Here is a 110,912-nt window from a genome sequence, read left to right as displayed (position 1 = left end):
CAGCGACGTCGCCGGCGCCAGCCAGGCCATGCGCGGGGGCGCATCGGCACCCAGCGCTACCTGGAACAGCAGTGGCGTCAGGATCGAGAAGATGCCGACGGCATACATGCCGTGCAGCGGGCTGCCCGTGGTGAAGGCGCCGTCGCTGAACATGGCGACGCCGAACAACACGGAGGTCAATGCGGTCAACGCGAATCGGCGCCGCCAGGCCAGACTTTGCATAGCGCGGTTGCCGTGCGGAAAAACAAAAAAGCCCTGACCGGAGTCAGGGCTTTTCAATTGGAGGCCTCAAGCGGAATCGAACCGCTGTAAACGGATTTGCAATCCGGTGCATAGCCACTCTGCCATGAGGCCAACGTACTGCGCGCCAGGAACAGGGCCCTGACAAGACAAAACCCCATGATGGGGCCTGTCGGAACATGGAGCGGGAAACGAGACTCGAACTCGCGACCTCAACCTTGGCAAGGTTGCGCTCTACCAACTGAGCTATTCCCGCGTAAGCCGACATGGTACCGGAAATCCGGAACACACACCAGCGATTTCACCTTTCTGACTGCGCGTAGAGCCTTGTGGCCCAACGTGCCCCGCCTTGCCATGGTGGGAGAAAAACAAGGCCCCTACCGGGGCCCTGTAGAATCTGGAGCGGGAAACGAGACTCGAACTCGCGACCTCAACCTTGGCAAGGTTGCGCTCTACCAACTGAGCTATTCCCGCAGATTCCGTTCGACCTGCGTCGAAGGAGCGCTATTGTGTCCAAATTCCTTCACGCCGTCAACAGCCTTCACACGATGCGGTCACGGGCGTCCGCACTGGGGTACGCTGCCCCGCCCGGTCCCATTCGCCCATGTTCCTTCGCGGCACGCCCCTGTTGATCGCCCTGCTGCTGCATCTGCTGGTGGCGCTGCTGTACTGGGCACTGATTCCGCTGGGAATGAACGCGTATCGCGACCATTTCGGCTTCACCTCCCATCGCGACATCGGCCTGGGCATCGCCCAGTTCCATCTGTTCTGGATGTTCATTGGCGCCCAGCCGCTGATTGCAGTACTGCGGCCATTGTTCGCCAAGGTGCTGGTGCTGGCGATCCCGTTGGCGTTCGCGACCTGGATGCTGATGCACAACCATCCGCTGCGCTTGGTGTACTTCACAGTTGGGCCCGGCCTGCTGGCACTGGCCGCAATCGTCGCAAGCCTGCGCTATTCGTCGCGCGGAACCTCCCGCCCCACCACGGACACCGCCGATGCCTAGACGTTACATCGGCCTGTTCTGGCTGCTGGTCGCGCTGACCTGGCTGGCGCTGATCGCTGCGCTGGTCAATGCCGGCTTCACTCCGGACTACTGGCTGCTGCACCACCTGGAAGGCGCCGAGCTGCCCTACCCGACCAGCACCGTCATCGTGTTCGCGCTGCTGGGAGCCGTCGAGCTGGTGGTGGCCGCACTGATCGTGCAGCCCTGGAAACTGAGACGCCTGTGGCTGCGCCTGCTGATCGCGTTCGCGTTGCTGGTGGTGTGGTCGGTGCCGTGGATGCTGTCCGCGATGCACCAACCGCCGGTGCACGGCATGCACCTGCTGTGGTTGCTGCTGCTGGACGTGGGGCTGCTCCTGGCGCTGTGCGTGGTGTCTGCAGTGAGTGCGTGGCGAACCATCAGGCGTCGAGGGGCCCCATAGGTGGCCCCGTCGCAACACCAGGCTTACTTCCGGAACTCCACCCGCACGTGCTGGCCGAAGCGCGCCTTGGCCTCGCCATCGAACTCCAGCACGCACTCCACCACCTTGGCCACGCCGCGCCCGGCATCTTCGGGAAGGCGTGCCTGCGCGAACACGGGGCTGATGCGCACCACGCGTGCGGACGGCAGCGTGCTGGTGTTCTCGGCACCATCGCTGTCCGGCACCACGGTGGCCTTCATGCCCACCTGCACGGCATCGGCATAGGCGGCGCTGAGTTCGGCGCGCACCTGCAGCGGACGCGCCGGCAGCAGCGAGATCGCCGGCTTGCCAGCCTGCACGAAGGCGCCGAGGCCCGGCACCTGGCCGACCACGGTGCCGGCTTCCGGCGCGCTCAGCGACATCTGCTGCAGTTTCAGTTTTGCGTGTTCCAGCTTGTGCTGGGCCATGTCGACCTGCGCACCGGCCACGTCGACATCGGCGCGCACAGCAGCCAGCTGCTGCTTGGCCGCATCGGCCTGCTGGTTGGACGACACGCCTTCGCTGGCGCCCGTGGACAGGCGGGTGGCGTTGCGCTCCAGTTCGCGCAGCTGCGCCTGGCCGCCCTTCAGGCGGTCATTGGCCAGGGCGAGATCGGCGGTGGCCATCGCCACCTCCTGCTGCAGCAGGGCACCATCCAGCGACAGCAGCAACTGTCCCTTCTTCACCGTGGCGCCCTCCTTCACCGGCGCGGCGGTGATCGAGCCATCCACCGGCGGCGCCAGCGCGATCAGGCCACCCTCGACGTCGATGATGCCGCGCGCCACCGCGACCTTGCCGGCGGTGGCAGCGCTGGCTTTGCCTGCAGGTGCTTGGGCAGGCGCGTCCTTGGAACAGGCGCCGAGCAGCAGTGCCGCGGACAGGGCCAGGCTGAGGGGGAGCAGGTGCGACGTCTTGGTCATGGGGCGGACTCTACAGTTTCGTTCTGGCGGCGGTCATCACGGACCATGCCGTCTTCCATGGCGATCACCCGATCGGCATGCCGGATCAGGCGCGGATCGTGGCTCACGCACAGCACGGTGGCGCCATGCGCACGTGCGTAGCGGTGCAGGATGTCGATCACGCGCTGGCCGTTCTCGGCGTCCAGCGCGCTGGTGGGTTCGTCGGCGAAGATCAGCGTCGGTGACTTGGCGAAGGCACGGGCAACGGCCACACGCTGCTTCTCACCGCCGGACAGCTGCGCCGGGCGCATGTGGCTGCGGTGGCTGAGGCCAACCTCCTCCAGCGCCCTGCGGGCCAGCGGTTCGCTTTCGCGATTGCTCATGCCGCGGTAGCCCAGCGGCAACTGCACCTGCTCCAGCGCGGTCAGCGCCGGGAACAGGTTGAAGCCCTGGAACACGAAACCGACATGGTGCAGGCGGAAGCGCTCCACTTCACTGCGACTCATGTGGCCCACGTCCTGGCCGAGCGCGTGCACGCGACCACCATCGGGCGATGACAGGCCGGACAGCAGCGACAGCAGCGTGCTCTTGCCGCAGCCGGACGGGCCCGACACCAGCGTCAGCTCGCCGGGATAGATGTCCAGCGACAGGCCGCGCAGCACCGGCACCTGTACATCGCCGGACATGAAGCCCTTTTCCAGTGCGTCGGCCTGCAGGGTCGGGGCGACGGCGCGTGTAGAAGTCATCGGCCGGTCCTCAACGCAGCAGCAACGATGGATCGGAGCGGACGACACTGCGTACCGCCATGATGCTCGACAGCATGGCCATCACCGCGACCAGCGCTACGCAGCCGATGATGACCATCGGCGTCAGCTGCACCGGCACGCGCTGGGTCTGTGCGATCAACAGCACGACGGTGCTGAACGCCGCCGCCAGCAACATGCCCACGCCGCCGATCAGCAATGCCTGCTCGAACACCACCCGCGCCAGCGCATAGCGCCCGGCACCGAGTGCGTTGAGCGTGGCGTACTCACGCACCGAGCCGGCCACCACCGAAGCAAACGACTGGTTGGTGATCACTGCGCCGACGAAGCAGACGATGACGGCCATGAACAGCACCGCGATGCCGGCGCCGGTATCGAACAGCCAGTATTGCTGCGAACGGCTGGCGAACTCCGGTGCAGTCCAGAACTCGACCGGCGTGGCCTGCCCCATCGACGCGGCCAGGCGGTCGCGCACGCGGTCGGCCAGGTCCGGCGAACGCAGGCCCGCCACGAAATAGGTACTGCCCTCGTGCGGATCGGTACCGGCGATGGCGCGCGCGGTATCCAGCGAGGCCAGCACGTTGACGCCACCGAGGCCACGCAGGCCGGGTTGCGCAGCGACCACGCGCACCGCCTTGCCGTTGATCCACGCACGGTTGTTCTGCAGGTCCACGCCCAGCGTATCCAGATCGGCGCTGTCGACGATCACCGCACCCGGCTCACGCAGCTGCGCGCGCAGGTCGGCAGGCAGGATGCGCGCGAACATCATCGCGTCGTCCTGGGTGGAGATGCCGGACAGGTACACCGACACGTTGCCGGTGCCCTGCGCGCCGGACCGCCATTCGCCATCGACCCACTCGTAGGGCTCGACGCGGGTGACATCCGGGTCCATGCGCAGATGGCTTTCGACATCCGCGCTGATTGCATGGCCGTAGTTGACGCTCTGGGTGCCGGGGAAACCGGCCCAGATATCGGCGGATGAAGCCTTCACGTAGATCGCGGCGGTACCGAAGATGCCCAGCACCAGTGCCGCCTGCACGATCAACAGCACGCCGGCGAAACACATCGCCAGCACCACCGGCAGGAACCGGCGCCACTCGTAGGCCAGGGTCTTGCGGGCCAGTGCGATCATTGCGAATCGCCCTCAGCCTCGACCGGCAGCGGTGCGCCGCCCAGGGCGCGGTACAGCGAGGCGAACGCGAGCACGCGCGCGCCCTGCGCACCGATCAGATCGGCCTGCGAGGCCAGTGCGGCACGCTGCGTGTCAAGCCCATCGAATTCGCTGGACAGGCCAAGCTGCACCTGCCGCGCCTGGCGCTTGACCTGCTGGCCGGCGGCATCATCGGCCGCGCGCAGCGACTGGATGCTGCTGTCCTGGCGCGCCAGGCTGCCCAGTGCGCCTTCCACTTCGCTCACACCTTCCAACACCGCCTTGCGGTAGCCGAGCAGCGCGGCATCCAGCTGCTTTTCATCGGCATGGAAACGCGCGCGACGCTGGCCCCAGTCCCACAGCGGAATATCGATGTATGGGCCGATCGACGGACTGGAGTCGGAGTTGGAACGGGCGTTCTGGGTGAGGTTGTAGGCGTACAGGATCGAGCCACCAAGACTGACCCGCGGATACATCGCGGCGCGCGCGGAGCCCTTGCTGGCCGCGGCCTGCATCACCTCCGATTCGGCCAGCAGGATCTGCGGCCGATGGCGCAGCAGATCAGCCGGCACCTGCTGCAGCGAGAACGCGCCCAGCTTTGGCGGCGTGCGATAGGCGCGCCAGGACGGGTCCGGACCATCGCGTCCCAGCAGCAATGCCAACGCACGGGCAGCGTTGTCCGCATTTTCGCGAGCCTGCGCCGTGGCCGCCCGGGTCGCCGCCTGGCGTGCACGCAGGCGATCAAGTTCGCCGGGCTCATCCAGGCGCAGGCGCTGGCGTACCAGAGCCAACTTTTCGCCGCGATCGTCCACCGCCTGCTGGCGGGCCAGCAGGTCCTGCTGGGCCTGCGCCACGGTCAGATCCAGATAGCTGCGCACCACGTCGGCGATCACCGCCACCTGCGCGGCGCTACGCAGCGCCTCGGCATTGCCGGCCGAGGCCTGCGCGCTCAACTGGGCGCTCTCGGCGGCGCCGAACAGGCCCAGGTCCCAGATCGCTTCGATACCGGCGTGGAAATAGGTGTCGACCGCGGCGGCGTCCTGGACCTGCTTGGCGCTGGCCGAGATTTCCGGCAGGAAGCGCGAGTCCGAAGTGCCGGCGACAATCCGCACGGCCTGCAGGCGCAGCGTGGCCTGCTGCAGGTCGAGGTTGCCGGTGATGGCCTGATCGACCAGTCCATCCAGCGCCGGGTCGGACAACACTTTCCACCACTGTTTGGCGTCCACTGCCACGCCCTGGCCCTGCGGCACCTGGGTCCAGGTGCTGGGCGTGCGATCAGGCAGGTCCGGAACCGGCACCGACATGCAGCCCGCCAAGGCCAGGCTTGCGAGCAGCGCGCCGGGGCGCAGCACTGCCTGCAGGGAGAATCCGCGCCCGGTCCTGGGCACTGCCACTGGAGTGATACGCCTGACCACCAGCCCGCCAACGTGTAGAAGGAGCATGAAGGCTACCGTGCGATTGTGGAGCGAACATGGAGAATTGGTCGAAAAACAGTCACAACGCGCAATCGGTTCAGGCAATGCTGCCATGGCCCTTTCGTCATCCTTTCACTGCCGGCAAGGGATGGAACACCGGATGCGCCTCCCTGCGATTGCACATTTTTCCGACGAACCACGTCCGGACGTCCCCACGTCCATCGGTGCATATCATTCTGATTACGACATTGAATGTCGATGACCGTCGATGGAGTGCGCCCCCCCCCGGCCCGCTTTCCGGGCGCCCGCGATCACCTGCCGCACAGTCCTATCACGCCGGCAATGAAGATGCCGTGGCGCGACTGTAGCGGCCCTTGCAGCCAACGTCATGACAAACGAAAAACGCCCCCTTGCGGGAGCGTTTTTCTTGAATCTGGAGCGGGAAACGAGACTCGAACTCGCGACCTCAACCTTGGCAAGGTTGCGCTCTACCAACTGAGCTATTCCCGCAGATTTCGTTCGACCTGCGTCGAAGGAGCGCTATTGTGTCGATATTGCTGCACGGCGTCAACAGGAATTTTCACGTGACGTCAGCGGCGGCGTTCAGGCGCCGCTGCCTGCTCCCTTCACGTGCGCAGGCCGCGGCGATGGAAGTAGATCTGCTCGGCGATGCGCCGCGTGGCAGCCGTGTGCAGCAGCGCATTGAGCGGCCAATCGGCCTGCAGGTGATCCATCGCCCAGCGCAGCAGGCGCTTGCCGCGGAAGGCCGGGGCGACCTGCTGTGCTACCCGTTCGGCGTCCGGCCCTTGGCCACGCAGATGGCGGGCAATCGCCTCGCCGACCGCCCAGCCGTGCCGCCACGAGGAATGGATGCCCCCGGCCGAGAGCGGCGAGACGATGCCCGCCGCGTCACCGGTCAGGATCAGGCGAGGGCCGCTGATCGGGCCGTCCGGCCGGCCGCACGGCACCAGACCGGCGCGGGTGGCCGAAGGGCGCGCCGAGGGCGGAATGCCGACCACATCGCGCACATGCTCAAGGAAGCCATCGATATCTGGCGGTCGCACCCGGTCCGGGTCATGGCGCACCGCCACCCCGAGCTGCAGTCCGGTTGGATTCTGCGCGACCCAGCCGATGTAACCCGGCGCATAACGCTTGCTGACGAAGCAATGCAACGCATCACCCTGCGTCAATTGCAGGCCGGCGAACTCACGTTCGACACCGTAGAGATTGTCACGCACCTGGCCCAGGCCGGTGCGCTGGGCCACGCGCGAACGCGCGCCATCGGCGCCGACCAGATAGGCGCACCGCCCCGCCCCTTCCACCTGCCAGCCGTCACCATTGCGATGGGCGTCGGTGAAGGACTGCTGCAGGCGAAGGTCTACGCCATTCGCGCGCAGCTCACTTGCCAGCCAGCGCATCAGGTTCGGCGTATCGGTGGTGAGGAAGTAATAGCCCGGTGCTGCCAGCAACACGCTGCGCAGGTTCGGCGCATACAGGCGCACGTTCGCGATGCGCTGCACCAGGTGCTCGGGCATGCGCCCCAACCAGGTCTGCTCCATCACCTCCTTCACCACGATGCCGGTGGTGTGCAGGCGCTCGCCGGGATCGGATTTGCGCTCGAGTACGCAGACGCGCAGGCCGTATTGGGCAGCGGCCAATGCGCAGGCGGCACCGGCGAAACTGGCGCCGACGATGACCACATCGTGGTCGTAGGCGGAGGATTGATGAGGCATCGCGACATCGCCGGACTGGAACGGAGATGCAGCTTCGCGAGCGCGCGTGGTGAGGCGATGGGGTGGCGGTGAAGCAGGGATGAAGTACCCTGGACGCAAACGAAAAACGCCCCCTTGCGGGAGCGTTTTTCCTGAATCTGGAGCGGGAAACGAGACTCGAACTCGCGACCTCAACCTTGGCAAGGTTGCGCTCTACCAACTGAGCTATTCCCGCTTGGGAGGCGAAATTCTACCTGTTCCAAGGATGGCGTCAAGCGCTTTTTCTCAGGGTCTGCAGGGTGCCCGGCGGCGCGTATCCACGCATGGCGTGGATCTACTACAGCATCCGCGCAAACCGATGGATCCGCATCATCCGTGGATGCAGCGTTTCCAGTAGATCCACGCCATGCGTGGATGGGGCATCACCGTAGATCCATCCAGCGCGTCGAGTAGATCCACGCCATGCGCGGATGGTTGCACCGATGGGCTCAGAGCCCTTTCCTGCGGAAAGGGATCCGACCCTGGGGCTCAGTTGCCCAGCTTCTTCTGCCGCGCACGCTCGCGCGCCGCGCGCTCGTCATCGCGCAGGCTCGGCCAGGCGGCGTGCAGGTACTGCAGGCCCGACCACAGGGTCAGCACAGCGGCAATCGCCAGGGTCCAGTCACCGATGTGGAACACCGGCCAGCCCATCCAGATGTCCTGCACCGGCACGTTCGGAGCCACCGAGTACAGCAGGCACAGCAGTGCGACCATCTGTGCGGTGGTCTTGATCTTGCCAATCATCGCCACGCGCACCTTGGCGCGCTGGCCCAGTTCGGCCATCCACTCGCGCAGCGCCGACACCGCGATCTCACGACCAACGATGACCGCTGCCCAGAACGCCATCCACGGCGTCGGGTGACCCTGCACGATCAGGAACAGCGCCACCGCCACCATCAGCTTGTCCGCGACCGGGTCGAGGAAGGCGCCGAAGGCCGACTCCAGCTGGTAGCGGCGGGCGATCCAGCCGTCGAGCCAGTCGGTGATCGCAGCCAGGCCGAAGATCGCCGCCGAAGCGAAGTTGGTCCAGGTGTAGGGCAGGTAGAACACCAGCACCAGCACCGGGATCATCACGATCCGCAACAACGTCAGCCAGGTGGGCAGGGTCAACTTCATGCTTGCGTGCTTCTCTCTCTACTCGGCCGCATCAGGCGTGGCCAACCCGTGCAGGTTAGCGTAGATACGCGCCGCGAGGGCGTCATTGATGCCTTCCACCCTGGCGATTTCCGCTTCGCCAGCGGCTTTCAGGCCCACAAGACCGCCGAAATGCTTGAGCAGGCTGGCACGGCGGCGCGGCCCGATGCCGGGAATGTCTTCCAGCTTGCTGGTCATCCGCGCCTTCTGGCGGCGGCCGCGGTGGCCGGTGATGGCGAAGCGGTGCGCCTCGTCGCGTACCTGCTGGATGAACTGCAGCGCCGGGTTGGCTGCGCCCGGGCGCAGCTCGCGGCCATCGGGCATCACCAGCGCTTCGTGGCCGGCGCGGCGCTCCACGCCCTTGGCCACGCCCACCAGCAGCACGCCTTCCACGCCCAGGTCAGCCAGCGCGGCCTGTGCCTGCGCCAGCTGGCCGGCGCCACCGTCGATCAGCAGCACGTCCGGCAGCACGCCCTGCTCTTCCACTGCGCGACGGAAACGGCGGTCGATGGCCTGGCGCATGGCGGCGTAGTCGTCGCCCGGCTCGATGCCGCTGATGTTGAAGCGGCGGTACTGCGCGCGCACCGGGCCGGCGGCGTCGAACACCACGCACGAGGCCACGGTCGCTTCGCCCAGGGTGTGGCTGATGTCGAAGCACTCCACCCGCTTGACTGGCTCGGCCAGGCCCAGCATGTCACGCAGCGCATCGCTGCGCGCGTGCTGCGCATTGCGGCTGTTGAGTTCAGTGGCCAGGGTCAGCTGCGCGTTGCGGCTGGCCAGTTCCACATAGCCGGCGCGCTCGCCGCGCACGTTCCACTTCAGCTGCACCTTGCGCTCGGCCGAGGCCGACAGCGCGGCGACCAGCAGGTCGGCATCGGGAATCTCGCGATCCAGCAGGATCTCGCGCGGCGGCTCGAATTCGATGTAGTACTGCGAAACGAAGGCCGCAAGTACCTCTTCCGGGCTCTCCTCGCCATTGGTGCGCGGGAAGAACGGGCGGGTGCCGAGGTTGCGGCCATCACGGAAGGCCAGCAGCAGCACGCAGGCCTGCGAACCCTGCATGGCCACCGCCAGTACGTCCAGGTCGGCGGCACGGCCATCCACGTACTGGCGGGTCTGCATGCTGCGCAGCGAGGAAATCAGGTCGCGGAGGCGCGCGGCCTGCTCGAACTCCAGCGCCTCGCTGGCGGCCTGCATCTGCTCGCCCAGCTCACGGGTCAGCTCGTCGCTCTTGCCTTCCAGGAACAGTGCGGCGCGGCGTACCGATTCGGCGTAGTCCGGCGCCGGCACCAGCTCCACGCAGGGCGCGCTGCAGCGACCGATCTGGTACTGCAGGCACGGCCGCGAGCGGTTGCGGAACACGCTGTCCTCGCAGCTGCGCAGCTTGAACAGCTTGTGCATCAGGTTCAGCGTTTCGCGCACCGCGGTCACGCCGGGATACGGCCCGAAGTAGCGGCCGGGAATGGCACGCGGGCCGCGATGCAGTGCAATGCGCGGCCAGTCCTCGCGGGTCAGCAGCACATGCGGGTAAGTCTTGTCATCGCGCAGCGAGACGTTGTAACGCGGCGACAGCGACTTGATCAGCTGGTTTTCCAGCAGCAACGCCTCGGCTTCCGAGCGCGTCACGGTCACGTCCATGCGCGTGATCTGCGAGATCATCGACATGATCCGCGCGTTCTTCGGGCTGCCGTTGAAATAGCTGCCGACGCGGTTGCGCAGCGCACGCGCCTTGCCCACGTACAGCAGGGTGTCGTCGGCCGCGTACATGCGGTACACGCCGGGGGCGGTGCTGAGCTGGGCCGCGAAGGCCTTGCCGTCGAAGACCGGAGCGGGAACGTCGGTCATTCGCTGATCGGCACTTCGCTGAGCACGCCACTATCGGGATCGAATCGCAGCACGGCGTGGGCGTCGGTCTCGGCGATCCACACCGCACCTGCGCCCACCGCCAGTCCAGCCGGGCCATGCAGGCGGCGCGGCAGCGGCTGGGTGGTCAGTTCGCCGCCGCCCAGGCGCAGCGTGCGCAGGCGACCGTTGCCGGTATCGGCAATCCACAGCAGCGGGGCGTCCGCGCTCAAGGCGATCGCCTGCGGGAACTGCAGGCTGGCCTGCGCGCGCGGGCCGTCTTCACTGCCGAAGCGCCACGGCCCCTGCCCGACCAGCGTCTGCACCAGGTCGCCGCGCAGCTGCAGTGCACGGATCGAGGATCCCAACGCATCGGCGACGTACAGCACCTGCTGCACCACGGCCAGCGCGGTCGGTTGGGCAAAGGCAGCCAGATGGCCGCTGCCATCCCGCTCGTCGATGGAACCACTGCCGGCGCGCCATTGCAGGCTGCGCTGGCCCAGGTGGTAGCTCCAGATACGGTTGTCGCCGGCCATCGCGATGTGCAGCTGGTTGTCGGCGATGGCCAGGCCGACCGGATGGTCCAGCGAGACCTGCCGCGCCTGCGCGACCGGACCTTCCACCGGCGCACCGGGACGCCCGTTGCCACACAGCGTGTCGACGATGCCGGTCAGCAGGTTGATGCGGCGCACCGCGTGGTTGCCGGTGTCAGCGACGTACAGCGAATCGCGCTCCAGCACCAGCGCCTGCGGGCGGTGGAACGCCGCTTCGGCGAGGTTGCCGTCCATGAAATCGGCGGTACCGAGGCCGAACTGGCGCAGGATGCGGCCGCCATGGCTGCATTCGAGAATGCGGTGATGGCCACTGTCGGCGATGTACAGGCGTTCGGTGCTGACCGCCAGCCCCAGCGGGAAACGCAGCGCCTGGCGCGGTTCCGGATGCAGTTCGCTGCCGCCGCGCGGCGGCGCCGAAGGCGCGCCCTGGCACAGCGCGTTCAGGGCGCGCTCCAGTTCACCGGGTGCTCCCTGCCCGACCAGCCGCTGCTGCTCGCGGCCCTGCGCGTCCAGCAGCACCATGGTCGGCCAGGCGGTGACTCCGAAGCGGCGCCAGCCATCCCAGTCGGCATCGAGCAGCACGGGCATGGCCAGGCCCTGGCGGCGCAGCAGCTTCAGTGCGGCATTGGCATCGCGTTCGAAATCGAAGCGCGGCACCTGCAGCACCAGCGGCTGCAGCTTGCCGGGGTGGCGCGACAGCCATTGGCCGAATTCGGCCAGGCGTTGCGCACTCCAGGCGGAGGCCGCATTGACGAACAGCAGTGCGACCGGCCGGCCGCGCAGTTCGGTCAGGGTGCAGGGGGTGGCATTGAGCCAGGTGGCGAACTCGGGCAGGTCCGGGACGGGCTGGACGTTCATGACCCGATTATGCCGGAGTCGGCGTCCTGCAACAGTCGTGCCACCGCACGTTTTGCAGCATCGTCGACCAGCGACCAGACCTGTTCGAAATGATCGCTGCCGCCGGTGTAGGGATCAGGGATCGCTACCCGACCCTGCCCGCCCGACCAGGGCAGGTACAACGCCAGCCGTTCACGCTGCGCCGCCGACGCCAGGCGCCCGGCATCACGCAGGTTGGCCTCGTCGGCACACAGGATCCAGTCGAAACGGTCGAAATCCACGGCCTGCAGCTGGCGTGCGCGCAGGCCACCGATGTCCACGCCGTGCCCGGCCGCGCAGGCGATCGCGCGGCGGTCCGGCGGCTCGCCCACATGCCAGTCGCCGGTGCCGGCCGAATCAACCTGCACCTGCCCGGCCAGCGGCGAGGCATCCAGGCGTGCGCGCAGCGCCCCTTCGGCCATCGGCGAACGGCAGATGTTGCCGAGGCATACGACCAGCAGCCTCATCGCGCCGCCATCGCCTGCAGCAGCCCCTCGGCGCGCTCCAGGTCCTCGGGCGTGTCGATGCCCGGCGGGAACGGCTCGGGCGAGATCGCCACGCTGATCGGGTAGCCCGCTTCCAGCACGCGCAGCTGCTCCAGCGATTCGACCTGCTCGAGCTGGCCTGGCGGCATCGCCGCGAACTGCTGCAGGAAGCCGGCGCGATAGCCGTAGATGCCGATGTGGCGCAGCCAGGCATGGCCGTCCGGCAGCGTGTCGCGGCTGCGCGCGAAGCCGTCGCGGTGCCAGGCGATCGGCGCGCGGCTGAAGTACATCGCTTCGTTGCGCACGTTGCGCACCAGCTTCACCACGTTCGGGTCGAACAGGGTGTGCGCGTCCTCGACGGTCGTGGCGAGGGTCGACATCGGCGCATTGCCAGCGACCAGCGCATCGGCCACCGCGCGGATGCCGGCCGCCGGTGCGAACGGCTCGTCACCCTGCAGGTTGACCACCACCGTGCCATCGGCCCAGCCGGCAATGCGCGCGCACTCGGCCAGGCGATCGGTGCCGGAGGCGTGCGTGGTCGCGGTCATCGCCACCTTCACTTCGGCCAGCCCGGACAGCGCATCGGCAATGCGCTGATCGTCGGTCGCCACCCAGACTTCACGGGCACCGGCCTGCAGCGCGCGGCGCGCCACATGCAGCACCAGCGGCTCGCCGCCCAGCGGGCGCAACGGCTTGCCCGGCAGCCGCGAGGCGGCATAGCGGGCCGGGATGGCGACGACGAATTCGGTCATGCGGGCGGTACTCGGCAGGCTCGTTACAACGGGAATGCGGCCAGCGGCGCGTGAATGCAAGCGCCGCTGCGCCACTCAGTTCGGTCGCAGCTTGTCCAGGCGATCGGTCAGCGCCACCCAGAACGCCGCGGGCAGCTCGGCGCGCAGCGGAACCGCGTAGTGCCAGTCGTTGCCGAACGCACGGCATTTCACCGCGTCCTTCTCGGTCATCAATACCGGCAGCTGGCTGCCGAAGGACAGGTCCTGCGGCTGGTAGACCTGGTGGTCGGCGAACGCATGCGGCACCACGCCGATCCCGCGCGCGCGCAGCATGTCGAAGAAGCGCTGGGGATGGGCAATGCCGGCCACCGCGTGCACGCGCTGGCCCTTGAAGTACGCCAGCGGGCGGGCGCGGCCACCGGCCAGCGGCTGCGCACTGTCGATGTGCAGCGCCATCGGCCACTGGCCGAAGCCACAGGCCTGGGCTGCGGTTTCCTCATCGGCCTGACCGAGGTTGACCACCCGGAAATCGCATTCGCTGGCGCGGCTGACCGGCTCGCGCAACGGCCCGGCCGGAATCATCCGGCCATTGCCGTAGCGACGCTGCGCATCGACCACTTCGATCTCGATGTCGCGCGCCAGGCGGTAGTGCTGCAGGCCGTCGTCGCAGACGATCACATCGCAGCCGGCCTCGATCAGCGCCTTGCCGGCGGCGACACGGTCGCGGTCCACGCGCACTGGCACGCCGGTCTTCCAGGCAATCAGCACCGGTTCGTCACCGCCCTTGGCGGTTGGCGTATCGGCCTGCACCCACAGCGGCTTGTCGGCGTCTTCGCGACCATAGCCGCGGCTGGCCACGCCCGGCTTCCAGCCGGCCGCGCGCAGGCGCTCGACCAGGGCAATGGTCAGCGGCGTCTTGCCGGTACCACCGGCGGTGATGTTGCCGACCACGATGACCGGCACCGGCAGCGAGTGGCGCTTGCGCCAGCCACGCCGATAGGCGCGCCGGCGCAGTGCGGTGACACCTGCGTACAGGGGCGCCAGCAGGCGCATCGTCCACGGAACCGGGGTGCCGTCGTACCAGTACGGCGGGGTCTGGGTACCCTTGCCGGCCATCAGTCCTGCCTTTCGCGGAACTGCATGCTGTGCAGATGCTGGTACAGGCCGCCCAGTTCGAGCAGCTCCTTGTGGGTGCCGCGTTCAACGATGCGGCCATGGTCCATCACCAGCACCTGGTCGGCATGCTCGATGGTCGACAGGCGGTGCGCGATGACCAGCGTGGTGCGTTCCGGCATCAGGCGCTGCAGCGCATCCTGCACCAGACGCTCGGATTCGTTGTCCAGCGCCGCAGTGGCTTCGTCGAGGATCAGGATCGGAGCATCGCGCAGGATCGCGCGGGCAATCGCCAGGCGCTGGCGCTGGCCACCGGACAGCAGCGCGCCGTTCTCACCCACCGGGGTCTGCAGCTGCTGCGGCATGCGTGCGATGAATTCCCAGGCGTTGGCAGCTTCGGCGGCCGCACGGATCTGCTCGTCGGTCGCTTCCATGCCATAGGCGATGTTGGCGGCGATGGTGTCGTCGAACAGCATCACCTTCTGACCGACCATCGCCACCTGGCGGCGCAGGTCGGCCAGCGGGTAGTCGTCCAGGGCCACGCCATCGAGGGTGATGACACCGCCGCTGGGCTCGTAGAAGCGCGGCACCAGCCGGATCAGGCTGGTCTTGCCGCTGCCCGAACGACCGACGATGGCCGTCACCGTACCCGGCCTGGCAACGAAGCTGATGTCATCCAGGGCAATGCCACTGTCTTCGCGATAGCGCAGCATGACGTGGTCGAACGCCAGTTCGCCGCGTACGCGCTGCACGCGGTGCTGGCCCTCGTCACGCTCCACCGGCATGTCGATGATGCCGAACAGGCGCTCGGCGGCGGAAACACCGCGCGAAATCGAGGTCTGTACGCTGGTCAGGCGACGCAGTGAGGGAATGATGGCCATCATCGAGGTCATCAGGCCCATGAACTGGCCGGCATTGAGGCGGCCCGCGAGGGCTTCGCGGGTCGACACCCAGACGATCACCGCCAGCGCCAGTGCGGCCAGGAACTGCACCACGCTGGACGCGGCGGCGCGGGTAACCTCGACCTTCATGTTCAGCGCCAGCATGCGGTTGGCCAGGCGCGAATAGCGCGAGATCTCGTGCTGCTGGGTGCCATGCACCTTCACTTCCTGCTGCGCGGCCAGCGACTGCTCGGCGGTCTGGGCCATCGTGCCCATGCCGTCCTGGATGCCGCGGCTGATGCGCCGGTAGCGCTTGCCGACGTAGGACACGATCACGCCGATCAGCGGCACCACCACCAGCATCGCCAGGGTGACCTTGACGCTCATCTGCAGCATCACCGCCAGCATCGCGATGATGGTGAGGGTATCGGCCACCACGGTCTTCAGCGCGTCGGCGCTGGCCTGGGTGACCTGTTCCGTATCGAAGTTGAGGCGGCTGACCATCACCGGCGTCGCTTCGGTATCGAAGTGCGACGACGGCAGGTGCAGGTACTTCTGCAGCACCTGCTCACGCAGGTCGCGGACCACGCTGCGGCCGGTCTTGGCCAGCGTGTAGTCGCTGACCCAGGTGGCCACGCTGCGCATCAGGAACAGGCCGAGGATGGTCAGCGGCAGCACCACGGCCGCGCGCGGCTGCGGATCGACGAAACCTTCGTTGACCAGCGGCTCCATCAGCTTGGTGAAGTGGTAGCCGGCCAGGGCTTCGACCACCATGGCGATGACCGCGCCCACCATGAATACCCAGTAGGTGCGGGTGTAGCCCAGCAGACGTTTGTAGATCGGCCACACCGGCGCGTGATGGGAACTCATGGACGCACCTCTGGCGCAGTTGCAATGGCGATACGACGGAAACCGAGCTGACCGAGCGCGTCCTGCGCAGTCACCACGGCTTGGTAGGGAGTACGCGCGTCGGCGCGCAGCAGCACGGGCTGGCTGCGATCACTGCCGGCGACGGCGGCGATGGTCTGCTTGACCGACTCGACATCGCTGCGCAGCACTTCCTGGTCATTGATGAAATAGCGTCCTTCGGCGTTGATCAGCACGCTGAGCGAACGCGGCGGCTCGTTGTTGGGCTGCTGGCTGGCGGTAGGCAGCTGCACCTGCAGCGTCGAGCGCGCATCGAAGGTGGTGGTGACCACGAAGAAGATGATCAGCACCAGGATGACGTCGATCAGCGGGACCAGATCGATATGCGGCTCATCCTGGGATCGGTCATTGCCGATACGCATCGATCAGGCCTTCGCCGTGGCGGCGTTGGCGGGGCGTGCCGACGGTGACGGGTTCATCACCCCCGGGCGACCGTCGAGCGTGTCCAGCAGGGCGCTGGCTTCCTGCTCCATCTCCACCACGTAGCCGTGGATGCGGCCCTTGAAGTAGCGATGGAACATCAGTGCCGGGATGGCCACGATCATGCCGGTGGCGGTGCACACCAGGGCCTTGCCGATACCGCCGGCCAGCTGGTTCACATCACCCACGCCATGGTCGAGGATGCCAAGGAACATCTGGATCATGCCGATCACGGTGCCCAGCAGGCCCAGCAGCGGGCCGGCCGAAGCGATGGTGCCCAGCGCGTTGAGGAAACGCTCCATGCGATGCACCAGATGGCGACCGGTATCCTCGATGCGCTCGCGGATCTGGTCGCGCGGGCGGTTGCGGGCTTCCAGCGCGGCCGCCAGCAGCGCGCCCAACGGCGAGTTGGCGCGCAGGGTCTGCAGGTGCGCCGGGTCAAGCTTGCCGCGCGCGGCCCAGTTGCGCACTTCCTGGCCGAGGCCGGGCGGCAGCACCTCCGTTCGCCGCAGGGACCAGAAACGCTCCAGGATGATCGCCAAAGCCAGTACGCCCAACAGCAGCAGCGGCACCATCGGCCAGCCACCGGCCTTGACCAGTTCCCACACGTTTCAACCCTCCGGCCCAACGGCCGCTTGTTCGATCGGCGATAGGATAGCAGCCGACCGCGCCCGCCCAGCGGCATCCCACCACCGGGATGCATGGATACGCTGTTCACGCAGCTGCAGCCCTTGTGCGCCAAGCCATACGCGGATCGCACCAGACTCCACGGTGGACACCACCTCGGCCCCCTGCGCCTGCCAGCGCCGGACCACGTCCCGGCGCGGGTGGCCGAAACGGTTCTGGTGCCCGGCCGAGACCAGTGCCAGCCGGGGGGACACCGCCGCCACCCAGGGCGCGCTGGAGCTGCCGCCGCTGCCATGGTGCGGCACCAGCACCACATCCGCCTTCAGCGCCGCCGGAGACGCCCGCAACAGCGCCTGTTCGGCCGGACGGCCGATGTCCCCCGGCAGCAGGACCACGCCATGGGCGCCGGCCACGCGCAGCACGCAGCTGTCCTCGTTTTCGGCCCGCTGGCTGCCGGCATCCGGGTGCAGCACCTGGAAATCGACGCCGTCCCAGTGCCAGCGCAGGCCGCGCTGGCAACGCCCGGCCCCGGCGATCGTACTGCCTGGCGGCGCCAGCAATGACAGACCCGGCAGCTGAAGACGCAGGCGCGGCAGGTTGCCCGCATGATCGAGATCGTCGTGGCTGAGCAGCACCCGCTCGGGCGGAGCCTGGCCCAACGCCCGCAGTGACGGAACCAGAATTCGCTCACTGCCCTCGCCCCCGTTCGGCGGCCCCACGTCATACCAGAGCGCATGCCGCGCGGTACGCAGCAACACCGCCGTACCCTGGCCAACGTCGTGCACCAGCAGCTCCAGCTCCCCCTCGGCCGGGCGCTCACGCGCCGGCCACAGCAGCGGCAGGCACAGCAGCAGGCCAGCCAGCCCGCCCCCGGCACCGCGTGGCAGCAGCCCCCAGAACACACCCAGCAGCGCCGCCGGCACGGCCCAGGCCGGCGCCTCGGCCAGCCACCACATCGCCTGCGGGTGCGCCGCCAGCGGCTGCAGGGCCTGCCAGCTGATCTCGAACAGCCACGCCGCCGCACGCCACGCCCAGCACCCGGCCCCCTCATGCAGCACCTGCAGGGCGGTGCCCAGCAGCGACAGCGGCACCACCAGCAGGGTCCACCAGGGAATGACCGGCAGGTTCACCAGCGGCCCCAGCCAGGCGGTGCCACCGAACAGCGCGATGCCCAGCGGCAACAGGCCGACGCTGGCTACTCCCTGTGCAGCCAGGAACCCGCGCAGGTTGGCAGCCATCCCGCGCGGACGTCCCTGTGGCAGGCACCACACCAGCCACAGCACGCCACCGAAGCTGAGCCAGAAACCCGCTGACAGCACCGACAGGGGCGCCGGCAACAGCAGCGCCAGCGCCGCCAACGCAAGCCCCTGCACGGCACCGAGCGGGCGCCGCCCGCTGCGTGCCAGTGCGATCAACCCGATCATCAGCGCCGTGCGCACGGTCGGCAACTCGCCGCCGGCCAGCAGCGCATAGCCTGCTGCGGCCAGGGCCGCGGCGCAGGCCGCCGCCTGCGGACGTGGCCAACGGCACGCCAGCAGCGGGCACAGCCACCACAGCCCCCGGCACAGCAGCGCCCCCAGCCCCGCCACCACCCCGACATGGAACCCGGAAATGGCCACCAGATGGGTCAGTCCCAGCGCCCGCAACCGATCCCAATCACTGTCGGACAGGCCACGCGTATCGCCCAATGCCAACGCCCGCACGAAGCGCGCGGCCGGATGGGCCACCTGCGCGGCAATGGCGGCACTGGTGCGCTCACGCCATGCCGGCAGGCCATGCGCGGCCTGCAGCTCACGCGCGCTGGCCGGCGCCCGCACTGTCCCACTGCCGGACACGCCTCGCAGCAACGCATGGCGCTCACCGTCGAAACCACCGGGATTGATCCGCGAACGCGGCGCCCGCACGCGCAGGGCCAGATGCCACTGCGCGCCGGCCAGGACCTGATGGCGCCCTCGCCCGGCGTCGCTGGGATCGGTGGTACGCCAGGCATCGTTCCAGGTGACCTGCAGGCGTTTGCCACGCAGTGATGGCAGGTCGGTGCTCTCATTGACCTGCAGCAGGAAGCGGGTGTGCGCGGCGCCGTGATCCGGCAGATCGATGACCCGGCCACTGACCACCACATTCCGTGGCGGCTGGCCCGGTGGAAGCTGCTCCTGCAGCGCCCAGTGCCCGTGCACCGCCGTCCAGCCGACACCGAACAGCACGACCGCAGGCAGACGCCCGCGCCAGCGCAGCCCCCACCCTGCGCTGCCGAGCACGATCATCAGCGTGCAGGCCCACAGCGGCGGCAGCAGCGGCAGCTGCACGCAGGCCAGCGCGCCCAGCGTCAGCGCCGCAGCGGCGCCACTGCCCAGCAAGGGAGACTCGGAACGCTCATCGGCCATGCAGCCAGCCTGCCGCCGCCGGCAGCAGGTTGCCTATCGGGACTTGCCCCGAAGCTGCGTCAGCGTCGAACGCTGCCGCGATGGAAGTTGACCCGGAAGCTCGCGCCGCCCCCCGAGGCTTCGCCGACACTGACCGAGCCACCGTGGTGCTGCACGATTTCCTTCACCAGGTGCAGGCCGAGACCACTACCGCTGCCCGCCGCGCGCAGGCGATGGAACGGTTCGAAGATCGCCTCACGGTCGCCCACCGGAATGCCCGCGCCCTGGTCGCTGACTTCCAGCAACCCGCGCGTATCCAGCCGCACGCAGATGGTGCCACGGCCACCGCCATGCACGATCGCGTTGTGTACCAGGTTGGCGATCACCCGCCCCAGCGCCAGGCTGTCGCCGTGGATCCACACCGGCGCTTCCGGCGCATCCACTTCGAAGCCATAACCGGCGCCAACCACCAACGGCGCCAGGTCCGCCGCTGCTTCACGCACCAGCAGGGCCAGGTCCAGCCGCTGCAATGCACCCACGTTGCGGTCCAGGCGCTGCAGGTCGAGCAGGTGCTCGGCAACATTGCCCAGCCGTGCCACGTCGGTCAGCAGCTGCGATTTCAGCTCGCCCTGCGGCAGCTGCGACAGGCGCGCCTGCACCACGGCGATCGGCACGCGCAGCTCGTGCGCGGCGTCGGCAAGGAACTTGTCGCGCGCGGCATAGCCCTGCTGCACTTTGTCGATGGCGTCGTTGAACGCTTCCACCAGCGGTGCCACTTCCGTGGAGACCAGCTGCGCATCCAGGCGTGCACCGGGCTGGCCGATGTCCAGTTCCTTGGCCTGCTGCGCGGAACGGCGCACGCCTCGCATCGCACGGTGGATCACGGTCGGCATCACCAGCAGCGTGACGACGATCAGTGGCAGGAAGAACCACAGGCCGATCAGGCGCAACACCATCAGCGCGCCATCCAGCAGCCCGCCCTTGGGTGCGCCACCGACCATCACCGTGATGCGGCGCCCATCCTCGTTGCGGATCATGACCCGCGCCACGTCCAGATAGGGCGGTACCAGCGAACCCAGTTCAGTGGCACCCACGGTCGGCAGGCGGGCGAGCAGCGACGCGTGGATTGCCGGAATGGTGCCGCGCTCCAGCCACATGCCCTTGTCGTCCACAGCGGCGAACCAGAGATTGCCGCCGGCGTTGGCATCGAGCTTGTCCCAGCGCGCCTGGTCCAGCACCAGGCGGCCGCCTTCGCTGTGCACCGCCTTGGCCACGGCCTCGGCAACGAACATGTCCATGCCCCAGGAGTCCTTGTCCCCCCAGGTCAGGATCAGCGCGACCACCGCGAACAGCACGGTAAAGGCCTGCGCCAGGAACAGGCGCCAGGCCAGGCCAAGGGTGATCGAACGGATCGGACGTGCCATCTCAGGCCTCCGCCAGCAGGTAGCCGACGCCCCGTATCACGTGGATCTCCACGCCGGCACCGGCCTGCTGCAGCGCCTTGCGCAGCTTGGAGATGTGCGCGTCGAGCGCATTGGACTGGATCTCATCGTCGAAACCGTACACCGCAGCCTCCAACGCACTGCGGGTGACCGTGCGCCCCTGCCGCATCGCCAACGCCTGCAGCACCAGCACCTGCCGCCGTGGCAATGCCAGTGGCTGGCCCTCCACCTGTGCCTGCAGCGATTCGAAATCGAACTCGAGCCGCCCCAGCCGCAGGCTTGGCGTCACCATCGCCGAGGGCCTGCGCGAAACGGCGCGGATGCGTGCCATCAGTTCCTCGATCGCCACCGGCTTGACCAGATAGTCGTCGGCACCGACGTCCAGGCCTTCGACCTTGTCCGACAGCGTGCCCTTGGCGGTCAGCATGATCACCGCCAGGTTCGGCCGCAGCGCGCGCGCCGTCGCGACGAAGCCGGCGCCATCGCCATCGGGCAGCTGACGGTCGAGCAGCAGCAGCTGGTGCACCGGTTCGCGCAATGCGAGCGCGGCCTCGGCAAGACTGCCGACCACGTCGGCGACCACGCCCTGCCGCTCCAGGCCCGACTGCAGGGCACGGGACAGATCAGGATCGTCTTCGACCAGGAGGATGCGCATCAGGGACTCGTCAACCGGAAACGCTGCCGATCATAGTGCCTGGCGCCGTGATTTTGCGCCCATGCATGCCGAACGCGCGGGCGCAATGTTCTGACAATGTTGCCCCGTCACCATGCGCAGCCATCCCCTGCAACGTGGCTGATCGATGCCGTCGCTGTCCCCGACCCTGCTGCGCCCGCTGCTGTTCACCGCTGCCCTCGGCGTGCCGCTGCTCGCCCATGCTGCCGGGCAGGACCCGGGCGTGCAGGCCGGCATCAGCGCTGGCGCCACCTCCGGCGCATACGCGCACTATGACGTCAAACCGCTGGTGGTACCGGCCGTTGCCTGGCAGGGCGAGCGCTTCTTCGCCAGCCCCGGCTCGCTGGGCATGTACCTCTACAAGGGCCAGGGACTGCGCCTGTCGGCGGCGGTCACGCCCTACACGCTGCGCTTCAAGACCGACGATGTGAACGATGCGCAGCTGCGCCGCCTGCACAGCCGGCAGATGTCGGCCATGGCGGGGATCAACGGTGAGTACAGCGCCGACTGGGGCATGGTCGAGGCCAGCGTGATGCGGGAAGTCACCGGCCATAGCGGCGGTATCGAGTCGCGCCTGCATTACAGCTACCCGATCCAGGCAGGTCGCTTCACCTGGGTGCCGCGGGCGGGCGTGGTGCATTCCAGTGCACGGCTGCTCGACTACTACTACGGCATCAGCGACGAAGAAGCGCTGCGCTCGGGCCTTGCCGCCTACCGCCCGGGCAGTACCACGTCGCCGAGCCTGCAGATCGCGGTCAGCACGCCGCTGGGCACGAAATGGCGCGCCACCGGCGTGGTGGCCAACCAGTGGTTCGGTGATGCAGTGAAGGACAGCCCGATGGCACGACGTGGCACGCAGACGTCAGCCTTCGTTTCCCTGATGCGCGCCTTCTGAGCGCGTGCCCCCTACGGACAAGGACCCCCCATGGCCTCCGTCTCCCCCGCCACCGAAGCCCACGCGATCCTGCGCGCGCCCGACCTGGACAGCGCCGAGCGCGTCTATCTGGGGCTGATGCCCGACCTTGAACACGTGAACGCACTGGCACGCCGTGCAGTGGGCCTGTCACGCGTTGCCGACGCCGCACGCGGCTATGCGCTGTCGATGACCCTGGTCGGACTGCGCCTGCAGGAGCTAGAGATGGGCGAACCGACGGCCCGGGAACATCGCCAGGCGACCCTGCGCAGCCTGCGCCAGGCCTTCAGCGCCTGACGACACACGCACGGACACTGTCGCCGCACCCTTGCGGCGGCACCCGCATTCACTGCATCAGCAGAGAAGCCCGCGCGGCAGCGTCGCTCAGCGCAGCGTGGTCCACGCCAGCAGCGCGCACAGGATCGCAACCCAGATCACTGCCTTGAACGTGCCTTCCAGCATGTTGCCGCCGAACAGGCGTTCCAGGAACGGATTGGGCCTGGACACCGGGACGTGATCGCTCATGCGGCAGCTCCTTGCAGTGATGGCGCGGTTGCGCGGTAGCGCCGAGTCTACGCCTGCGCGGCCCGGATTCATCGGCGCCTGCCTGCCTTTGGCGACGCAATCCCCGCCTTCGTCGCAGGCCGGCTGCGGTGCCCGGCCGGCCATGCCAGCCTGCATGCACTTTCCCGCTGGAGCACCGTGCCATGCCGATGCTTGCCCTGATCCTGCTGTTCTCCAGCCTGTTCGGCAACGGCAGCGGGCCCACCGAGGATGCCCTGCGCAGCCAGATCCTGCGCACCGAGGGCCCGCAGGACACGCATGAAGCGCTGCCCCTGCAGCTCTATCACCTGCGCCAGGACCGCGTGCTGCGCCTGGGCAGCCAGCAACCGGCAGGCGACCACGGCGGCAGCCCTCATGCTGCGCTGGCCCGGGTACGTGTGGCGCAGCTGTGGGAGCGCGTCGATGGCCACTGGCGGATTCAGCGTTCGATCACCATCACCCGCTGATTTCACGCCACTGAACCGGTAGGGAGGCGGCTTCGCGGAAACGCCGGGGCACTGTCCCCGGAACGAAAAAAGCCGGCCCCGGGGCCGGCTTTCATCCTTTCCACCGCTACACCGGCAACGCCGGGAGCAGGTGGTGGGCGGTACAGGGTTCGAACCTGTGACCCCTACCATGTCAAGGTAGTGCTCTACCGCTGAGCTAACCGCCCATCTTGTTCTTGCCGCCCGAAGACTGGCCTTGTTACGTAAAAACCCGGCGCCAGGGCCGGGCTTTGCAGTTCACGACAGCCCTCCTGCGAGGACTTCGTGGTGGGCGGTACAGGGTTCGAACCTGTGACCCCTACCATGTCAAGGTAGTGCTCTACCGCTGAGCTAACCGCCCGTTTTGCTTCTGCATTTCCGCGATTGCGTCTGTGCAGGCCGCGTATATTACGGATGCCGGCAGGGAAGCGCAACACTTTTGTGAAGATGATGCTGCACTGCCGCGTTCAGCCCAGGCTGGCTTCCTTCAGCTGCCGGATCTGGTCACGCACGCGCGCGGCATCCTCGAATTCCAGGTCCTTGGCGTGCTGGTACATCTGCTGTTCCAGCGCCTTGAGACGGACCCCAAGCTGCGCCGGCGACAGCGAACGATAGTCGGCCGCCTCTTCGGCCACGCCCGCCCGGCCCTTGCCCTTGCCCTTCTTGGCTTCCTTTTCCGCGGCATCCGAACGCGCGCCTTCGAGGACATCGACGATCGGGCGCGCCACCGAGCGCGGCACGATGCCATGTTCCTCGTTGTACTCGACCTGCTTGGCGCGGCGACGGTCGGTTTCATCGATTGCCGCCTGCATCGAACGGGTGATCCTGTCGGCATACAGGATCGCCTTGCCACGCACGTTGCGGGCAGCGCGGCCGATGGTCTGGATCAGCGAGCCGGTGGAACGCAGGAAGCCCTCCTTGTCGGCGTCGAGGATCGCCACCAGCGATACCTCGGGCATGTCCAGGCCCTCGCGCAGGAGGTTGATGCCGACCAGCACATCGAACTTGCCCAGGCGCAGGTCGCGGATGATCTCCACGCGCTCGACCGTGTCCACGTCCGAGTGCAGGTAGCGCACGCGGATGCCATGCTCGGTCAGGTATTCGGTGAGGTTCTCGGCCATGCGCTTGGTCAGCGTGGTGACCAGCACGCGGTCACCCGCCTTGATGCGCTCGTTGGCCTCGCTCATCAGGTCGTCGACCTGGGTACCCACCGGGCGGATCTCCACCACCGGATCGATCAGGCCGGTCGGGCGCACCACCAGCTCGGTGATCTCGTCACCGGCCTCGCGGTATTCGTAAGGCCCCGGCGTGGCAGACACGTAGATCGCGCGCGGGCAGCGCTCCTCCCATTCCTCGAAACGCAGCGGACGATTGTCCAGCGCCGACGGCAGGCGGAAGCCGAACTCCACCAGGGTCTCCTTGCGCGAGCGGTCACCCTTGAACATGGCGCCGATCTGCGGAATGGTCACATGCGATTCGTCGATCACCAGCAGCGCATCGGCCGGCAGGTAGTCGAACAGGGTCGGCGGCGGCTCGCCGGCGTTCTTGCCGGTCAGGTGCCGTGAGTAGTTCTCGATGCCGTTGCAGTAGCCGACCTCGGCCATCATTTCCAGGTCGAACTGCGTGCGCTGGGCCAGGCGCTGCGCCTCCACCAGCTTGTTCTGCGCGTAGAGCTGCTCCAGCCGTTCCTTCAGCTCCACCTTGATCGTCTCGATCGCCGCCAGCACGCGCTCACGCGTGGTCGCATAGTGGGTCTTCGGGTAGACCGTGAAGCGCTGCATGTTGCGCAGCGTCTCGCCGGTCAGCGGGTCGAACAGGGTGATCTTCTCGACCTCGCCATCGAACAGCTCAAGGCGCAGCGCCTCGCTGTCCGACTCGGCCGGGAACACGTCGATCACTTCGCCGCGCACGCGGAAGGTACCGCGCTGCAGCTCGTACTCGTTGCGCGTGTACTGCAGCTGGGTCAGGTGGTTGATCAGGTCGCGCTGGTCGATGCGCTCGCCCCTGGACAGGATCAGGCGCAGCGACAAGTAGTCTTCCGGTGCACCCAGGCCATAGATCGCCGACACCGTCGCCACCACGATCGCATCCGGGCGCGACAGCAGGGTCTTGGTCGCGGCCAGGCGCATCTGCTCGATGTGCTCGTTGATCGAACTGTCCTTCTCGATGAAGGTGTCCGACGACGGCACGTAGGCTTCCGGCTGGTAGTAGTCGTAGTAGCTGACGAAATACTCCACCGCGTTGTGCGGGAAGAACGCCTTGAACTCGCCATACAGCTGCGCCGCCAGCGTCTTGTTCGGCGCCATGATCAGCGTCGGCTTCTGCACGTTCTGGATGACGTTGGCGATGGTGTAGGTCTTGCCCGAGCCGGTCACGCCGAGCAGGGTCTGCTTGGCGATGCCGGCCTCGAAGTTGCTGGTCAGCTTCGCGATGGCATCGGGCTGGTCGCCCGCCGGCGAATACGGCGAGACAAGTTCAAAACTGTCGCTCATGGTGTTGCCAGTTCCCGGGAAGGATGAGTATACGGGGCAAGGGGTGACGGCTGGCTGAGGGGTCGCCGGGCAGCCCGCCACGGGGATTCCCGATGGCGGCCGCACAGCCCGGCGCGGAGGCTGGATACATGTACTCGACCCATGCCCCCTGCCCCCTCGGCCCCCGCTCAGCGCGGGGCGTGCACCTGACTGAACTGCTGGTGGTCATCGCCGTGCTGGCGGTGCTGCTGGCCGCGTCCTGGCCGGCGCTGCAGCCCCTGCTGCTGCGGCAACGCGCCGATGCACTGCAGCTGACCCTGCACGCGAGCCTGTCCAGCGCGCGCAGCGAGGCAGTGCGCAGGCGTGAGCTGATCGGCCTCTGCGCCAGTGTCGACGGCCTGCGCTGCAGCGACGACTGGAGCGCAGGCTGGATCATCTACCGCAGTGGCGACCGGCGCGGGGAGCCGGCGTCGTCGGAGGTGATCCTGAGCCATCACACTGGGCGCTCGGACGTCTCGATCCATGCCCAGGCCAGCAGTGGGCGCCCGCAGCTGTTCTTCCAGGCAGATGGACGCAGCCCGGGGGCCAACCTGACCCTGCGCATCTGCGCAGGCAACCGGCTGCACGGTGCGCTGATCGTCAACAATGGCGGCCGCGCCCGCAGTGAGCGCGTGGACCGCGATACACCCTGCTGAATGCTCTCGCAGAAAAGCAAAAGCCGCGATTTCTCGCGGCTTTTGCAGTATCTGGCGCCCGAAGTTGGACTCGAACCAACGACCCCCTGATTAACAGTCAAGTGCTCTAACCGGCTGAGCTATTCGGGCGGGGAGGCGCATTGTACTGGTCGATTACAGGAAGATCAACACCTGTTTCACCAGCAGCTGGCAACGCCGCCGTCAGCCGTCTTGCGGTTGGCCTGGTCCACGCTCATCGTGCCGCAGCTGTCCTTGGCCTGCGTGCCCTGCGGGGTGGCGGTGATGGTGAAGCTGGTGCCATCCCCCTTGTAGTCCAGGTTGTAGCGCACGGTACCGCCATCACGCGGCGACACCTTGGTCGGCAGCGCGTAGCCGGTGTAGGAGTTGTTGCTGGTGTGGTAGCGCTCGGCACGCTGCGCGTACTCGGCCAGGTCCGCCTTCACCACCGCACGATGCGATCGGCGCACGTACTCCTGATAGGACGGAATGGCGATCGCCGCCAGAATGCCGATGACGATCACCACGATCATCAACTCGATCAGCGTGAAGCCAGCCGCGCGGCGAGGCATGGGAGTGTGCAACATGAGCGTGGATCCTCGCACTGGGGTTACTGGAGCTGGCGCCAGGACTGGCGACCGCACGGGTAAGGCAGATACAGCGACTGGCTGCCCGCCGCACCGACGGCCATCCAGCAGGTGCTGCCTCCGGGCGGCCCCTTGTTTTCCGTCGGACGTGGCAGCACGGACAACGAGACGTCACGCACCGGCGCGGTTCCCCCGGTCTTCAACGCGATCGCCGCGGTCCCTGATCCGGGCTGGCTACCGGCCGGCGAGCCGTAGCGGACGTTCTCCAGCATCGGCAGGCCGCTGATCGACGACAGTCCGAACAACCAGTTCGAGCCACTGGTCGAACAGCCGACCGTTTCCATGTTGGGCACATAGGTCGGCATGAAGACGATGCCACTGACCAGGGTCGGATTGCCAACCGCGCGCTCGCCATTGCCGGCAGGCAGCTGGATCATCCAGCCGCGCGCATTGGCTGGAGCCGCACCCGCCGTGATCTTGCGCTCATCAGCCCCTGCAGCGGCGGCTGCTGCCGTGTACGGAACCAGGTTGGCAGCGGTCACCGTCGAGGTCACCGTCTTGCCCGACAGATCGTTCACGGCATACAGCGCCTGCTGCGCCTTGTCATCCTTGTCGCTGGTGAACGAGAAGCTGCCGGTGCCGAAATACAGCATCACGCCACCGGAGGGCCCGGTCGCGGCGGTCATGCCACCGGTGATCGGCTGGCGGTAGGTCTTGTTGGAGGAGTCCTGGGCCGCCTGGCTGGTGAACATCGGCACGGTCAGCGTGGTATTCGCACTGCTGGTCAGGTCGAACTTCCACACCGCGCCACGCTGATCGGCTGCATAGACGGTGTCGGCCAGTCCATCACGGCCGCGCGCATCCTGGCTCGCGCCGGTCCAGCGATCGACCACGACCACATTGCCCAATCCATTGTCCCCGGAGATGCCGGCGCCTGAGGTGCCCTCGACCGCTTCGATCATCCGGATGTCGCCGGTGGCCATATCGACCACGAACAGCACCGCCTTGCCGTTGGCGCTGCCGTAGCCATTGCCGAAGATCGCCTTCCAGGCCACGCCGGTACCACTCTTCACCGGCACGATGACCGGCTTGCCCAGCACGAAGCCGATGTTGTTGCGTACCTCGTCCCTCAGCGACGAGTTGATGTCGCTGATTTCCCACAACACGTTGCCGGTGCCGAAGCTGTCCGGCGTGGTGACGTCCAGTGCGAACACCGAACGGCCACCGGCACCGGTGGTACCCACCAGGCTGGTCTGCCAGCTGCTGCCATTGAAGGTATCGGACACGGCAACCGGGCCATCGACGTAATAGCGATGACGGAACGTCTGATCGGCGGTGTCGGACTTATAGGGGAACAGCAGGTTGGCCATATGGCCCAGCGCGGTAGCCGGGATGTAGGCGAAGCTCTCCTTGCCACCCGTGCCATCCTGCTTGGCATCAGCCTTCATGCCGCCATCGAAGGCATGCAGCATGCCGTCGTTGGCACCGACATACACCATGTACCGCTGCGACTTGGCCTTGGTGGCCAGGTAGTCCGTATAGCTCTTGGCGTAGGTGCCACCGAGCTGGCGGTAACCGTAGTCGTCCAGCGGCGAGCTCACCACCGGCGCCGAATTGACGATGTCACCCAGCGGCGTGGTCCGGTCGCGGTACTTGCCGCCGTTGCGGACTTCGGTCGAGCTGTCGGCACTGAGATAGTTGATGGCGCTGGCCAGGTCGGCCTTGATCGTCGTCAGCTTGTCGCTGGAACAGACCAGCATCGTCGCGTACTTGCCGCTGGGCTTGCTGCACAGATCCTGCAGGCTGATGCGGGCGCTGTTGAAGTCCACCGGCGAACCCAGCTTGTTGGCCACGATCCGGCGACCGGACGATGTCAGGCGGCTGGAGGCTTCCCACACCTCGGTGAGTTCCGCCACCTGGTCGGCGTTGACCTTGACGCTGGATGCGGTCAGCTTGCTCGACCAGTCGGTGCCACTGTTGGTGATGTCATAGCGCGGGGTCACCGCCAGCGAGCCGGTGCCGATGCGCGCACCACTGATGCCGATCGTTCCCGACGGCGATGCACCACCGGTGATCGAAGACAGCACCCGGCGCATGGCCTCAGTGACATCTGCCGGGGTCTGTGCGTTGATGAATTCGCCACGGCTGTTCACGGCCGCGTGCCACAGTTCATCGATGACGGTACCGTCATCGACATTGATCGGGTTGCCGTTGCCGGCCCAGTTCGGCGGGTTCTTGTAGGGATCGTCGGTCGCTGCCTGGTTGACGCCATAGATCTTGCCCTGCGCGCCCAGGGTCACGCCGTAGAAATTCATGTGCAGGTCGGTCTGGCAGTCCAGGCGCTTCCAGTCCGGGCTGCTCTTGTCCAGCGAATTGCACTTGTCACTGACCGGCACCTGCCCGGCCGGGAAGCTGGTCCCGGTACGCAGGGGCGTGCGGGAACCGGCATAGGCCGCCGCCGCGATGTCGGCGATGGTATTGCTGTAGCCATCGGCGAACGGAATGGACGGCAGATGGGTCGAGTTCACCGAATCGGCATCACCGAAACCGCTGTTCGCCGTGTTGCCGGAGTTGGTGTAGCCGTCGGTGAACAGCATGCCGCCGTTGCGCTGGCAGGCCAGCTGGACCGGCGCGCCGCTATCGGTACGGCGGAACTGGTCCACCAGGTACTCCACGGCGCGACGATTGGGCGTGCCGCCACTGGCGGTCAACCCGTAGATCTGCGAGTACAGATCAGCACGGTTGGTGACCATGTCGTACATGGTCGCGTTGCTGAGCTTGTTGATGGTGAAGTAGCCCACGCGCATCGTGTCCACGCTGACCAGCGCGGCCGTCGACGAACCGACGATCGCCAGCACACGGTTGCGGTGGTACTGGAACCAGTTGGCAAAGTTCTGGATCGCGGCGTTGTAGGCCGCGGAACTTGAATAGTTGCCCGACTTGATCTGGTAGCGGCGCATGTCGCAGCCGGGGCCACAGGCCCCTGCGATCAGCGGCCGGCTGGCATTGTCGGTCTTGTAGCCCGCCGGTGCCGGCGCCGCCGCTGGCAGGTAGAACGTGGCCGGGAAATAGGTCACCGCATAGGTGGTGTTGCCGGTGTTGCTGATCGCCGCCGTACTCCAGCCACGGCCGGTGTAATAGGAGTTACCGGTGCCGGACAGGTCGGGAATCCGCATGCCGCTGACGAACTGGAACTGCTCCGCCGTCGTGGAACGGTCGGTCGTCATGTTGTACACGGCGTTGTAACCGCGCTGGCCCGAACGCGGATCGGCGCGGGTCTGGGTGAGCACCGCGTCAGCCCAGAGCGTGCCATCGGCATTGGTCCACGGGCGGTAGGTCACGTCCGGGTTGAAGTAGCTGGCGTTGTAGACATGCGAACGGGCGAAGCCGTAGATGTCCAGCGGCGGAATGGCGCGACCCGGCGAATACTCCTTGTTGAAATCCGCGTGCGGGTACAGGTAGAGATAGCAGTCCACCGAGTTGTTGGCGCACGCCGTACCCACGCTGAAGAAGCTTCCATCGTTGTTGAAGAAGCTGCCGTTGCTGGAATTCCAGCGCATGCGGCCGTCACCACCGGGGAACATGCGCTCGAAGTTCATCGAACCCGAATCGTCCACCGCCATGATGAACGCCGGTGTCGCGCGCGTCTGCACGTTCATCGGCTCCTGTGCCAGCACGCCCTGCGCCTGTGCAGCAAACAGGGTATGCGCCAGATAGCCGCCAGCGGCCAAGACGGCAAGGCCAACGCCTGCCAGGATCCTGCGGTTGCGAGTGTTCATGGGCTCCCCACCCTCACAGCTTGAATACGGTATCGATCGCCGCACGCGACGTCGCATCACTGGTGGTATCACCGGCATACGTCGTGATCTGGTAGACCGGCGTTGGCTTCTCCACCGACTTGCCCATGTCCAGCGCACCCTCCCCCTGGATGCAGCCCTGGATTTCACGGACATAGATCGCCGGCTTGCTGCCCAGCTTGGTTTTCGCGACCCACCCCGAAGGATCGAAGCCGTCATCGCACTGCTGGCTGATGTCGGCGGACGTTACGGCCGGATTGGTACCGGCATCCTTCCGGTTGGCGATGTTCTCCACCGCGTTCTCGGCGCTGCGCGCCGCACCTTCGGCGTTCTGGAACGCCATGTTGGTCGCCCGGTAGCCGGCCGCCATGCGCTCCTGCATGCCGGCCACCTGCATGCCGATCACGCCTAGCAGGGCCAGCAGCACCAGCATGATCAGCGCGACGTAGAGCACGGCGCCGTCCTGTCTTGCGGGACCGGCAAAGGGACGTCGCCGGGAGGAAGGATGAGTGCGCATGGTCGTCAGTTCCCGAACAAGCGGTTGCGCAGCGCAACGGACGCTTCATAGGCGCCACGATGGCGCTGGTCGTAAGGATCGGCCGGGGCAAAACCCACCCCCAGGATGGCCGGATAGGTGGCCGCGCTGCCCGGCGCTTCGGCCGACGCACGCTGCGGACTGCGCGCCAGCAGGCCCACCTGCACCATGCCGACGCGGCGCCACTGCCCCGCGGCGGCGGCATCGGTGCCGGTACTCACCGCACTGGCCACGCGCTGGTCCACGATGCGACCGGTCGGCGGCGTGGGCAGGGCAATGTTCGTGGTGGCATCCAGGCCATACAGGAACTGCATGTTCTCGATGCCTTCCACCAGCTCCTCGCCATCGGCGTAGCCGCCGGCGCCATTGGCGCGTGCCCGGTAAAGCGCCGGCTCGCCATTGGGATTGGTCGCGATGTAGTACGCCATGCCATCGGCGCGATACAGCATGGTCATCGCGTTGTTGACCGAATAGTTGCTCAGGTCGACCTTGTCGACCTTCACCGTCGAACCGGTGATGGTGGCGGGGAATACGTCCGCACGGGTGCAGTCGGCCACGCCGAAGACCGTCGGCGTGCCTGCGGCATTGGCCTTCAGTCGGGCCATGCCATCACTGGAGACGGTCAGTGTGGTCGCGCCCGCGGCCACGGATATGCCGGTGACGACGGCCCCTTCCGGACTCATCAGGCGCAGTACCAGGATGTCGCTGCCCGGCAACGGTGCCGGCTTGAGGTTGGCGATGCTCTTCGGAACCGACTGCGCCGCGCTCCACGCACGGCCCAGCGTCAGCGTGGCGCCCGGCGCCGTACCTGCAGCCTCGTATCCCTGCACGGGAACCGAGAAATCCTGCGGGTCGCCACTGCCCGAGCTGATGCCCAGGTGGTAGCCGACATCGCCGGTGTTCTTGACCACGTGGGCCTGGTCGTTGACGCAACCGAAATGGCCGGCCATGCGCAGGTCACGCTGCAGGAAATCCAGCGCGAAGCGCGCGTTCTCCTGGGTGCGGGCCGCGCCTTCGGACAGGCGTGACGCCGCACGCGAGGCGATGAAGATCTGGGTGACGCCCAGCATCAGGACCAGACCGATGACCATGGCGATCATCAGTTCGATCAGCGACAGGCCTCGGGCTCGCGAAATTGGACTCATGGGCGCGTTCACAGGAAGGTCGTCAGGCCGAAGGTGGTAAGGCTGTCGGGATCCTTCGGATCCCAGCGCTGGTCACCCCAGCTGATGGCCACGGTGACCTGGCCGGTGCTCTGCACGAAGGTCACCTGCGCGCTGGCCTTCTCGCCCAGCGTGCGTGCGACCTCGCACTGCCAGCGCGCCACGTTCGTCTTTGGCGTCACGGCGGCGCCGGTCGGCCAGGAACAGGCGCCGCTGGGCTTCACCGAGCCGGCCGAGAACGAGGCCGAGGAATAGGCGCCACCGGCCAGCGTGTCGGTACGCTGGGCGCGCATCAGCTCGATCAGATCGTTGGCCAGGTTGGTGGCCTGGGTACGGTAATTCGCGCTCTGCACGAAGCGGACGTTGGTGGTCTGCAGCAGGGCAAAGCCCAGCAGCCCGAATGCCAGGATCAGCACCGCCACCATCACTTCGATCAGGCTGAAGCCGCCCTGTGAAGACCGTGGGCGGGCCAGGTTGCGGCGGCTCATGAGCAGGTTCCCTTGGTCACCCGGACCTGGCCGGATTGGTTGATCGTCAGCGTGCTTTTCGATTCACCGGCCTTGCACGCATCCGGCGACAGCACCAGCGTCTGGTCAGCAACCGCCCGGCGTCGGCCGCGCCCGTCGAAGGCGATGACCGCACCCGGCGGACCCACCACGCTGAGCTGCGGGTTGCCCTGCGAAAAGCGCAGCGCGACATCATTACTGCCCATCTGGCCGTCGCCATCGAGGTCCGACCAGGCCAGTACGCCCTTGGACCAGTCGCCATCACAGGCCTTGCCATCGGCGCTGCCACAGACACCGCCACCGTTGCTGTTGCGGATGCCTTCACTGCGGGCCAGGTTGGCCAGCGCGATCAGTTCATTGTTGGCGGTCGCCAGCCGGTTCGAGCGGATCATCCCGCGGAAGCTCGGATAGGCGATCGACGCCAGGATCACGAAGACGGCCAGCGTGACCATCAGTTCAACCAGCGTGAAACCGTTTTGCCGGCGCAAAGACATTGGACGCTCCCCAGCGTGTTGGTGGCCACGATGGGCCATCGCCCCGCCACCGGCAAGCGGCGGCAGGATGAACGGTCAATCCGGGGCGACGGGCGTCAAAGGCTTGACGACCCGCCCTCCCCTGCCAGTGCCGGCGCGATCCCCATCGCGCCGGCCCGGATTCAGGCCAGCACCTGGTAGCAGGGCTGGTATTCGCCGGAGATCTTCATCCGGCGCTGCTCGACGAAGGCGCGCAGCAGCGCATCCAGCGCCTGCATCATGTCCGGGTCACCGTGGATCTGGAACGGCCCGAACTGCTCGATGCGGCGCATACCGTCTTCCTTCACGTTACCGGCCACGATGCCCGAGAACGCCCGGCGCAGGTCGGCCGCCAGCGCGTGCGGGGCACGCCCGTGATGCAGGTCCAGCGCCGCCATCGCCTCGTGGGTCGGCACGAACGGTTGCTGGTACTCCCACGGGATCTCGATCGACCAGTTGAAGAAGAACGAATCCTTCTGCGCCAGGCGGTGCTCGCGCACGCGCTTGATGCCGTTGGCCATCTTCTTGGCCACCGCCACCGGGTCACCGATGATGATCTCGTAGCGCTCGGCAGCCTCATCGCCCAGGGTCAGGCGGATGAAGCGATCGATCTGCTCGAAGTACGGCGCGGCCACGGTCGGGCCGGTCAGGATCAGCGGGAACGGCAGGTCCTTGTTCTCCTCGCGCAGCAGGATGCCGAGCAGGTACAGGATCTCTTCGGCGGTACCGACGCCACCGGCGAACACGATGATGCCGTGGCCGATGCGGACGAAGGCCTCAAGGCGCTTCTCGATGTCCGGCATGATCACCAGGTGGTTGACGATCGGGTTCGGCGACTCGGCGGCGATGATGCCCGGCTCGGTCAGGCCGATGTAGCGTGTCACGGTACGGCGCTGCTTGGCATGGGCGATGGTGGCGCCCTTCATCGGGCCCTTCATTGCGCCCGGGCCGCAGCCGGTGCAGATGTCCAGGCCGCGCAGGCCCAGCTCGTAGCCGACCTGCTTGGTATACAGGTACTCATCGCGCGAGATCGAGTGGCCGCCCCAGCACACCACCAGGTTCGGATCACCCGGGTTGAGGATGCGGGCGTTGCGCAGCAGGCCGAACACCGCATTGGTGATGCCCTCGGACGACTCCAGCTCGGCGGCGTAGGCCGGGCCCATCTCGATGGCCATGTAGGCCAGATCGCGCACGACGGCGAACAGCAGCTCGGCGACGCCGCGGATGATCTCGCCGTCGACAAAGGCCATCGCCGGTGCGTTGACCAGGTCGATGCGCACGCCGCGATGCTGCTGCGCCACCTGGATGTCGAAATCAGGGTAGAGATCGCGCGCGGCGCGCGGATCGTCCGAGGCGCTGCCGCTGGTCAGCACGGCCAGCGCGCAGCGACGCAGCAGCTCATGCATGCCGCCCGCGGAGGCATCGCGCAGGCGTGCCACCTCGGCCCGCGAGAGCACATCCAGCCCACCGCGCGGGTAGATCCGCGCATCCTGCACCGGCAGTGCACGGGCCGATTTTTCGTTCGTGGTCATGTCCAATTTTTCGCTTCCTTCAAGGTTTCCGACTGTACTGCCGCCCCCTTAAAAAGCAAAACGGCCGGGAAGCCCGACCGTTGGATATGTGCTTCCCGCGTTCGCCTTTCCGGGACCGCATCGGCGGCGTTGGCGCCGCGCACATTTCTGGATGCTACGCCCTTGCCTTGCACCCTGCAAGGACTTTCGCCTGAACGGGAAACGGCCGGGTTTCCCCGGCCGTTTCCGTTTACAGCACAGCTACGTCAGTGCATCAGAACTGGTAGCGGAAGCCCAGCTGCATCGACCACTGCGACACACCGACGTCGAAGCCGTCAGCATCCGAGTTGGCGACGCTCGGCAGGTCCGCGCCACGGTAGTTGTAGACGTACTTGCCGTTGTACAGGCCCTGCAGGCTGGCAACACGAGCGTTGGCGTAGAAGCCGTAGTCGTAGATGTTGCCCCACTTCTTGTTGAGCATGTTGCCGACGTTCTGGATGTCCAGCCAGATCTCCGACTTGTGGCCCTTCATGAAGCCCGGCAGCTGCTGGCTGATGCGGATGTCGAAGGTGTTGATCCAGCCGGTACGGAACTGGTTGGCCGGAGCCACCTGGCCTTCGTACTTGGCCAGCTGCGGGTTGGCCGCCAGCCAGTCGAAGAACGACTTCTCCATCGCCGCATCGGCGGTGAACTTGCCGGCGTTGGACAGGGTGCCGAACAGGACCTCGCCGCGACGCGGCACGTAGAACAGGTCGTTGCCCGAACGGCCGTCGCCGTTGGCGTCGTTCACATAGATGTAGCTGTACGGACGGCCGCTGCGGCCTTCGTACACCAGACCCACCTTGGTCTCGTAGTCGCCGAAGAACTTGTGCTTCCAGTTCAGCGAGCCCGACAGGCGGTCGCGGATCTGGTAGCGCGAGGTGTTCAGCATTTCCTCGTTGGCATTGAAGGCGTACTGGTAGCCCCAGCCCGAGCTGGCGGTGGAGCTGGTCAGGCTGCCCACTTCCTTGGCATCGGTGTAGGTGTAGCCCAGGTTCCAGGACCAGTCGCTGCTGGCGCTCCACGGCTTGCTCAGCGAGACGGTGAACTGCGAGGTACGACCCTGGTCGGTGTTGTCGATCAGGTAGACGTTGTTGAAGCCCTGTGCGGCATAACCATTGCGCGCATCGTTGGTGCCCCACGCCCTGCCGTCAGCCGAAGGCACGTAGTAGTTCACGCGACCATCGGCACCGACCTGACGGCCCTTGCCCAGGTTCAGGTGCTGGTAGTACAGGCCATCCTTGACCTTGGTCACCAGCAGCTCGGCCGAGGCGACCATGCCGTACCACGGCAGCTCGTGATCGAAGGCCAGGTTGGCCTTGTACAGCGACGGCAGCTTGAAGTCGCGACCGACGAAGTTGACGTTCTGCAGCGCACTGCCCGGGGTGGTCGGGACCGGCTGGTTGTCCTTGTCCGGATTGAACTTCTGACCGTTGTAGCGGCTGATGTTGTACGAGTCGTAGTTGAAGCCGGTGGTGGAGTAGCTGTTGCTGATCCACACCTGCGGCGCATCACCCTGGAACAGGCCGATGCCGCCGCGCAGCTGGGTCGGGCGCTCGGTGTCGAAGGTGTAGTTGAAGCCGAAGCGCGGCTGGATCAGGAACTTGCTCGGGAACACCGCACTGTTGTCATAACCGAAGACAGTCTGCGCCTTCTGGTTGTACGCCGGCGCCGGGCTCACCTTCGGACGGTCGCCGCGCAGGCCCATGGTCAGGGTCAGGTTGCTGTTGACGTACCAGGTGTCCTGCACGAACAGGGCAAGATTGCTGTACTTGTAGTCAGCCGCGATCGAGTTCGCGCTCTTTTCCTTGTTCAGCTGGTAGGTCTGCCACTGACCCTTGGCGAAATTGTCCAGGCCGTAGAAGGTGTAAGCACCCCACGAGCCAGCGCCGTAGTAGTTGTAGACATCGTTGGTGTCGTACGAACCACCGAACTTCAGGTCGTGGTTACCCAGGGTCAGCGTACCGGCGGCGTAGTAGTTCCACGCCTTGGTTTCCAGCACGTTGTTCTGCGAGTTGGTCTCGGTACCCAGGAACAGCGAGTCGCCTTCCGGCGTGGTCACATCGCCGCCGCGCGGGAAGTAGATGCGGATGCTCGGGGCATTGGTCGGCACCTGGCGGACGGCCGAGTACTCGCGGTACGAAGCCTTCAGCTCGGTCGAGAAGGTGTCGGACCAGTCGCTGAAGACCTGGGCGACGTAGCTCTCGTTGGTCTTGACGTGCTGGTACCAGTACGAGCTCAGCGACGCCTGCGAGGTCGAACCCATGCCGTTGATGCGCAGCTTGCTCTGCTCGAGCTTGCTGTAACGGATGTTGGCGCGGTGGTTCTCGTTGATGTTCCAGTCGAGCTTCAGTGCGTACTCTTCCAGATCGGTGTTGCCGTTGCTTTCGATACCGCCGGCATCGAAGCCATAGCCCTTGGCGATTTCCTGGGCACGGGTCACGTCAGCCATGCTGTAGTCAGCATTGGCCTTGCCCAGCGCAGTGCTGGACAGGTCGGCGCCCGGCGCGGACTGCTTGAACTTCTCGTAGTTGGCGAAGAAGAACAGCTTGTCCTTGACGATCGGGCCGCCCAGGGTCATGCCGTAGGTCTTTTCGTCGTTGAAACCGTTGAACTTCTTGCCTTCCGGGTTCTTGCCGAACCAGTCACCGTCACGGTAGGTGCCGTAGACCGAACCGTGGAATTCATTGGTACCGGACTTGGTCACCGCATTGACGGTGGCACCCGCAGCGCCAGCGATGCTGACGTCGTAGTTGGACAGGTTGATGTCCAGCGCTTCGATGGCTTCCATGGCGACCGGCTGGCGGCGGGTCGGCATGTTGTTGCCTTCCAGGCCGAAGGTGTCGCTGGCCGAGACGCCGTCGATGTTGATCGAGTTGTAGCGCGGGTTCTGGCCACCGGCCGAGATCGAGCCCGATGCGCGGTCGATGAAGGTCACGCGCGGGTCCAGGCGCATCAGATCCTGGATGTTGCCGCCGATGGACGGCGCAATCTCGATCTGCTCCTGGCTGATGTTGGTGCCCGAGCCCATCTTGGTGGCGCTGAACACTTCCGAGCCGCCGCCGACGGCGGTGACCTGCACGGTGTCCAGGTTGGTGGCCTTGGCCATGTCGCCGGTCAGGATGGCATTGATGGTGCCGGTCTGGTTCACGCCCAGGTAGACGCCATCTTCGGTCTTGGTGCCTTCACCCGGCTTGGTGATGGTGATGGTGTACGGACCACCCACGCGCAGGCCGCGCGCGTTGTAGCGACCCGCCGCGTCGGTCGTGGCGCGCGACACGGTGCCCGACTCGGTGTGGGTGATGGTGACTTCAGCACCGGCGACGGGCTGGCCGCCGCTGGTCACGACCTGGCCGCCGACACCGGCAGTGGTGGTCTGGGCGAAGGCGGGAGCGGCAGCAAGTGCAGCCACGAGACCAAGGGTAAGCTTGGACATCCGGAGTGGGTGGGTCATTTTTCGGTAGCCTCGATGCGAGTTGGCGATGGCGGAAAAAAAGCGCATCCAATCAGCCCTGCGGGTGGCTGGTCGGAGAGTTATCTGGGGTTCCCTACCGCTTGGCTGAAGGCAGCCATAACGGTTAACACTAGATTAACACGCTACGCCATCAATGTGACGGTTGTGCGACAAACGGCACCGGATCGCAACGCAATCGTGACGGGATCTTCATTCCGCCTTACGGTCGTCTTCACGCGTCGCCAGAGGCTCCGCTGGCATCGAGGATGCGGCCCCGCCAGGCGCTGCCGGCCGGGGAAAGCAGGGTCACCGCCGCGGCCGCCGCGGCTTCCGGAGCACGGGCAGCCGGGTCCTGATCGACGGAATAGGCGCGGGCCCGCAGCGCCGTGCGCAGCGGCCCCGGGTACAGACCGCTGACCCGCACCGGGCTGCGGCCCAACTCATCGTGCAGGCTGCCGATCAGGCCGCGCAGGCCATGCTGGGCCACGCCATAACCACCCCAATAGGCCTGCCCTACCCGCTCGGGCGCATCCACGGCGAATACCAGGGCGGCATCCTCGCGCTGCCGCAGCAGCGGCAGGCAAGCCTGGGCCAGCCAGGCCGGGGCGGTCAGGGTGACATGGACCGCGCGGGCGAAACTGGCCGGGTCGGCCAGCTCGAACGGGGTCAGGCCGGGGAAATGCGCGGCGCAGGCCAGCAGGCCATCCAGCCGCCCCAGCTCGCGCTGCAGGGCCTGGGCCAGTTCGGCATAGTCATCGGGGCCGGCGCCTTCCAGGTCCAGCGGGTACAGCAAGGGTTCCGGGCCGACCGCCTGGACCTGGGCATAGACCCGATCCAGCCGGCGCGGCTTGCGCCCCAGCAGGACCACGGTAGCCCCGGCCGCTGCAGCGGCAACCGCCGCGGCACTGCCCAGCCCGCCGCCGGCACCGGCAACCAGCACCACGCGGTCCTGCAACGGGCGGCCATCGAGCGCCCCGTCAGTCGGTGACGTCGACGGCCAGGCACTCATCCCTGGGTCGCCTCTTCGACGATGCGCTTGAGCTCGCCGGATTCAAACAGTTCCATGACGATGTCGCAGCCGCCGATCAACTCGCCGTTGATGAACAGCTGCGGGAAGGTCGGCAGGTTGGAGAAGCGCGGCAGGTTGGCGCGGATCTCCGGCTCTTCGAGCACGTTGACGGTGCGCAGGGTGACGGCGCCGGCAGCCATCAACGCCTGCACGGCGCGGCTGGAAAAGCCGCACATCGGGTACTGCGGGGTGCCCTTCATGAACAGCACGAGCGGGTAACGATCGACCTCGGCCTGGATTTGCTGCATTACCGCCACAACCACACTCCTTGCTTCGCCGGACAAACCGACCGTGATGGTCGGCTAGACTGCCCACGGTAGCCGCCATTGTAAGCGGATGGAACAGGCTGCCGCCGTCCCCTGGCCACGAACCTGTCCATGCCCGTCGAATTGCCCGCCCTGCCCTACCTCTCCGGCTCCCTGCAGCCCCACCTGTCCGCGCAGACCGTGGAACTGCATCACGGCCGCCACCACCGCGCCTATGTCGACGCGGTCAACGCCGGCACCCTCGGCACCGAGTGGGAAGAAGCGTCACTGGAAGAGATCGTGCGCCATGCCCAGGGCTCGCTGTTCGATGCAGCCGCCCAGGCCTGGAACCACGGTTTCTACTGGCAGTGCCTGCGCCCGCGCGGCGGCGGCGAACCGCAGGGCCGGCTGGGCGAGCTGGTGAAGCGCCAGTTCGGTGACGCGCAGCGCCTGCGCGAGGAGTTCAACCGCACCGCGCTGGGCCTGTTCGGCTCGGGCTGGGTGTGGCTGGTGCAGCACCCGGGTGGCCAGCTGGGCATCCAGGCCACCCGCAACGCGGGCACGCCCCTGACCGGTGACAGCACCCCGCTGCTGTGCTGCGACGTATGGGAGCACGCTTACTACACCGACTACCAGAATGATCGCGCACGCTACCTGGACGCGTTCTGGCAGATGGTCAACTGGGAATTCGCCGAGAGCCAGCTGCGCTGAAGCGGCGACTCGACCATGGGTAGTGCCGGCCGTTGGCCGGCAATCCACTGGGCGCGCAAATATGCCGGGGTTGCCGGCCAGCGGCCGGCACTACCGGGAAACAGAACAGAGCTTCACGCGTTCTCGTGTGCGGCCACGGCGTCCATCACCCGTGCCGAATACACCAGCGCGGCGCCGGCGTTGAGCGACACCGCCACGCCCAGCGCCTCTGCGATTTCCTCGCGGCTGGCGCCATGCTTCAGCGCCGCGTCCACGTGCACGGTGATGCAGCCGTCACAGCGGGTGGTCACCGCCACCGCCAGCGCGATCAGCTCACGGGTCTTGGCATCAAGGTGGTTGGTCTGGGCACCAGCATTGGACAGGGTGGCGTAGCCCTTGACCGTGTCGGGCGAGAGCTTGCCGATCTCGCCGATGCGGCCCTTCAGTTCCTTGCGGTAGGCATTCCAGTCGAGCATGGTCGTGACTCCTGTGAAAGGAGCTCCACGCTACCACCGGCAATGTTGCGCCGATGGCTGCACCGATGCGTCACACCGTTGCAGCCATACAGGGGTGTGCCGGCCGCACGCCGGCACGCCCGCGTTCAGCGGTTGCGCAGCGCGTGCACCGCCGGTGCCACCTGGGCCTGGCGGTCCAGTTCCAGGCCCACCTGGTCCAACGCGTCGGCCAGTGCTGCGGCATCGTCATCGCGCAATGTGGCATGGCCGACCTTGCGGCCTTCGCGCGACTCCTTGCCATAGTCATGCCAGTGGCCACTGGCCTGGGCCAGCACCGGCAACGGATCGGGCATCCGGCCCAGCCAGTTCAGCATGCAGGCATGGCCGAGCATGCGGGTGCTGCCCAGCGGCAGGCCCAGCACAGCACGCAGGTGGTTCTCGAACTGCGAGGTCTCGCTGCCTTCGATGGTCCAGTGGCCGGAGTTGTGCACGCGCGGCGCCATCTCGTTGGCCAGCAGCTCACCATCACGGCAGAACAGCTCCAGCGCGAACACGCCGACGTACTGCAGGTGTTCGGCGACGCGACGGGCATAGCCGATCGCTGCCTGCCGCTCGGCGTCGGACAGCACGGCCGGGGCCACACTGGCCGACAGCACACCGTCGACATGCCAGTTGCCGGTGACCGGCCACGCCTCGAAGCTGCCATCGCGGCCGCGCACGGCGACCACGCTGACCTCGCGCTGGAAGGCCACGAAGCCTTCCAGGATCAGGCCGGTGCGCTCGACCTGCGCACCCAGCGCGTCCCACGCAGCATCGATGTCGGTTTCGCTGCGCAGGCGGAACTGCCCCTTGCCGTCGTAGCCCAGGCGGCGGGTCTTGAGGATGCACGGCAGGCCGAATTCGGCGGCCTTCGCCGCCAGCTCGTCACGGCTGCGGATGTCAGCGAAGGCCGGCAGCGGAATGCCCAGCTGCTGGAACAGGGTTTTCTCACTCAAGCGGTCCTGGGCCACGGCCAGTGCGGCCGGCGGCGGATAGACCGGCACGCGGTCGGCCAGGAACTGTGCACTGTCGGCAGGCACGTTCTCGAAATCGAAGGTGACCACATCGACCTTGGCGGCGAAGTCCGCCAGCGCCTGGCGGTCATCGAAGGCACCGACGGTGAGCGGCGCCAGCGGGCCGCTGCAGGCGTCGGCGGCCGGGTCGTACAGCTCGAAGCGCAGTCCCAGCGGCGCACCGGCCAGGACCATCATGCGGGCGAGCTGGCCGCCGCCCAGGATGCCGACGGTCAGGCTCATTGGCGCGGATCGTCGTGGGCCATCACGTCTTCGGTCTGGCGTGCGCGGAACGCGTCGAGCGCCTGGCCGATCGCCGGCTGGTCACTGGCCAGCATCGCGGCGGCGAACAGCGCAGCGTTGGAGGCGCCGGCATTGCCGATGGCGAAGGTGGCGACCGGAATGCCGGCCGGCATCTGCACGATCGACAGCAGCGAATCCATGCCGTTGAGGGCCTTGGACTGCACCGGCACACCCAATACCGGCACGGCGGTCTTGGCGGCGATCATGCCCGGCAGGTGGGCGGCCCCGCCGGCACCGGCGATGATCGCGCGCAGGCCTCGCGGGCCCGCCTGCTCGGCGTAACTGAACAACACATCCGGCGTCCGATGCGCGGACACCACCTTCACTTCGAACGGAACACCCAGGGCTTCAAGCTTCTGGGCGGCGTGCTGCATGGTTTCCCAGTCGGAACGGGAACCCATGACGATGCCGACAAGCGGCGCGATCGGGTTGGGGGTCATTGGCCGTCACCTGCCTTAAAGACGTATTCTAGCCGTCTTCCACGCAAGACGAAGAACCATGGATCGCAAGCTGCTCGACCTGCTGGTGTCGCCGGACACCCGCCAGCCCCTGTCCCTGCTGGATGGCAAGGGCCTGGAAGCCCTCAACAAGGCCATTTCCGCCGGCGCGGTGAACAAGGCCGATGGCAACCCGCTGGCGCAGCCGCTGCGCGAAGCGCTGGTCACCCGCGACCGCAAGCAGGTATTCCGCGTCGACGACGGCATCCCGGTGCTGCTGGCCGAAGAAGCCATCCCGACCGCCCAGATCGCCGACTTCCCGGCCGCATGAGCATGCTGCCGACGCCGGATGCGGCCGTTGTCGCCGCCGATGTCGCGCGTGCACTGGCCGAGGACCTGGGCAGCGGTGATGTCACCGCCGCCCTGCTGCCCGACCAGGCCGACAGCGCTTACCTGCTGTGCAAGCAGGACGGAGTGATTGCCGGCCGCCCCTGGTTCGACGCCACCCACCGCGCGCTCGACCCGGACGTGCGCATCGACTGGCAGGTTGCCGAAGGCGACGCGGTCACCGCAGGCACCGTGCTGGCCCTGCTGCACGGGCGCAGCCGCAGCCTGGTCAGCGCCGAGCGCACTTCGCTGAACTTCCTGCAGACGCTGTCCGGCACCGCCACGACCACCGCACGCTACGTGGCGGCCGTGGCCGGCACTGGCACGCGCATCCTCGACACCCGCAAGACCCTGCCCGGCCTGCGCCTGGCGCAGAAGTACGCGGTGCGCTGCGGCGGTGGCGAGAACCATCGTTTCGGCCTGTACGACACGGTGATGCTGAAGGAAAACCACATCCGCGCAGCCGGTTCGCTGGCCGCCGCCGTGGCGGGCGCACGCCGGCAGTGGCCCGCGCTGCCGCTGGTGGTCGAAGTGGAGGACCTGGCGCAGCTGCGCCAGGCGCTCGAAGCCGGTTGCGAACGCATCCTGCTGGACGACTTCAGCCCCGACCTGCGCCGCGAGGCAGTGCGCATCACGGCCGGCCGCATTCCGCTGGAAGTGTCCGGCAGCGTCGGCCTGGGCGGTCTGCGCTCGATCGCCGAGGATGGCGTCGACTGCATTTCCATCGGTGGCCTGACCAAGCACGTGCAGGCCATCGATCTGTCGTTGAAGCTCGGCCCGCCGCCGGGCTGAGGCCTGGCCCGGGGTCAGATCCCTTCTCAATGGGAAAAGGGATCTGACCCCGTTCTCACACCCGGCGTTCACGACAGCGCTGCGACGCTGCAGGCATCCCCCACAGGAGCCGCGCATGCGCCGGATGCTCTTGCCTGCCTGTCTGCTGCTGGCTGCGGCACCGCTGTCCGCAGCGGCCGCCGAAGCCTGCGATGTGCCGCCCCGCTTCGGCCTGAGCCCGTTGGCGGTGGCCATCCGCAATACCGCCTGCAATGAACACCGGCTCTGGTTCCGGCCCTTCATCGATCGCGATGGCCGCGCCGCCAGTCTCAGCGTCACCGAAGCCGAAAGCGATCACTTGGCCGACAACGGGCTGATCGCCTGGCAGCGCGTGGCCGGCTACTGGCGCAACAGCGGCACGCTCAACGCAATGGGCAGCATCGCCGGCGCCAGCAGCTGTCTGGCACCGCTGGGTACGCGCTACACCGACAGCGACTGCCGCGCCTTCCTGGTCGACAACCCGTGGTCGGCCGCGTTCATTTCCTGGGTGATGGTGCAGTCCGGCGTGCCCGGCTTCAACACGTCGCCACGCCACATCGACTACATCCGCGCCGCGTACCAGGGCGGGCCCTCGGGCGTGCCGTACCGGCTGGTCGACCCGGCCACGGCCAAACCCGCGCCCGGCGATCTGCTGTGCTTCCTGCGTGACCGCAGCAGCACGCTCAGCTACAGCGGACTGGTGCAGGCGTTGGGCAATGGTTCGGTGGGCCACTGGAAATCGCATTGCGAAGTGGTGGTGGCCGCCAACCTCGGCGGCGACCAGACCCTGTATCTGGTGGGCGGCAACGTGATGAACACCGTGGCGATGCGGCTGCTGCCGCTGGAGCGCACCGGACTGATCAAGCTGCCGCCGGCGCGCGAACGCAACAGCACCGGCATCGACCCCAGCTGCACGCCGGGCCGCGAGGACGAATGCAGCTTCAACCGCCAGGACTGGGCAGCGCTGCTGCAGTTGACCGCCACATCACCGCTGGTGATGCCTTCGCCCACTGCGACGCCGATGCAGCCCGCCCCGGCACCGCAACCGGTCATCGTGCCCGCGCAGCCGGTATCCAGCGAACCGCAGCCGCGGCGGTGAATGCAGCGCTTGATCCAGCGCGCGTTCGCCGCCATCTTTGCGGGATCGACCTCTGACGGCTGACGCCATGCCCACCCTGCTGCTGTTGCTGATTGCCGGCGGAATCATCTACTTCTTCTGGAACGCCGCACGCTCGGCCGCCGAGCGCGCGGTCGAGCTGGGCCGCAATGCCTGCCGCGCCGCCGATGTGCAGTGGCTGGACCAGGCGGTGCACGCCACCGGCCTGCGACTGTCGCGTGGCGAGGATGGACGGCTCGGTTTCGAGCGCACCTTCAAGTTCGAATATTCCTACGATGGCATCGATCGCCACGTGGGCCGCATGGTGCTGCGTGGCGACCAGCTGATCTCGTTCACCGGCCCCGGTGCCGCGCGGATCAGCCAGATCCGGCCGGATGCGGAGGATGCCGAGGATGTCTAAGGACTTTGAGTGCCGAGCAACGGTCGGCACCCACCGGTAAATCCTGCAAAGAAAAACGCCGCCCATCGGGGCGGCGTCGGAATGGTTACTTGACCACGCGCAGGTTCGGGCGGCCCTTCGGCGGCGGACTGGCCGGCGGCGTATCGTCCGGCGGCGTGCCTTCCTCGTGCAGCAGCTCATCGCTGGTCGGTGCGGTTTCGTTGCCCGGAATGTCATCCGGCAGCGCCATGCCCTGCCCGGTCTCGCGGGCATAGACCGCCAGCACGGCACTGATCGGCACCTGCACCGGGTAGCTGGTGCCGGAGAAGCGGGCCGAGAAGCTCACCATTTCGTTGTCGATCATCAACCGCACGACGGCACGTTCGGCGATGTTGAGCACGACCCGGCCATCCTTGACCGCCGAAGGCGGGACCTGCACGCCGGGGACGCCGGCGTCGACCAGGATGTGCGGGGTCAGCTGGTTGTCGTTGATCCATTCCACCAGCGCCCGCAGCAGGTACGGGCGGTGGCTGGTCATGTGGAAGAAGTCTTCGGTCATGCGTGAAGTGTACGCGCCCGGCGCCCCGCCGGGGCGGATCGCCTGCACGCCGGTCGGCGTGCAGACGGGTTACGCAAGGTCGGATCAGACCGGCAGATCGCGCAGCTTCTTTTCCTGGTCGGTCAGGCTGCGGACGAAACCCGGGTGGCGGAAGATGCGGTTGCCATAGTCCTCGATCGCCTTGCCGTCCTTCGGCAGCGGCACGTCCAGCGACTGCAGGCGCCAGATGATCGGTGCCATCGCGCAGTCGGCCAGGCTCATTTCCGGATTGAGGAAGAACTTGCTGGCCTTGAACAGCGGCAGCGAGGCGGTCAGCAGTTCCTTCAGGCGCTTGCGGCCGGCCTCGGCCTGGGTCTTGTTGCCCAGCTGGATGGCCTGCACCTGCGGTACCCAGTCGTGCTCGATGCGCAGCATGGCCAGGCGGATGCGCGCACGCGAGAGCGGATCGACCGGCATCAGCGGCGGATGCGGATAGCGTTCGTCCAGGTATTCGCTGACCACCGACGCGGCGTACAGCACCAGCTCGCGCTCGACCAGGGTCGGAACCGAGTGGTACGGATTGAGGTCGATCAGGTCTTCAGGCGGGTTCTGCGGATCGACCGGAACGAAGTCGAAGGTGACCCCCTTGGCCGCCAGCACCAGGCGTACCCGGTGGCACAGTACGTCGTCGTTCGAGGAAAACAGCGTCAGTGTATTGCGCATGCGTACGCTCGCCGCCATCAAAGGCTCTCCCACGACAGGAGACCGCCTGCCGCATCGGCGCCGCCGGCACCGTGCCAGCGGTCGACTCCTCCCCGAGTGTGCAACCGACCATCACAAAAGCCAATAGGCCCGTGCGATGGCCGGCGGCAGAATCAGTGAACGTCCTTCCAGTATTCCTTCTTCAACAGGTACAGCAGGAAGGTCAACAGGGCCAGGAACAGGATCACCCAGACGCCCAGCTGCTGGCGCTTGAGTGCGGACGGTTCGCCGGCGTATTCGAGGAAGTTGGTGATGTCCCGCACGGCCTGGTCGTACTGGCCGGCATCCACCGAACCGGGCGTTTCGATGCGCAGGCCGGTCACCGGCGGGTCCATGCCGGGGGCCTCGGGCTTGCCATGCACGGCATGCTGCAGGCCCTGCATCTCCCACAACGGGTTGGGCATGGAGGCATTGGCGAACAACGCGTTGTTCCAGCCCAGGGGCCGGCTGCTGTCCAGGTAGAACGACTTGAGATAGGTGTAGACCCAGTCGCTGCCTCGTACCCGCGCGATCAGGCTGAGGTCCGGCGGCATCTTGCCGAACCACTTCTCGGCGTTCTCCTTGGGCATCGCCACCGGGATCGGGTCGCCGATCGCCGAGCCGGTGAAGTTGAGGTTGTTCATCACCTCTTCTTCGGTCAGGCCCAGGTCCTGCGCCATCCGCGAATAGCGCAGGTACTTCAGCGCATGGCAGCCGGAGCAGTAGTTCATGTACAGCTGCGCCCCGCGCTGCAGCGAGGCGCGGTCACCGAGGTCGTTGCCGGCCTGCAGCAGCTTGGTGCCGCCCTCGGCGGCGGAGGCCAGGAAACTGCCCAGCATCAGGGTGGCCGCCAGGGCCAGCCGGACCATCCAGCGCTCAGTCATGCGTGGTCACCCTCTCCGGTACCGGCTTGGTCTTGTCCAACCTTGTCCATAGCGGCATGGTGATGAAGAACGCGAAATACAGGAAGGTCAGCACCCGCCCGATGTAGGTCTCGTGCACGTCGGTGCCCGGGCCGGAACCAATCACGCCCAGCCACACGAAGCACACCGCCAGCACGCCCAGCATCACCTTCGAGATCCAGCCGCGGTAGCGCACCGACTTCACACGCGCCTTGTCCAGCCATGGCACCAGGAACAGGATCGCGATGGCCGAGAACATCACCAGCACGCCGCCCAGCTTGTTCGGCACCACGCGCAACATCGCGTAGTAAGGCGTGTAATACCAGACCGGCTTGATGTGCTCCGGCGTCACCAGGCGGTTGGCCTCGGTGAAGTTGTCATGCTCCAGGAACAGGCCGCCGAAACCGGGCGCGAAGAAGATGATGAAGGCGGCGATGATCAGCAGGAAGCCGGCGCCGACGCCATCCTTGAGCGTGTAGTACGGGTGGAACGGAATGCCATCGGCCGGGGCGTTCGGCGACCAGCGGTTGCCCTTCGGCCCCTTCTTGATCTCCACGCCATCCGGATTGTTCGACCCCACTTCGTGCAGCGCGCCCAGGTGCAGCACCACCAGCAACAGCAGCACCAGCGGCAGTGCGATGACGTGCAGCGCGAAGAAGCGATTGAGCGTGGCGTCACTGGGCAGGTAGTCGCCCATGATCCATTCGGTCAGGCCGTTGCCGATCACGGGTATCGCGCCGAACAGCGAGATGATCACCTTGGCGCCCCAGAACGACATCTGGCCCCACGGCAGCACGTAGCCCATGAAGGCTTCGGCCATCAGCACCAGGTAGATCAGCATGCCCAGGATCCACACCAGCTCGCGCGGTTTCTGGTAGCTGCCGTACAGCAGGCCGCGGAACATGTGCAGGTAGACCACGATGAAGAACAGCGAGGCCCCGGTGGAGTGCATGTAGCGGATCAGCCAGCCCCACTCCACATCACGCATGATGTATTCGATGGAGCCGAACGCCTCGGCGGCGTTGGTCTTGTAGTGCATCGTCAGGAAGATGCCGGTGACGATCTGGTTGACCAGCACCAGCAGCGCCAGCGAACCGAAGTAGTACCAGATGTTGAAGTTCTTCGGCGCGTAGTACTCGGTGACGTGCTTGCGGTAGACCGGCATCAGGCCCGGCGCGCGGGCGTTGACCCAGTCGGCCACGCCGCTGGCGGTACGAGCGAGGATATTGGCCATCAGGCTGCCCCCTGCGGATCGACACCGATGATGATGGTGTTGTCGTCCTGGTAGTGGTGCGCGGGCACCTTCAGGTTGATCGGCGCCGGCACGTCCTTGAAGACGCGGCCGGACATGTCGAAGCGCGACTTGTGGCAGGGGCAGAAGTAGCCGCCCTTCCACTGCGGGTCATAGGGTTCGGGCCGGATCTCGGCGACCATTTCCGGCGAGCAGCCCAGGTGCGTGCACAGGCCGACCAGCACCGAGATGTCCGGTTTGATCGAGCGCAGCTCGGGGTTCTGCTTCAGCACGTAGTCCGGCTGCTGGTCCTTCTCTCCGGACTCGGGGTCCTTGAGGCGGCCATCCAGCCCGTGCAGCGCATCGAGGATCGCCTTGGACCGCTTGACGATCCAGATCGGCTGGCCACGCCACTCCACGATCAGGCGTTGGCCTTCCTGCAGGGCGCTGATGTCGGCCACCACCGGTGCGCCGGCAAGCTTGGCACGGGCACTGGGGTTCCAGGATTTGATGAAAGGAACTGCGGTGAATCCGACGCCGACGGCGCCCACCACGGCTGTGGTGGCAGAAAGAAAACGCCGACGTCCGGTGTTGACTGGATCGTGTACCCCATCGTTGGCCATCCGGCACTCCGATATTGATTAGGTAGCTTTAAGGCTGCCAGCGGATCCGGTGGGGGCCAGAGCCGCATTGAATCATGGGCGAGTGTAGCGGAACCGTCGCGCGCCACACAACGCATTGCAACAACTTTAGATTGCGGGGTTGCCGGCCAGCGGCCGGCACTACTGATGCGTCAATGCGGTGCGGTAACGCTCGGCCAGCTGCCCGACCCGGCGCACGTAGTACTGGGTCTCGCTGTAGGGCGGCACGCCACCGTGGCGGTCGACCGCGCCTTCGCCGGCGTTGTAGCCGGCGGCAGCCAGGGTCAGGTCGCCATTGAAGCGTTTCAGCAACCACGCAAGATACTGCACGCCACCGCGGATGTTCTGCCCGGCATCGTAGGAGTCGCTGACCCCGAAACGGGCCGCGGTCGGCGGCATCAGCTGCATCAGCCCCTGCGCGCCGGCGCGGCTGAGCGCGGTCGGGTTGTACGCCGACTCGGCGTGGATGATGGCGCGAACCACGGCTTCGTCGACGCCGAACTCGCGCGCGGCCGAGGAGATCTCGGTCTGGAACGCGGTGGTGTTCAAGCGCACCGAACCAAAGTCCACGCGCGGGTTGACGCCACAGGCGTAGCAGCGCTCCATGAAACTGTAGCGGATGGTGCGCACCGGGCCGAGGTTGGCCACCTGGGTCGGCCGCGCACTGGTGTAGTGGCGCACGCCATCCTTCATGAAGGAATAGACCTGGCCGCTGACCATGCGCCCGCTGCGCGAGGCGACCGGGGTCGCGGGTACGGCGGCTGGCGCAGCCGTCGGCGGGGGCACAGCCGCCGGTGCCGCAGCGCTGGCTGCCACCGCCACCGGGTTGCGCTCGATGCTGGCCACGGTGGTCGGCGCCGGCTTCGGCGCGGCCACCACCGGGCGCGGTGCCGGGCGGAGGTCGCGGCTGTAGCTGATGGCGCTGCAGCGGGCCCCGGCCACGCGCTTGCTGACGTAGCTGGTGACGCCGTCGGCGCCCTGGCACTTGAACAGGGTGCCCGCGCTGGCCGGCGCAGCGGTCAGCGCAGCGATGATGATCGCCGTTGTCCCCAGTATCCCCTTCATGCCGGCGAGTGTCCCAGCTTCGCCGGGGCTTGCCAAGCGACGCGGCTCAGCCTGTGACCGGCGGCACAGCCAGCACCTGCCCCAATCCGGCCAGGCGCTGTGCCAGTTCATCGCGCAGGCCCGGCGGCGTGGTCCACAACGCCACCGGCACCCGGTCCAGGCTGAGGATCTGCGCCAGCATCATGCCGCGGCTCTCGGCGCCCATGCGCAGCAGGCAATGGTCGGGCCCATCGGCCTCCAGCACACCACACCAGGGCGGGATGCGGCCTTCCAGTTCGGCACGGCTGCCGGCCAGGCGGACGATGGCCTGCAGCGCGAACGGGGCCTGGCTGACCGCCTGCCGCACCATCACGTCCGGCGGTGCGGGCGTACGGCGGTGCATGCCCGGCTCGGCGCATTCGCGCACCGCGCCCATCCGGTCCACGCGCAGGGTGCGCCAGTCCTGCCGGCCGAGGTCCCAGGCCAGCAGGTACCAGCGCCGCCCGCAATTGACCAGGTGCTGCGCCTCGACCTCGCGCTGGGTCACCGCTTCCTGGGCACTGCGATATTCGAAGGCCAGCCGTGACGCCTGCCGGCAGTGCTGGGCCAGCCGTCCGAGCAGGCGTGCGTCGGTGGACGGGAGGTCGGACAGGGTGGCCGTTGCCGCATGCACCTCGCCGGCCTGCTGGCGGCGACGGGTCGGCACCAGCGGGTCGAGCTTGGACAACAGGCCGCGTGCGGTGTCGTCGATGCCGGCGACGGTCGCCGAGGCCGCGCGCAGGGCGATGGCCAGGGTGGTCGCCTCCTCCTCATCCAGCAGCATCGGCAGCACCGGCGCCCCTGCCCCCAACTGGTAGCCGCCGCCAACCCCGGACGAGGCCTGGACCGGATAGCCCAGTTCGCGCAGGCGCTCGATGTCACGGCGGATGCTGCGCCGGTCCACGCCCATGCGCTCGGCGAGCTCGGCCCCCGACCACTGGCGGCGGGCCTGCAGCAGGGCGATCAGGCGCAGCAGTCGATGGGCGGTATGGCGCATGAAGGATCGAGGACAGAAGTCGTCCGCAATAGTGCCTCAGGATGGCCTCCAGTTCACCACCTACCGCAAGGAGCAATGCCATGACCTCACGCCAGATCACCCTGTACCACGCCGCCCGTTCGCGCTCGAGCGGCGCCGTGGCCCTGCTCGAAGCGCTGGGTGCGGACTACCGCATGCAGGTGCTGGACCTGAAGGCCGGCGCCAACCTGGCCCCGGCCTATCTGGCCATCAACCCGATGGGCAAGGTGCCGGCCATCGTCCACAACGGTGCGCTGGTGACCGAACAGGTGGCGATCTACCTGTACCTGGCCGACCTGTATCCAGAGGCCGGTCTGGCACCGCCGATCGGCGATGCCCTGCGCGGCCCCTACCTGCGCTGGATGGCCTTCTACGGCGCCTGTTTCGAGCCGGCGATGATCGACAAGGCGATGCACCGCGAGCCGCCGCCGCGCCTGATGTCGCCGTACAACGACGCCGAGACCGTGCTGCAGGTGATCGAGGCCCAGCTGGCGCAGGGCCCCTACCTGCTCGGCGAAACGATGAGCGCCGCCGACGTGCTGTGGGGCAATGCGCTGGCCTGGACAACGGCCTTCGGCCTGGTGCAGCCTGCGCCGGCCACGGCTGATTACATTGCACGGATGAGCGCGATGACCGCCTTCGACCGTTCGCGGCAGATCGATGCGGAGCTGGCGGCGGCGTAATCGCGTCGCGCCACCGCCGGGGCCGACCAACCACCGGCGGACGGCGGAAGGGCCGGGATGCGGGTAGAATTGCCCGCTTTCCCGCCACCCGAATGGATTAAGCGCCATGACCGGGACGCCAGACGTCTTTCCGCCCGCCACGCCGGGCGGTACCCCGCTCGTTGCCCTGCCCGCCGGTCCGCGCAAGCCCGACCAGGTGAAAGGCAAGCTGTACATCAAGACCCACGGTTGCCAGATGAACGAGTACGACTCGGCCAAGATGGCCGACGTGCTTGCCGCCAGCGATGGCCTGGAACTGACCGACAGCCCGGACGACGCCGACGTCATCCTGGTCAATACCTGCTCCATCCGCGAGAAGGCGCAGGAGAAGGTGTTCAGCCAGCTGGGCGTGTGGAAGGGCCTGAAGAACAAGGGCCGCGAGGTCATCATCGGCGTCGGCGGCTGCGTTGCCTCGCAGGAAGGTGAAGCGATCATCAAGCGCGCGCCGTTCGTGGACCTGGTATTCGGCCCGCAGACCCTGCACCGCCTGCCGGAGCTGATCCGTGCACGCCGCGAGCAGAAGCGCCCGCAGGTGGACATCAGCTTCCCCGAGATCGAGAAGTTCGACCGCCTGCCCGAGCCGCGTGCCGAAGGCGCTTCGGCGTTCGTGTCGATCATGGAAGGCTGTTCCAAGTACTGCTCGTTCTGCGTGGTGCCCTACACCCGCGGCACCGAAGTCAGCCGCCCGTTCGAGGACGTGGTGGTGGAAGTGGCGCAGCTGGCCGCGCAGGGCGTGCGCGAGATCAACCTGCTCGGCCAGAACGTCAACGCCTATCGCGGGCCATATGGTGACGGCGAGTTTGCCGACCTCGGCCTGCTGATCCGCACCATCGCCGAGATCGATGGCGTCGGCCGCATCCGCTTCACCACCTCGCATCCGCTGGAGTTCAGCGATTCGCTGATCGACGCGTTCCGCGACGTGCCGCAGCTGGCCAACTTCCTGCACCTGCCGGTACAGGCTGGCAGCGACCGCGTGCTGTCGGCGATGAAGCGCGGCTACACCGCGCTGGAATTCAAGTCGAAGATCCGCAAGCTGCGCGCGGTGCGACCGGACATTTCGATCAGCTCGGACTTCATCGTCGGCTTCCCCGGCGAGACCGATGCCGATTTCGAGAAGACCATGAAGCTGATCGAGGACATCGGCTTCGACCACAGCTTCTCCTTCATCTATTCGCGTCGCCCGGGTACGCCGGCTGCGGACCTGGAGGACACGATCAGCGATGCGGAGAAGCACGCGCGCCTGTCGCGCCTGCAGGAGCGCATCAATGCATTCGCCGCCGGCATTTCCGAGAAGATGGTCGGCACCGTGCAGACCGTGCTGGTGGAAGGCCCCTCGCGGAAGAACCCGAACGAGCTGACCGGCAAGACCGAGAACATGCGTTCGGTGAACTTCCCGGCGCCGGCGCGGTTGATCGGCCAGTTCGTGGATGTGGTGATCACCGAAGCGCTGACCAATTCGCTGCGCGCACGGGTGGTGGCGGAATAAATCTTCGGGTCGGAGCCCCTGCGGGGATCCGACCCTCTGCCTTCAATCCAGCCGCTTGCGGAAGCGCAGGATCGCCAGGGTCATCATCACCACGATGAAGGCCAGCAGCGCCAGCGCGTCGTGCCACAGCTCCCACAGTGAGGCGCCGCGCAGCATGATGCCGCGCACCAGGCGCAGGAAGTGGGTCAGCGGCAGCACCTCGGCCAGCCACTGCACCGGCCGCGGCATGCCGGCGAACGGGAACATGAAGCCCGACAGCAGGATCGACGGCAGGAACAGGAACAGCGTCATCTGCATCGCCTGGAACTGCGAGCGCGCGCGCGTGGAGATCAGCAGGCCCAGCGCCAGGTTGGCCAGCACCAGCAGCACCGCGGCCAGGTAGATGTCCAGCAGGCTGCCGCGAATGGGTACCTGGAACAGCCAGGTGCCCAGCACCAGTACCAGCGTGGTCTGCAGCAGACCGATGGCCGCATAGGGCAGCACCTTGCCGACCATCAGTTCGCTGCGCGAGACCGGCGTGGCGATCAGCAGCTCCATGTTGCCGCGCTCGCGTTCGCGCACCACCGCTACCGCCGTGAACATCACCAGGGTCATGGTCAGGATCACCCCGATCAGGCCCGGCACGATGTTCACCGCCGAGCGCCGTTGCGGGTTGTAGAAGCTGATCACGCTGACCGGACCACTGGCGATGCTGCCTTCGCGCAGCGGACGCGTGTTGCTGGTCGGACGCGTATCCAGCGGCACCTGTGCCAGCTGGATCGCCGCGCTCTGCACCACGGTGTCGCTGCCATCGACCAGCACCTGCACCGCTTCGCGACCGTCGAAGCGGCGACGCTCGAAGTCGGCCGGCACCACGATGCCGACACTGATCTCGCCACGACGCAGCGCCTGCATCAGCTGGTCCGGCGTGTAGGCTTCGCTGCGCGGCGTGATCACGCCGGTGGCCACCATGTCCTGCACCAGCGCACGTGACGCCGCACTGTTGGCCTGGTCGGCGACACCGGCGTCGAGATGGCGCAGGTTGAGATTGATCGCGTAGCCGAACAGCAGCAGTTGCATCACCGGAATGCCGACGATCATCGCCAGCGTGATGCGGTCGCGGCGCAGCTGCCGCAGCTCCTTGAGCATGATCGCCCACAGCCGGCGCAGGTTCATGCCACCGGCTCCCGGCCACGGCCACGGGTGGCGGCCACGAATACGTCTTCCAGGTTCGGTGCGACGGCGTCGATCCTGGCCTGCGGATCGGCACTGGCCAGCGCTTGCCGCAATGCGGGCGTGTCGGCAGCCCCCTCGCTGCACAGCACGCGCAGCTGGGTGCCGATCTGCGCCACGCTCAGCACCCCGGGCAGTTCGGCCAGCGCGCGGCTGGCCTGGCGCGGCTGCGAGGATGTCACCTGCAGCGTGCGCCCCTGCAACCGCGCGCACAGCTCGGCCGGCGTGCCATCGGCCACCAGCGCGCCACGATCGAGGATCGCCAACCGGTGGCAGCGCTCGGCTTCGTCCATGTAGTGGGTCGATACCAGCACCGTGGTTCCGGCGTCGGCCAGCTCGAACAGGGCCTCCCAGAAATCGCGGCGCGATTCGGGATCGACCGCGCTGGTCGGCTCGTCCAGGAACAGCAGTTCGGGCGAATGCACCACGGCACCAGCCAGGGCCAGGCGCTGCTTCTGCCCACCACTGAGCGTACCGGCCAGCTGCGGCTGCCGGTCCTGCAGCCGGTACTGCTGCAGCAATGCGTCCACCCGTTGCCCGGCCTGCGCACACGGCGGGTCCTGGATGGCGGCGAGAAACTCCAGGTTTTCGCGCACCGACAGGTCTTCATACAAGGAGAAACGCTGGGTCATGTAGCCGATGCGCCGGCGCAATGCCTCTGCCTGCTCGGGCACGGCCAGGCCCAGCACCTCGATCTGCCCCGCGCTGGGCTCCAGCAGGCCGCACAGCATGCGGATGGTGGTCGACTTGCCGGACCCGTTCGGGCCGAGGAAGCCGTACACCTGCCCGCGCGGCACGGTCAGGTCGACGTTGTCCACGGCCAGAAGATCGCCGAAGCGACGCGTCAGCCCGCGTGCGTGGACCGCGATGTCCTCGCCGGTATTCAGAAGCGCACCTGCACCGGCAGCCCGGCCGGAAGCCTCTGCATGTCGGCGGCCGCGTCCACTTCGATCTCGGCCAGATAGCTCAGCCGTTCGACGTCATCCCCGGTCAGTGCGTAGTACGGGGTGAACGAGGGCTCGCTGCGGATCGAGCGCACGCGCCCCTTCAGCACGGTGCTGCCGCCTTCCAGCTGTATCTGCGCGGCCTGCCCGACCTTGACCTGCAGGCGCAGCGGCTGCGGCAGGTAGACACGCGCGTAGGGGCGTTCGCCGACCAGCATCACTGCCAGCGGCGCCCCGATCGGTGCCTGGTCACCCTGCCGGTAGGGCAAGGCATCGACCACGCCATCGCGCGGTGCGCGCAGCTGCAGCTTCTGCAGGTTGACGCCCTGCACTACCTGCTGCGCCTGTGCAGCGTCGGCGGCTGCCTGGCCCTGGGCGATGTCCTGCACGCGGCTGCCGTGCACCAGTTCCAGCCAGGCCTGCTCGGCGGCACGCACGCTGGCCTCGGCATTGCCGGCAGCCGCCCGTGCACGGTCCAGCTCGGCGGCGGCGATCAGGCGCTGGCGTGCCAGCGGCTGCACCCTGCGGTAGTAGGCACTGGCTTCGGCAGACTGCGCGCGCAACGCGGCCAGCTGCGCCTGGGCCTGCGCAATCTGTTCCTGGCGCGGGCCGATCTTCAGTTCTTCCAGCTGGGCCTGCGCGCGTACCGTGTCGGCCTGCGCTGCGGCGAACTGAGCGTCGCCGCGGGCAGGGTCGAGCTGCATCAGCACCGCCCCGGCCTTGACCTGCTGGCCCTCGCGCACGTCCACGGTGGCGATCACTTCGGCCGCCGGTGCCGGCACCGTGATCCGATCCCACTCCAGCGTGCCGAGTGCTGCAGGCGGTGCCTGCCCACACCCTGCCAGCAAGCCGATGCCCGCCAGTCCGATTCCACGCATCCCGTTGCCGATGCCCATGCCATCCCCTCCTGCCACGGCGCCACGGTGCCATGCGCCCCGTGCACCCTCAATGATTCCGATCAGCCCTGACGGTTTTTTCACCATCCGTTGGCAAGCCTTTTGCTGCAAGGCTCCGCACCACCTATCCACAGGTTGGTTCGGCATCATTCCACAACCGCTGTGGAAATCCGGCAGGACGTGGCGCTGTTGCCCGCACGGCAATGACACCTGCACTGCCATCACGATGAACGTCCCCCTGCAGGCCCCCCTGTGACAGTGCAGCTGCGGCGACAGGCAACCATGACGCTTTTTTCACCAGGACCTCATGAGCCTTGTGGCACAAGCATTGCCAAGGTCTATCCACAGGTTTCCGCGTACCCCGTCCACATCGGGTGTGGAAAACGCTGTATCGACCGTCTGCTGGCCGTGTGCCCCACGCGCGCGCTACCCTTATCCTCCCTGAATACACTGCGGTGGAAGGCTTCCGCCCCACCCCAAGCAATGAAAAGCATCGAGCATCGAGACTTCACCCTGTCGCCGGAAGACAACGAGCGGCTGGCCAACCTGTGCGGCCCCTTCGACGGCCACCTGCGCCAGATCGAGCTGAAGCTCGGTGTGGAGATCGCCAACCGTGGCTTCGTGTTCCGCATCAGCGGACCCAACGAAGCCATCATCGAGGCGCAGAAACTGGTTGAAGCGCTGTACGCCGAAGCCGGCGAGACCGTCTTCGACAACCATGCCATCCACCTGCGCCTGGCGCAGGCCAATGTCGAGCAGATCGCCGAGCGCTCCTACGAAGCGCAGGACGTGGCGATCAAGGTCAAGCGCGGCACGGTACGTGGCCGCGGCGCCAACCAGGGCCGCTACCTGCACCAGATCGCCACCCATGACATCAACTTCGGCATCGGCCCGGCCGGTACCGGCAAGACCTTCCTGGCCGTGGCCAGCGCGGTCGAAGCCCTGAACGAATCACGGGTGCAACGCCTGATCCTGGTGCGCCCGGCAGTGGAGGCCGGCGAGAAGCTGGGCTTCCTGCCCGGTGACCTGAGCCAGAAGGTCGACCCCTACCTGCGACCGCTGTACGACGCCCTTTACGAGATGATGGGCGTGGAGAAGGTGGTCAAGCTGCTGGAAAAGAACGTCATCGAAATCGCACCGCTGGCCTACATGCGTGGCCGCACGCTCAACGATGCCTTCGTGATCCTGGACGAAGCACAGAACACCACCATCGAGCAGATGAAGATGTTCCTGACCCGCCTCGGCTACGGCTCCACCGCCGTGGTCACCGGTGACCTGACCCAGACCGACCTGCCCAAGCACGTGAAGTCCGGCCTGCGCGATGCCATCGACGTGCTGCGCGAGGTCGAGGGCGTCAGCTTCACCTTCTTCGAATCCCGCGACGTGGTCCGTCATCCGCTGGTGGCGCGCATCGTCAGCGCCTACGACCGCCGCGACCTGCATCAGATCCAACCTGGAGCAACTCCATGACCCGTGGTCCCGTGCGACTGGACGTCGCCGTCAGTTATGCCTTGCCGCGCACCGGCCTGCCGGCGGCGGTGAGTTTCCGCAAGTGGGTGGCCGCTGCGCTGAAAGGCCGCATCCGCGAGGCCGACCTGGCCATCCGCGTGGTCGATGCCAAGGAAGGGCAGTCGCTGAATCGCCATTACCGCGGCAAGGACTACGCCACCAACGTGCTCAGCTTCCCGGCCGAAGTGCCCGAAGGCCTGCCCAAGGGCGTGAAGTTTCCGCTGCTGGGCGACCTGGTGATCTGCGCACCGGTGGTCGCCCGCGAGGCCAATGAACAGGGCAAGGCGCTCAACGCCCACTACGCGCACCTGACCGTGCACGGCGTGCTGCACCTGCTCGGCTGGGACCACGAGGACGACAAGGAAGCCGACGCGATGGAACAGCTGGAGCGCGAGATCCTGGCCGAGCTCGGCATCGCCGACCCCTACGCCGGCGAGCGCTGAAGCCCACGCACACCGGGTTCTTCACGGAGGACGACCCCATCGCGCTGCTGCCCGCACTCATCGCCGCTCTCCTGCAGGTGACCACTGCCCCGGGCATCGACCCCGACCGGGAACGACCGTCGCCGTTCCCGGCCAGCGACAGCGCCGCCGACATTGCCGCCAAGGTCGCGGAGATGCAGGCCTTCTTTGATGTCAGCCAACAGACGGCGCGCCAAGCGGTCGCCGGGGCGCAGCAGTACGCATTGATGGAACGTTTGAAAGCGCGCCACGCGGCACGCCTCGCCGGAATCTGGGTGGACAACGCGGCAGGTTGGAATGTCGTCGTTCGACTGACTGGCCCAGCACCCGCGGCCGATGAGACACATCCAGGGGCGGATGGCCCGCAACGCGTGCGCTACATCACCGGCGCTGCGCTGACGGAGGCCGAAATGCAGCACCGCCTTCATGCACAGCAAGGCTGGTTCGTGCCACAGCTGCCCGAGCTGATCGGCTATGGCCTGGACGTCATGACCGGTGAACTGGAGCTGGAACTCCGGGATACCGCAGGCGCACGCGCAACAGTGGCGGCCGTGCGCGACCACCTGCAGGCGCAACTGGGCTACCCGGTCAGGCTGCGCTGGCACCCAGCGGCATCGCACCTGCAATCCCGCTGACTGCATGGAGGCGCTCGCGATGGCTGACCGGGACCGGTACGATCACCGGCCTGCCTTCCGTTGCGGATCCCGTGCCCGTGCTGCGTATTGCCCTGCCCCTGCTGTTCGCCGCGTCCGCCCCGGCCGCTGCCCTGGACCTGCCGGCCCTGATTGAATGCCGTCAGGGCGTAGCCGATCACGCTGCGCTGGCGCCGCTGCTGGCTGATCCGTTGAAGGCCGTCGCCCAGGGCCTGCAGCCCCTGCCGCAGGGCAACCAGTTCATGAGCGAGTACCGGCTGGCCCAGCCGATCAGTGTGTTCGGCACCCGCACCGAACGGGTCGCCGTGGCCGGGTCCAGCGTCATGGCGATCCTCGACCAGGCCGATCCACGGCCGCTGGCCAAGCAGTTGGGGCTGGAGACCGGCTACGACCAGGATGGCAAGTTCATGGCCGGCCGCGAGCTGGTCAGTCGCGACGTGACCGACCCGAAGAGCGGCGAGGCCCAGATCGAGTCGATCATCCTCAGCGTCTCCACCGTGGCCTCCCATCCCGGCAAGACCCTGGCCGGCTGCACCTACAGCCTGGACCTGCCCGAGGAAGAAGCGCCCGCCCGGCCTGAACTGGCCCCGCCGCCGATCACCGGACCGGGCAGCGACGGTCACTGACAGGCCGCCACATCCTGCTAGACTGGGGCCAACGCCCGGCCTGCCGGGTGCCTTTTTTCCAGAGATGTCAGAAGACGACAGTAGTAGCTCCGCACAGGAGCCCAGTGAAAAGAAGCGCGGCTGGCTTGAACGCCTGACCTCCGCCTTCTCCGGCGAACCCCATACCCGCGACGAGCTGGTCGCTGTCCTGCACACCGCGCAGGAAGAGGGCCTGATCGCCGCCGATACCCTGAAGATGATGGAAGGCGCCATTTCGGTGGCCGAGCTGACCGTGGGCGACGTGATGATCTCGCGCTCGCAGATGGTCTCGCTGCCGGTCGAAGCGCCCTTCCTGGAACTGATGAAGCAGGTGGTCGAATCCGGCCATTCGCGCTTCCCGGTGCACGGCGAGAACAAGGACGACATCCTTGGCATCCTGCTGGCCAAGGACCTGCTGCGCGGCGTGGTCGCCGACAACGGCCCGGCCAACGTGCGCGAGCTGCTGCGCCCGGCGGTGCTGATCCCGGAGGCGAAGAAGCTCAACGTGCTGCTGAAGGAATTCCGCCTGTCGCGCAACCACATGGCCATCGTGGTCGACGAGTACGGCGGTGTCGCCGGCCTGGTCACCATCGAGGACGTGCTGGAACAGATCGTCGGCGAGATCGACGACGAGCATGACGAGGCCGAGGACCCGTCGGCGCAGATCGCCATCCAGTCCGACGGCCAGTACGTGGTCGACGCGCTGACCCCGATCGGCGACTTCAACGAACGCTTCGGCGCGACGTTCTCCGACGAGGACTACGACACCATCGGTGGCCTGGTCACCGAGGCCGTGGGCCACCTGCCGGAAGTCGGTGACGAACTGGCGCTGGACCGCTTCATGTTCCGCGTGGCCCGCGCCGATGCGCGCCGGGTCCAGGCCTTCCACGTGACCGTGCTGCCGCCGGACGCGCAGGACGACGCTTGAAGCGCGGTGGCCCCCTCCTGGCACTGCGCCTGACGCTGTGGCTGGCACTGTGCGTGCTGGCCACCGCCCTGCCGCTGGCCGCCTTCGCGCAGCCGGCGGCAGCCACACCCACGCCCGCTGCACCCGCCGCCATCGCCGAGGCCCCCGCCCCGCGCATCGGCGTGGTGACCATGCAGCCGGGCACGGTGTTCTTCGAGCGCTTCGGCCACGACGCCATCGTCGTGATCGATCCGGTCAGCGGCGAAGCGACCTCGTACAACTTCGGCTACTTCGACCCGTCCGAGGACGATTTCATCAGCCGCTTCGTGCGCGGCGACATGATGTATTACCTGGTGGCGCTGCCGCTGCAGCAGGACCTGTCGTACTACGACGAGACCGGCCGTGGCGCCAGCGTGCAGTGGCTGGACCTGCGCCCGGACCAGGCACGTGCACTGGCCGCCGACCTGGCCGAGCGGGCCAAGCCGGAAAACGCGCGCTACCACTACGACTACTACACCGCCAACTGCGCCACGATGGTGCGCGACACGGTGGACAAGGCGCTGGGCGGTGGCCTGCAGTCGCAGCTGTCGGGGCGCTCGCGCGGCAATACCTACCGCAGTGAATCGGTGCGACTGGCATCGCCGGCGCCGTGGATGTGGCTGGGCTTCGATGTCGGCCTCGGGCCGTTCGCCGACCAGCCGCTGTCGCGCTGGCAGGAAGCCTTCGTGCCGATGCGCCTGGCCGACGCGCTGCGCCAGGCACGCAACAGCGACGGCCGGCCACTGGTGCAGTCCGAACAGGAACTGCTGCCGCACCGCATCGACCCGGAGCCGAAGGAGTTCGCGCGCCGCTGGTGGCCGTGGTTGCTGTGTGGCCTGGTAATCGCCGCCGGCATACTGGCGCTGCGCAGCCGGCCGCGCCTGCTGACCGGGCTGGCCCTGCCGTTCTGGCTGCTGTGCGCCATTGCCGGCAGCCTGCTGGTGTTCCTGTGGGGCTTCAGCACCCACTACGCCGCCTGGGCCAACCGCAACCTGCTGCTGCTTTCGCCGCTGGCCGTGCTGCTGCTGCCGGGTGCGATCAGCCTGCTGCGCCGGCGCGTGCCGGGCCGCATGTTCAGGGTCGTGCTGTGGCTGCTGGCGGTACAGGCCGTGGCCGCGCTGGTGCTGCACTGGCTGAGCCTGCAGGCGCAGTACAACGTGCAGTGGATCGTGCTGCTGCTGCCGGTGCATGTGGCGCTGGCGTGGGTACTGGGGCGCCATCCTCACTTGTCCGAAACACGGCACTGACGCACGATGGCGGGCATGTCATTGCCCGCCTCCGCTTCCGCCCCTGCTTCGGCCAACCCCGCCTGCGTCATCAACTGCGTCCACTACGATGACGAGGGCAAACGCCACGACATCAGCCTGGATGCCATCAGCGATGTCATTGCCAGTGGCAACGGCTTCGTCTGGGTAGGCCTGTACGACCCCAACGACGACGTGCTGCTGAAACTGCAGGAGGAATTCTGCCTGCACGACCTGGCCATCGAGGACGCGCGCAACGCGCACCAGCGTCCCAAGGTCGAGACCTACGGCAACTCGCTGTTCGTGGTGGTGACCACCGCACAGATGGTCGACGAACGCATCCAGTACGGCGAAACCCACGCCTTCCTCGGCCCGCGCTTCCTGGTGACGGTGCGCCACGGTGCCTCGCTGTCCTACGCCCCGGTGCGGGCACGGGTGGAACGCGAGCCGCAGCTGCTGAAGATGGGCCCGTCGTACTGCCTGTACGCGGTGACCGACTTCGTGGTCGACAACTACCTGCCGATCGTGCACCGCTTCCGCGACACTCTGGACCTGCTGGAAAAGGACATCTTCGCCGACAACTACAAGCGCAGCACGGTGGTGCGGCTGTACGAGCTCAAGCGCGAACTGAACAAGATGCGGATGGCGGTGGCGCCACTGCAGGATGTGCTGGCGCAGTTGCGCCGCTACCAGGGCGACCTGATCCCCGATGAAGTGAAACTCTACGTGCGCGACGTGCACGACCATGCGGTACGCATCAGCGATGTGATCGACACCCTGCGCGAGATGCTGGGCACCGCACTGAGCGTGAACCTGTCGCTGGTGACGCTCGCGCAGGGCGAGACGGTCAAGCGCCTGGGTGCGTGGGCCGCACTGCTGGCGGCGCCGACGCTGATCACCAGCTGGTACGGCATGAACTTCAGCCACATGCCCGAGCTGAGCGAGCCGTGGTCCTACCCGCTGATGATCATCGGCGTGGGCGGTGTGTGCGTGGGGCTGTACCGGTTGTTCAAGCGCGCGAAGTGGTTGTGAGGGGTATCGACCAACGGACGATACCCACCGGACCGGTAGGCCACGACCGTTGGTCGTGGCACATGACCCGCCTTGGGGTAGTGCCGGCGGCTGGCCGGCAACCAGGCAATGCCGGCCAGCGGCCGGCACTACCGTTCGGAATCAAGCCACGTAGACGGTCTTGATGTTCATGAACTCATGGATGCCGTGGTCGGCCAGCTCCCGACCAAAGCCGGACTGCTTGCTGCCACCGAACGGCAGCCGCGCGTCGCTCTTGACGATGGCGTTGACGAACGCGGCACCGCATTCCATGCGCTGGGCGAAACGTTCGCCGCGCACCGGATCGCGCGTCCACACGCTGCCGCCCAGGCCGAAGCGGGTGTCATTGGCCACGCGCAGTGCCTCGGCCTCATCCTTGACCCGGATCACCGCAGCGACAGGTCCGAACAGCTCCTCGTCGTAGGCCGGCATGCCCGGGCCGACCTGATCGAGCACGGTCGCCGGATAGCCCGCGTGCGTGCCGGCAATGGGCTCGCCGCCAACCAGAATGCGCGCGCCCTTGGCCACGCTGCCCTGCACCTGTTTGTGCAGCTCATCGCGCAGGTCCGCACGTGCCATCGGCGCCAGCGTGGTGCCACGTTCATTGGGATCGCCGTACTGACGCTCACCCGCGGCTTCAACGAAGCGCCGGGTGAACTCATCGGCCACCGCATCGACCACGATGAAGCGCTTGGCCGCGATGCAGGTCTGCCCGCTGTTGTCGAAGCGCGACTTCACCGCCGCCGCCACGGTCTTGTCGAGGTCGGCATCGTCGAGCACCACGAAGGCATCGCTGCCGCCCAGCTCCATCACCGATTTCTTCAGCTGGCCGCCGGCATTGGAAGCGATCGAGCGCCCTGCCCGCTCGCTGCCGGTCAGTGTCACCGCCTTCACCCGTGTGTCGCGCAGCACCTCGGCGGCCTGCTCGTTGTCGATGTGCAACACGTCGAACACGCCGTCGGGCAGGCCGCCATCACGGCACACCGCCAGGATCAGGTCGGCGCACTGCGGCACGTTGCTGGCGTGCTTGAGCAGGGCCACGTTGCCGGCCATGAACGCCGGCGCGAGGAAACGGAACACCTGCCAGATCGGGAAATTCCACGGCATCACCGCGAACACACAGCCGATCGGCTCGTAGCGCACATAGCTGCGCTGTGCTTCGGTATCGATCAGCTGCGGCTTCAGGTAGTCGGCAGCATGGTCGGCGTAGTACTCGCAGGCGGCCGCGCACTTGTCGACCTCGGCCAGCGCTTCGGCCTTGAGCTTGCCCATCTCATGGGTCATCGCCTGCTGCAGATCGTCACGGCGCGTGCGTAGTTGCGCGGCGATCCGGCGCAGGATGGCACCGCGATCCTGCAACGAGTGATCAGCCCAGCCGGGGAAGGCATCGGCAGCGGCCTGCAGGCGCTGCTCGATGTCGGCAGCACCCATCAGTTCATGGCGGTAGGTCACCAGGCCGGTGGCCGGGTCGACGATCTCGACGGTCATGGGGGATCTCCATCTGGAAGATCCCCATTGTGCGCGGTTGCCCGTGAGCCGGATGTTGCCGGCACTGTCGACAGGCCGTGTGCTCAGCCGTTTTCCTGCCGCGCCAGCTGAAGGTCGCGCTGGCGTCGCTTCTCGGCGCGGGCATTGATGTACCAGCCGATCACCGCGGCGATCGATACCGCCGACACCAGCAGCGTGGCCAGCGCATTGATCTTCGGGCTGATGCCCATGCGCACCGAGGCGAACACCTTCATCGGCAGCGTGGTCGAGCCCGGCGTGGCAACGAAGCTGGCCACCACCACGTCATCCAGCGACAGGGTGAACGCCAGCAGCCAGCCCGCCACCAGCGCCGGTGCGATGATCGGCAGGGTGATGCGGCCGAACACAGTCAACCGGCTGGCGCCCAGGTCCATCGCCGCCTCTTCCAGCGACAGGTCCATTTCCTGCAGCCGCGAGGACACCACCACGGTGACGAAGCACAGGGTGAAGGTGACGTGGGCGATCCAGATGGTGGTCAGGCCACGCGCCGGGAAGCCGGGAATCGCGCCCATCGAGGCCAGCAGCGCCATCAGCGAGAAGCCCAGGATCACATCCGGCATCACCAGCGGCGCGGTCACCAGCGCGCCGAACAGCGGCTTGCCACGGAAGCGCTTGAAGCGCGTCATCACCATCGCCGCCAGCGTGCCCAGCACGGTGGCCGTGCAGGCAGTCCAGAACGCCACCACCAGGCTGGTCCACATCGCATCCATCAGCGCGCGGTCGGCGAACAGGTCGCTGTAGGCACGGGTGGAGAACCCGGCCCAGACCATCGCCAGCCGCGAGCTGTTGAACGAATAGAACATCAACAGCAGGATCGGCAGGTACAGGAAGGCGAAGCCGAGCAGCAGCACGCCCAGCCCCAGGCCCTTGGCGGTACGCGGGCTCATGCCTGCTTCCCTTCCAGCAGGCGCTGCTGGGAACGGTTGAACAGCAGGATCGGCACCAGCAGCAACAGGATCATCGCCACCGCCATCGCCGAGGCGCCCGGCCAGTTGCGGTTGTTGAAGAACTCGTTCCACAGCTGGCGGCCCACCATCAGCGTCTCCGAGCCACCCAGCATTTCCGGGATCACGAATTCACCAATGGCCGGAATCATCACCAGCATGCAACCGGCGATGATGCCGGCCTTGGACAACGGCAGGGTGATGCGCAGGAACGCCTGCCACGGCTTGGCACCAAGGTCGTAGGCGGCTTCCAGCAGGCGGTGGTCATGCTTGACCAGGTTGGCGTACAGCGGCAGCACCATGAACGGCAGATAGCAGTAGACGATGCCGATATAGGCGGCGGTCGGGGTATCGATCAGCTGCAGCTTGGGCAGGCCCATGCTGGTCATCAGCGTCTGCAGGCCGGTGAACTGCAGGAACTGGTCGAGCAGGCCGTTGCGGTCCAGGATCGCCTTCCATGCATACACGCGGATCAGGAACGAGGTCCACGATGGCAGCACCACCAGCATCATCGCGACGTTGCGCGCGGCCGGCGACAGGCGGGCGATGGCATAGGCCATCGGGTAGCCGATCAGCAGGGTCAGGAAGGTCGAGATCGCCGCGATCTTGATCGAGCTCAGGAACGCCTGCGCATAGATCGAATCGCGGAACAGCGCCAGGTAGTTCTCCAGGTTCAGCTTCAGCGAGAAGCCGCCGTCGGCGTACTGCAGCAGCCAGGTGTACGGCGGCGAGCCGACCCGGCTGAGCGAGAAGCTGATCATCAGCACGATCAGGAACGGCACTGCGAAGAACAGCAGCAGCCACAGGTACGGAATGCCGATCACCGTGGCACGCAGCCCCGGCAGCCAGCGCTTCAGGCCGGCGACGCTCATGAGGTCAGCACCACGCCGTCGTTGTCGCGCCAGTGCACCCACACGCTGTCACCCCAGGTCAGGCCGTCGCTGGCCCAGCGCTGCGAGTTGGCGAAGTTGGCCAGCACCTTGGCGCCGCTGGGCAGGCGCACGTGGTAGACCGAGTGGCTGCCGAAGTAGGCGATGTCCTCGATCACGCCCTGTGCCTTGTTGGTGTGCCCTTCCGGCTCGTCCTTGCCGATCATCACCTTCTCCGGGCGCAGCGCGAACGCGACCGGCTGCCCTTCATAGCCGGTGATGCCATGGGCGATGTAGATCGGCGCCGGGAACAGCGGCGAGCGTACGGTCACGTACTCCGGCAGGTCCTCGTCGATCACCCCGTCGAACAGGTTGACCGAACCGATGAACTCGGCGACGAAGCGGTTGGCCGGCTGCTCGTAGACCTCATCCGGCTTGCCGACCTGCTGGATCCAGCCGGCATCCATCACCGCGATGCGGGTGGCCATGGTCATCGCTTCTTCCTGGTCGTGGGTGACCATCACGCAGGTCACGCCCGACGACTCGATGATGCTGACCAGTTCCAGCTGCATCTGCGAGCGCAGCTTCTTGTCCAGCGCGCCCATCGGCTCGTCCAGCAGCAGCAGCTTCGGCCCCTTGGCCAGCGACCGCGCCAGCGCCACGCGCTGCTGCTGGCCGCCGGACAGCTGGTGTGGCTTTCGCTTGCCCAGGTGGCCCATCTGCACCAGCTCCAGCATCTCGCCGACGCGCTTGCTGATCGCGTCCTTGCCCAGGCCATCCTGCTTCAGGCCGAAGGCGATGTTCTGCTCGACCGTCATGTGCGGGAACAGGGCGTAGGACTGGAACATCATGTTGACCGGCCGCTGGTACGGCGGCAGTGCGTCCAGGCGCTGGCCATCGAGGGTGATGCTGCCCTTGGTAGGCGTCTCGAAGCCGCCCAGGCAGCGCAGCAGGGTCGACTTGCCACTGCCGGAGCCACCGAGCAGGGCAAAGATCTCGCCCTTGCGCACGTCCAGGTTGACGTCGTCGACGGCGACGAAACCGTCGAATTCCTTGCGCAGGTCACGAATGGAGAGATAGCCGGGCGCACCGGTCGTTTCGACGACGGTGGCTACCGGCTGGGCTTCAACGGGCATGGGGGCTCCGGGAGCGGGCGGTGGACAGCGGCCGCCATTCTACCGGCCGGGGGCCGATGGGGATATGACGGCAACGGGTGGCACCCACCGGGCCAGGGGGATCTGCAGATCTGGTGGGGGCCGACCGTTGGTCGGCCCTGCCGGAAAAGCATGCCGACCAACGGTCGGCACCCACCTGCCAGCCAGCCCTTAGCGCCCGGTCTTCACCTCGGTCCACAGCCGGGTGTAGAGCTTGTCGGTCTCCGGCGTGTTGATCGAATAGGTGAACATCTTCTCGGCCACGTCGGCCGGCGGGTAGATGGTCGGGTCGGTACGGATCGCCTCATCCACCAGCGGGGTCGCGGTCGGCACCGGGTTGGCGTAATGGATGAAGTTGGTGTTGGCTGCGGCAACCTTCGGCTGCAGCAGGTAGTTGATGAAGGCGTAGGCCGCCTCCGGATGCTTGGCATCCTTCGGGATCGCCAGCATGTCGAACCACTGCGGTGCGCCTTCCTTCGGAATCGAATAGGCCACGTGCACGCCATTGCTGGCTTCCTCGGCGCGGTCGCGGGCCTGGATGATGTCACCCGACCAGCCGACCACCAGGCAGGTGCCGCCGTTGGCCAGCGAACCCACGTACTGCGAGGAGTGGAAGTTCTGCACGTACGGGCGGATCGACTTCAGCAGGTCGGCGGCCTTCTGCAGCTCGGCCGGGTCGCCACTGTGCGGGTCCAGACCCAGGTAATGCAGTGCGATCGGGATCATGTCCGCCGGCGTGTCCAGGATGGTCACGCCGCAGTCCTTCATCTTGCTGATGTTCTCCGGCTTGAACACCAGGTCCCAGCTGTTGGCGATGTCGGCGCTGCCGCCGAAGCGCTGCTTCAGCATGTCCACGTTGTAGCCGATGCCGGTGGTGCCGATCATGTACGGCACGCCGTACTGGTTGCCCGGGTCCTGGGTGGCGATGCGCTTCATCACCGCCGCATCGAGGTTGGCCAGGTTCGGGATCTTGCTCTTGTCCAGCGGCAGGAACACGCCGGCCTGGATCTGGCGGCCGAAGAAGTTCAGGGTCGGCACCACCACGTCATAGCCGCTGTTGCCGGCCAGCAGCTTGGTCTCGACCATCTCATCGCTGTCGAACACATCGTAGGTCACCTTGATCCCGCTCTCCTTCTCGAAGGTCGGAATGGTGTCCTCGGCGATGTAATCGCTGTAGTTGTAGACGTTCAGGACCTGGCTGTCCTGCGCGCCGCCGTTGCCACCGCTGCAGGCGGCGAGCATGGCGGAGGCCAGGCCGAGCGTGAGGATACGCAGCTTCATCGGGTGCTCCAGAATGCGGGAAGGGGGGCCGGCGGGGCCGGCGACGGGTGCCAGCCTACCCCCCGGCGGCGGATTTTTCTATTCCGGATGCTCAGACGTTCAGCAGCAGGAACTCGCGCTCCCACGAGCTGATGACGCGGAAAAAGGTCTCGTATTCCTTGCGCTTGACCGAGATGTAGGCCCGGCAGAAGCGCTCACCCAGCAGGGCCTGCAGCTCGCTGCACTGCTCCAGCCCGTCCAGCGCCTCGCCCAGCGAGCGCGGCAGGTTGTACCCCAGCTCTTTGGCACTGCCGGTCACCGGCGCATCCGGCGCCAGCCGCTCACGGATGCCGAGCAGGCCGCAGGCCAGGGTCGCGGCCATCGCCAGGTAGGGATTGGCATCGGACCCGGCGAAACGGCTCTCCACGCGCATGTTCTCCGGCGTATCCAGCGGCACGCGCAGGCCGCAAGTGCGGTTGTCGAAGCCCCAGTGGACGTTGCTCGGCGAGACTTCGCCGAACACCAGCCGGCGGTAGGAGTTCACGTTCGGCGCGAAGAACGCCATCGCCTGCGGTGCGTACTTCTGCAGGCCGCCCAGGTAGTGGCCGAACACCGGGCTGAACTCGCCCTCGGCATCGGTCTCGCCGGCGAACACGTTGCTGCCATCGCTCACCCGCACCAGGCTCTGGTGGATGTGCATGGCACTGCCGGGTTCGTTCTCCATCGGCTTGGCCAGGAACGTGGCATAGACACCGTGGCGCATCGCCGCCTCGCGCATGGTGCGCTTGAACAGGAACACCTGGTCGGCCAGGTCCATCGCATCGGCATGGGTGAAGTTGACTTCCAGCTGCGCCGCGCCGGATTCGTGGATCAGGGTGTCCACGTCCAGCTTCATCGCATCGGCGTAGTCGTACATCAGGTCGAGGATCGGGTCGAACTCGTTGACCGCATCGATCGAGTACGACTGCCGCGCGGTCTCCGGGCGCCCGGAGCGGCCGGCCGGTGGCAGCAGCGGGAAGTCCGGGTCGGTGTTCTTCTGCACCAGGAAGAACTCCAGCTCCGGCGCCACCACCGGGCGCAGGCCCAGTTCGGCATAGGCCGCCAGCACGCGGCGCAGCACGTTGCGCGGTGCCAGCTCATGCGGCTCGCCGTTCTTGGTGTAGCAATCGTGGATGACCTGCGCGGTGGCATCGGCCGCCCACGGCACCATCCGCACCGTATCCGGATCAGGGCGCAGCATCATGTCCGAGTCCGACGGCGAGGTCAGCTCGTAGTAGTCATCGGGAAACTCGCCGGTGACGGTGGTGGCGAAGATGCCTTCGGGCAGCCGCGTACCGTAGTCATGCGAGAACTTGTCGGCGGGAATGATCTTGCCGCGCGCGTTGCCGGTGATGTCCGGCACCAGGCATTCCACCTCGGTGATGCGCCGCTCCTTCAGCCAGCGCAGCAGCGTGCTTTCCTGCGGTGCGGGGGGCGTGGCCGTCTTGCGCGGGCGCGTTCGGGAACTCATCGGGAATCCAGTCGGTTCTGTTGGTGCTGCCGGCAAGCTTGGCCGAACGCACGGAAAATAGCGTGATAGAACGGCGCCTGCATGACACGCCACTCCGGGTGCCACTGTACGCCGAGCACGAAACCATGGTGCAGGCTGCGTGCCGCTTCGACCAGCCCATCGTCGGCCACGGCTTCCACCCGCAGCCCCTGCGCCAGGCGGGCGATACCCTGCCCGTGCACCGAATTGACCTGCGCGCGGCCACTGCCGTGCCACTGCGCCAGCCAGCCATCGGCGGCCAGGGTCACCGCATGGGCCGGCCCATACTGCACTTCCACCGGCGCCTGCGGGTCTTCGCGATGGTCGGCCAGGCCGGGCACCGCATGCACCTGCGGATGCAGGCTGCCACCCAGCGCGACGTTCAATTCCTGGAAACCGCGGCAGATCGCCAGCACCGGCAGATCCAGTGCCAGTGCCTCGTGCAGCAACGCAAAGGCATTGGCATCCCGGGCCGGGTCATGTGGATTGCCTGGCCAGCTGCGGCCACCCTCGTAGTGCTGCGGTTCGATATTGCTGACCGCGCCGGTCAGCAGCAGGCCATCCAGCCCCTGCAGCCAGTTGCCGGCCGGCAGCGGTGGCTGCAGGCTGGGCAACACCACCGGGGTCACCTCGGCCGCCTCGGCCAGCGCGCGAACGTACTTCTCGCCGGCCATCGCGAAACGGTGATGGCCGAGCACGGTGCTGTCGGTGGGCAGGCCCACCCAGGGCAGGCGGCGCATGGGAAAACTCCTTGGCGTGCCGCCACGTTACCCGTCGTCCGGCGAAGGCGGCAAGTCGGTGCCGTCACACCACAGCCGTCACGCATCGGCGAAACTAGCCAGGTGAACGCTGATCGACCTGCCCCGCTCCGTCCTCCTGCACTGCACCCGCGAGGCCTGCAGTGAGCGCCGCCTTCCCGCCCAGCTGGTACGCCGCCAGCCTTCCCGAGCCGGCCGCGCTGCCCCCTTTGCAGGGAGATGTGCAGGCCGATGTGGCGGTGCTCGGCGCCGGCTACACCGGCCTGACCGCCGCGCTGGAACTGGCCGCCCGTGGCCAGCGCGTGGTGCTGCTGGAAGCGCAGCGGATCGGCTGGGGCGCATCCGGCCGCAACGGCGGGCAGGCGCTGGTCGGCTATGGCTGCGAGGTGGACGAGCTGGAGCGCCAGCTCGGCCGTGATGATGCGCGCCACCTGTTCGACTGGTCGCGCGACGCGGTGCAGGCCATGCGTACGCGCATCGACCGCCATGGCATCGACTGCCATTGGGTGGAAGGCCATGCCAGCGTCGCCATCCGCGAACGCCATGAGCGCGACCTGCGTGCCAACTGCGAGCACCTGCAGCGCCACTACGACTACCCCATGCAGTGGTGGGACCGCGATGCACTGCGCGCGCAGCTGGACAGCCCGCGCTACCGCGCCGCGATGTTCGACCCACTCAGCGCGCACCTGCATCCACTGGCCTACGCGCGTGGGCTGGCCGATGCGGCGCGCGCGGCCGGCGTGGTGATCCACGAGCATTCGGCGGTAACCCGCGTGCAGCGTGGACCGCAGCCCACCCTGCACACCGCGCAGGGCAGCGTGCGCGCCGCACACCTGGTGGTCGCCGGCAATGCGTGGCTGCAGGGCCTGCTGCCCGAGCTGGAGCGGTGCATCATGCCGGTCGGCACCTATATCGGCGCCAGCGAGCCGCTTGGCGCCGAGCGCGCCCGTGCCCTGATCGGCAACAACATGGCCGTGGCCGACACCGCCTGGGCACTGGACTACTTCCGCCTCAGCCACGACCACCGGCTGCTGTTCGGCGGCCGCGCCAGCTATTCGGCACTGCCGCCGCCCGGTCTGCGCGGGGTGATGCAGCGGCGCATGCATGAGGTGTTTCCGCAGTTGGCTGACGTGGCGCTGGACCAGGTCTGGGGCGGCTATGTGGACATTACCCGCAACCGCGCCCCGCACTGGGGCCGGCTGGACCGCAACCTGTACTTCGCGCAGGGCTTCTCCGGCCATGGGGTGGCCGCCGCCGGGCTGGCCGGCGAGGTGATTGCCGCCGCCATCGCCGGGCAGAGCGAGCGCCTGGACGTGTTCCAGCGCCTGCGCCATGCGCCCTTCCCCGGCGGCCGGCTGCTGCGCACGCCGCTGCTGGTGGCGGCGATGTCCTGGTACAAGTTGCGGGATGCGTTGTGGTAGCCGAAGCCTTCCCGCCCCCATGACTTGATCCATGGCCGCTCTTTGTTTGCATAATCGGCTCAGGAGCTGGGGGAGCACGTGGATGCAGTGGTGGAAGGACGGCCTGCTGGTGAGGATACGGGTCAGCCCCGAGGGGCTGGCACTGGCGCTGGTCTATGCCCTCGCCTGCTGGGCTGCGCGCAAGCTGTCGCTGGACCAGTTCTTCCTACCTGCTGGCGTGCGGGTGGCCGCCCTGCTGCTGTGTCCGCCCCGTCTTTGGCCCTACCTGCTGATCGGTGAATACGCCTACTTCGCGCATCTGCGCATCCCCCTGATCAGCAAATACAACCTGACCTGGGTGATCCTCGCCTCGGTGTTCCTGATGCCTGCCGTAATGCTGATCGTGCGCCTGCACCGCAAGCTGCTGGCGCGCACCACGATCGTCGGCGTGATTTCCATTGCGATATGCGCCGCGCTGGTCATCAGCCTGCTCAACCTGGGAATTTCCTACCTGCTCTGGGAACCGTTGCGTGAAGCGTCATTCATCACCAACGTGTTGCGTTATGCACTGGGCGACTTCACCGGCATCCTCATCCTGGCGCCACTCGCACTGCTCTGGATCCGTCGCGCCGAGGAACAATGGATGCCCCGGTCCGTTGCTGCCGTGGCAGGAGCACTCGGAGCCATGCTGGTCATTGGCCTGCAGGCGACGCCGGTACCTGCGTCGATCACGGCCCCGGGCTCCCTGCAGCTGTTGTTGATCCTGCCTATTCCCGCGATCGCCCTGACCTGCCTCCTGGGATGGCGTGGAGCGGCCATCGGCGTCGCTGCCATGAACATGATCCTTGGCTTGAGTACCCCTTCGGACCACCCCGCGTCATTCGATCAGGCGACCTTCGCCACACAACAGGCCATGACCATCGCCAGCGTCGCCCTGCTGCTGCTGGGCGCACGCATCACCCACTTCCAAAACCAGCATCGGTTGCGCGAGGAAGATGGCCGGGCAGCCCTGCAGCTTGCGCGGAATTCACACCTGGCCAGCGAGATGGACCTGCGTGAACGGGCGGCGCACCTGCGCCAGCTGGGCGATGGCATGGACCTGTCACTGAACGAGATGGTGAACTGGTTGCATGCGCAGGGGCATCACGCCGTGGCCGATAGCCTGCGACATACGTCGGAGGTGCATTCGCGCCTGTTCAGGGCCCAGGCCAGCATGATCTATCCCGCTGCGCTGGAACGACTGGGCCTGTACGTGGCACTGCAGGCAGGTGGGGTGCGCGAGGCGTGGGGCAATACCCACCGAGTCAATCAACCCTGGTTGATGGGCGATCCCTGCGCCCTCAGTCCCGGCTTGCAGTTGGCGGCCTATCGCTCGATCGTCGAGGCGATATCCATCCTGCTTGGCAACGAATCCGGCCAGCTCACTGTGCGGGCGCGCTGCGGCCGCCTTGGCACACAGCAAGGCATCTTGCTCGTTGCGGCCACGCTCAATCCACGCCAACGTCTTTCGCAGGCGACAATGGCCATGGTCACAGATCAGTTGACCGGCCGCGTGCTCGCATACCGCGGCACGATTCAATGCCGGAGCAATCGCGCCCGGATACACCTCATCGAGACGGTAGGCACTCCCCATACCGAGTCCCGCCCCGTTCGTGAAGCCCACCGGGACAGTTCGCTCGGCCCGATTGTCCCTCCCTCACGGACCTGACCCCCGGAGCAGAAAACTGAGATGGACTTCACAGCCGCTTGGTGACTTCCAACGGAGGCGTCTTCACAGCTGATGAGCGTGCGCCTGGCGTCCCCCAACATGCAAGATTGCACCCATCGGCATCAACAGATACTGTCGAGGCTGAAGGACGCATTCGGTGTCGCCGGGACTGCGATGGCGCGGGACGAGCAAGGGAGGCTTGAGTTTGAGTTGGTTGAAGAGTGGATTTGAACTGAGCTTCCGTATCCGACCGGTCGGCCTCGCTCTTGCTGTGCTGTATGCCGTCGCCTGCTGGGGGGCGCGTCACTTCTCCGTCGATCAGTTCTTTCTGCCTGCCGGCATCCGTGTGGCCGCTCTGCTGCTGTGTCCGCCACGGCTGTGGCCATACCTTATCCTGGGTGAGTACGCGTACTTCGCACAGTTGCGCTATCCCATGATCGATGAGTACGGGATGAGCTGGGTGATCCTCGGCTCGGCATGCCTGATGCCGGCTGTCGCTTTGATCGTCCATCTCCACCGCAAGGCGATGGGATCCACCAGCGAGAGCTGGCTGCTCTCCGTCGCGGCGTCGGCTGCACTGATCGCCAGCGCCCTCAAGCTCGGCCTTTCCCACGCGCTTTGGCCGGTCCCGCCGTCCATGCCGTTCTACACCAATGCAGCACTCTTTGTGCTGGGTGACTACATCGCCATCTTGACCGTGGCACCCCTTGCCTTGCTGTGGATCCGTCGTCATGCCGGCTACGACTGGTCAGCCTGGCGGATGCGGCCCACGATAGTGGCGCTCTGCGCATTGTGTGCGCTCAGCATCCTCATCGCCACGGTCGGCGCGCGCGATGACTCTGCACGGGCGATCCTGCAGTTGCTGATGACATTGCCCGTGATTGCACTGACATGCCTTCATGGCTGGCGCGGTGCGGCTGTAGGCGTACCACTGATGAACATGATTCTCAGCGTGACCATGCCCAGCACCGGCCTGCCGGGGTCGTTCGACCAGACGACCTTCTTCACGCAACAGATCATCGCGATCACGGGCACTACCCTGCTGGCCCTAGGTTCCCGTATCACCCATCAGTACCATCAGTTCACACCAGCCCAGGTGCAGGAGCCGCAGACGACCATGCTCTCGCGTTCGGCTCATCTTGCCAGTGAAATGGACCTGCGCGAGCGGGCCCTCGGCCTGCGCAGGGTTGCCGACGAGATTGAAGCAGCCCTCGACGAAACGCTGAAGCTGCTCAGGACTCACGGCCAGGAAGGGCCGGCAATCGACCTGCTGCGGACATTTTCCTCACGCTCGCGCAAGTTCCGCGAGCTGACCAGCATGGTCTATCCCACCGAGCTCGAACACGCGGGGCTCTATGTTGCCCTTCGGGCAGGAGGCTTGAGCGAAGCCTGGGAAGACAGCCATCGCGTGGTCCGCCCGGTACTTCAGGGCGACCCCTGCCAGCTGGGCATAGGACTGCAACTTGCGGCCTATCGTGTCCTGGCCGAATCCGTGTCTCTGCTGCTCAAGGAAGAACGGGGCCAGATCCAGCTCCGAGCCCGCTGCGGACGCTCGGGACGACACAAGGGGATCCTGATCACGGTGGCGATGCTCGACCGCAGGAGCACATTGGCGTCCGCAACCGTCAGTCTGGCAATTGACCGTCTATCTGCACGTACACAGGCCTACTCAGGCTCAGTCGACTGCCTGGGCAACCGGATCCGGATAGTCATGCGGGATGCTCCCCGGCAGATGCTGGGCGACAGCGTGCAGCCACAGGCAGTTGCGCCGATTGATATGCCGGCCAAGTACTGATTCGCAGCACCGCCAGTACACATCATCGAGGCGGTAGGAAACGGTAACCTGCGACGGCTCCAGGCCGCCGCAGGCATCCTGTCTGCCAACCCGGGTCTTTCACTTTCCGCTGGCGGCAGGCTCTACGGACCAGATTGCCCCCTGACCTTCCCCATGGACGGCCAACGAGAAGTCCGATGCCTGGAATACCAGACGCCTGCGCGCCGTCGCCGGCACCGCCAACCGCTGCGACGGCAACGAGACGCGGACCGCCGCATTTCCTGCAGGCAGGGTCCAGAACGTGGAATCGATATTGCCGATGATCAGGACCACCTGGCCCACGGAATCATTGACCTGGTAGTACGTCACACCATCGCGCTGGAAGGCATAGACGAACCAGGCCGGATCCAAACTCGAATTGACAGCAACAGGCTGGCTTTCGCCCAGGCCGGCGTTTGCCGTCTGAACACCATTGCCTCCGGTCGTGCAGCAGGAGGCTGAAGCCAGCATAGGCAGGGACAACAGGACTGCAGTAGTCGCCGCAACGGAAAATCGGGAAAATCTCACAGGCATCTCCATGGTTGGATTGAAGTACTGCATCCAGGCGCTCCGCGTTGACCTCGGTCGAAGGGCGAAACACCACTTCCTGACCGGATGGAATCGTCCACAGAAACAGTCAAAGCCCAGATATCCGCAGCATACCGGTGCTCCCATGGGGGTGCCATCGCAGGCGTCGTGGCCAGTGTTCCCGAGGGAAGTGCCCACCGGGCCGTTGCACCGCTTGGCATCTGCCGATACCTTCGCGCTGGTCAAGTCATGCAGCGGCGGGACGATGAGTCTCAACTGAGCCGGGGGTCAACAGTGAGCTGGTGGAAGGATGGAATCCAGATAGACGTCCGCCTGCGTCCCACAGGCTTCTTCATAGCCGTCGTTTATGCCGTTGCCTGCCTTGTCACCCGGCAGATGTCGCTTGACCAGTTCTACCTGCCTGCAGGCGTGCGGATTGCCGCACTTCTGCTGACGCCCCCGCGCCTGTGGCCGTATCTACTACTAGGCGAATATGCCTACTTCGCGCAGATTCGCGTGCCGATGGCGACAACTCATGGGCTGGCCTGGGTCATTCTGGGCTCGATTGGCCTGATGCCCGTGGCAATGCTGATCGTGCATTTCCATCGCAGGCATATCCCTACCGCGGGCGGACTATGGCTGCTCTCCCTGTCGTTCTCCGCAGGCATTGCAGTCAGTCTGCTGAACATGGGACTTGCGCGTCTGCTGTGGCCAGGCCCAGACCCGGAAATGATGCTCGAGCGGGTGGGACGTACTCTGCTAGGCCAAACCACCGGCATCCTTACGCTTGCACCACTGGCACTGCTCTGGCTGCGACGTCACTCCGAACCAGCATGGAGCACCCGCTTCGTTGCTTTCACCGCCACAGCCATCGCACTGATCATGGCGCTTGGATTGGCAATGAAGCTGACACCGGCTGCGGCCAACACCACCCGCGAGCAACTCGTCCTGATGGCTTCGCTCCCGGCAATCTCACTTGCCTTCCTGCATGGTTGGCGCGGCGCGGCAATCGCAGTGCCGCTACTGAATCTGATCGTGCTCGCATCTACACCAAGCACTGGACTACCCGCTTCGTTTGATCTGGGAGCCTTCTCCACGCAGCAGAGCCTTTGCGTAATAAGCGTCGCGCTGCTCGCATTGGGATCTGGTATCAGCCACTACCAACGCAAGTACCAGGAGCATGAAGATAGTGGCCGGAACACGGTAGAACTGGCGCGCGCCTCACACCTGGCCGGTGAGCAGGCGCTGCGTTCACGGGCACTGGAGCTGAAATCAATCGGCGACGGCATGGATATGTCGGTGCAAGGTGTCGTTGACTGGCTCAAGACGCATGGTCACCACGATATCGCCGCAGATCTGGTTCAGACATCTGCAACGCATTCATGGCAATTCCGCCAACAGGCCAGCATGGTCTACCCAACTGCAATTGAGCAGATCGGGCTTTACCTCAGCTTGCAAGCCAGCGGCGTACGGGACGGTTGGGACTCCACCGGCCGCATGAGTCGACCACAATTCTCCGGCGACCCCTGCCAGTTGAGCGTGGGCCTGCAACTATCAGCCTTTCGCCTGCTGATCGATGCAGTGCCGGTGATGCTGAGTCATGAGCCGGGGCAGATGCACCTCCAGGCGCGTTGCGGCAGGCTCCGCCAGCGTCGCGGCATCATGTTGAACATCGCACTGTTGGATCGCGGCCGTCCATTGGCGTCGGCCACCGAAGCTGCACTGATTGATCGGCTCAGCGGTCGCCTGATTGCCTACGACGGCGTGCTGCAATGTCGTCGCCATCGAATCACGGTCATACTCAGCGAATCCCTGCCGTCCCTGCCCGTGGGTGACAGCGCGCGATGCTCCGAGTTCGCCTAGCTCCAACCTCCCCGGCGTGGCGTGCGCCGTTCGGTGCATTGGCCTAAAGTTGCGCCCGAAACCGCCGCTATCCGTGCCGAGCCCTCCCTCGTGAGCCACCGCATCATGCCCGTCCTGCCGCAGGCCGCCGTCGATGGCGACCTGGCCGATCCGCTGCCGCAGCGGATCCTGCTGGTCGAAAACTCCCGTGCCTTCACCGGCATGCTGCGCGAGGCCATCGAGCAGCGCCTGGAACTGCCGGTGGTGATCGCCTCCACCCTGGCCGAGGCCGATCGCCTGCTGAGCGAGGATGGGGGCTGGTTCCTGGTACTGACCGGGCTGGTGCTGGCCGATGGCGACCGCGATGCGGTGGTTGAGTTCTTCCTCAAGCGCGGCCTGCCCACCGTGGTGGTCAGCAGCGTCTACGACGAGGACCTGCGCAAGCGCGTGCTGCAGCAGCAGATCATCGACTACGTGCTGAAGAATACCCCGGGCAGCATCGACTACCTGGTATGGCTGGTGCAGCGACTGGAACGCAACCGCCGCATCGCAGCGCTGGTGGTGGACGACTCGCCGTCCGCGCGCGGCTATGCCGCTGCCCTGCTGCGCATGTACGGCCACGAGGTGCACGAGGCCGCTGACGGCAACGAGGGCCTGGCCGCGATCGAGGCGCATCCTGCGATCCGCCTGGCGGTGGTCGACCAGGAAATGCCCGGCATGCAGGGCGTGGAGTTCACCCGACGCCTGCGCACCCTGCGCTCGCGCGACAAGGTGGCGGTGATCGGCATTTCCGGCAACACCGACGCCTCGCTGATCCCACGCTTCCTGAAGAACGGCGCCAACGACTTCCTGCGCAAGCCATTCTCGCGCGAGGAGTTCTTCTGCCGCGTCTCGCAGAACGTCGACCAGCTGGAACTGATCGGCACCCTGCAGGACCTGGCCACCCGCGATTTCCTCACCGGCCTGCCCAACCGTCGCTGCTTCCTGGAACAGAGCCAGCGCCAGCTGCCGCAGCTGCAGCTGCACGGCCAATGCGTAGCGGTGGCGATGATCGACATCGACCACTTCAAGCACATCAACGATACCTACGGCCACGAGGCCGGCGACGACGCGCTGCGTGCGGTCGCCGGCGCAGTGGCTGCGCACGCCCGCAGCCAGGACCTGATCGCACGCTTCGGTGGCGAGGAGTTCTGCCTGCTGGTGCCGGACATGGAACAGGACGAGGCCCTGCAGTACTTCGAGGAACTGCGCCAGCGCATCGCCGCGCTGGAAGTGGACATCGGCACTGCCACCCTGCGCATGACGGTCAGCATCGGCCTGTGCTGCCTGCGCCCGCAGCGCGATGCACTGCACCGGCTGATCTCCGAGGCCGACCGCCAGCTGTACCTGGCCAAGGCCGGCGGCCGCAACCGGGTCAGCTGCACCACGGTGGCCAGCCCGCTGCGTCCACGCGAGCCTGCGCTGACCTGACCGGCTCGCTTTGATCCAGATCAACGCCGTCCGCGCACGGCAGCCCTACAGTCGACCCCGACATACGCATGAAGGGGAGCCGGGGATGGCACTACTGGTCTGGCAGGACGATCTGAACATCGGCATCGATGTGATCGATCAGCAACACCGCCGCATCATCGAGATGCTCAACCACCTGCACGTGGCCCAGGCCAGCATGCAGCGTACGGCGGTCGGCGAAGTGATCGATGAAGTGGTCGACTACACCATGTCGCACTTCGCGTTCGAGGAAGAGCTGATGGAGGAAGCCGGCTATCCGTTCTGTGCCGCGCACAAGCGCGTGCATGAGGTCTTCATCAAGCGGGTATCGGAGTACCGCATGCGCTTCCAGGCCGGCGAGGACATCAGCGACGAGCTGCGCACCATGCTCTCGCGCTGGCTGTTCAACCACATCCGCGGCGATGACCAGGCCTACGCCGAACAGGTCAAGGCGCACCTGAACCAGTTCGCCCGCGAACACCAGGGCGGCGGCTGGCTGGGGCGCACGCTCAAGCGCTTCTTTGGCTGAGCCGCAGCGCGCGCCGGTGCAATGCCACCAGCGCGCACAGGGTCGCTGCCGCAGTCAGGCACAGGTAGTAGCCGACCGCGACCAGGCCGAAGCGTTCGGCCAGCCAGGTGGCCAGGTAAGGCGCCGGTGCCGCCCCCAGGATGCCGGCCAGGTTGAATGACAGCGAGGCGCCGGTGTAGCGCACTTCCACCGGGTAGATCTCGGCCAGGAAGGTGCCGCAGGGGCCGTAGGTCAGCCCCATCAGGAACAGGCCCAGGCACAGGAACGCCGTGACCAGCCAGGGGCTGTGCGGCTGGAACAGCGGTGCGAACAGCACGCCGAAACCAATGATCAGCACGCTGGCCACGATCATCGTGCGACGCGTGCCCCAGCGGTCGCCATAGCGCGCCGACAACGGGATGCCCAGCGCGAAGAACAGCATGCCGGCCATTTGCATCAGCAGGAACTGCTCGCGGCTGTAGCCCAGCACGGCGGTGCCATGGCCGAGGCTGAACACGGTCATCAGGTAGAACAGCACGAAGGTGGCGAACGCACCCAGCGTGCCCAGCAGCATCGGCACCGGGTGGTCACGCAGCACCGTCAGCATCGGCAACCGCACCGGCGCCTTGCGTTCCAGCGCCTTCTTGAAGTCGGGGGTCTCGTGGATGTTCAGCCGCACCCACAGGCCGAGGCCGACCAGCAGCGCGCTGGCCACGAACGGGATGCGCCAGCCCCACTGCAGGAAATCGGCCTGGCTCAGGCAGCGGCCCAGCACCAGGAAGATGCCGGCTGACAGCAGGAAGCCGAGCGGCGCACCCAGCTGCGGGAACATGCCGTACCAGGCGCGCTTGCCCGGCGGTGCATTCTCGGTGGCCAGCAGCACCGCCCCGCCCCACTCACCGCCCAGCCCCAGGCCCTGGCCGAAACGGCACAGCGCCAGCAGCGCCGGCGCCCACAGCCCGATCTGCGCATGGGTCGGCAACAGGCCGATCAGCACCGTGGACAGGCCCATGGTCAGCAACGCGGCGACCAGGGTGGCCTTGCGGCCGATGCGGTCACCGAAGTGGCCGAACACCGCCGAGCCGACCGGGCGTGCGATGAACGCCACCGCGAAGGTCGCCAGTGACTGCAGCAGCGCCGCCTGTTCGCTGCTGTCCGGGAAGAACAGGTGCGGGAACACCAGCACCGCGGCCGTGGCGTAGATGTAGAAATCGAAGAATTCGATGGTGGTGCCGATCAGGCTGGCCAGCAGGACACGGCGGGGAGAATTCACGGGCGGTGCGGCAGCGGTGATCGTCGACATCGGCAACACGGGTAACGGCGGATCGCCCGATTCTGCCACGGGCCGGTGGCCGCACGGGACGATGGTTTCAGCCGACACCGATGCCAACGAAGGTGGCAGGCGCCATTCTTCTGTAGCGTCGAGCAGCCGCGTCGTTACAGCTGGATCCAGGTGGCCTTGATCTCGTTGTACTTGTCGAACGCATGCAGTGACTTGTCCCGCCCGTTGCCGGACTGCTTGTAACCACCGAACGGTGCAGTCATGTCGCCGCCATCCCAGCCGTTCACCCATACGCTACCCGCGCGCAGTTGGCGTGCGACGCGATGGGCACGGCTCAGATCGCGCGTCCAAAGACCGGCGGCCAGTCCGTAGCGGCTGTCGTTGGCCAGGCGCACCGCTTCGGTTTCGTCGTCGAAGCCCAGCACCGCCAGCACCGGCCCGAACACTTCCTCGCGCGCCAGTGCCTGGTCGGGGCTCACCTGATCGAACACCGTGGGCTGCACATAGGAACCGCCTGCCTCGACCTCGGCGCGATGACCGCCCAGCAGCAAGCGGGCGCCCTCGCTTTCGGCGCGTGCGATATCCCCCATCACCTTGTCCAGATGCGCGGCATCCACCAGCGCACCCATCGGTGCGTCGGCGTCAAGCGGGTGGTGTGGCTGCATGTGCTGGCCGTAGGCAACCACCTGGTGCACGAAATCCTCGCGGATCGAGCGCTGTACCAGCAACCGCGAACCGGCGGTACAGACTTCGCCCTGGTTGAAGAAAATGCCCTGTGCCACGGCCTTGGCCGCCGCGTCCAGATCGGGAGCGTCGGCGAACACCACGTGCGGGCTCTTGCCGCCACACTCCAGCCAGACCCGCTTGAGGTTGGACCGGCCGGAATACTCCAGCAGCCTGGCGCCGGTGGCCGTGGAGCCGGTGAAGGCCAGCACATCCACATCCATGTGCAAAGCCAGCGGTTCACCGACGCGAGCACCATGGCCCGGCAGCACGTTCAGCACGCCCTCCGGCAGCCCGGCCTCGGCGGCCAGCGCCGCCAGCCGCAGCGCACTCAGGGGCGAGCGCTCGGAAGGCTTGAGCACCACCGAGTTGCCCATCGCCAGCGCCGGCGCGATCTTCCAGCAGGCCATCAGCAACGGGAAATTCCACGGCACGATGGCCGCCACCACGCCCGCCGCCTCGCGGGTGACCAGTCCCAGTTCGTGCGGACCGGTGGGCGCGACCTCGCCATACAGCTTGTCCACGGCCTCGGCCGTCCAGCGCAGGCAGCGCACTACGCCCGGCAGGTCGATGCGCCGCGCGTCACGCACCGGCTTGCCCATGTCCAGGGTTTCCAACAAGGCCAGTTCATCGGCGTGCGTTTCCACCAGTGCAGCCAGCGCCAACAGTACGCGCTTGCGGTGGGCCGGACTGGCGTGTGACCAGTGGCCCGCCTCGAAGCTGCGCCGCGCGGCCAGTACCGCACGCTCCACGTCCTGCGCGTCGCAGTCGGCGACCGCGCCCAGCACACGTCCGTCGATCGGGCTGATGCAGTCGAAACGGGCGCCGCTGGCGGCGTCTGCGTAACGGCCATCGATGAAGGCCTGGCCCGGCATCGACAGCTGGAGGGCCAGCGCCTGCCAGTGGCTGCGGTCAGGGAAATCGGCCATGGGAAGCTCCAGCGATCAACAAGCCTTGGTTATACCGGGGCCGCCGCGACTCCGCCGTGACGCGGCTGCGCTACATTCGTCTCATCGGACCCGATGGAGCTGGCATGAAGCGTCCCGAAAGCGACCTGCACGACCTGGCCACCCAGCGCCCTGAGTCACTGGACGCGTACTGGATGCCGTTCACCGCCAACCGCCAGTACAAGGCCGCCCCGCGCATGCTGGTACGCGCCGAAGGCATGCACTACGAAGATGTCGATGGCCGCCAGATCCTCGACGGCACCGCCGGCCTGTGGTGCTGCAACGCCGGCCACGCGCGACCGCGCATCGTCGAGGCCATCGTCGAGCAGGCACGCACCCTCGACTACTCGCCGGCCTTCCAGATGGGCTCGCCGCCGGCCTTCGCGCTGGCGCAGCGGCTGGCCGCGCTGGCGCCTGCCCCGCTCAACCATGTGTTCTTCACCAGCTCCGGTTCCGAGGCGGTGGATACCGCGATGAAGATCGCGCTGGCCTATCACCGCCAGCGTGGCGAGGGCCAGCGCACCCGCTTCATCAGCCGCGAGAAGGCCTACCACGGGGTCGGTTTCGGCGGCATGGCGCTGGGCGGACTGCCCAACAACCGCAAAGCGTTCGGCCTGCAGCTGGGCGGCGTCGACTACCTGCGGCATACCCTGGACCTGCAGCGCAATGCGTTCAGCAGGGGCCTGCCACGCCAGGGCGCGGAGCTGGCCGACGACCTGGAACGGCTGATCGCGCTGCACGATGCCTCGACGATCGCCGCCGTGTTCGTTGAACCCATCGCCGGGTCGGCCGGGGTGATCCTGCCCGCGCCGGGCTACCTGCAGCGCCTGCGCGAACTCTGCGACCACCACGGCATCCTGCTGGTGTTCGACGAGGTCATCACCGGCTTCGGCCGGGTCGGCATGCCCTTCGCCGCGCAGCGCTTCGGGGTCACTCCGGACCTGCTGACCTTCGCCAAGGCGGTCAGCAACGGCGCGGTACCGCTGGGTGGGGTGCTGGCCAGCGACGCCGTGCATGCAACCCTGATGCAGGCACCGCCACAGGCCATCGAACTGTTCCATGGCTATACCTATTCGGGGCACCCGCTGGCCTGCGCAGCGGCGCTGGCCACGCTGGAGGTCTATGCCGAGGAACGCCTGTTCGAACGTGCCATCGAACTGGGTGAGTACTGGCAGGAACGACTGCATGCGCTGCAGGGCCTGCCCAACGTGATCGACATCCGCAACTTCGGGCTGGTCGGCGCGGTCGAGCTGGCGCCGCGCCGCGATACCCCCGGCAGCCGTGGCTATGAGGTGTTCCGGCGCTGCTTCCAGGACGGCCGGCTGCTGGTGCGCTGTACCGGCGACATCATTGCGTTGTCGCCGCCACTGATCGTGGACAAGGCGCAGATCGACCAGATCACCGGCACCCTGGGCGAGATGATCCGGGCCACCGCCTGAGCCCGGGCCGGGGGTGGCGAGCGGGTACAATGGGCGGTTCCGCTCCTGCTCGCTGCCGTGCCCATGGATATCGTCGTCAAAGAAGAACTCAAGGCCTACATCGACCCGCTGACCGCGGACGAACATGACGCGCTGGAGCGCAGCATCCTGGCCGAAGGCTGCCGCGATGCGCTGGTGCTGTGGGGCGATGTGCTGGTCGACGGCCACAACCGCTTCGGCATCTGCCAGAAGCATGGCCTGCCCTTCAACACCGTGCAGAACACCCGCTTCAAGAGCATGGAAGACGTGCACCTGTGGATGATCGAACAGCACCTGGGCCGCCGCAGCGTGTCCGACTTCCAGCGCGGCGTGCTGGCGCTGCGCAAGCGCGACATCCTGGCCGCCCGCAAGCAGGTCGAGCAGGCGCAGCTGCAGCGCGAGAGCGACGGCACCGCCGAAGCCGTCGAGGACGCGGGTGAGGACAGCCCGCCGTGGGAACCGGCACCGAAGATCAGCCGCGCCGAGCTGGCCCGCGAGGCCAAGCTGAGCACCAGCCAGGTCGGCATGATCGAACGCATCCACGCCCAGGCCGCGGCCGAGGTGGTGGAAGCGGTGAAGGCCGGCGTGATCTCGATCAGCGCCGCCGCGGCCGTGGCCGACCTGCCGGAAGACGAGCAGCGCGCCGCCGCCGCCGGTGGCAAGGACGAGCTGAAGCAGGCCGCCAAGCGCGTGCGCGAGTCCAAGCGCAAGCCGCGCGCACCGAAGCCGGAAGCAGCCGAGATGGACTTCGAGGACGCGGACGAGGACGAGATCGCCAGCCGCGACGCCGAAGTGCTGTCGGCGCTGGAACAGCTGGGCGAGGATGCACCCGCGCTGCGCCGCCGCGTGGTCGCGCTGACCCGCGAGAACGACACCCTGCGCGCGCAGCTGGCTGCGTTGCGCAAGCAACTCGAAGCGCTCTGAACCAGTGGGTAGTGCCGGCCGCTGGCCGGCAACTCCATGAACGTTCCGGGTGCGTTGCGGATGCCGGCCAGCGGCCGGCACTACCGGATGCTCATGCCGCGCCGGTTAGACTTCCGGCATGACGCCTGCCCACGATCCGCGCCGCGCTCAGCTGCGGCGCCTGAAAGCCCTCGCGCTCGGCCTGCTGCTGTTGATGCTGGCCGGATTCGCGATCAGCCACTGGCAGGGCGAACGCGGTATCTGGGCCTGGGTCTCGGCGTTCTGCGAGGCCGCAGCCGTTGGCGCACTGGCCGACTGGTTCGCGGTCGTCGCCCTGTTCCGGCGGCCGATGGGCCTGCCGATTCCGCACACCGCCATCATCCCGCGCAGCAAGGAGCGCATCGGCGACAGCCTCGCCCTGTTCGTGCGCGACCAGTTCCTGGAACCGCAGGTGCTGCTGGCCAAGCTGCAGGTGTTCGATCCGGCCAGCCGCCTCGGCAGTTGGCTGGCCGACCCGGCGCGCTCGCGGATGCTGGCCGACATGGCCCGTGGCTGGGCCCTGCAGGCGCTGGACTTCTTCGATGAAACCGCGGTGCGCCGGCAGCTGCATGCCTTCGTGGTGCTGCAGCTGCGGCAGTGGAATGCCGCCGCCACCGCCGGTGAACTGCTGGCCCTGCTGACCGCCGATGGGCGCCACCAGCGCGTGCTGGACGAGGGCCTGCAGCGGCTCGGCCGCTGGCTGGAACAGCCAGAGGTCAAGGAACGCGCCTCGCAGCTGATCGTGCGTTACATCCAGCGCGAATGGCCGACGCTGTCGAGCACGGTGAACTGGGTGAAGCCGATCGATGAGATCGGTGACAGCCTGGCCGAGCGCCTGGCGCGGGCGGTGCTGGAAGAACTGCAGCAGGTACTGGCCGAGCCGCAGCATCCACTGCGCCAGGACTACGAGACCTGGCTGCAGAACTACGTGCAGCGCCTGCGCGAGGATCCGGCCCTGGCCGAGCGCATCGAACAGCTCAAGCAGGAAATGATCGACCACCCCGCCCTGCAGGAGTACGTGCAGGGGCTGTGGGCGCGCATCCATGCCAGCCTGCGCGCCGACCTGCAGCGCGAGGACTCGGCGCTGGTCGGCCACCTGCAGCGCAGCCTCGCCTCGCTGGGCAGCAGCCTGCAGGCCGACCCGGCCCTGCGCGATGCCCTCAACCAGCACCTGCTGGAAGGCGCGCAGCGCCTGACCGGCCGCCTGCGCGAAGGCGTGACCACGCATATCGCGCAGACCGTGAAGAGCTGGGACGAGCGGCACCTGGTCGAACAGCTGGAACTGAGCGTGGGCCGCGACCTGCAGTTCATCCGCTTCAACGGCACGCTGGTCGGCGGGCTGATCGGCCTGTTGCTGCATGCGGCGACGGTGGTGTTCAGGTTCTAGGCCTCAGCGGCCCTCCGGGTCATCACGCTTGATTCATAAAATGCGAATGCCTATCATTTACTGATCGGTTGTACGCTTAGCCAATCGGGTGCGGAAGACGCGCCCATCGCCCGTGTACATCCCCGACCTCTGGATTGCCCGTCTGCGCGGGCAGTGCTTCGTCGATGGGACACGCTGGGCGACATGCGCAGGGCGCAAGGGGGCCGCGGACGCGTTCCATCCCCTCTCCTACCTGCAGGAACGCCGTGGACCGCTCGCCCGCAACCGCCAGCCCCCGCACCTTCTTCTCCAATCCGCGCTGGGGCGTGCTGTCACGCTCGCTGGCCGCGATCTTCGGCGGCTACGCGCTGGCCTCGGTGACCAGCGTGTTCTGCGCGGTGGCGCTGCCCGGCGCACGTGGCCAGACCGTGCTGACCGGCATGCTGCTGGCCATCCTGGTGGCCGCCTGCGCAGCGCTGTGGGCGTTCGCCACCCGCAGCGCGCTGCGTGCGTGGGTTGGCATCCTCGCGCCCGCGCTGCTGATGGCCGCCATGGCGCGCCTGCTGGGGGCCTGGGCATGAAGAACGGATTCCGACAGTCGATGGCCTGGCTGCACACCTGGACCGGCCTGCTGGTCGGCTGGTTGCTGCTGCTGATCTTCATGGCCGGTACGGCCAGCTACTACCGCGAAGAAATCAGCCGCTGGATGCGACCGGAACTGCCGTCCAGCAAGGTCAGCATCGATGTCGCCGCGCAGCGCGCGGCGGACTACCTGCAGGCCAACGCCACGCAGGCCGAGAACTGGTTCGTCACCCTGCCGCAGCCGCGCAACCCGGCGATGCAGATGTTCTGGCGGCTGCCACCGGAGCTGGCCGATCCCAGTCGTGGCCGCCGCGGTGGTTTTGGTGATGCCACGCTGGACCCGAACACCGGCCAGGCACTGAAGGCGCGCGAAACCCGGGGCGGTGACTTCTTCTACCGCCTGCATTTCGACCTGCACTACATCCCGGTGCTGTGGGCGCGCTACCTGGTCGGCTTCTGCGCGATGTTCATGCTGGTGGCGATCATCACCGGCGTCATCACCCACAAGAAAATCTTCAAGGACTTCTTCACCTTCCGCAAGGACAAGGGCCTGCGTTCCTGGCTCGATTTCCACAACGTCAGTGCGGTGATGGCGCTGCCGTACCACGCGATGATCACCTACACCGGCATCGTCACCCTGATGATCATGTACCTGCCGTGGGGGGTGAAAGTCGCCTACCCGCAGGACGAGGACAAGTTCTTCAGCGAAGCCTTCGGCGGCATGCCGGAGGTGACCGCGCCCGCCGAAGGCCGCGCCACGCCGCTGCCGATCGCGCAGCTGCTGGACAGCGCACGCGCGCATTGGCACGGCGTGGAAGTAGCCGGCTTCACCGTGTCCAACCCGGGCGCGGCCAATGCCGTGATCGACATCCGCCAGCGCGACGGCAAGCGCCTGTCCACCGACACCCCGGCGCTGCGCTACGATATGGTCAACGGCACGTTGCTGGAGGAAACGCCCCCTTCCGGCGGCGCCACCGCCACCCGTGGCGTGCTGTATGGCCTGCACCTGGCGCGCTTCGCCGACTGGGGCCTGCGCGCACTGTTCTTCCTGTCCGGCCTGGTCGGCTGCCTGATGGTGGCCAGCGGCGTGGTGCTGTGGGCGGTGAAGGAACGGCCCAAGCACGCCAAGAGCGGCCGTACCGGCTTCGGCCTGCGCCTGGTCGATGCACTGAACATCGGCACCGTGGCCGGCCTGCCGATCGCCTTCGCCGCCTACTTCTGGGGCAACCGCCTGCTGCCGCTGGACATCGCCGAACGCTCCAGCGCCGAGGCCAATGTGTTCTTCTACGCGTGGGGCGGTGCGCTGCTGGCCGCCTTCATCTGGCCGAAGCGGATGATGTGGGCCTGGCAGCTGTACCTGGGCGCGGCCGCATTCGCGCTGGTGCCGGTGGTCAACGCGCTGACCACGCACGCCCACCTTGGCGTCACCCTGCGCAATGGTGACTGGGTACTGGCCGGCGTCGATCTGTCGATGATCGCGTTCGGTGCGATGCTGGCGCTGTGCGGCTGGCGCATGCAGCGCTGGACGCCACCGCTGTCTGCAGCCGAGAAGAAGAAGCGTGCCGCCGCGGGGGCACCCAAGGCCCCGGTGGACGCTGCGGACACCGCCGAAGCGGAGGCCAGCGCATGATGCTGCTGGCGTTGACCCTGTCGTTCTCTGCGTTCACCGCGTTGTCGCTGGCGATGGAAAAGCACCAGCACGACCTGCACGGCAAGGCTGCCGCCTCGCCGGCACGGCGCACGCAATGGCGGGTGCTGGGCTGGGCCCTGCTGACGGTGGCGTTCGCGCTGTGCGTGGTCGACCATGGCTGGGCGATGGGCCCGGTGCTGTGGCTGGGCACGATGACACTGGGCGGCGTGGCACTATCGTTCGGGCTGTACCCGTACCGGCCGAAGTGGATCGCCGCGCTGGCGATCACGCTGCCGGTGATGGGGCTGCTGGTGGCGTTGCTGTAACCGCCATCCACGCATGGCGTGGCTCTACTGAACAACCATCCACGCATGGCGTGGATCTACTGAACAACCATCCATGCATGGCGCGGATGTGCCGGCCAGATATGGGTAGTGCCGGCCGCTGGCCGGCATCCCATGAACCCTCTGCGGATCTGACACCATTGCCGGCCAGCGGCCGGCACTACCGGACTTACCCCAACCGCTTCAGTTCCCACGCACGGTGGATGCGCGCGTTGCGTTCGAAGTCCGGGCCGATGGTGCGCGCGGTGATCTCGCGGCACTGGGCGAATTCGGCGATGGCGTTCTCTTCCAGCTTGAAGCGGCGGAAGTTGTTGGAGAAATACAGCACGCCACCCGGTGCCAGCCGCGCCACCGCTGCCCGCAGCAGCTTCAGCTGTTCGCGCTGTACGTCGAAGTCATCGGCGCGTGCGGAGTTGGAGAAGGTCGGCGGGTCACAGAATATCACGTCGTACTGCCCGCGGTCGCCTTCCAGCCAGGCCATCGCATCGGCCTGCACCAGCAGGTGCTGGTTGCCGCCCTGCCCGTTAAGCGCCAGGTTGTCGTAGCACCACTGCAGGTAGGTCGCCGACAGGTCGACGCTGGTGGTGCTGGCCGCACCGGCAACTGCCGCCTGCACACTGGCCACGCCGGTGTAGCAGAACAGGTTGAGGAAGCGCTTGCCACGCACCTGCTCGGCCATCATCCGCCGCAGCGGGCGGTGGTCGAGGAACAGGCCGGTGTCCAGGTAGTCGAACAGGTTCACCTGCAGCAGTGCGTGGTTCTCGCGCACCACGATGAATTCGTCACGCTGCTCGAAGCGGCCGTACTTGCTGCCACCCTTGCCGCGCTCGCGCGACTTCATCGAGACCTGCTCCGGCGGCACGCCGAACACTTCGCGCGCAGCGGCCAGCAGCTCGTTGCGGCGGCGGCGCACGTCGTTCTCCGGAATCGCCGCCGGTGCGGCGTATTCCTGCACGTGCAGGAAGGTACGGCGCTTGCCACCGTCTTCCTCGTAGACATCGATGGCCGCCGCGTATTCCGGCAGGTCGGCGTCGTAGGCGCGGAAGCAGGTGATGTCCTCGCGGGCACGCCAGCTCTTGAACTTCTTCAGGTTCTTGCGCAGGCGGTTGGCCACCATCTGCGCACCTTCGCTCAGCTCGCGCGGCTGTGCCGGATCACGGCCCGGCACGGCGATCGGGTCGCAGACGATCAGCGCGCATTCCAGCGCACCGTTGAACATCTGGTACTTCTTGCCCGCGCGCAGGCCGGTGGCGAAGGCCAGTTCATCGTTGCCGCACAGCAGGCTGGCCCGCCACTGCGGCACCGCCTTCTGCAGGGCATTGCCGAGCGCGCGGTACAGCGCCGGATCAGCGGCCAGGCGCTCGTCGTACGGCGGGTTGCAGACCACCGCACCGATCTCCTGCTCCGGCGTGGCCAGGTCAGCCACATCGGCGCGGGTGAAGCGGATCGCGTGGGCGACGCCCGCCACCTCGGCATTCTCGCGCGCCGCCTGGATCGCGGTCGGATCGATGTCGCTGCCGTGGATGACGGGCTTCAACGCGGCCAGGCCAGCCGCTTCGCGGTCACGCGCCTCGCTCTGGAGGGTCTTCCAGGCCGCCTTGTCGAAGCCCAGCCAGCGGCTCGGCGGCAGGCTGCCATGGCGCATCAGGCCGGGAGCAACGTCGGCGGCCATCAGCGCGCCTTCGATCAGCAGCGTGCCGCTGCCGCACATCGGGTCCAGCAGGCCGCCACCAGCGGCGTGCAGGCGCGGCCACTGCGCGCGCAGCAGCAGCGCGGCGGCCAGGTTTTCCTTCAGCGGCGCTTCGTGGGCGGCGCCACGCCAGCCACGGCGATGCAGCGGGCCACCGCCGAGGTCGATCGACAGCGACGCACGGCCCTTGCGCAGCGACAGGTTGACGCGCACGTCGGGCAGATCGGTGTTGACCGAGGGGCGTTCCAGGCCCTCGTCGCGCATGCGGTCGACGATGGCGTCCTTGATCCGCTGCGCAGCGAAGCGGGCGTGGGTGATCTTGTCGCCGGACACGTGCGCGTCCACCGCCAGGGTCATCTCCGGCTTGATGTGCTCGTGCCACGGCAGCGCACGCACGCCGTCGTACAGGGCCTGCTCGTCCGGGCACTCGAACTCGTCGATCGGCCACAGCACGCGGCTGGCCAGGCGCGACCACATCACGATCCGCAGCGCCTGCTCCAGTTCGCCCTCGGCGTTGACGCCGGCAATGGTGGCAGTGGCCTTGCCAAGGCCCAGGGCCGACAGTTCATCGGCAAGCAGGTATTCCAGGCCCTTGGCGCAGGAGACGAAGAATTTCACGGGATCGGTTCGCAGGTGGTCGGGCGCGGCACAGGGGCCGGGCCAGTCGGAAAGGAGGGCCGTAGTCACGGCCGGCAGGCCCGCGCCAGGGGCGGCGGGGCTGCCATTGTAGTCAAAGCGGGCGGGCGCGCCGTGCGCCCAGGCTTCACAGCTGGCGTAGCAGCCGCTCGAAGGCCTGCGCGGAGGCCTCCACGTGGTGCTCCAGGCGGTGGCCATCGTCGACCAGCAGCAGCTGCGCCGAGCGCGCCTGGGCCCAGGCGATCACTCCGGCGGCCGGGACCACGTCGTCATGCCAGGCCTGGACCACGGTGGTCGGCACGGCGGCGGCGTCCAGCGCCGGCATCGGGCCCATGGTGGTCGGCGGCACCATCAGGAACAGGCCGGCCACCGGCACCTGCAGCGAGGCGATGGCAGAGATGTAGGCACCCAGGCTGGAGCCGGCCAGCACCACCGGGCCCTGCCGGGCCGCGATGGCGGTGCGCTCGACCAGGCGGCGCAGCCGGGTCGGCACGTCACCTACGCGGCTGACCTCGCTCATCGCGTCCAGGTCGGTGTAGTCCGGGCGCTCGTGGGTCCAGCCCAGCCGCTGCGCCACGTCGGCCAGCGCGGTGACCTTGGTCGCCTCCGGGCCGCTCTCGAAGCCATGCGACAGGATGCAGTGGCCGCGGCTCATGCGCGTGCTCCGTGCGAGCGGGCCAACGAGGAAAGGGAAGGCAGGTTCATGCCGCAATGCTAGCATCGCCGGATGCCCAACCCGCTCCTGCCCGGCCTGCAGCTGCAGCCCCTGCCCTACGAAGACCGTCTGCCACTGCGCGACCCGGCCACGCTGGAGATGGTGGTGATCCACTGCACCGAGCTGCCCGACCTGGCGATGGCCCGCGAGTACGGTGAGCGCGTGCTGTACGACAGCGGTGCCGGCAACAGCGGCCACTTCTACATCGACCGCAATGGCAGCGTGGTGCAGTACGTGGCACCGGAACGCGTGGCCCACCACGTGCGCGGCATGAACGCGCATACGCTGGGCATCGAACTGGTCAACACCGGGCGCTACCCGCACTGGTTCGACAGCCGCCAGCAGGCGATGGACGAGGCGTACACCGAAGCACAGCTGCAGGCGCTGGAACGGCTGCTGCTGGCGCTGGTGGCGCACTATCCGTCGCTGCGGCGGATTGCCGGGCATGACCAGCTGGACCTGGAGCAGGTGCCGGCCAGCGACGATGCGACGCTGACGGTGGCGCGCAAGCGCGATCCGGGGCCGCTGTTCCCATGGGCGCGGATCCTGGCGAAGGTGCCGTTGCAGCCGGTTGGGTGAGGGTTTGCAGGGTTGCGCCCTGCACCTGCAGAAGCCTAAGCCAGAGCAACAGCAGAAGCTGACTTCCTGAGGGGAGGCGGGGTGGGTCCGGTTGCGGGGGGCGCTGCAAGTACGTCCATGTAAGCTCGGTCGCCGCATCCATGCGGCTCACGCCCCCGCAACCGGACCCACCCCGCCTTCGACAGATTCCCGCTGCTGTTGGTGGGTGCCGACCGTTGGTCGGCAAGGGGTCGGATCCCGTTGCTACGCAACGGGCTCTGACCCCGATTTACGCTCGATGGGGTCAGAGCCGTTTTCCGTTGGAAAACGGATCCGACCCCGCGTTGCTCAGGCGCCGGTGGCGACCGGGCGGCTCCTGTCGCTCACCCAACCGCTCCACGAATCGGCGTAGATACGCGCGCCGGACAGACCGGCCGCTTCCATCGCCAGCAACAGGTGGCAGGCGGTGACGCCGGAGCCACACATCAGCACCACCTGCTGTGGATCACGGTTGCCGATCACGCCCTGCAGTTCGGCGCGCAGTTCCTGTGCATCACGCAGGCGGCCGTCGGCGACGTTCAACGCAAACGGACGGTTGACCGCGCCGGGCACGTGGCCGGCGACCGGGTCCAGCGGCTCCACTTCGCCGCGGAAGCGCTCGCCTGCGCGTGCGTCGACCAACCAGCCCGGCGCGTGCTTCAGGCGTGCGCTGATTTCCTCGGCATTGGCGATCTGGGTGGTGTCGAAACGGCCCGGGTAAGCCGGCAGCGCGGTGACTTCGCCCGGACCGGTTGCCAGCGTGTGACCAGCGGCCTGCCAGGCGGCGATGCCGCCGTCGAGCACGGCCACCCGGGTGTGCCCGATCAGGCGCAGCAGCCACCACAGTCGCGAGGCAGCCATGCTGCCGTCGCTGCCGTCGTAGACCACCACCTGGGTGTCGGGACCGATGCCCCACTGACCCAGTTTCTCGGCAAAGGCATCGCTGTCCGGCAGTGGATGACGACCATGGCCGGCACGGCCCAGGTCGGACAGATCACGGTTGAGATCGGCGTGCACCGCAGTCGGGATATGCCCTGCCAGGTACTGACCGTCCGCAGCCTGCGGGTCGGCCAGTGAAGCACGCGCATCGACCACGCGCACGGCGGTGCTGGCGGTAGCACGCGCATCAACGACGCGCACGCTTTCGCTCAGCGAAGCAGCAAGCGTGGCGACATCGACCAGGGTGGTCCACGGCGGATCGATCGGCTTCATTGCACTTGCTCCAGACGGCGACGCAGGTTGTAGAGGATGGCGGCGGTCGCGCCCCAGATGCGCTGGCCCGGCCAGCCATACTCGAGGACGTGGCGGACGCGGCCGCGATGATTGATTTCGACCTGGTGCAGGTTGTCGGCCGCCATCAGGTACGCCAGCGGCACCTCGAACACTTCGGCCACTTCGCTGGGCTGCGGCACCGGTACGAAATCCGGATCGACCACCGCCACCACCGGCGTGACGCGGTAGCCGGTGATGGTGACGAAGGGATCGAGATACCCCAGCGCCTGCACCTGGCCGGGCGCCAAGGCGATTTCTTCCTGGCTCTCGCGCAGCGCGGCCGCCAGCGCGTCGCGGTCATCGGGTTCGGTGCGGCCGCCGGGGAATCCGACCTGGCCACCATGGGTGCGCAGTGTTTCGGTGCGACGGGTGAGGATCACCTGTGCGCCGTTGGCGCGCGGCACGATGCCGGCCAGCACCGCAGCCTCCACCGGGGGCCCGGGCGGCAGCAGGTCGATCAGCTCACTGCGGTTCCAGCCGTCGCCGGACGGCGGTTGGGCCAGGGGGTGCAGCGCGCGCATCAGTCGCTCGTGGTCGGCCAGTGAGCCACGCAGCGATTGCTGCAGCTGTTCGCGCAAGGGCTGCACGCGATGCAGGATGCGGCTGCGTTCCTCGTTGCTCATCGACGACCACCGCGCGATCTCATCGATATGCCGCCCGCAGCCGGTGCATTGCCGGTGCGGATCCAGCGTGCACACTCCGATGCAGGGACTTGCGACAACACGCGCCGTTTCTTCCATTGTTTGCACCCGGCAACAGTAGCGCGATCGGGCTGAATTTGCGCGCGATGTTGCGGCGCGCAGCGCACTGCGCAAACAAAAACGCGCCGGTGGGGTCACCGGCGCGTTTCGTTTGCTGCTTCGATTTACTTGACGCTGACCAGCTTGATCTCGAACTGCACAGCCACGTTCGGCGGGAACGGGGTGCGCGGGTCGGCACCGTAGGCCTGGTCCGGCGGCAGGGTGACTTCCCACTTCGAGCCAGCCGGCATCTGCAGCAGGGTCTCGCGCATGGCCTTCATTTCGACTTCGCTGACCTTGATCGACGGGATCTGCTGGGCCGGGCGGGCTTCGGTCGGGCGCTGGCCGTACGGGAACGGACCGGCCACTTCCAGCTGCACGGTGCTGGCCTGGGTCGGCTTGGCACCCTTGCCGGCTTCGATCACGCGGTACTGGACGCCGCTCGGCAGGGACTGCACGCCGGCCTTGGCCTTGTTCGCCGCGATGAACTGATCGCTCTTGGTCTTGTTTTCGGCAGCAGCCTTTTCGTACTCGGCCTTGGCGGCCTGGGCACGGCCCTGCTCGCGCTTCTGGAAGGCTTCAACGGCCGGCTTCAGCTGCTCGGCGGTGATCGCCGGCTGCTTCTTGGCGTAGGCATCCTGCAGGCCCTTCACCACCGAGTTGATGTCCAGCTGCTCACCACGACCGGTCAGCTCCGCCAGGTTGTTGCCGTAGTCGTAACCGAAGTAGTAGCTCAGCTTGCCCTTTTCGGACGAGACGTCCTGGGCGAAGGCATTGCCCGTCAGGGCCAGGGCCGCGACGGCGACCGCGATAGAACGCAACTTCATCAAACAGTTCTCCAGGGGTGGTAACTCAGGGACGTTCTGCGCCGCCCTGAGGCGACGGGTTAGGATAACGGGCGCAACGTGTAACCGCTACTCACGATGCAGGCTATGACCCGTCTGCGTTTGCAGAGTTCAATATCACTTTTTTTTAACGTTCCAGGAGTTTCCCCGTGGCCGATGCCCTGATCGCTGTCGCCGATGACGGCGCCATCCGCACCGTGACCGTCCAGCGCCCGGACAAGCTCAATGCCCTGAACGCCGCGACCCTGCAGGCGCTGGCCGATGCCTTCAGGGACGCCGCTGCCGATCCGGAAGTGCGCGTGGTGGTGTTGACCGGGGCGGGCCCCAAGGCCTTCGTGGCCGGTGCCGACATCGCGGAAATGAACACCCTCAGCGCCGTTCAGGGACGTGATTTCTCGTTGCTGGGCCAGGCCCTGATGCGCCAGATCGAACGCATGCCCAAGCCGGTCATCGCGCGCGTGAACGGATTTGCGCTGGGCGGCGGCCTGGAACTGGCGATGGCCTGCCATCTGCGCATCGCCGCCGATACCGCCAAGGTCGGCCAACCGGAAATCAACCTCGGCCTGATTCCCGGCTTCGGCGGCAGCCAGCGCCTGCTGCGCCTGTGCGGCCGCGCCGCCACCCTGGAGCTGTGCCTGCTGGGGGCGCCGGTCAACGCCGCGCGTGCGCTGGAACTGGGCATCGTCAACGAAGTCGTGCCGGCCGACGCGCTGGACAACCGCGTGCAGGACGTCGCCCGCCAACTGGCACGTTCAGCACCGCTGGCCCTGCGTGGCCTGCTCGACGCGGTACACGTGGGCGGCGAATGCAGCCTGGAGGCCGGGCTGGAATACGAGAGTGCGCAGTTCGGCCTGCTGTTCGCCACCGAGGACATGCGTGAAGGCACCAGCGCCTTCCTGCAGCGCCGCCCGCCGGCATTCCAGAACCGCTGACGCCATGGCATCCCGACCCAACCCCGCGCAGCTGTTCGCCCGGGTCCAGGCAGACGATCTCGATGGCGCCCTGCAGGCCGGGCTGATGGACTACGTCGCCCGTGCCGGCGACGAACAGCTGCTGCCTGGCCACCCGGACCTTCCGCAACGCCTGCAGCAGGCGCAGCAACAGCTGCATGCCGCCTGGGCTGCACGCGAACGCTACCGCGCCCGTGCGGTGCGCCTGGCCCGCCGCGAGGCCGAGCGCGATGCGCGCCGCACCCCGGCCCCGGCGCCGGACGTGAAGCCCGCCCTGCCCGCTGCGGCTGCCGCGATTCTCGCCCGGGCCAAGGCCCGCGCCATCGGCAAGGAGCAGTAATGGCCACCGCCCGGAAGACCACCCGCGCACCGGCGCGACGCGGCGGCCGCATGCCGCGCGCCGACGTGGTGGAAATGTTCACCCGCCTGCGCGAGCTCAATCCGCACCCGAAGACCGAGCTGGAGTACAGCTCGCCGTTCGAGTTGCTGGTGGCCGTGGCGCTGTCCGCCCAGGCCACCGACGTGGGCGTCAACAAGGCCACGCGTCGCCTGTTCCCGGTCGCCAACACGCCGGCGAAGATCCTCGCGCTCGGCGAGGATGGCCTGAAGCAGTACATCGCCACCATCGGGTTGTTCAACGCCAAGGCGAAGAACGTGATCGCCACCTGCGCGATCCTGCTGCAGAAGTACGGCGGCGAAGTGCCGCGCGACCGCGAAGCGCTGGAAGCCCTGCCCGGTGTGGGCCGCAAGACCGCCAACGTGGTGCTCAACACTGCCTTCGGCGAGCCGGTGATGGCGGTGGATACGCATATCTTCCGCGTCTCCAACCGTACCGGCCTGGCCCCGGGCAAGAACGTGCGCGAAGTGGAGGACACGCTGGTGAAGGTGATTCCCGCCGAGTTCCTGCTCGACGCGCACCACTGGCTGATCCTGCATGGCCGCTACGTGTGCAAGGCGCGCAAGCCGGATTGCCCGGGCTGCGTGATCGCCGACCTGTGCCGGTTCAAGGAAAAGACCCCGGCCGAGGCGTGACGCGGATCGTGTTGTGACGAAACGAAGACGGCGGGCACAAGGCCCGCCGTCCGCGTGTATGGACAAGGTTGCTTCAGGAGATCAGAACGACAGGTCGCCCCAGACGCCGAATTCCTTGGTCTTGTCGTTCTTCTTGTCGCCAGCGTTGGCCAGGTGCGTGTACTTGTACACGGTCGACAGCTTGAGGTTCTTCATGACCGGGAACTCGACGCCGACGTTCCAGTACTTGTCGCTCAGGGTCGGGTCCAGGGTCTTGCTGACGTCGGTGTCATCGTAACGACCGAACACGTTGATGCCGCCGTCGGTCACGCGCACGCTGCCCCACACCGACCAGCCACTGGTCTTGTCGGTGGCAACGGTCAGCACGTTGTTGAGGTTCTTGGCCTGGAAGTACTCACCACCGACGCGGAAGTTGCTGTCGGCGTAGGCCACCATCGCGTTGGCGCGGGTGTAGGTGTTCTCGGCGCTCTGGATGTCGGTTTCCTTGCCCAGCTTGCCGCTGTAGCCGCCGACGGCGACCACGAAGTTCTCGTTCGGGGTGTAGGCCACGCGGCCTTCCACGTCCATGCCCTTGCTGCGGGTCGGATTCTTGTAACCGGCGCCGGACACCACCGAGACGGCGTAGTTGAAGTTGTTGCCCAGGTTGCCGAAGCCATGCAGGCCCCAGTCGGACGAGTTGCCGTACTTCAGGCGGTCGGTCAGGGTGTTCTCGACATAGCGCATGCCGTAGAACTTCTCGACGTACGGGATCCACGGCATGTCGGCGGCACCGACGCGCAGGTTGAAGGCCGGGTCGAAGCTGCCCTGCACGTAGGCCTTCTTGACGAACAGTTCGGTGTTGCCGATGGCCGAGCTGTACTGGAAGTCGGTGGTCAGGTTGGCCGACCAGATGTCGTTGAACTTGTGGTCGACGGTCAGGTAGAAGCGCTTGACGTCCAGACCGGTGCCGCTGGCGGCGGTGTCCTTGCCGTTGCTGGTCTTGTCGATGTTGGTCAGGTCGAAGAACATGCGACCGCCGATCTTGTTGTCATTGACCAGCTTGGCCAGCTTGTCGACGCTGGTCTGGGTCTTCTGCGCACCTTCCAGGGCCTGCGCCTGGGTGATGTTCACTTCGGACTGCGCGTCGGACTGCGCCTGCAGCGCCTGCGAATCGTTCTGCAACTGCTGGACCTGGGCCTGCAGCGCAGCGATCTGTGCCTGGAGCTGCTGCAGCTGTGCCTGGGATACGCCCGAGCTGGCGGGGGCTGCGAAGGCGTCGGCGGAAACCAGACCGAGGCTTGCAACGACCGCGGCGGCGAGCAAATGGGAACGCATTTTGGATTTCTCCAGAGGGTTGGAATGGCTTGGGCAGAACGCCACGCCGGCAGGCCGGTCAAGCGTTTTGCGAACGTTCCGTTAAAACCATGACAGCCGAATGACAGATTGAGCACCAACCACAGATTTCTTCGTGCGGTCATGCGTACGACTCATTTGCGGGCACATGCTTGTCGATCCCTTGCGGCATATGGCGTGCTGTATCCGCGCCGATACGCCAGCAGGTCGCCACACCGCCTTCGCCCGCCTCCCTGGTTTCGTGCGGATGACGCGGCATCGCTGCGGAATGCGCGGCCGCTGCGCCCGCCGGCACCATCACCGACATATAGAACGGCACCGGCATGCAACGTCTCGGTCGGTCCACGGTCGTGCCGGGATGAGCGCAGCCTTGGCGCGAAACCTTCACGCGCACGGCGGCGTGGCCGCCCGCCAGCGCTGTAACGGATGCGTCATACAACGGTCCCTGCGCTGTCATCGAACCGTTATGGAATGTGCGCCGGGCGGGTAACCCCGCATCCCAATCAACCCAGGAGCCACCCCGTGATCCACGCCTTCAAGTCGCGCGTTGCCGTTGCCGTCTTCGCAGCGTCGTCCGTGTTCGCCGCCAACGCCGCTGAAATCACCGGCGCGGGCGCCTCGTTCATCTACCCGGTGATGTCGAAGTGGTCGGCCGACTACAACGCTGCCACCAGCAACAAGGTCAACTACCAGTCGATCGGTTCCGGCGGCGGCATTGCGCAGATCAAGGCCAAGACCGTTGATTTCGGTTCGTCCGACGCCCCGCTGAAGCCGGAAGAACTGGCCGCTTCGGGCCTGGCCCAGTTCCCGTCGGTGATCGGCGGCGTGGTGCCGGTGGTCAACGTGGCCGGTATCGCCCCGGGCGCACTGAAGCTGGACGGCACCGTGCTGGCCAACATCTTCCTGGGCAAGATCAAGACCTGGAACGACCCGGCCATCGCCGCGCTGAACCCGGGCGTGACCCTGCCGAGCGCCAAGATCACCGTCGTGCACCGTTCGGATGGTTCGGGCACCACCTTCAACTTCGTCAACTACCTGTCCAAGGTCAGCCCGGAGTGGAAGAGCTCGGTCGGTGAAGGCACCTCGGTCCAGTGGCCGGCCGGCATCGGCGGCAAGGGCAACGAAGGCGTTGCTGCCTACGTGAAGCAGATCAAGGGCGGCATCGGCTACGTCGAACTGTCCTACGCACTGCAGAACAAGCTGTCGTACACCGCGATGAAGAATGCCGCCGGCAAGTTCGTGCAGCCGAGCGACGCTTCGTTCGCCGCCGCTGCCGCCAGCGCCGACTGGGCCAGCGCCAAGGACTTCTACCTGGTGATGACCAACGCCCCGGGCGCCGAGTCCTGGCCGATCACCGCCACCAACTTCATCCTGGTGCACAAGAAGCCGAAGAACGCTGCCAACGGCAAGGCCACCCAGGAGTTCTTCCGCTGGGTCTACAAGAGCGGCGACGCCCAGGCCCGCCAGCTGGACTACGTGCCGCTGCCGGACAGCCTGGTCCGCCAGATCGAGACCTACTGGTCGCAGAACCTGAAGTAAGCAAGCGCGTTCCCCCGCAGGAACGGGATCGGCGGGTCCTCTCTCCCCCGCCGATCCCACCCGGGCGCGAGATCCTCGAGATCTCGCGCTCTTCTTGTTTTTTTGGGGTTGGTCGTGAAGAGCGCTGCGCCTTCGCTGATCCGTCGGTGAGTCGGTGGGCCAGGACGTGCAGGACACGCCGTAAACCCCGCTCCGCGGTCCGGCCCAGCCGCTGGCGGCTGTGCGTTCGTGCGCTTGCGAGGCAGTGCCTCGCAGGCAAACCGCCCTCACCCATGGGGGCTCGGCCACGGCATCCATGCCGTGGACGGTCCTGCACGCCCTGGCCCACCGCCTCTCGACAGTTCATCGCGGGCGCGGCGGGGTCATGAAAGGCAGGAGCAAAGGCAAGAGCGTTTGTAGAGCCACGGCCGTCATATCGGTGCGCAGATCCGGGGTCTCCGGGCGCCTCCCGGACCGCGGCCAACCCCGTGAAACCCTTGTCAGAACGTGATCCAGGACACCTCTGTCATGGTCGTAATACGGCTGTAACAAAAACATCATTTCATAGCCGCATCCGCCGACGACGTCGGCTCTTCCCCGCTATGGAGTGACCATGAAACTGCACTCGGCCGGCCTTGCCGCCCTTTCCCTGGCCATCGCCCTGGGCCTGTCGGCCTGCGGTGGCGACAAGCAGGCCGCGCAGCAGCCGGCTGCCGACGGTGCCGCTGCCCCGGCCGCTGCCGGTGCCAAGGTGACCGCCGAAGTGTCCGGCGCGGGCGCGTCCTTCATCTTCCCGCTGGTCTCCAAGTGGTCGGCCGACTACAACGCCACCACCGGTGCCAAGATCAACTACCAGTCGATCGGCTCCGGCGGCGGCATCGCCCAGATCAAGGCCGGCACCGTCGACTTCGGCTCCTCCGACAAGCCGCTGAGCAGCGAAGAGCTGGCCCAGGCCGGCCTGGCCCAGTTCCCGTCCGCCATCGGCGGCGTGGTGCCGGTGGTCAACATCGAAGGCCTGGAAGGCGGCAAGCTGCGCCTGAGCGGCGCCCTGCTGGCCGACATCTTCCTGGGCAAGGTCAAGACCTGGAACGACCCGGCCATCGTCGCCGCCAACCCGGGCGTGAAGCTGCCTGACGGCAAGATCACCCTGGTCCACCGTTCGGACGGTTCGGGCACCACCTTCAACTTCTCCAACTACCTGTCCAAGGTCAGCCCGGAGTGGAAGACCAAGGTCGGCGAAGGCACCTCGGTGCAGTGGCCGGACGGCGTCGGTGGCAAGGGCAATGAAGGCGTTGCTTCGTACGTGAAGCAGATCAAGGGCTCGATCGGCTACGTCGAACTGGCCTACGCGCTGCAGAACGGCATGCCGTACACCGCCATGCAGAACGCCGCCGGCAACTGGGTCGAGCCGAGCGCGGAAACCTTCGCCGCCGCGGCCGCCAGCGCCGACTGGGCCAGCGCCAAGGACTTCAACCTGGTCATCACCAACGCCCCGGGCGAGCAGGCGTGGCCGATCACCGCCACCAACTTCATGCTGATGCAGAAGCAGCCGAAGGACGCCAAGCGCAACCAGGACACCCTGGCCTTCTTCAAGTGGGCCTTCGAGAACGGCCAGGCACAGGCCAACGAGCTGCACTACGTGCCGCTGCCGGCCGAACTGGTCAAGCAGATCGAGGCCTACTGGGCGACCGACCTGAAGTGATGGACACGACGGTGCCCGCCCCCAGCGGGCACCGCTTCTTCCACGCCGTGCCGCCCCGCCCCTTCCTGGCCCTGCCGTCCCCATGAATGCCATCGCCCAGCCTGTAGCCGCCCCGTCCACGCGTGATGCGCGTGATGCCCGCAACGACAAACTGTTCCGATGGGTGCTGGTCGGCACCGTCATCTTCGTCCTGATCGCCCTGGCCTGCGCCGCGCTGTCGATGCTGTGGGGCGGCCGCCATGCCCTGCAGATGCAGGGCCTTAGCTTCTTCTTCTCCGCCGACTGGAATCCGGTCGAAAACAAGTTCGGCGCCCTCGCCCCGATATACGGCACCCTGGTCACCGCGCTCATCGCGATGGTCATCGCCGTGCCGGTCAGCTTCGGCATCGCCTTCTTCCTGACCGAAGTCGCGCCGCGCTGGCTGCGTGGCCCGGTCGGTACCGCCATCGAACTGCTGGCCGGCATTCCCTCGATCATCTACGGCATGTGGGGCCTGTTCGTGCTGGTGCCGGTAATGACCGAGTACGTCACCCCGTTCCTCAACGAGACGCTGGGCGAATGGCCGATCATCGGCCCGATGTTCCAGGGTCCGCCGCTGGGCATCGGCATGCTCACCGCCGGTTTCGTGCTGGCCATCATGGTCATCCCGTTCATCTCCTCGGTGATGCGCGAAGTGTTCCTGACCGTGCCGACCCGCCTGAAGGAGTCGGCCTACGCGCTGGGCTCCACCAAGTGGGAAGTGAGCTGGGACATCGTCCTGCCCTACACCCGCTCGGCAGTGATCGGCGGCATCTTCCTCGGCCTCGGCCGCGCCCTGGGCGAGACGATGGCAGTGGCCTTCGTGATCGGCAACAGCGTGCGCCTGTCGCCGTCGCTGCTGGAACCGGGCACCACCATCGCCGCGCTGATCGCCAACGATTTCGGCGAAGCCACTGAAACCTACCGCTCGGCCCTGCTGCTGCTCGGCTTCGTCCTCTTCATCGTCACCTTCGTGGTGCTGGCCATCGCCCGCCTGATGCTGATGCGCCTGTCCCGCAAGGAGGGCAACTGATGTCCACCACCGCTGATTCGCTGTACCTGCGCCGCCGCATCGGCAACGTCGTTGCGATCACCGCGTCCTGTGCCACCGCCCTGTTCGGCCTGTTCTTCCTGGGCTGGATCCTGTTCACCCTGGCCTCCAAGGGCCTGGCCGGCATCAACCTGGATCTGTTCACCAAGATGACGCCGCCGCCGATGCAGGAAGGCGGTCTCGCCAACGCCTTCTTCGGCAGCGCGGTGATGTGTGCGCTGGCGATCGGCATCGGCACCCCGCTGGGCGTGCTGGCCGGCACCTGGCTGGCCGAGTACGGCAACGCCCGCAAGGCCGGCACCGTGGTCCGCTTCGTCAACGACATCCTGCTGTCGGCGCCGTCGATCGTGCTTGGCCTGTTCGTCTACACCCTGTACGTGATGCAGACCGGCGGCAACTTCTCGGCGTTCGCCGGTGCGCTGTCGCTGGCCTTCATCGTGCTGCCGGTGGTGGTGCGCACCACCGACGAAATGCTGCGCCTGGTGCCCTCGCAGATGCGCGAAGCGGCCCTGTCGCTGGGCATCCCGCAGTGGAAGGTGATCGTGCAGGTGCTGTACCGCAGTGCGTCGGCCGGCATCATCACCGGCATCCTGCTGGCCCTGGCCCGCATCTCCGGCGAGACCGCACCGCTGCTGTTCACTGCCTTCGGCAACCAGTACTGGAACAACAACATCTTCCAGCCGATGGCCTCGGTACCGGTGGTGATGAACCAGTTCGCCGGCAGCCCGTATGAATCCTGGCAGGTGCTGGCCTGGGCCGGTGCCCTGGTGCTCACCGTCTTCGTGTTGCTGGTCAGCCTTGCCGCCCGCGGCATCCTGCTGCGCAACCGTATCTCCCATGACTGACCTTTCCGTGGATAACGCCATGAACGACCTTTCCAACGCCGTGCCGATGCAGCGCATCGCCGTGCCGTCCTCGCACGAGAGCCTGCACACGCCGTCGCCGGTGAAGCTGGCTGCACGTGGACTGGACTTCTACTACGACAAGTTCCACGCCCTGAAGGGCATCAACCTGGAGATCCCGGAGAAGCGCGTGACCGCGCTGATCGGTCCCTCCGGTTGCGGCAAGTCGACCCTGCTGCGCATCTTCAACCGCATCTATGCGCTGTACCCGAAGCTGGAAGCGCGCGGTGAAGTGCTGCTGGACGGCGAGAACATCCTGTCGCCGAAGTACCCGATGAACCGCCTGCGCAGCAAGGTCGGCATGGTGTTCCAGAAGCCGGTGCCGTTCCCGATGACCATCTTCGAGAACGTGGCCTACGGCATCCGCCACCACGAGAAGCTGAGCAAGGCCGACATGGCCGACCGCGTCGAGCAGGCGCTGCGCCAGGGCGCGCTGTGGGATGAAGTGAAGGACAAGCTGGGGCAGAGCGCACTGGGCCTGTCCGGTGGCCAGCAGCAGCGCCTGTGCATCGCCCGTGCCGTGGCCCTGCGCCCGTCGGTGCTGCTGCTGGATGAGCCGACCTCGGCGCTGGATCCGATCTCGACCAGCCGCATCGAGCAGCTGGTGGAAGAGCTCAAGCACGAGTACACGATCGTGATCGTCACCCACAACATGCAGCAGGCTGCGCGCGTGTCCGACTACACCGCCTTCATGTACCTGGGCGACCTGATCGAGCACGACCGCACCGAAGTGATCTTCTCGCAGCCGTCGCAGCGGCAGACCGAGGACTACATCACCGGTCGCTTCGGCTGATCGACGCTGTTCCTTCGCCACATGTTCCAGCCAGGCATGGCCTGGCTCTACCCGGATTGCAGACCATGAACCTTCCCAACGACCACATCGTCAAGAGCTACGACGAAGAGCAGCAGCGCCTGGTGGCCGAAATCGTGCGCATGGGCGAAATGGCCGTCGCCCAGCTCGAAGCGGCGATGGACGTGATCGAGAAGCGCGACGAGAACGCTGCCCATCGCATCATTGCCAACGACGAAGCGATCGATGCGCTGGAGCAGCAGATCAGCCACGACGTGATGCGCCTGGCGCTGCGTGGCCCGATGGCGCGCGACCTGCGCGAGATCCTCGCCGGCCTGCGCATTCCGGCCGACATCGAGCGCATCGGTGACTATGCTGCCAACGTCGCCAAGCGCTCGATCGCGCTGGGCAAGGTGCCGCCGCTGCCGCAGATCCAGGGCCTGCGTGCGCTGGGCCGCCTGGCCGCGCAGCAGGTCCGCCGTGCCATTGCCGCCTACCGCGACAACGATGCCGACGCCGCGCTGGAACTGCGCGAGGACGACGCCCGCCTGGACGCGCAGTACACCGCGCTGTTCCGCGAGCTGCTGACCTACATGATGGAAGACCCGCGCAACATTACCCCGTGCACGCACCTGCTGTTCATGGCCAAGAACCTGGAGCGCGTGGGCGACCACGCCACCAACATCGCCGAGAACGTGTGGTTCCTGGTGCATGGCGAGCAGCCGCTGCCGCCGCGTGAAAAGCGCGACGAGACCTCCAGCACCGGCCAGCCCTGACGCTGCGCTGCAACACCGGAGTCGACTCCAAGGTGGCCGCTGTCCTGGTGACAGCGGCCTTCTTTTTTGGGGTGTTCCACCCGTATTGTGGCCGCCGGGCCTGCCCGGTGCAGACCTGCCGGATGCTTCTGTAACAAATCTCACGAAAATTTGAGTTCTTGGCGAGGATTCGTTGAGTAGGATCGCTGCACCATCGATTCACCCCGGGCACCTGCCCACCACCCAGGAGTAAGACCGATGAGCAGTTCCAACAAGACCCTGTCCCTGCTGACCGCTACCGCCCTGGCCGCCGGCCTGGGCATGACCGCCAGCGCCTCGGCGCTGAGCATGAGCGACCTCGCCCAGGGCTACCTGGTGGCCGGCCAGGCAGCCAAGGCCAGCACCGACGCCAAGGCCGCCGATACCAAGATGGCCGCCGACGCGACCAAGCACGCCGAAGGCAAGTGTGGTGCCGACGGCAAGAGCGGCGAAGGCAAATGCGGTGCCGAAAAGGGCAAGGCCGCCGGTGCAGCAGGTGCCAAGGCCAAGGCCGGCGACAAGAAGTCGGCGGAAGGCAAGTGCGGCGAAGGCAAGTGCGGTGGCAAGCACTGACGTCCGCGCCAGCGTCGTCCACCCGCGGTCGCCGCTTCGCGCGGCGGCCGCCGGGTTGGGCCTGCGCCGGGCGCTGCTGCAGGATCTGCATGACGCCCCGGCAGGCGACTTCGACTTCCTTGAATGTGCGCCGGAGAACTGGATCCATGTCGGCGGGCCTGCCGGTGATGCGCTGGCCGAACTGGCACACCGCCATCCGCTGAGCTGCCACGGCCTGTCGCTGTCGCTGGGCGGCAGTGCGCCACTGGATACCCAGCTGCTGGAACAGGTCGGCCGGTTCCTCGAGATGCATCGCGTCCCGCTGTACAGCGAGCACCTGAGCTACTGCAGCGACGACGGCCACCTGTACGACCTGCTGCCGATTCCCTTCACCGACGAAGCCGTGCGCCATACTGCGGCTCGCATCGCCCGCGTGCAGGACCTGCTCGGTCGCCGCATCGCGGTGGAGAACGTCTCCTACTACCTGGCACCGGAACCGGCCATGGACGAACTGGCCTTTACCAATGCGGTGCTCGCCGAAGCCGACTGCGACCTGCTGCTGGACGTCAACAACGTCTACGTCAACGCCTGCAACCACGGCTACGACGCCGATGCCTTCATCGCCGGGCTGCCCGCACAGCGCATCGTCTGCCTGCACGTGGCCGGGCACCTGGACGAAGCACCGGACCTGAAGATCGATACCCACGGCAGTGCGGTCATCGATCCGGTCTGGGCGCTGCTGGCACGGACCTATGCGCGCATCGGCGCGCGCCCGACCCTGCTCGAACGCGACTTCAATTTTCCGCCCTATGCAGAACTGCAGGGCGAGCTGCAGACCATCCGCCGCCTGCAGGCCACGCATGCCGGGGCTGCACATGGCTGATGCCGCCGATACCCTGCGCGCGCAGCAGCACGCATTCACCGCGCATCTGCGCGACCCGCAAGCAGTGCCTGCGCCGGCCGGCCTGGATCCACGCCGTTTGGCGGTGTACCAGCACCTGCTGTTCAACAACCTGCTCGGGCTCCTGAGCAACGGTTTCCCGGTCTGCGTTCGCCTGCTGGGCGAACCGGCCTGGAGCGCGCTGGTGCGCCACTACTTCGCCACCCATCGCTGCCAGACCCCCCTGTTCACCGAACTGGCCGCCGAGTTCGTGCAGTGGCTGCAGGCACAGCCGCAGCTGCCGCACCCGGCGCTGGCCGAGCTGGCGCACTACGAGTGGGTGGAAACCGCGCTGTATCAATTGCAGGCCGAGCCGCTTCCTGCCCCTGGCGATATCGATCCGCTGCGGGTGCCGCTGCAGCGTTCGCCGCTGGCATGGCCGCTGCTGTACCAATGGCCGGTGCACCGCCTCGGCGCAGAGGATGCACCGACCCAGCCGCCGCCCGAACCCACCGGCCTGCTGGTCCGCCGCGAAGCCGACGGTGACGTGCGATTCGCCGCGCTCAGCCCCTTGGCGGTGTACCTGCTGTCCAGCATCGGTGAACAGCCTGGGCTGGAAGGTCGTGCCTACCTGCACCAACTCGCCACCACGCATGGGCTGGCCGAAGACGCGCTGGCCGACCCCGGTGCCGCACTGCTGCGGCAATTCCTGCAGGCCGGCGTGATCGGCCCGCTCACAGCCCCGCCCTGACACCCCCTTCGCGGAGATCCCCTGATGAACCTTCCGACCCTGGCCGCCGCGCGCGGCCAGCTGGACCGTCTCGCCCCCTGGTTGGCCCCGCTCGGCCTGCGCCTGCTGCTGGCCTGGGAATTCTTCGAATCCGGCCGCGAGAAGCTGCGCGGCCAGAACTGGTTCGCCGACCTGCAGGACGCCTTTCCATTCCCGTTCGACCAGTTGCCGGCCGCCCTGAACTGGCAACTGGCGACCTGGTTCGAACTGGTCGGGGCGGCCTGCCTGCTGTTCGGTTTCGGCACCCGTTTCGCCGCCGCCAGCCTGCTGGTGCTGACCGTGGTGGCCACCTATGCGGTGCATTGGCCGATGGAGTGGAACTCGCTGGCCGACCTGGCCATGGGCTATGCGATCAGCGACCAGGGCTTCGGCAACTTCAAGCTGCCGGTGCTGTTCATGGCCATGCTGCTGCCGCTGATCTTCACCGGCGCCGGCAAGCTGAGTGTGGACGCGTGGTTGGCGCGGTGGTCTCCCTCGGCCACACCTGCGCGGCCAGCGATTCGGTAGATGCCGACCTTGGTCGGCGCGCACCGTGCCAACCAAGGTTGGCAGCTACCGGGTTCTACCACCCGTGCACCACGGGCCAGCCGGGCGCTCAGGATCGCTCTGCTAGAATTCACGCATGACTGACCCCACCCCCGCACCTGCCGCCGCTCCCGATTTCGCAGTCCCCCAGGCGCAGCGCGCGATGTCACAACGCTTCCGCGGCTTCCTGCCGGTGGTGGTGGATGTGGAAACCGGCGGCTTCGACAGCCAGCGCAACGCGCTGCTGGAAATCGCTGCGGTGCCGATCGAAATGGACGAGAACGGCCTGCTCTACCCTGGCCAGACCGCCAGTGCCCACGTAGTGCCGGCCGAAGGCCTGGAAATCGACCCGAAGTCGCTGGAAGTGACCGGCATCATCCTCGACCACCCGTTCCGGCTGGCCAAGGAAGAAAAGGCCGCGCTGGACCACATCTTCACCCCGGTGCGTGCGGCAATGAAGAAGTACGGCTGCCAGCGCGCGATCCTGGTCGGCCACAACGCCCATTTCGACCTCGGCTTCGTCAACGCTGCAGTGGCCCGCACCGGCCACAAGCGCAACCCGTTCCATCCGTTCAGCGTGTTCGACACGGTCACCCTGGCCGGTATCGCCTACGGGCAGACCGTGCTGGCGCGTGCGGCCACCGCCGCCGGGCTGGGGTGGGATGCGAATGAAGCGCATAGCGCGGTGTATGACACCGAACAGACCGCGCGCTTGTTCTGCACGATCGCCAACGCCTGGCCGCGATAAGGCAGCCAACGGCGGAGCCCCTCGTGGCGGGAAGCGAATCATCGGTTGGGCCGGGCAAGGTGGGTTCGCGGGGGACGCCGTGAACCCGTCCCTGGGGGCTTAGCCGCGCCATCCATGGCGCGGATTGATCTGGCCCCCCGTCCGCGCACGCCAAGAAGCGATACTTTGATCGCACTTGGAGGTCCCCTTATGTCCCGTATCACCCGTCGTAGCTACACCGATGAGTTCAAGCACCAAGCCGTGGAGTTGGCCGAGTCGCTCGGGCCTGCCGCAGCGGCCCGTCAGCTGGAGATGTCGGTCAAGACGCTGGCAAATTGGCTTGACGCGGTCCGTGCTGGCCGGTCGTTGACCTCTGAGGCCCGCAGGCCGGCCACTGACCTGGAAAGCGAGATCAGCCGCCTTCGGGCCGAGAACGCCAATCTGAAGATGGA

The 110,912-nt window shown here is 66.9% G+C and carries 108 protein-coding genes and 8 tRNA genes (1 of these 116 running past the window's edge); 48 read left to right on the top strand and 68 right to left on the bottom strand.

Translation table 11 applies throughout. The features are described 5' to 3' along the window. The 4 genes from DFO63_RS22040 to DFO63_RS19445 all read right to left on the bottom strand — a co-directional run. Positions 1 to 279 carry the 5' portion of a hypothetical protein gene (locus DFO63_RS22040; protein ID WP_147416478.1) on the bottom strand. It extends 21 nt beyond the left edge of the window, so 279 of the gene's 300 nt are visible here — the first part of the coding sequence; its start codon is at positions 277 to 279; its stop codon lies off the left edge, out of view. A gap of 1 nt (position 280) precedes the next feature. Then, positions 281 to 354: transfer RNA gene (locus tag DFO63_RS19455), tRNA-Cys, on the bottom strand. Between the two features lie 66 nt (positions 355 to 420). Beyond that, positions 421 to 496, bottom strand: a tRNA-Gly gene (locus DFO63_RS19450). Positions 497 to 638: 142 nt separating this feature from the next. Further along, positions 639 to 714, bottom strand: a tRNA-Gly gene (locus DFO63_RS19445). A 130-nt stretch (positions 715 to 844) separates the two neighbouring features. Between DFO63_RS19445 and DFO63_RS19440 the strand changes: the two genes are divergently transcribed. Further along, complete coding sequence (locus DFO63_RS19440) at positions 845 to 1,246, top strand: hypothetical protein (RefSeq protein WP_119007621.1); 402 nt, start codon at positions 845 to 847, stop codon at positions 1,244 to 1,246. Beyond that, positions 1,239 to 1,667, top strand: coding sequence for a hypothetical protein (locus tag DFO63_RS19435; RefSeq protein ID WP_119007620.1), 429 nt, complete (start codon positions 1,239 to 1,241; stop codon positions 1,665 to 1,667). The genes DFO63_RS19440 and DFO63_RS19435 overlap by 8 nt, the downstream gene beginning before the upstream one ends. A gap of 23 nt (positions 1,668 to 1,690) precedes the next feature. Here the strand turns inward: DFO63_RS19435 and DFO63_RS19430 are convergent, their stop codons facing one another. The 19 genes from DFO63_RS19430 to DFO63_RS19340 form a co-directional block, all read right to left on the bottom strand. After that, on the bottom strand, positions 1,691 to 2,605 hold the full coding sequence (locus DFO63_RS19430) for an HlyD family efflux transporter periplasmic adaptor subunit (protein WP_101765240.1): 915 nt from the start codon (positions 2,603 to 2,605) through the stop codon (positions 1,691 to 1,693). Next, positions 2,602 to 3,330, bottom strand: a complete 729-nt coding sequence (locus DFO63_RS19425) for an ABC transporter ATP-binding protein (protein WP_101765239.1) — start codon at positions 3,328 to 3,330, stop codon at positions 2,602 to 2,604. Before DFO63_RS19425 ends, DFO63_RS19430 begins: the two co-directional genes overlap by 4 nt. A gap of 10 nt (positions 3,331 to 3,340) precedes the next feature. After that, on the bottom strand, positions 3,341 to 4,480 hold the full coding sequence (locus DFO63_RS19420; protein WP_049446032.1) for an ABC transporter permease: 1,140 nt from the start codon (positions 4,478 to 4,480) through the stop codon (positions 3,341 to 3,343). Next, positions 4,477 to 5,940 carry an efflux transporter outer membrane subunit gene (locus tag DFO63_RS19415; protein ID WP_119007619.1) on the bottom strand — a complete coding sequence of 488 codons (1,464 nt, stop codon included), beginning with the start codon at positions 5,938 to 5,940 and terminating at the stop codon, positions 4,477 to 4,479. The genes DFO63_RS19420 and DFO63_RS19415 overlap by 4 nt, the downstream gene beginning before the upstream one ends. A gap of 407 nt (positions 5,941 to 6,347) precedes the next feature. Then, positions 6,348 to 6,423: transfer RNA gene (locus DFO63_RS19410), tRNA-Gly, on the bottom strand. 116 nt (positions 6,424 to 6,539) lie between these two features. Then, positions 6,540 to 7,646: an NAD(P)/FAD-dependent oxidoreductase gene (locus DFO63_RS19405; protein WP_119007618.1), complete on the bottom strand. Its 1,107-nt coding sequence runs from the start codon at positions 7,644 to 7,646 to the stop codon at positions 6,540 to 6,542. Positions 7,647 to 7,784: 138 nt separating this feature from the next. Further along, a tRNA-Gly gene (locus tag DFO63_RS19400) sits at positions 7,785 to 7,860 on the bottom strand. Positions 7,861 to 8,153: 293 nt separating this feature from the next. Next, a complete protein-coding gene (gene pgsA / locus DFO63_RS19395; protein WP_014036627.1) occupies positions 8,154 to 8,780 on the bottom strand; it encodes a CDP-diacylglycerol--glycerol-3-phosphate 3-phosphatidyltransferase in 627 nt (208 codons plus the stop codon). Between the two features lie 18 nt (positions 8,781 to 8,798). Next, entirely contained in the window at positions 8,799 to 10,643 is a 1,845-nt protein-coding gene (uvrC, locus tag DFO63_RS19390; RefSeq protein ID WP_119007617.1) for an excinuclease ABC subunit UvrC, read from the bottom strand. Next, on the bottom strand, positions 10,640 to 12,052 hold the full coding sequence (locus tag DFO63_RS19385; protein WP_119007616.1) for a hypothetical protein: 1,413 nt from the start codon (positions 12,050 to 12,052) through the stop codon (positions 10,640 to 10,642). Before DFO63_RS19385 ends, uvrC begins: the two co-directional genes overlap by 4 nt. Then, complete coding sequence (locus tag DFO63_RS19380; protein WP_119007615.1) at positions 12,049 to 12,537, bottom strand: low molecular weight protein-tyrosine-phosphatase; 489 nt, start codon at positions 12,535 to 12,537, stop codon at positions 12,049 to 12,051. Before DFO63_RS19380 ends, DFO63_RS19385 begins: the two co-directional genes overlap by 4 nt. Then, positions 12,534 to 13,307, bottom strand: coding sequence for a 3-deoxy-manno-octulosonate cytidylyltransferase (gene kdsB / locus DFO63_RS19375; RefSeq protein ID WP_119007614.1), 774 nt, complete (start codon positions 13,305 to 13,307; stop codon positions 12,534 to 12,536). Before kdsB ends, DFO63_RS19380 begins: the two co-directional genes overlap by 4 nt. Positions 13,308 to 13,382: 75 nt before the next feature. After that, on the bottom strand, positions 13,383 to 14,402 hold the full coding sequence (gene lpxK, locus DFO63_RS19370) for a tetraacyldisaccharide 4'-kinase (RefSeq protein WP_119007613.1): 1,020 nt from the start codon (positions 14,400 to 14,402) through the stop codon (positions 13,383 to 13,385). After that, positions 14,402 to 16,150 carry a lipid A export permease/ATP-binding protein MsbA gene (gene msbA, locus DFO63_RS19365; protein ID WP_075674846.1) on the bottom strand — a complete coding sequence of 583 codons (1,749 nt, stop codon included), beginning with the start codon at positions 16,148 to 16,150 and terminating at the stop codon, positions 14,402 to 14,404. Before msbA ends, lpxK begins: the two co-directional genes overlap by 1 nt. Next, entirely contained in the window at positions 16,147 to 16,569 is a 423-nt protein-coding gene (locus DFO63_RS19360; RefSeq protein WP_014036620.1) for a biopolymer transporter ExbD, read from the bottom strand. The genes msbA and DFO63_RS19360 overlap by 4 nt, the downstream gene beginning before the upstream one ends. 3 nt (positions 16,570 to 16,572) lie before the next feature. Further along, positions 16,573 to 17,235, bottom strand: a complete 663-nt coding sequence (locus DFO63_RS19355; protein ID WP_014036619.1) for a MotA/TolQ/ExbB proton channel family protein — start codon at positions 17,233 to 17,235, stop codon at positions 16,573 to 16,575. 3 nt (positions 17,236 to 17,238) lie between these two features. After that, positions 17,239 to 19,638 carry a DNA internalization-related competence protein ComEC/Rec2 gene (locus tag DFO63_RS19350; RefSeq protein ID WP_119007612.1) on the bottom strand — a complete coding sequence of 800 codons (2,400 nt, stop codon included), beginning with the start codon at positions 19,636 to 19,638 and terminating at the stop codon, positions 17,239 to 17,241. 59 nt (positions 19,639 to 19,697) lie between these two features. Next, positions 19,698 to 21,041 (bottom strand): HAMP domain-containing sensor histidine kinase, encoded by a 1,344-nt coding sequence (locus DFO63_RS19345; protein WP_119007611.1) that lies wholly within the window; start codon positions 21,039 to 21,041, stop codon positions 19,698 to 19,700. Position 21,042: 1 nt separating this feature from the next. Next, positions 21,043 to 21,714, bottom strand: coding sequence for a response regulator transcription factor (locus tag DFO63_RS19340; RefSeq protein ID WP_005415973.1), 672 nt, complete (start codon positions 21,712 to 21,714; stop codon positions 21,043 to 21,045). 145 nt (positions 21,715 to 21,859) lie between these two features. Between DFO63_RS19340 and DFO63_RS19335 the strand changes: the two genes are divergently transcribed. Both DFO63_RS19335 and DFO63_RS19330 read left to right on the top strand, forming a co-directional pair. Continuing rightward, positions 21,860 to 22,627, top strand: a complete 768-nt coding sequence (locus DFO63_RS19335) for a MipA/OmpV family protein (protein ID WP_119007610.1) — start codon at positions 21,860 to 21,862, stop codon at positions 22,625 to 22,627. A gap of 30 nt (positions 22,628 to 22,657) precedes the next feature. Next, positions 22,658 to 22,942 carry a hypothetical protein gene (locus DFO63_RS19330; protein WP_014036615.1) on the top strand — a complete coding sequence of 95 codons (285 nt, stop codon included), beginning with the start codon at positions 22,658 to 22,660 and terminating at the stop codon, positions 22,940 to 22,942. Between the two features lie 87 nt (positions 22,943 to 23,029). Here DFO63_RS19330 and DFO63_RS22165 read toward each other — a convergent pair whose 3' ends face one another. Beyond that, positions 23,030 to 23,170: a hypothetical protein gene (locus DFO63_RS22165; RefSeq protein ID WP_162838510.1), complete on the bottom strand. Its 141-nt coding sequence runs from the start codon at positions 23,168 to 23,170 to the stop codon at positions 23,030 to 23,032. A 182-nt stretch (positions 23,171 to 23,352) separates the two neighbouring features. Between DFO63_RS22165 and DFO63_RS19325 the strand changes: the two genes are divergently transcribed. Then, entirely contained in the window at positions 23,353 to 23,655 is a 303-nt protein-coding gene (locus DFO63_RS19325; RefSeq protein ID WP_049446014.1) for a hypothetical protein, read from the top strand. 131 nt (positions 23,656 to 23,786) lie between these two features. On the opposite strand, the gene DFO63_RS19320 is transcribed toward DFO63_RS19325, so the two are convergent. The 3 genes from DFO63_RS19320 to uvrB all read right to left on the bottom strand — a co-directional run bounded on the left by DFO63_RS19320 (position 23,787) and on the right by uvrB (position 26,165). Beyond that, positions 23,787 to 23,861, bottom strand: a tRNA-Val gene (locus DFO63_RS19320). Positions 23,862 to 23,959: 98 nt separating this feature from the next. Next, positions 23,960 to 24,034 (bottom strand) — tRNA-Val (locus DFO63_RS19315). 106 nt (positions 24,035 to 24,140) lie between these two features. After that, positions 24,141 to 26,165, bottom strand: a complete 2,025-nt coding sequence (gene uvrB / locus DFO63_RS19310) for an excinuclease ABC subunit UvrB (RefSeq protein WP_119007609.1) — start codon at positions 26,163 to 26,165, stop codon at positions 24,141 to 24,143. Between the two features lie 128 nt (positions 26,166 to 26,293). Here uvrB and DFO63_RS19305 point away from each other — a divergent pair, with 128 nt between their 5' ends. After that, positions 26,294 to 26,839, top strand: a complete 546-nt coding sequence (locus DFO63_RS19305; protein ID WP_101765232.1) for a GspH/FimT family pseudopilin — start codon at positions 26,294 to 26,296, stop codon at positions 26,837 to 26,839. Between the two features lie 52 nt (positions 26,840 to 26,891). On the opposite strand, the gene DFO63_RS19300 is transcribed toward DFO63_RS19305, so the two are convergent. The 11 genes from DFO63_RS19300 to grxD all read right to left on the bottom strand — a co-directional run bounded on the left by DFO63_RS19300 (position 26,892) and on the right by grxD (position 40,266). Next, positions 26,892 to 26,968: transfer RNA gene (locus tag DFO63_RS19300), tRNA-Asn, on the bottom strand. Positions 26,969 to 27,015: 47 nt separating this feature from the next. Next, on the bottom strand, positions 27,016 to 27,423 hold the full coding sequence (locus tag DFO63_RS19295) for a type IV pilin protein (protein WP_014036610.1): 408 nt from the start codon (positions 27,421 to 27,423) through the stop codon (positions 27,016 to 27,018). Between the two features lie 23 nt (positions 27,424 to 27,446). Beyond that, entirely contained in the window at positions 27,447 to 31,202 is a 3,756-nt protein-coding gene (locus DFO63_RS19290; RefSeq protein WP_049446008.1) for a PilC/PilY family type IV pilus protein, read from the bottom strand. A gap of 13 nt (positions 31,203 to 31,215) precedes the next feature. After that, positions 31,216 to 31,737: a PilX N-terminal domain-containing pilus assembly protein gene (locus DFO63_RS19285; RefSeq protein ID WP_119007608.1), complete on the bottom strand. Its 522-nt coding sequence runs from the start codon at positions 31,735 to 31,737 to the stop codon at positions 31,216 to 31,218. A 5-nt stretch (positions 31,738 to 31,742) separates the two neighbouring features. After that, positions 31,743 to 32,900: a PilW family protein gene (locus DFO63_RS19280; RefSeq protein WP_119007607.1), complete on the bottom strand. Its 1,158-nt coding sequence runs from the start codon at positions 32,898 to 32,900 to the stop codon at positions 31,743 to 31,745. Positions 32,901 to 32,908: 8 nt separating this feature from the next. Further along, positions 32,909 to 33,406, bottom strand: coding sequence for a type IV pilus modification protein PilV (pilV, locus tag DFO63_RS19275; protein ID WP_014036606.1), 498 nt, complete (start codon positions 33,404 to 33,406; stop codon positions 32,909 to 32,911). Continuing rightward, the gene (locus tag DFO63_RS19270; RefSeq protein WP_014036605.1) at positions 33,403 to 33,918 is read right to left on the bottom strand and encodes a Tfp pilus assembly protein FimT/FimU; all 516 of its coding nucleotides are present in this window, start codon (positions 33,916 to 33,918) and stop codon (positions 33,403 to 33,405) included. The genes pilV and DFO63_RS19270 overlap by 4 nt, the downstream gene beginning before the upstream one ends. Before the next feature lie 161 nt (positions 33,919 to 34,079). Next, positions 34,080 to 35,468 carry a nucleotide 5'-monophosphate nucleosidase PpnN gene (gene ppnN, locus DFO63_RS19265; protein ID WP_119007606.1) on the bottom strand — a complete coding sequence of 463 codons (1,389 nt, stop codon included), beginning with the start codon at positions 35,466 to 35,468 and terminating at the stop codon, positions 34,080 to 34,082. Between the two features lie 253 nt (positions 35,469 to 35,721). Further along, entirely contained in the window at positions 35,722 to 38,922 is a 3,201-nt protein-coding gene (locus DFO63_RS19260; protein ID WP_049446001.1) for a TonB-dependent receptor, read from the bottom strand. Between the two features lie 250 nt (positions 38,923 to 39,172). Next, entirely contained in the window at positions 39,173 to 39,949 is a 777-nt protein-coding gene (locus tag DFO63_RS19255; RefSeq protein WP_049445999.1) for an SDR family NAD(P)-dependent oxidoreductase, read from the bottom strand. After that, positions 39,946 to 40,266 (bottom strand): Grx4 family monothiol glutaredoxin, encoded by a 321-nt coding sequence (gene grxD, locus DFO63_RS19250; RefSeq protein WP_005415957.1) that lies wholly within the window; start codon positions 40,264 to 40,266, stop codon positions 39,946 to 39,948. The genes DFO63_RS19255 and grxD overlap by 4 nt, the downstream gene beginning before the upstream one ends. A gap of 120 nt (positions 40,267 to 40,386) precedes the next feature. Between grxD and DFO63_RS19245 the strand changes: the two genes are divergently transcribed. Further along, positions 40,387 to 40,965 (top strand): superoxide dismutase, encoded by a 579-nt coding sequence (locus tag DFO63_RS19245; RefSeq protein WP_101765229.1) that lies wholly within the window; start codon positions 40,387 to 40,389, stop codon positions 40,963 to 40,965. 113 nt (positions 40,966 to 41,078) lie between these two features. On the opposite strand, the gene DFO63_RS19240 is transcribed toward DFO63_RS19245, so the two are convergent. The 3 genes from DFO63_RS19240 to purE form a co-directional block, all read right to left on the bottom strand. Next, positions 41,079 to 41,420 (bottom strand): carboxymuconolactone decarboxylase family protein, encoded by a 342-nt coding sequence (locus tag DFO63_RS19240; RefSeq protein ID WP_049446091.1) that lies wholly within the window; start codon positions 41,418 to 41,420, stop codon positions 41,079 to 41,081. Positions 41,421 to 41,545: 125 nt separating this feature from the next. Continuing rightward, a complete protein-coding gene (locus tag DFO63_RS19235; protein ID WP_119007605.1) occupies positions 41,546 to 42,694 on the bottom strand; it encodes a 5-(carboxyamino)imidazole ribonucleotide synthase in 1,149 nt (382 codons plus the stop codon). After that, positions 42,691 to 43,194 carry a 5-(carboxyamino)imidazole ribonucleotide mutase gene (gene purE / locus DFO63_RS19230; protein WP_005412808.1) on the bottom strand — a complete coding sequence of 168 codons (504 nt, stop codon included), beginning with the start codon at positions 43,192 to 43,194 and terminating at the stop codon, positions 42,691 to 42,693. Before purE ends, DFO63_RS19235 begins: the two co-directional genes overlap by 4 nt. A 58-nt stretch (positions 43,195 to 43,252) precedes the next feature. Between purE and DFO63_RS19225 the strand changes: the two genes are divergently transcribed. The 4 genes from DFO63_RS19225 to DFO63_RS19210 all read left to right on the top strand — a co-directional run bounded on the left by DFO63_RS19225 (position 43,253) and on the right by DFO63_RS19210 (position 45,905). Then, positions 43,253 to 43,522 carry a Trm112 family protein gene (locus DFO63_RS19225; protein ID WP_005408847.1) on the top strand — a complete coding sequence of 90 codons (270 nt, stop codon included), beginning with the start codon at positions 43,253 to 43,255 and terminating at the stop codon, positions 43,520 to 43,522. Further along, positions 43,519 to 44,370, top strand: a complete 852-nt coding sequence (gene nadC, locus DFO63_RS19220) for a carboxylating nicotinate-nucleotide diphosphorylase (RefSeq protein ID WP_119007604.1) — start codon at positions 43,519 to 43,521, stop codon at positions 44,368 to 44,370. Before DFO63_RS19225 ends, nadC begins: the two co-directional genes overlap by 4 nt. Positions 44,371 to 44,485: 115 nt before the next feature. After that, positions 44,486 to 45,487: a DUF2272 domain-containing protein gene (locus DFO63_RS19215; protein ID WP_049446097.1), complete on the top strand. Its 1,002-nt coding sequence runs from the start codon at positions 44,486 to 44,488 to the stop codon at positions 45,485 to 45,487. A gap of 67 nt (positions 45,488 to 45,554) precedes the next feature. Further along, positions 45,555 to 45,905, top strand: coding sequence for a DUF3301 domain-containing protein (locus DFO63_RS19210; protein ID WP_049423257.1), 351 nt, complete (start codon positions 45,555 to 45,557; stop codon positions 45,903 to 45,905). 85 nt (positions 45,906 to 45,990) lie between these two features. Here DFO63_RS19210 and DFO63_RS19205 read toward each other — a convergent pair whose 3' ends face one another. From DFO63_RS19205 to DFO63_RS19175, 7 genes are all read right to left on the bottom strand, one after another. Then, on the bottom strand, positions 45,991 to 46,443 hold the full coding sequence (locus DFO63_RS19205) for a ClpXP protease specificity-enhancing factor (RefSeq protein WP_005412806.1): 453 nt from the start codon (positions 46,441 to 46,443) through the stop codon (positions 45,991 to 45,993). 84 nt (positions 46,444 to 46,527) lie between these two features. Next, positions 46,528 to 47,163 carry a glutathione S-transferase N-terminal domain-containing protein gene (locus DFO63_RS19200; protein ID WP_005408842.1) on the bottom strand — a complete coding sequence of 212 codons (636 nt, stop codon included), beginning with the start codon at positions 47,161 to 47,163 and terminating at the stop codon, positions 46,528 to 46,530. A gap of 134 nt (positions 47,164 to 47,297) precedes the next feature. Next, complete coding sequence (locus DFO63_RS19195) at positions 47,298 to 48,047, bottom strand: cytochrome c1 (RefSeq protein ID WP_014036596.1); 750 nt, start codon at positions 48,045 to 48,047, stop codon at positions 47,298 to 47,300. Beyond that, positions 48,040 to 49,299 (bottom strand): cytochrome bc complex cytochrome b subunit, encoded by a 1,260-nt coding sequence (locus DFO63_RS19190; RefSeq protein WP_005415946.1) that lies wholly within the window; start codon positions 49,297 to 49,299, stop codon positions 48,040 to 48,042. The genes DFO63_RS19195 and DFO63_RS19190 overlap by 8 nt, the downstream gene beginning before the upstream one ends. Continuing rightward, positions 49,299 to 49,919 carry a ubiquinol-cytochrome c reductase iron-sulfur subunit gene (gene petA / locus DFO63_RS19185; RefSeq protein ID WP_004151998.1) on the bottom strand — a complete coding sequence of 207 codons (621 nt, stop codon included), beginning with the start codon at positions 49,917 to 49,919 and terminating at the stop codon, positions 49,299 to 49,301. Before petA ends, DFO63_RS19190 begins: the two co-directional genes overlap by 1 nt. Positions 49,920 to 50,078: 159 nt before the next feature. Continuing rightward, on the bottom strand, positions 50,079 to 51,002 hold the full coding sequence (locus tag DFO63_RS19180) for a lytic transglycosylase domain-containing protein (protein WP_049446102.1): 924 nt from the start codon (positions 51,000 to 51,002) through the stop codon (positions 50,079 to 50,081). A 46-nt stretch (positions 51,003 to 51,048) separates the two neighbouring features. Beyond that, the gene (locus DFO63_RS19175; RefSeq protein ID WP_119007603.1) at positions 51,049 to 52,017 is read right to left on the bottom strand and encodes a WYL domain-containing protein; all 969 of its coding nucleotides are present in this window, start codon (positions 52,015 to 52,017) and stop codon (positions 51,049 to 51,051) included. Between the two features lie 80 nt (positions 52,018 to 52,097). On the opposite strand from DFO63_RS19175, the gene DFO63_RS19170 reads away from it, so the two are divergent. Both DFO63_RS19170 and miaB read left to right on the top strand, forming a co-directional pair. Continuing rightward, a complete protein-coding gene (locus DFO63_RS19170) occupies positions 52,098 to 52,718 on the top strand; it encodes a glutathione S-transferase family protein (protein WP_012510589.1) in 621 nt (206 codons plus the stop codon). Positions 52,719 to 52,824: 106 nt separating this feature from the next. Further along, positions 52,825 to 54,243 carry a tRNA (N6-isopentenyl adenosine(37)-C2)-methylthiotransferase MiaB gene (gene miaB, locus DFO63_RS19165; protein ID WP_049446107.1) on the top strand — a complete coding sequence of 473 codons (1,419 nt, stop codon included), beginning with the start codon at positions 52,825 to 52,827 and terminating at the stop codon, positions 54,241 to 54,243. 42 nt (positions 54,244 to 54,285) lie between these two features. Here miaB and DFO63_RS19160 read toward each other — a convergent pair whose 3' ends face one another. From DFO63_RS19160 to DFO63_RS19150, 3 genes are all read right to left on the bottom strand, one after another. Then, positions 54,286 to 55,398 carry an ABC transporter permease gene (locus tag DFO63_RS19160; RefSeq protein WP_049446108.1) on the bottom strand — a complete coding sequence of 371 codons (1,113 nt, stop codon included), beginning with the start codon at positions 55,396 to 55,398 and terminating at the stop codon, positions 54,286 to 54,288. Next, positions 55,395 to 56,273 carry an ABC transporter ATP-binding protein gene (locus tag DFO63_RS19155; RefSeq protein ID WP_119007602.1) on the bottom strand — a complete coding sequence of 293 codons (879 nt, stop codon included), beginning with the start codon at positions 56,271 to 56,273 and terminating at the stop codon, positions 55,395 to 55,397. The genes DFO63_RS19160 and DFO63_RS19155 overlap by 4 nt, the downstream gene beginning before the upstream one ends. Before the next feature lie 65 nt (positions 56,274 to 56,338). Continuing rightward, positions 56,339 to 57,295, bottom strand: a complete 957-nt coding sequence (locus DFO63_RS19150) for an HlyD family efflux transporter periplasmic adaptor subunit (protein WP_049446112.1) — start codon at positions 57,293 to 57,295, stop codon at positions 56,339 to 56,341. A 483-nt stretch (positions 57,296 to 57,778) separates the two neighbouring features. On the opposite strand from DFO63_RS19150, the gene DFO63_RS19145 reads away from it, so the two are divergent. The 7 genes from DFO63_RS19145 to DFO63_RS19115 all read left to right on the top strand — a co-directional run bounded on the left by DFO63_RS19145 (position 57,779) and on the right by DFO63_RS19115 (position 63,784). After that, a complete protein-coding gene (locus DFO63_RS19145; RefSeq protein ID WP_049446114.1) occupies positions 57,779 to 58,765 on the top strand; it encodes a PhoH family protein in 987 nt (328 codons plus the stop codon). After that, positions 58,762 to 59,247: an rRNA maturation RNase YbeY gene (ybeY, locus tag DFO63_RS19140; RefSeq protein WP_101765223.1), complete on the top strand. Its 486-nt coding sequence runs from the start codon at positions 58,762 to 58,764 to the stop codon at positions 59,245 to 59,247. The genes DFO63_RS19145 and ybeY overlap by 4 nt, the downstream gene beginning before the upstream one ends. Positions 59,248 to 59,324: 77 nt before the next feature. After that, entirely contained in the window at positions 59,325 to 59,900 is a 576-nt protein-coding gene (locus tag DFO63_RS19135) for a hypothetical protein (protein WP_246864188.1), read from the top strand. Between the two features lie 77 nt (positions 59,901 to 59,977). After that, positions 59,978 to 60,544: a hypothetical protein gene (locus DFO63_RS19130; protein WP_119007600.1), complete on the top strand. Its 567-nt coding sequence runs from the start codon at positions 59,978 to 59,980 to the stop codon at positions 60,542 to 60,544. 64 nt (positions 60,545 to 60,608) lie between these two features. Beyond that, the gene (locus DFO63_RS19125; protein WP_014036584.1) at positions 60,609 to 61,490 is read left to right on the top strand and encodes a transporter associated domain-containing protein; all 882 of its coding nucleotides are present in this window, start codon (positions 60,609 to 60,611) and stop codon (positions 61,488 to 61,490) included. Next, positions 61,487 to 62,755 carry a DUF4105 domain-containing protein gene (locus DFO63_RS19120; protein WP_119007599.1) on the top strand — a complete coding sequence of 423 codons (1,269 nt, stop codon included), beginning with the start codon at positions 61,487 to 61,489 and terminating at the stop codon, positions 62,753 to 62,755. The genes DFO63_RS19125 and DFO63_RS19120 overlap by 4 nt, the downstream gene beginning before the upstream one ends. A gap of 6 nt (positions 62,756 to 62,761) precedes the next feature. Next, positions 62,762 to 63,784, top strand: a complete 1,023-nt coding sequence (locus DFO63_RS19115) for a magnesium and cobalt transport protein CorA (RefSeq protein WP_101765219.1) — start codon at positions 62,762 to 62,764, stop codon at positions 63,782 to 63,784. A gap of 141 nt (positions 63,785 to 63,925) precedes the next feature. On the opposite strand, the gene DFO63_RS19110 is transcribed toward DFO63_RS19115, so the two are convergent. From DFO63_RS19110 to DFO63_RS19080, 7 genes are all read right to left on the bottom strand, one after another. Beyond that, positions 63,926 to 65,290 carry an NAD-dependent succinate-semialdehyde dehydrogenase gene (locus tag DFO63_RS19110; RefSeq protein WP_101765218.1) on the bottom strand — a complete coding sequence of 455 codons (1,365 nt, stop codon included), beginning with the start codon at positions 65,288 to 65,290 and terminating at the stop codon, positions 63,926 to 63,928. 83 nt (positions 65,291 to 65,373) lie between these two features. Beyond that, positions 65,374 to 66,216 carry an ABC transporter permease subunit gene (locus DFO63_RS19105; protein ID WP_049446123.1) on the bottom strand — a complete coding sequence of 281 codons (843 nt, stop codon included), beginning with the start codon at positions 66,214 to 66,216 and terminating at the stop codon, positions 65,374 to 65,376. Then, on the bottom strand, positions 66,213 to 67,145 hold the full coding sequence (locus DFO63_RS19100; RefSeq protein ID WP_049399899.1) for an ABC transporter permease subunit: 933 nt from the start codon (positions 67,143 to 67,145) through the stop codon (positions 66,213 to 66,215). Before DFO63_RS19100 ends, DFO63_RS19105 begins: the two co-directional genes overlap by 4 nt. Further along, positions 67,142 to 68,278: a polyamine ABC transporter ATP-binding protein gene (potA, locus tag DFO63_RS19095; RefSeq protein WP_119007598.1), complete on the bottom strand. Its 1,137-nt coding sequence runs from the start codon at positions 68,276 to 68,278 to the stop codon at positions 67,142 to 67,144. The genes DFO63_RS19100 and potA overlap by 4 nt, the downstream gene beginning before the upstream one ends. A 189-nt stretch (positions 68,279 to 68,467) precedes the next feature. Then, positions 68,468 to 69,577, bottom strand: coding sequence for a polyamine ABC transporter substrate-binding protein (locus DFO63_RS19090; RefSeq protein ID WP_119007597.1), 1,110 nt, complete (start codon positions 69,575 to 69,577; stop codon positions 68,468 to 68,470). A 91-nt stretch (positions 69,578 to 69,668) separates the two neighbouring features. Beyond that, positions 69,669 to 71,066 (bottom strand): glutamine synthetase family protein, encoded by a 1,398-nt coding sequence (locus tag DFO63_RS19085; RefSeq protein WP_014036577.1) that lies wholly within the window; start codon positions 71,064 to 71,066, stop codon positions 69,669 to 69,671. Continuing rightward, the gene (locus tag DFO63_RS19080) at positions 71,063 to 71,824 is read right to left on the bottom strand and encodes a gamma-glutamyl-gamma-aminobutyrate hydrolase family protein (protein ID WP_049446129.1); all 762 of its coding nucleotides are present in this window, start codon (positions 71,822 to 71,824) and stop codon (positions 71,063 to 71,065) included. The genes DFO63_RS19085 and DFO63_RS19080 overlap by 4 nt, the downstream gene beginning before the upstream one ends. Positions 71,825 to 71,985: 161 nt before the next feature. On the opposite strand from DFO63_RS19080, the gene DFO63_RS19075 reads away from it, so the two are divergent. The 3 genes from DFO63_RS19075 to DFO63_RS19065 all read left to right on the top strand — a co-directional run bounded on the left by DFO63_RS19075 (position 71,986) and on the right by DFO63_RS19065 (position 76,745). Then, positions 71,986 to 73,263 carry an FAD-binding oxidoreductase gene (locus DFO63_RS19075; RefSeq protein WP_049446131.1) on the top strand — a complete coding sequence of 426 codons (1,278 nt, stop codon included), beginning with the start codon at positions 71,986 to 71,988 and terminating at the stop codon, positions 73,261 to 73,263. 82 nt (positions 73,264 to 73,345) lie between these two features. Then, on the top strand, positions 73,346 to 74,950 hold the full coding sequence (locus tag DFO63_RS19070) for an MASE1 domain-containing protein (protein WP_119007596.1): 1,605 nt from the start codon (positions 73,346 to 73,348) through the stop codon (positions 74,948 to 74,950). Between the two features lie 205 nt (positions 74,951 to 75,155). Beyond that, the gene (locus tag DFO63_RS19065) at positions 75,156 to 76,745 is read left to right on the top strand and encodes an MASE1 domain-containing protein (RefSeq protein ID WP_119007595.1); all 1,590 of its coding nucleotides are present in this window, start codon (positions 75,156 to 75,158) and stop codon (positions 76,743 to 76,745) included. 99 nt (positions 76,746 to 76,844) lie between these two features. Here DFO63_RS19065 and DFO63_RS19060 read toward each other — a convergent pair whose 3' ends face one another. Next, the gene (locus tag DFO63_RS19060) at positions 76,845 to 77,324 is read right to left on the bottom strand and encodes a hypothetical protein (RefSeq protein WP_049446137.1); all 480 of its coding nucleotides are present in this window, start codon (positions 77,322 to 77,324) and stop codon (positions 76,845 to 76,847) included. A gap of 261 nt (positions 77,325 to 77,585) precedes the next feature. Here DFO63_RS19060 and DFO63_RS19055 point away from each other — a divergent pair, with 261 nt between their 5' ends. The 3 genes from DFO63_RS19055 (at position 77,586) to DFO63_RS19045 (ending at position 81,150) form a co-directional block, all read left to right on the top strand. Further along, the gene (locus DFO63_RS19055; protein WP_119007740.1) at positions 77,586 to 79,154 is read left to right on the top strand and encodes an MASE1 domain-containing protein; all 1,569 of its coding nucleotides are present in this window, start codon (positions 77,586 to 77,588) and stop codon (positions 79,152 to 79,154) included. 105 nt (positions 79,155 to 79,259) lie between these two features. Next, a complete protein-coding gene (locus DFO63_RS19050; RefSeq protein WP_049446466.1) occupies positions 79,260 to 80,603 on the top strand; it encodes a diguanylate cyclase in 1,344 nt (447 codons plus the stop codon). An 85-nt stretch (positions 80,604 to 80,688) separates the two neighbouring features. Continuing rightward, complete coding sequence (locus DFO63_RS19045; RefSeq protein WP_049446143.1) at positions 80,689 to 81,150, top strand: bacteriohemerythrin; 462 nt, start codon at positions 80,689 to 80,691, stop codon at positions 81,148 to 81,150. Here the strand turns inward: DFO63_RS19045 and DFO63_RS19040 are convergent. Together DFO63_RS19040 and DFO63_RS19035 are read right to left on the bottom strand one after the other, a co-directional pair. Beyond that, entirely contained in the window at positions 81,131 to 82,432 is a 1,302-nt protein-coding gene (locus DFO63_RS19040; protein ID WP_049446145.1) for an MFS transporter, read from the bottom strand. The two genes, DFO63_RS19045 and DFO63_RS19040, sit on opposite strands and share 20 nt — an antisense overlap. 134 nt (positions 82,433 to 82,566) lie before the next feature. Beyond that, positions 82,567 to 84,063 carry an aldehyde dehydrogenase gene (locus tag DFO63_RS19035; protein WP_119007594.1) on the bottom strand — a complete coding sequence of 499 codons (1,497 nt, stop codon included), beginning with the start codon at positions 84,061 to 84,063 and terminating at the stop codon, positions 82,567 to 82,569. A 104-nt stretch (positions 84,064 to 84,167) separates the two neighbouring features. Between DFO63_RS19035 and DFO63_RS19030 the strand changes: the two genes are divergently transcribed. From DFO63_RS19030 to DFO63_RS19005, 6 genes are all read left to right on the top strand, one after another. Next, positions 84,168 to 85,520 (top strand): aspartate aminotransferase family protein, encoded by a 1,353-nt coding sequence (locus DFO63_RS19030; protein ID WP_049446150.1) that lies wholly within the window; start codon positions 84,168 to 84,170, stop codon positions 85,518 to 85,520. Positions 85,521 to 85,583: 63 nt separating this feature from the next. Continuing rightward, complete coding sequence (locus DFO63_RS19025; protein WP_119007593.1) at positions 85,584 to 86,462, top strand: plasmid replication/partition related protein; 879 nt, start codon at positions 85,584 to 85,586, stop codon at positions 86,460 to 86,462. A 118-nt stretch (positions 86,463 to 86,580) separates the two neighbouring features. Continuing rightward, positions 86,581 to 87,867, top strand: a complete 1,287-nt coding sequence (locus tag DFO63_RS19020) for a DUF445 family protein (protein WP_119007592.1) — start codon at positions 86,581 to 86,583, stop codon at positions 87,865 to 87,867. Between the two features lie 245 nt (positions 87,868 to 88,112). Next, positions 88,113 to 88,427, top strand: coding sequence for a DUF3649 domain-containing protein (locus DFO63_RS19015; protein ID WP_049446157.1), 315 nt, complete (start codon positions 88,113 to 88,115; stop codon positions 88,425 to 88,427). Beyond that, positions 88,424 to 90,058 (top strand): PepSY-associated TM helix domain-containing protein, encoded by a 1,635-nt coding sequence (locus DFO63_RS19010; protein ID WP_049446159.1) that lies wholly within the window; start codon positions 88,424 to 88,426, stop codon positions 90,056 to 90,058. Before DFO63_RS19015 ends, DFO63_RS19010 begins: the two co-directional genes overlap by 4 nt. Then, entirely contained in the window at positions 90,055 to 90,384 is a 330-nt protein-coding gene (locus DFO63_RS19005) for a DUF3325 domain-containing protein (protein WP_049446161.1), read from the top strand. The genes DFO63_RS19010 and DFO63_RS19005 overlap by 4 nt, the downstream gene beginning before the upstream one ends. Before the next feature lie 187 nt (positions 90,385 to 90,571). On the opposite strand, the gene rlmKL is transcribed toward DFO63_RS19005, so the two are convergent. Both rlmKL and DFO63_RS18995 read right to left on the bottom strand, forming a co-directional pair. Continuing rightward, complete coding sequence (gene rlmKL / locus DFO63_RS19000) at positions 90,572 to 92,710, bottom strand: bifunctional 23S rRNA (guanine(2069)-N(7))-methyltransferase RlmK/23S rRNA (guanine(2445)-N(2))-methyltransferase RlmL (protein WP_049446164.1); 2,139 nt, start codon at positions 92,708 to 92,710, stop codon at positions 90,572 to 90,574. A gap of 145 nt (positions 92,711 to 92,855) precedes the next feature. After that, positions 92,856 to 93,383: an alpha/beta hydrolase gene (locus DFO63_RS18995; protein ID WP_014036558.1), complete on the bottom strand. Its 528-nt coding sequence runs from the start codon at positions 93,381 to 93,383 to the stop codon at positions 92,856 to 92,858. A 72-nt stretch (positions 93,384 to 93,455) separates the two neighbouring features. On the opposite strand from DFO63_RS18995, the gene DFO63_RS18990 reads away from it, so the two are divergent. Beyond that, entirely contained in the window at positions 93,456 to 94,022 is a 567-nt protein-coding gene (locus tag DFO63_RS18990; RefSeq protein ID WP_119007591.1) for an N-acetylmuramoyl-L-alanine amidase, read from the top strand. 327 nt (positions 94,023 to 94,349) lie between these two features. Here DFO63_RS18990 and DFO63_RS18980 read toward each other — a convergent pair whose 3' ends face one another. The 3 genes from DFO63_RS18980 to DFO63_RS18970 all read right to left on the bottom strand — a co-directional run bounded on the left by DFO63_RS18980 (position 94,350) and on the right by DFO63_RS18970 (position 96,879). Next, the gene (locus DFO63_RS18980; protein WP_119007590.1) at positions 94,350 to 95,252 is read right to left on the bottom strand and encodes a sulfurtransferase; all 903 of its coding nucleotides are present in this window, start codon (positions 95,250 to 95,252) and stop codon (positions 94,350 to 94,352) included. After that, a complete protein-coding gene (locus DFO63_RS18975; protein WP_049446173.1) occupies positions 95,249 to 96,052 on the bottom strand; it encodes a CoA pyrophosphatase in 804 nt (267 codons plus the stop codon). The genes DFO63_RS18980 and DFO63_RS18975 overlap by 4 nt, the downstream gene beginning before the upstream one ends. A gap of 125 nt (positions 96,053 to 96,177) precedes the next feature. Beyond that, the gene (locus DFO63_RS18970; RefSeq protein WP_005408797.1) at positions 96,178 to 96,879 is read right to left on the bottom strand and encodes an FKBP-type peptidyl-prolyl cis-trans isomerase N-terminal domain-containing protein; all 702 of its coding nucleotides are present in this window, start codon (positions 96,877 to 96,879) and stop codon (positions 96,178 to 96,180) included. A 167-nt stretch (positions 96,880 to 97,046) separates the two neighbouring features. Here DFO63_RS18970 and DFO63_RS18965 point away from each other — a divergent pair, with 167 nt between their 5' ends. From DFO63_RS18965 to nth, 3 genes are read left to right on the top strand one after another with little or no spacing between them, the layout of a single operon-like run. Beyond that, positions 97,047 to 97,829 carry an enoyl-CoA hydratase-related protein gene (locus DFO63_RS18965; protein WP_119007589.1) on the top strand — a complete coding sequence of 261 codons (783 nt, stop codon included), beginning with the start codon at positions 97,047 to 97,049 and terminating at the stop codon, positions 97,827 to 97,829. 4 nt (positions 97,830 to 97,833) lie between these two features. Continuing rightward, entirely contained in the window at positions 97,834 to 98,187 is a 354-nt protein-coding gene (locus DFO63_RS18960; protein ID WP_049446177.1) for a hypothetical protein, read from the top strand. Then, on the top strand, positions 98,187 to 98,879 hold the full coding sequence (nth, locus tag DFO63_RS18955; protein ID WP_101765206.1) for an endonuclease III: 693 nt from the start codon (positions 98,187 to 98,189) through the stop codon (positions 98,877 to 98,879). The genes DFO63_RS18960 and nth overlap by 1 nt, the downstream gene beginning before the upstream one ends. An 81-nt stretch (positions 98,880 to 98,960) precedes the next feature. Here nth and DFO63_RS18950 read toward each other — a convergent pair whose 3' ends face one another. Together DFO63_RS18950 and DFO63_RS18945 are read right to left on the bottom strand one after the other, a co-directional pair. Then, positions 98,961 to 100,193 carry a porin gene (locus DFO63_RS18950; RefSeq protein WP_014036551.1) on the bottom strand — a complete coding sequence of 411 codons (1,233 nt, stop codon included), beginning with the start codon at positions 100,191 to 100,193 and terminating at the stop codon, positions 98,961 to 98,963. A 139-nt stretch (positions 100,194 to 100,332) separates the two neighbouring features. After that, positions 100,333 to 100,536 (bottom strand): hypothetical protein, encoded by a 204-nt coding sequence (locus DFO63_RS18945; protein WP_119007588.1) that lies wholly within the window; start codon positions 100,534 to 100,536, stop codon positions 100,333 to 100,335. Between the two features lie 197 nt (positions 100,537 to 100,733). Between DFO63_RS18945 and pstS (DFO63_RS18940) the strand changes: the two genes are divergently transcribed. From pstS (DFO63_RS18940) to DFO63_RS18885, 12 genes are all read left to right on the top strand, one after another. Further along, complete coding sequence (gene pstS / locus DFO63_RS18940; RefSeq protein ID WP_014036550.1) at positions 100,734 to 101,750, top strand: phosphate ABC transporter substrate-binding protein PstS; 1,017 nt, start codon at positions 100,734 to 100,736, stop codon at positions 101,748 to 101,750. Positions 101,751 to 102,342: 592 nt separating this feature from the next. Continuing rightward, complete coding sequence (gene pstS, locus DFO63_RS18935; RefSeq protein WP_075674896.1) at positions 102,343 to 103,431, top strand: phosphate ABC transporter substrate-binding protein PstS; 1,089 nt, start codon at positions 102,343 to 102,345, stop codon at positions 103,429 to 103,431. Positions 103,432 to 103,513: 82 nt separating this feature from the next. Continuing rightward, positions 103,514 to 104,482, top strand: a complete 969-nt coding sequence (gene pstC / locus DFO63_RS18930; RefSeq protein WP_008267250.1) for a phosphate ABC transporter permease subunit PstC — start codon at positions 103,514 to 103,516, stop codon at positions 104,480 to 104,482. Then, a complete protein-coding gene (gene pstA / locus DFO63_RS18925) occupies positions 104,482 to 105,345 on the top strand; it encodes a phosphate ABC transporter permease PstA (protein WP_006428262.1) in 864 nt (287 codons plus the stop codon). The genes pstC and pstA overlap by 1 nt, the downstream gene beginning before the upstream one ends. A gap of 19 nt (positions 105,346 to 105,364) precedes the next feature. Then, positions 105,365 to 106,195, top strand: a complete 831-nt coding sequence (gene pstB, locus DFO63_RS18920) for a phosphate ABC transporter ATP-binding protein PstB (RefSeq protein ID WP_005408788.1) — start codon at positions 105,365 to 105,367, stop codon at positions 106,193 to 106,195. A 65-nt stretch (positions 106,196 to 106,260) separates the two neighbouring features. Beyond that, positions 106,261 to 106,968, top strand: a complete 708-nt coding sequence (gene phoU / locus DFO63_RS18915; RefSeq protein ID WP_014036547.1) for a phosphate signaling complex protein PhoU — start codon at positions 106,261 to 106,263, stop codon at positions 106,966 to 106,968. Between the two features lie 237 nt (positions 106,969 to 107,205). Continuing rightward, on the top strand, positions 107,206 to 107,559 hold the full coding sequence (locus DFO63_RS18910; protein ID WP_119007587.1) for a hypothetical protein: 354 nt from the start codon (positions 107,206 to 107,208) through the stop codon (positions 107,557 to 107,559). Next, positions 107,546 to 108,421, top strand: coding sequence for a DUF692 domain-containing protein (locus DFO63_RS18905; protein WP_119007586.1), 876 nt, complete (start codon positions 107,546 to 107,548; stop codon positions 108,419 to 108,421). The genes DFO63_RS18910 and DFO63_RS18905 overlap by 14 nt, the downstream gene beginning before the upstream one ends. Next, entirely contained in the window at positions 108,414 to 109,169 is a 756-nt protein-coding gene (locus DFO63_RS18900) for a putative DNA-binding domain-containing protein (protein WP_119007739.1), read from the top strand. Before DFO63_RS18905 ends, DFO63_RS18900 begins: the two co-directional genes overlap by 8 nt. A gap of 24 nt (positions 109,170 to 109,193) precedes the next feature. Then, positions 109,194 to 109,715, top strand: a complete 522-nt coding sequence (locus tag DFO63_RS18895; RefSeq protein WP_119007585.1) for a DoxX family protein — start codon at positions 109,194 to 109,196, stop codon at positions 109,713 to 109,715. A 181-nt stretch (positions 109,716 to 109,896) separates the two neighbouring features. Next, positions 109,897 to 110,481, top strand: a complete 585-nt coding sequence (gene rnt / locus DFO63_RS18890) for a ribonuclease T (protein WP_005408782.1) — start codon at positions 109,897 to 109,899, stop codon at positions 110,479 to 110,481. 189 nt (positions 110,482 to 110,670) lie between these two features. After that, on the top strand, positions 110,671 to 110,912 hold a 242-nt coding region (locus DFO63_RS18885; RefSeq protein ID WP_147416455.1), incomplete at its 3' end, for a transposase.

Source organism: Stenotrophomonas sp. AG209 (genome assembly GCF_003550055.1).
Lineage (GTDB): Bacteria > Pseudomonadota > Gammaproteobacteria > Xanthomonadales > Xanthomonadaceae > Stenotrophomonas.
The sequence above is the reverse complement of the archived record's forward strand: the minus strand, read 5'-3'. Positions and strand labels throughout refer to the sequence as shown.

Excerpts from the sequence above, each read along its gene's own strand:
- DFO63_RS19440 (WP_119007621.1), top strand. The coding sequence starts at position 845 with ATGTTCCTTCGCGGCACGCCCCTGTTGATCGCCCTGCTGCTGCATCTG.
- DFO63_RS19435 (WP_119007620.1), top strand. The coding sequence starts at position 1,239 with ATGCCTAGACGTTACATCGGCCTGTTCTGGCTGCTGGTCGCGCTGACC.
- DFO63_RS19430 (WP_101765240.1), bottom strand. The coding sequence starts at position 2,605 with ATGACCAAGACGTCGCACCTGCTCCCCCTCAGCCTGGCCCTGTCCGCG.
- DFO63_RS19425 (WP_101765239.1), bottom strand. The coding sequence starts at position 3,330 with ATGACTTCTACACGCGCCGTCGCCCCGACCCTGCAGGCCGACGCACTG.
- DFO63_RS19420 (WP_049446032.1), bottom strand. The coding sequence starts at position 4,480 with ATGATCGCACTGGCCCGCAAGACCCTGGCCTACGAGTGGCGCCGGTTC.
- DFO63_RS19415 (WP_119007619.1), bottom strand. The coding sequence starts at position 5,940 with ATGCTCCTTCTACACGTTGGCGGGCTGGTGGTCAGGCGTATCACTCCA.
- DFO63_RS19405 (WP_119007618.1), bottom strand. The coding sequence starts at position 7,646 with ATGCCTCATCAATCCTCCGCCTACGACCACGATGTGGTCATCGTCGGC.
- pgsA (WP_014036627.1), bottom strand. The coding sequence starts at position 8,780 with ATGAAGTTGACCCTGCCCACCTGGCTGACGTTGTTGCGGATCGTGATG.
- uvrC (WP_119007617.1), bottom strand. The coding sequence starts at position 10,643 with ATGACCGACGTTCCCGCTCCGGTCTTCGACGGCAAGGCCTTCGCGGCC.
- DFO63_RS19385 (WP_119007616.1), bottom strand. The coding sequence starts at position 12,052 with ATGAACGTCCAGCCCGTCCCGGACCTGCCCGAGTTCGCCACCTGGCTC.
- DFO63_RS19380 (WP_119007615.1), bottom strand. The coding sequence starts at position 12,537 with ATGAGGCTGCTGGTCGTATGCCTCGGCAACATCTGCCGTTCGCCGATG.
- kdsB (WP_119007614.1), bottom strand. The coding sequence starts at position 13,307 with ATGACCGAATTCGTCGTCGCCATCCCGGCCCGCTATGCCGCCTCGCGG.
- lpxK (WP_119007613.1), bottom strand. The coding sequence starts at position 14,402 with ATGGCCGGCAAGGGTACCCAGACCCCGCCGTACTGGTACGACGGCACC.
- msbA (WP_075674846.1), bottom strand. The coding sequence starts at position 16,150 with ATGAGTTCCCATCACGCGCCGGTGTGGCCGATCTACAAACGTCTGCTG.
- DFO63_RS19360 (WP_014036620.1), bottom strand. The coding sequence starts at position 16,569 with ATGCGTATCGGCAATGACCGATCCCAGGATGAGCCGCATATCGATCTG.
- DFO63_RS19350 (WP_119007612.1), bottom strand. The coding sequence starts at position 19,638 with ATGGCCGATGAGCGTTCCGAGTCTCCCTTGCTGGGCAGTGGCGCCGCT.
- DFO63_RS19345 (WP_119007611.1), bottom strand. The coding sequence starts at position 21,041 with ATGGCACGTCCGATCCGTTCGATCACCCTTGGCCTGGCCTGGCGCCTG.
- DFO63_RS19340 (WP_005415973.1), bottom strand. The coding sequence starts at position 21,714 with ATGCGCATCCTCCTGGTCGAAGACGATCCTGATCTGTCCCGTGCCCTG.
- DFO63_RS19335 (WP_119007610.1), top strand. The coding sequence starts at position 21,860 with ATGCCGTCGCTGTCCCCGACCCTGCTGCGCCCGCTGCTGTTCACCGCT.
- DFO63_RS19330 (WP_014036615.1), top strand. The coding sequence starts at position 22,658 with ATGGCCTCCGTCTCCCCCGCCACCGAAGCCCACGCGATCCTGCGCGCG.
- DFO63_RS22165 (WP_162838510.1), bottom strand. The coding sequence starts at position 23,170 with ATGAGCGATCACGTCCCGGTGTCCAGGCCCAATCCGTTCCTGGAACGC.
- DFO63_RS19325 (WP_049446014.1), top strand. The coding sequence starts at position 23,353 with ATGCCGATGCTTGCCCTGATCCTGCTGTTCTCCAGCCTGTTCGGCAAC.
- uvrB (WP_119007609.1), bottom strand. The coding sequence starts at position 26,165 with ATGAGCGACAGTTTTGAACTTGTCTCGCCGTATTCGCCGGCGGGCGAC.
- DFO63_RS19305 (WP_101765232.1), top strand. The coding sequence starts at position 26,294 with ATGTACTCGACCCATGCCCCCTGCCCCCTCGGCCCCCGCTCAGCGCGG.
- DFO63_RS19295 (WP_014036610.1), bottom strand. The coding sequence starts at position 27,423 with ATGTTGCACACTCCCATGCCTCGCCGCGCGGCTGGCTTCACGCTGATC.
- DFO63_RS19290 (WP_049446008.1), bottom strand. The coding sequence starts at position 31,202 with ATGAACACTCGCAACCGCAGGATCCTGGCAGGCGTTGGCCTTGCCGTC.
- DFO63_RS19285 (WP_119007608.1), bottom strand. The coding sequence starts at position 31,737 with ATGCGCACTCATCCTTCCTCCCGGCGACGTCCCTTTGCCGGTCCCGCA.
- DFO63_RS19280 (WP_119007607.1), bottom strand. The coding sequence starts at position 32,900 with ATGAGTCCAATTTCGCGAGCCCGAGGCCTGTCGCTGATCGAACTGATG.
- pilV (WP_014036606.1), bottom strand. The coding sequence starts at position 33,406 with ATGAGCCGCCGCAACCTGGCCCGCCCACGGTCTTCACAGGGCGGCTTC.
- DFO63_RS19270 (WP_014036605.1), bottom strand. The coding sequence starts at position 33,918 with ATGTCTTTGCGCCGGCAAAACGGTTTCACGCTGGTTGAACTGATGGTC.
- ppnN (WP_119007606.1), bottom strand. The coding sequence starts at position 35,468 with ATGACCACGAACGAAAAATCGGCCCGTGCACTGCCGGTGCAGGATGCG.
- DFO63_RS19260 (WP_049446001.1), bottom strand. The coding sequence starts at position 38,922 with ATGTCCAAGCTTACCCTTGGTCTCGTGGCTGCACTTGCTGCCGCTCCC.
- DFO63_RS19255 (WP_049445999.1), bottom strand. The coding sequence starts at position 39,949 with ATGAGTGCCTGGCCGTCGACGTCACCGACTGACGGGGCGCTCGATGGC.
- DFO63_RS19245 (WP_101765229.1), top strand. The coding sequence starts at position 40,387 with ATGCCCGTCGAATTGCCCGCCCTGCCCTACCTCTCCGGCTCCCTGCAG.
- DFO63_RS19240 (WP_049446091.1), bottom strand. The coding sequence starts at position 41,420 with ATGCTCGACTGGAATGCCTACCGCAAGGAACTGAAGGGCCGCATCGGC.
- DFO63_RS19235 (WP_119007605.1), bottom strand. The coding sequence starts at position 42,694 with ATGAGCCTGACCGTCGGCATCCTGGGCGGCGGCCAGCTCGCCCGCATG.
- purE (WP_005412808.1), bottom strand. The coding sequence starts at position 43,194 with ATGACCCCCAACCCGATCGCGCCGCTTGTCGGCATCGTCATGGGTTCC.
- DFO63_RS19225 (WP_005408847.1), top strand. The coding sequence starts at position 43,253 with ATGGATCGCAAGCTGCTCGACCTGCTGGTGTCGCCGGACACCCGCCAG.
- nadC (WP_119007604.1), top strand. The coding sequence starts at position 43,519 with ATGAGCATGCTGCCGACGCCGGATGCGGCCGTTGTCGCCGCCGATGTC.
- DFO63_RS19215 (WP_049446097.1), top strand. The coding sequence starts at position 44,486 with ATGCGCCGGATGCTCTTGCCTGCCTGTCTGCTGCTGGCTGCGGCACCG.
- DFO63_RS19210 (WP_049423257.1), top strand. The coding sequence starts at position 45,555 with ATGCCCACCCTGCTGCTGTTGCTGATTGCCGGCGGAATCATCTACTTC.
- DFO63_RS19205 (WP_005412806.1), bottom strand. The coding sequence starts at position 46,443 with ATGACCGAAGACTTCTTCCACATGACCAGCCACCGCCCGTACCTGCTG.
- DFO63_RS19200 (WP_005408842.1), bottom strand. The coding sequence starts at position 47,163 with ATGGCGGCGAGCGTACGCATGCGCAATACACTGACGCTGTTTTCCTCG.
- DFO63_RS19195 (WP_014036596.1), bottom strand. The coding sequence starts at position 48,047 with ATGACTGAGCGCTGGATGGTCCGGCTGGCCCTGGCGGCCACCCTGATG.
- DFO63_RS19190 (WP_005415946.1), bottom strand. The coding sequence starts at position 49,299 with ATGGCCAATATCCTCGCTCGTACCGCCAGCGGCGTGGCCGACTGGGTC.
- petA (WP_004151998.1), bottom strand. The coding sequence starts at position 49,919 with ATGGCCAACGATGGGGTACACGATCCAGTCAACACCGGACGTCGGCGT.
- DFO63_RS19180 (WP_049446102.1), bottom strand. The coding sequence starts at position 51,002 with ATGAAGGGGATACTGGGGACAACGGCGATCATCATCGCTGCGCTGACC.
- DFO63_RS19175 (WP_119007603.1), bottom strand. The coding sequence starts at position 52,017 with ATGCGCCATACCGCCCATCGACTGCTGCGCCTGATCGCCCTGCTGCAG.
- DFO63_RS19170 (WP_012510589.1), top strand. The coding sequence starts at position 52,098 with ATGACCTCACGCCAGATCACCCTGTACCACGCCGCCCGTTCGCGCTCG.
- miaB (WP_049446107.1), top strand. The coding sequence starts at position 52,825 with ATGACCGGGACGCCAGACGTCTTTCCGCCCGCCACGCCGGGCGGTACC.
- DFO63_RS19160 (WP_049446108.1), bottom strand. The coding sequence starts at position 55,398 with ATGAACCTGCGCCGGCTGTGGGCGATCATGCTCAAGGAGCTGCGGCAG.
- DFO63_RS19150 (WP_049446112.1), bottom strand. The coding sequence starts at position 57,295 with ATGGGCATCGGCAACGGGATGCGTGGAATCGGACTGGCGGGCATCGGC.
- DFO63_RS19145 (WP_049446114.1), top strand. The coding sequence starts at position 57,779 with ATGAAAAGCATCGAGCATCGAGACTTCACCCTGTCGCCGGAAGACAAC.
- ybeY (WP_101765223.1), top strand. The coding sequence starts at position 58,762 with ATGACCCGTGGTCCCGTGCGACTGGACGTCGCCGTCAGTTATGCCTTG.
- DFO63_RS19125 (WP_014036584.1), top strand. The coding sequence starts at position 60,609 with ATGTCAGAAGACGACAGTAGTAGCTCCGCACAGGAGCCCAGTGAAAAG.
- DFO63_RS19115 (WP_101765219.1), top strand. The coding sequence starts at position 62,762 with ATGGCGGGCATGTCATTGCCCGCCTCCGCTTCCGCCCCTGCTTCGGCC.
- DFO63_RS19110 (WP_101765218.1), bottom strand. The coding sequence starts at position 65,290 with ATGACCGTCGAGATCGTCGACCCGGCCACCGGCCTGGTGACCTACCGC.
- DFO63_RS19105 (WP_049446123.1), bottom strand. The coding sequence starts at position 66,216 with ATGAGCCCGCGTACCGCCAAGGGCCTGGGGCTGGGCGTGCTGCTGCTC.
- DFO63_RS19100 (WP_049399899.1), bottom strand. The coding sequence starts at position 67,145 with ATGAGCGTCGCCGGCCTGAAGCGCTGGCTGCCGGGGCTGCGTGCCACG.
- potA (WP_119007598.1), bottom strand. The coding sequence starts at position 68,278 with ATGCCCGTTGAAGCCCAGCCGGTAGCCACCGTCGTCGAAACGACCGGT.
- DFO63_RS19090 (WP_119007597.1), bottom strand. The coding sequence starts at position 69,577 with ATGAAGCTGCGTATCCTCACGCTCGGCCTGGCCTCCGCCATGCTCGCC.
- DFO63_RS19085 (WP_014036577.1), bottom strand. The coding sequence starts at position 71,066 with ATGAGTTCCCGAACGCGCCCGCGCAAGACGGCCACGCCCCCCGCACCG.
- DFO63_RS19080 (WP_049446129.1), bottom strand. The coding sequence starts at position 71,824 with ATGCGCCGCCTGCCCTGGGTGGGCCTGCCCACCGACAGCACCGTGCTC.
- DFO63_RS19070 (WP_119007596.1), top strand. The coding sequence starts at position 73,346 with ATGCAGTGGTGGAAGGACGGCCTGCTGGTGAGGATACGGGTCAGCCCC.
- DFO63_RS19060 (WP_049446137.1), bottom strand. The coding sequence starts at position 77,324 with ATGCAGTACTTCAATCCAACCATGGAGATGCCTGTGAGATTTTCCCGA.
- DFO63_RS19050 (WP_049446466.1), top strand. The coding sequence starts at position 79,260 with ATGCCCGTCCTGCCGCAGGCCGCCGTCGATGGCGACCTGGCCGATCCG.
- DFO63_RS19045 (WP_049446143.1), top strand. The coding sequence starts at position 80,689 with ATGGCACTACTGGTCTGGCAGGACGATCTGAACATCGGCATCGATGTG.
- DFO63_RS19040 (WP_049446145.1), bottom strand. The coding sequence starts at position 82,432 with ATGTCGACGATCACCGCTGCCGCACCGCCCGTGAATTCTCCCCGCCGT.
- DFO63_RS19035 (WP_119007594.1), bottom strand. The coding sequence starts at position 84,063 with ATGGCCGATTTCCCTGACCGCAGCCACTGGCAGGCGCTGGCCCTCCAG.
- DFO63_RS19030 (WP_049446150.1), top strand. The coding sequence starts at position 84,168 with ATGAAGCGTCCCGAAAGCGACCTGCACGACCTGGCCACCCAGCGCCCT.
- DFO63_RS19025 (WP_119007593.1), top strand. The coding sequence starts at position 85,584 with ATGGATATCGTCGTCAAAGAAGAACTCAAGGCCTACATCGACCCGCTG.
- DFO63_RS19020 (WP_119007592.1), top strand. The coding sequence starts at position 86,581 with ATGACGCCTGCCCACGATCCGCGCCGCGCTCAGCTGCGGCGCCTGAAA.
- DFO63_RS19010 (WP_049446159.1), top strand. The coding sequence starts at position 88,424 with ATGAAGAACGGATTCCGACAGTCGATGGCCTGGCTGCACACCTGGACC.
- DFO63_RS19005 (WP_049446161.1), top strand. The coding sequence starts at position 90,055 with ATGATGCTGCTGGCGTTGACCCTGTCGTTCTCTGCGTTCACCGCGTTG.
- DFO63_RS18995 (WP_014036558.1), bottom strand. The coding sequence starts at position 93,383 with ATGAGCCGCGGCCACTGCATCCTGTCGCATGGCTTCGAGAGCGGCCCG.
- DFO63_RS18990 (WP_119007591.1), top strand. The coding sequence starts at position 93,456 with ATGCCCAACCCGCTCCTGCCCGGCCTGCAGCTGCAGCCCCTGCCCTAC.
- DFO63_RS18980 (WP_119007590.1), bottom strand. The coding sequence starts at position 95,252 with ATGAAGCCGATCGATCCGCCGTGGACCACCCTGGTCGATGTCGCCACG.
- DFO63_RS18975 (WP_049446173.1), bottom strand. The coding sequence starts at position 96,052 with ATGGAAGAAACGGCGCGTGTTGTCGCAAGTCCCTGCATCGGAGTGTGC.
- DFO63_RS18970 (WP_005408797.1), bottom strand. The coding sequence starts at position 96,879 with ATGAAGTTGCGTTCTATCGCGGTCGCCGTCGCGGCCCTGGCCCTGACG.
- DFO63_RS18960 (WP_049446177.1), top strand. The coding sequence starts at position 97,834 with ATGGCATCCCGACCCAACCCCGCGCAGCTGTTCGCCCGGGTCCAGGCA.
- nth (WP_101765206.1), top strand. The coding sequence starts at position 98,187 with ATGGCCACCGCCCGGAAGACCACCCGCGCACCGGCGCGACGCGGCGGC.
- DFO63_RS18950 (WP_014036551.1), bottom strand. The coding sequence starts at position 100,193 with ATGCGTTCCCATTTGCTCGCCGCCGCGGTCGTTGCAAGCCTCGGTCTG.
- DFO63_RS18945 (WP_119007588.1), bottom strand. The coding sequence starts at position 100,536 with ATGCCGGTGCCGTTCTATATGTCGGTGATGGTGCCGGCGGGCGCAGCG.
- pstS (WP_075674896.1), top strand. The coding sequence starts at position 102,343 with ATGAAACTGCACTCGGCCGGCCTTGCCGCCCTTTCCCTGGCCATCGCC.
- pstC (WP_008267250.1), top strand. The coding sequence starts at position 103,514 with ATGAATGCCATCGCCCAGCCTGTAGCCGCCCCGTCCACGCGTGATGCG.
- pstA (WP_006428262.1), top strand. The coding sequence starts at position 104,482 with ATGTCCACCACCGCTGATTCGCTGTACCTGCGCCGCCGCATCGGCAAC.
- pstB (WP_005408788.1), top strand. The coding sequence starts at position 105,365 with ATGAACGACCTTTCCAACGCCGTGCCGATGCAGCGCATCGCCGTGCCG.
- phoU (WP_014036547.1), top strand. The coding sequence starts at position 106,261 with ATGAACCTTCCCAACGACCACATCGTCAAGAGCTACGACGAAGAGCAG.
- DFO63_RS18910 (WP_119007587.1), top strand. The coding sequence starts at position 107,206 with ATGAGCAGTTCCAACAAGACCCTGTCCCTGCTGACCGCTACCGCCCTG.
- DFO63_RS18900 (WP_119007739.1), top strand. The coding sequence starts at position 108,414 with ATGGCTGATGCCGCCGATACCCTGCGCGCGCAGCAGCACGCATTCACC.
- DFO63_RS18895 (WP_119007585.1), top strand. The coding sequence starts at position 109,194 with ATGAACCTTCCGACCCTGGCCGCCGCGCGCGGCCAGCTGGACCGTCTC.
- rnt (WP_005408782.1), top strand. The coding sequence starts at position 109,897 with ATGTCACAACGCTTCCGCGGCTTCCTGCCGGTGGTGGTGGATGTGGAA.